This is a genomic window from Micromonospora sp. WMMD1219, assembly GCF_049315215.1.
Classification (GTDB): domain Bacteria; phylum Actinomycetota; class Actinomycetes; order Mycobacteriales; family Micromonosporaceae; genus Micromonospora; species Micromonospora tulbaghiae.
Genome location: NZ_CP186057.1, coordinates 5,063,519 through 5,174,671, shown reverse-complemented (window position 1 = coordinate 5,174,671; position 111,153 = coordinate 5,063,519). Strand labels below are relative to the sequence as shown.

Genomic DNA, 111,153 nt, shown 5'->3' with positions numbered 1-111,153 from the left:
CACGGTGGTCGGTTTCGGCACGGTGGTGCCCCGGCCGTTCGACTTCTGCTGTACGGGGGCCGCCGCCGCGTCCTCGTAGTAGAACCGGGCGGCTGAGGCGGCTGTGTTGGTCAGCCAGTAGATCATCACGTTCGTGAGCACGTAATCCGGGTCGAGCGAAGCGCCGAGCAGCTGCGCGTTCCAGCCCAGCAGGCCGGCCGGGGAGTCGGCTAGAGCGTGCGCCAGATTCTGCGGCTCGGTGGACTGGAGCTTGTCGTACGCGCCCCGGTTCTGGGTGAACCACTCGGCGAACGCGAGCTTGCCGCGCTCCTCCTCGGAGAGGCCGGCCAGTTCGGCGGGGTCGCCCGACGGGAACGAGAAGACCTGTGTCACGTGCACGCCGCAGACGTGCTCAGGATCGACCCGGCCCACCTCGGGCGAGATCCGCCGTCGTTGCCGGCCGCGCCGTACCGGTCGTAGCCGAGCCGCTGCATCAGCTCGGCCCAGGCCCGGGCCACCCGGTACCGGTCCCAGCCGCGCTCCCGGGTCGACCCGGAGAAGCCGAAACCCGGCACCGACGGAATGACCAGGTGGAACGCGTCCGCCGGGTCGCCGCCGTGCGCTCGTGGCTCGGTGAGCGGGCCGATCACATCCAGCCACTCGACCACCGAGGTCGGCCAACCGTGGGTCAGTATCAGCGGCGTCGCGTCCGGCTCCGGCGACCGCACGTGCAGGAAGTGGATGTTCTGGCCGTCGATCTCGGTGGTGAACTGCGGGTACGCGTTCAGCCTCGCCTCCCAGGCCCGCCAGTCGTACCCGGTGCGCCACCGCTCGACCAGCTGCCTCACGTAGCCCACCGGGACGCCGTACTCCCAACCGGGCGGCACCGGACCAGCCGGCGCCGACTCGTCCGCGGGCAGTTCCTCCGCCCACCGGGTGCGGGCCAGCCGCTGCTGGAGATCGTCGAGCTCGGCCTGAAGGATGTCGATCCGGAACGGTGCGACCGTGCTGTCGTTCGTCATGGTCATCAGCGTAGGAGGAAATTAGGCAAGGCCCGTTCCTAATAAACTGGCATACTGCGAAGAATGTTGGAAACCGCGGCGCGGCTGCTGCGCCTGCTCTCGCTACTCCAGACACCCCGCGAGTGGACCGGCGCCGAACTGGCCGAACGGCTGTCGGTCAGCACCCGGACCGTTCGCAACGACGTGGACCGCCTGCGGAACCTCGGCTATCCGGTGCACGGCAGCCGGGGCGCGGTGGGCGGCTACCGACTCGGCGCCGGGGCCACGCTGCCGCCGCTGCTGCTCGACGACGAGGAAGCGGTCGCGGTGGCGATCGGGCTGCGCACTGCCGCCGGGGGCACGATCACCGGGGTCGAGGAGACCTCGTTGCGCGCGCTGGCCAAGCTGGAGCAGGTGCTGCCGGCGCGACTCCAGCGTCGCGTTGACGCCCTCAAGCGGTACGCCGTCGTGGTGCCGCGGGACGACCTGGGCCCGCGGGTGGACGCGGACAGGCTGAGTGTCCTCGCCGCAGCCTGCCGGGACCACGAACGCCTGCGATTCGGCTACCGAAGCCACGACGGCTCCGAGAGCCGGCGCGAGGTGGAACCGTACCGGCTGGTCAACTGGGGACGACGGTGGTATCTCGTCGGGTTCGACGTCGAGCGGGCCGACTGGCGAACGTTCCGGGTGGACCGGCTCCACCCACGTACCCCGACGGGCCCCCGATTCATCCCCCGCGATCTCCCCGAGGAAGCCGTCGACCAGGTACGCCGGGGCGTGTCGTCGGCCGCATGGCGGTACCGGGCCCAGGTCGTCGTACACGCACCGGCCGAACAGCTCATCGAGCAAATCAACGCCGCCATCGGCACCATCACCCCGGTCGACGACACCCACTGTCTGCTGGACACCGGCGCGGACAGCATCGAGGCGCTCGCCGTCCACCTCGGCCTGCTCGGCGTCGACTTCACCGTGACGGAACCCGCGGAACTCGTCGAACTCGTGCGTACGCTCGCCGGCCGCTACCACCGCGCCACCACCGAACCGCGTCCGCAGGACACCTAGGCCGGCGCAGCACGGGGGTCGGCCGTGGCCTGCGCGGCTCCGGGCCGGGCTCACCGCCCGCGCCGGCTGCGAACGGTCCTCACCTTCTCCATCGTGGGGGAGAGAGGCGGGGGCAGGGGCGAAGATCCGCGACAACGAATGACCCGCCGGGAGCTGCGTTTCAGGGTGGCGCGCCCTCGCCTACCTCGACTGGTGCCACGAGGCGCAGCGAGGCGGGCAGGTTCAGGAGATGCCTCAAGTTGAGAATGGCTCAGGACGAATGAGAAGTGACAGATGTCGGACGCGCTCGGCGCGGAGGACATAAAAGCCTGCCTGAGCACCCCGTCGTCAGATTCGATAATGCACATTATGTCAAGCAAACCGGAGACGGGGACCTCCCCGAGCGCTCGCGCGAGCAGGTAACCGCTTCGGCAGAGCGTCGGGTGCCGGCGGGTCAAGCAGTCACCCCTGTCGTGCCGCGTGCTCGACCTGGCGAGGTTGGCACCGACAGTGAGCTCGCCGTCCGCCGCCAACCGGCTCGCACCGACAGACACGATGTCGCCGGCGTTGCCCGCAGACAGGCACCAATCGCCTGAACCCCACCTCGCTCCACCCACCGTCCACCGATCATGAAGTTGGCGGCGACAAAAGCATTCCCGGTCAACCATGATCGCCCGGAGTTGCCGCCAGTTCGCCGAGGTGGCTGCATCGGAGCACTGCGTTACCGCCGTCTCGGCGAGATGGAGTTGATCATCGCCTTGATCGCCCGCGCTCCCCCGAAGTGGGCCTCCTGGCGGGAACGCGAGAATCATGCATAATATCCCTTATGCATGACAAACCGGACGAAACAGTGAAGGCTCTCATCGAGGAGTTTCTCACCGCCCGGGCCACCCGTAAGCCCTCACCGCACACCCTGGCCGCGTACCGGAGGGATCTGACCACAGTGGCCGAGCTGGTGGCGGCGGCCGGCGACGCCACTCCCCTCCCCCTGGACCGGCTGGCGGTCAGCGCCCTCTCCCCCCGCGTGATGCGCGCGGCGTTCGCGCGGTTCGCCGCTCCCCGCGCCGCCGCGTCGGTCCATCGCGCCTGGTCGACGTGGAACAGCTTCTTCACGTTCCTGGTCGCCGAGGGCGTCGTACCGGGAAATCCGATGCCCGCGGTGGGCCGGCCCCGCACGCCTCTCCCCCGGCCCAAGCCGCTGCGGGGCGAGCACACCCCGGAGGAACTACTGGCGGCGGTGGCGCGCGCGGAGGGCCGGCAGCGTGATCCGTGGCCGGAGCGCGACCTGGCGGTGCTGGCGCTGGCGTTGTGCGCGGGGTTGCGGCTGTCGGAACTGCTGGCGCTGCGTGTGTCGTCGGTGGCCGGGCGGGCCGGCGAGCGGCGGGTGGACGTGGCGGGAAAGGGCGGGCGGCCGCGTACGGTGCCGATCGAGGACGCTGTGGACCGGGTGCTGGCCGGTTATCTGGACAGCCGGCGGCACCGGTTCGGGTCGCGCAGCGTGCGGCCGGACGCGCCGTTCCTGGTGGACCGTCAGGGTGAGCCGTTGCGGCGGGGTGGTCTGCAGTACCTGGTGGAGTCGTGTTACCGGCGGGCGGGCATCGGTGACCGGGTGCCGCGGGGCGCGCGGTTGCACGCGTTGCGGCACACGTTCGCGACGCGGTTGGCGGAGGACGGGGCGAGCGCGGCGGAGATCATGCGGTTGCTGGGTCATGCGTCGTTGGCGTCGTCGCAGACGTACATCGAGGTGACGGCGGGTCAGCAGCGGGCGGCGGTGGCGGCGAACCGCACCAACCGGGCGTTGTCGGGGTTGACGCCGCCGCGGTGACGGGCGCGCGGCGGTCCGACCTGCTGGCAGGATCGGCGGGATGCGAGTCGGTGCGGCACGGGCGGTGGCGGTCGGGTGGGTGCGGGAGCGGATGCGCGTCGATCCGTTGATCGAGGGGGCGTTCTTCAGCGGGTCGACTGTGGGGTTGCCGGATGACGCGGTGCTGCCGGTGTCGTCGGACGTGGACGTGTTGCTGGTGCGCCGTGAGCCCGGCGCGAAGGTGGGCAAGTTCGTGCACCGGGGGGTGCTGCTGGAGGTCAGCACTGTCACCTGGGAGGAGTTGGGTGGCCCGGAGGACGTGCTGGGGTCGTGGGTGTTCGCGCCGATGTTCCGTACCGATGGGGTGATCGCGGATCCGTCGGGCCGGCTGGCCGCGGTGCGGGAGCGGGTGGCGGCGGGGTTCGCGGATCCGGTGTGGGTGCGGGCGCGGTGCGCGGGCGTGCGGCGGCGGATCGAGGCCGGTCTGCGGGCGGTCGACGCCGAACCGCCAACCGCGGAGCAGGTGCTGGCGTGGGTGTTTCCGACGTCGTTGCTGGCGGTGTGGCCGGCGGTGGCGGGGTTGGTGGATCCGACGGTGCGGCGGCGGTACGTGCGGGCGGAGGGGGTGTTGTCGCGGTTCGGGTTCGCGGATCGGTATCCGGGGCTGCTGGACACGCTTGACGGCGGCGGGGCGGGTGTGGACGCGGCGCGGGTGCGGGAGCATCTGGCCGGGTTGGCGGTGGTGTTCGACGAGGTGGCGCGGTTGCCGCGGGAGGGGTTCGCGTTCGGGGCGGATCTGGGTGCGGCGGGGCGTCCGGTGGTGTTCGACGGTGCGGCTGAGCTGATCGAGGCGGGCCGGCATCGGGAGGCGATGTTCTGGGTGCTGGTGACGTACGCGCGGTGTCATGTGGTGTCGGGTCCGGTGGCGCCGGAGCGGGAGCGGGCGTTCGGGGCGGTGCTGGCGGATCTGGGGGTGGCGTCGGCGGCGGATCGGCGGCGGCGGGCGGACGGTCTGCTGGCGGCGTTGCCGGGGTGGCAGGCGGTGGTGGAGGCGGTGGCGGCGGAGGCTGTGGCAGGCTGAGGGGGAACGCGACTGGCGGCACGGGGATGGGTGAACCATCGGGGAGCTCGTCGTGGGGGTCGACCGCCTGGGCCTCCGCGGGCGAGGTGTCGTATGTCTTCTGCGCGGTTGCTGCCGGGTGCCCCGGTGGCGGAGCGGGTGTTGTCGGAGGTCGCCGCGTCGGTGGCGGAGCTGCGTGCGGCGGGGGTGACGCCGGCGCTGGCGACGGTGCTGGTGGGTGACGACGACGCGAGCGCGGGTTATATCCGGATCAAGCAACGCCAGGCGGCCGACCTGGGTTTCGTGTCGCCGCACGTGCATCTGCCGGCGTCGGCGTCGCAGGTGGATCTGCACGCGGTGCTGGCGGATTTCAACTCGGACGCCACGGTGCACGGGGTGCTGGTGCAGTATCCGATTCCGGGTCACCTGGACTACGACCGGGCGTTGGCGGAGCTGGATCCGGACAAGGACGTGGACGGGATGCATCCGGTGAACATGGGCCGGCTGGCGTTGGGGTTGCCGGGTCCGTTGCCGTGTACGCCGGCGGGGATCGAGGCGTTGCTGGCGTTCCACGGTGTGCCGGTGGCGGGCCGGGAGGTGGTGATCCTGGGCCGGGGTGCGACGTTGGGGCGGCCGCTTGCGATGTTGCTGGCGCAGAAGCGGCCGACGGCGAACGCGGCGGTGACTGTGGTGCACACGGGTGTGGCGGACTGGCCGCGGTACACGCGGCGGGCGGAGATCCTGATCGCGGCGGCGGGGGTGCCGGGGATCGTGCGGCCGGAGCATGTGCGTCCGGGTGCGGTGGTGGTCGGTGGTGGTGTCCGGTACGAGGGGCGGCGGTTGCTGCCGGACGTGGACGAGTCGTGTGCGGAGGTGGCGGGTGCGATCACGCCGCGTGTGGGCGGGGTGGGTCCGACGACCGTGGCGATGTTGTTCCGCAACGCGGTGGAGGCGGCGCGGCGGCAGAGCGGTCTGGGGTGAGCGTCAGCCGAGGTCGACGACGAGGGGCCGGTGGTCGGAGATGGTGGCCAGCGGGGTGTGGACGGCGGTGACGGGTGGGAGCCGGTCGAGGCCGTGCCGGTCGGCGAGGATGTGGTCGAGTTGGACGCGGGGTTGCCCGGCCGGGTAGGTGGGGCGGCGGGCCAGGGGCTGCCAGCGGGTGAGCGCGGCGGCGGGTCCGGCGGGCAGGTTGAGGTCGCCGAGCAGGATCCGGGGTGCGGGCAGGGTGCGCAGGACGCGGACGACGCGGCGTAGTTGCCAGACGTTCCAGCCGGGGACGAAGGACAGGTGGGTGGCGGCGACGGTGAGGGGGCCGTGGGGGGTGTCGAGGACGGCGGCGAGCACGACGCGGGGTTCGTCGCGGAGCAGGACGAGTCCGCCGCCGGGGCCGGGTGCGTAGATGGGTGAGCGGACGGGTGCGGCGCGCAGGCGGGTGACCTGCCAGGAGCGGACGGGGTGGCGGCTGATCAGGCCGATGCCGTAGAGGGGTTCGCCGTGGCCGTCGTCGTCGTGGGTGAGGGGGCGGAACTGTTCGCCGGGGGTGCCGACGACGGCGGCGGCGAAGCGGTGGTGGTCGGCGTGCAGGGCGCGGGCGGCGACCGCGGTGAGGTCGAGTTTGCCGCTGCGGGTCTGGTCGCGGTCGACTTCCTGGAGGGCGAGGACGTCGGCGTCGAGGTCGGTGACGGCGGCGGTGAGCCGGTCGGGGTCGACGAGCCCGTCGGTGAGGGAGCGGCCGTGCAGCAGGTTGAAGGTGGCCAGGCGCACCTGGACACCCTACGTCGTCGTGGGAGTCTTGCCGGGTGCTGAAACTGTTGTGCTGTTCGATGCTGGTGTTCGTGGCGGTGGGGTCGGTCGGGGTGTGGTTGCGGCGTCGCCGGGGGCGGTGAGGCTGGCCACAGGGGGCCTCGCCGTTGGTGGCGGCGTGGGCAGAATGCGGCGGTGGATGCCCTGTCGTTGACGACGTTGCTGACCGCTGCCCTTCTGGCCGGGTGGGTGGACGCGGTGGTGGGTGGCGGCGGTCTGTTGTTGTTGCCGGCGTTGCTGGTGGCGGCGCCGGGTGTGCCGGTGGCGACGGCGTTGGGCACGAACAAGCTGGCGGCGATCTTCGGTACGTCGACGGCGGCGGTGACGTACGCGCGGCGGACGAAGCTGGACTGGGCGGTGGCGGGTCCGGCGGCCGGGTTGGCGGTGCTGACGGCGGGGTTGGGTGCGGCGTTGGCGGGTGCGGTGCCGGGTAGCGCGTACCGGCCGGTGGTGCTGGTGGTGCTGGTGGCGGTGGCGGTGTTCGTGCTGGCGCGGCCGTCGCTGGGTGTGGTGGCGTCGCCGCAGCGGCGGACTCCGGCGCGGGTGGTGGTGGCGGTGGCGGTGGCCGGTCTGGGTATCGCCCTGTACGACGGGTTGATCGGGCCGGGTACGGGGACGTTCCTGGTGCTGGCGTTCACGGCGATTCTGGGTTCGGATTTCGTGCACGCGTCGGCGATGGCGAAGGTCGTGAACGCGGGCACGAATCTGGGTGCGCTGGTGGTGTTCGGGTTGACCGGGCACGTGTGGTGGGCGCTCGGTGCGGCGATGGCGGTGTGCAACGTGGTGGGGGCTGCGGTGGGCGCGCGGATGGCGTTGCGGCGGGGTGCGGGGTTCGTGCGGGTGGTGCTGTTGGTGGTGGTGCTGGCGCTGGTGGCCCGGTTGGGTTACGACCAGTGGATGGCGGGCTGATCGCGGTGGCGGTGCGGGCGGAGCACGACCGGGCGGTGCTGGCGGGTCTGCTGGGCGGGGATCCGGTGTTGCACGCGTACCAGTTGGGTGATCTGGACGATTTCTTCTGGCCGTACACGTCGTGGTTCCGGCGTGGGGACCAGGTGGTGTTGCTGTATCACGGGGTGGAGTTGCCGACGTTGCTGGCGTTCGCGGCACCGGATCGGGTGGCGGATCTGGCCGCGCTGGTGTCGGAGGCGGCGCCGGTGTTGCCGGCGCGGATGTGGGCGCACCTGTCCCCCGGTCTGGAGGCGGTGGTGTCCCGCTGGTTCGTGGTGTCGGAGGCGGCGGCGCATCACCGGATGGCGTTGACGGATCCGGGCCGGCTGGCGGCGGTGCCGGCGGTGGGTGAGCCGTTGGGGCCGGCGGACGCGGCGGAGCTTTCCGGGTTGTACGCGGTGGCGTATCCGGGGAACTGGTTCGACGCGCGGATGCTGGAGACGGGCCAGTACGTGGGGGTTCGGGAGCGTGGCCGGCTGGTGGCGGTGGCGGGGGTGCACGTGTTCTCGCCGCGGTGGCGGGTGGCGGCGCTGGGGAACGTGACGACGCATCCGGACGTGCGGGGGCGGGGTCTGGGTGCGGGTGTGGTGGCGGCGTTGTGCGCCCGGCTGCGCGCGTCGGTGGATCACGTGACGTTGAACGTGCGGGCGGACAACGCCGCGGCGGTGCGGTTGTACGAGCGGCTGGGGTTCTCCCGGGTGGCCGGGTTCACCGAGTGCGCGTTGACGTCAGCGGCCGCGGCTGGGTGAGTCGAACCGGCCGGCGCGGATCTCGCGCAGGGCGCGGCGGCGGGTGTCGCCGCGCAGCGTGTCGACGTAGAGGCGGCCGCGCAGGTGGTCGGTCTCGTGTTGCAGGGCGCGGGCGAGGAAGCCGCTGCCGGTGATGGTGAGCGGTTCGCCGTGCTGGTCGTAGCCGTGTGCGGTGGCGTGCATGGCGCGGGGGGTCGGGAAGTACAGGCCGGGGATGGACAGGCAGCCTTCCTCGTCGTCCTGGAGTTCGTCGGACACCTCCAGGGTGGGGTTGACCATGTGGCCGCGGTGGCCGTCGGCGTCGTAGACGAACACCTGGGCGTTGACGCCGATCTGGGGTGCGGCGACGCCGGCGCGGCCGGGTGCGCCGAGCAGCGTGTCCATCAGGTCGGTGACGAGGGCGCGCAGTTCGACGTCGAAGCTGGTGACGGGTTCGCTGGGGGTGCGCAGCACGGGGTCGCCGATGATCCGGATGGGGCGCATAGTCATGTCCGGAAGGCTATCCGTTGCTTACCGTTCGCGGGTGTCCGGTGGGGTGTCCAGCAGGCCGGTGTCGGCGATGCGGTCGCGCAGGGGCCGGCGGCGCAGGGCGGCGAGGACCGCGTACAGCTCGTCGGCGAGTGGCACCGGTAGTTCGGTGTCGAGGTGGCGTACGGCGGTGGTGGTGGCGGCCCATTCGGCTTCGACGGCGGGCAGCAGGGCGCGGGCGCGGTCGGTGAGGGTGACGATGCGGTGGCGGGCGTCGGCGCCGGGGCTCAGGTCGACGAGGCCGGCGCGGCGCATCTGGGCGACGGTCTGGCTGGCGGCGGAGTGGGTGACGCCGATGCGGGCGGCGAGGTCGCGGATGGGCAGTGGGCCGTCGGCGACGAGCGCGCGGACGACCGGTGAGTAGCGGGGCCGGTAGTCGGTGAGGCCGAGCCGCTGGTGGACGGCGGCGACGTCGCCGTCGAGGACGTCCAGGACGTGGCGTAGCAGGGTGCCGAGGGCGTCGCGGTATGGGGCGGTCACGTCCACTAATGTAACAGCGCTGTTGTATCTGACCCGGGGAGGCCGCACATGTATCCACCGATCGAGCCGTACGCCCACGGCATGCTGGATGCCGGGGACGGGCAGCGCGTGTACTGGGAGACGTGCGGCAACCCGGACGGGCTGCCGGCGCTCGTGGTGCACGGTGGGCCCGGGTCGGGCGCGGGCGCGTCCTGGCGGCGGCTGTTCGACCCGGCCGCGTACCGGATCGTGCTGTTCGACCAGCGTGGCTGCGGGCGCAGCACTCCCCCGGCCTCGGATCCGGCAACGGACCTGTCGGTGAACACCACCGGGCATCTGCTGGCCGACATGGAGGCGCTGCGCGCGCACCTGGGGATCGACAGGTGGCTGCTGTGCGGCGCGTCGTGGGGGTCGTCGCTTGCCCTGGCGTACGCGCAACGGCACCCGCAGCGGGTGAGCGCGCTGGTGCTGTTCAGCGTGGTCGCCAACACCAGCCGCGAGATCGAGTGGCTGACCCGGGACATGGGCCGGATCTTCCCGCAGGAGTGGGCGCGGTTCCGCGACGGGGTGCCCGAGGCCGACCGCGACGGTGACCTGTCGGCCGCGTACGCCCGGCTGGTCGCCGACCCGGACCCGGCGGTGCGGGACAAGGCGGCGCGGGACTGGTGCGACTGGGAGGACGTGCACGTGTCCCTGGCCGGCGGGTACGCGCCGAGTCCCCGGTACGCCGACCCGGTGTTCCGGTACGGGTTCACCCGGCTGGTGACGCACTACTTCGCCAACCGGGGTTTCCTGCCCGACGGGCAGCTGCTGCGCGACGCGGGCCGCCTCGCCGGCATTCCGGGGGTCCTGGTGCAGGGCCGGCTGGACGTCAGCGGCCCGCCGGACATCGCCTGGCAGCTGACCCGGGACTGGCCGGACGCGCGGCTGGAGATCGTGGAGTCCGGCGGCCACGGCAGCGGGCACGGCATCGGCGAGCGGGTGGTCGCCGCGCTGGACGCGTTCGCCGCCGGCCGGAGCCCCGCCGCCGGCTAGACCCGCCCCCGGCTAGAGCGGCCCCCGGCTAGAGCGGCCCCCGGGGCCGGGCAGCCGGGGCGGCGGACAGGCCGTCAGCCGGCGAGCAGGGCGCGGATCGGGGCCGCCTTGGCGGCGGCCTCCGCGACCTCCGCGGCCGGGTCGCTGTCCCAGGTGATGCCGCCCCCGGCCCACAGGTGCAGCAGGTCCCCGTCGGCGGCGGCGGTGCGGATGGTCAGGCCCAGGTCGAGCCGGTCGGGCCCGACCCAGCCCAGCGCGCCCATGCCCGCGCCGCGTCCGACCGGCTCCAGCGCGGCGATGCGCGCCAGGGCGGCGTGTTTGGGCGCGCCGGTGACCGACCCGCCGGGGCACACCGCGCGCAGCAGGTCGGCCAGGCCCAGACCGTCGGCGGGCGCCGCCGACACGGTGGACTCCGCCTGCCACAGGTCACACCAGCGGCGTACGGCGAACAGCTCGTCGACGCGCACCGAGCCGGTACGGGCCACCCGGGCCAGGTCGTTGCGTTCCAGGTCGACGATCATGACGTGTTCGGCGCGTTCCTTGGCCGAGGCGAGCAGGTCGCGGCGTCCGGCGGGAGTGGCCGGCCGGGTGCCCTTGATCGGGCGGGTGACCAGCCGGCCGCGCTCGACCGCGACGAGGGTCTCCGGGGAGGCGCAGCCCAGCGCCCAGCCGGGGCCGTGCAGGGTGCCGCCGTAGCGGGCGCCGGGTAGCGCGGCGAGGCGGGCCAGCGCGGGCACCGGATCGCCGGCGTACGGGGCGGCGGCGTGGCCGACGACGTTGACCTGGTAGACGTCGCCACAGGCGATGGCCTCGCGGACCGCGCCGACGGCGGCGGCGTGCGCGGCCGGGGTCCAGCTGTCCCGCCAGCCTCCGAGCCGCCACGGCGCGGGGGCCGGCGGCCGGGGCGCCGCCGGGCGGTCGGTGTGGTGGTAGACGACCACCACCAGGTCGGGCAGCGCCGGCGCGGGGCTCGGCGCGCCGGGCGACACGCCGATGGCGTACGCGCCGGCGGCGGCGGACAGGTACAGCGCGGCCCCGCACACTCCGGCACCGGCGTCGTGGCGGCCGGGGCGCGACAGGTCGTCGCGGGTGATGCCGTGCGCGGCGAGGAAGCGTTGTGCCAGGTCGGCGGGGTCGCCGCCGTCGCCGATCGACCAGTGCAGGCGGGCGGTCTCGACGAGCCGGCGGCGGCATCCGGGCGGCGCGCCGGGAACATCGACCTCCACCTGTGGGAGCGCTTCCACGACGTCCGGGCCGTTACGGGTCATCCGTTCAGCCCATTCTGGGTGAACATGACGCATCCTTGCTCGTTGCCGCTCAGTTTTCCTTGGTACTGTGCGTCACTGGTCATGTGAACCATGACACAGTGCCCCCACAGTCCGGAGAACCCGATGTGTCAGCACCAGCCCACCTGCCCCTCCGCCGACGCGACCGACCGCGAGGCCGCCCGCGTCCTTGCCTGCTTCCCTGAGCAGGGCTGGAGCCTGCTCTGCAACGGCGTCATCGTCTTCGAGGACACCGGTGAGCTGCTCCCCGACGGGCGCACCATCGCCCCGCACCGGGGTCCGGCCCGCCACGCCCTCGTCGCCTGAGCGATCACGCAGCGTCAGTGAGCGTACGCGCCGGTCATGACCGTCCGGCGCACCGGCCGGGGCGGCGACAGCCCACCGCCCCGGCGTCAGCCGCTCAGTCCTCGAACGCCTCCGGCGCGGGGCACGAGCACACCAGGTTCCGGTCGCCGTACGCGCCGTCGATGCGCCGCACCGGAGGCCAGTACCGGCCCGCCCGGTCCACACCCGCCGGGTAGGCGCCCACCGACCGCGGGTACGGGTGCGGCCACTCGTCGGCGGACACCATCGCCGCGGTGTGCGGCGCGTTGGACAGCGGGTTGTCCCCCGCCGGCCACTCCCCCGAGCCGACCTTGTCGATCTCCGCCCGGATCGCGATCATCGCGTCGCAGAAGCGGTCCAGCTCGGCCAGGTCCTCGCTCTCGGTCGGCTCCACCATCAGCGTCCCGGCCACCGGGAACGACATCGTCGGCGCGTGGAAGCCGTAGTCGATCAGCCGCTTCGCCACGTCGTCCACGCTCACACCGGTCGCCTTGGTCAGCGGCCGCAGGTCCAGGATGCACTCGTGCGCGACCAGGCCCTTGTTGCCGGCGTACAGCACCGGGAAGTGGTTGCGCAGCCGCGCCGCCACGTAGTTCGCCGCCAGCACCGCCACGCCGGTGGCGCGGGCCAGCCCGTCGGCGCCCATCATCCGCAGGTACGCCCACGGGATCGGCAGGATCCCCGCCGACCCGTGGTTCGCCGCCGAGATCGCCGGCCGCCCGTCGGCGCGCGCACCGAGGGGGTCACCGGGCAGGAACGGCGCCAGATGCGACCGCACCGCCACCGGCCCCACACCCGGGCCGCCGCCGCCGTGCGGAATGCAGAACGTCTTGTGCAGGTTCAGGTGCGACACGTCCGCCCCGAACCGGCCCGGCTTGGCGAACCCGACGAGCGCGTTGAGGTTCGCGCCGTCGACGTACACCTGACCGCCCGCGTCGTGGACCTTCGCGCACAACTGGGCGATGCCGGTCTCGTACACGCCGTGCGTCGACGGGTACGTCACCATGATCGCGGCGAGCGAGTCCCGGTGCTTGTCGATCTTCGCGTCGAGGTCGACCAGGTCGACGTTGCCGTCGGCGTCGCAGCCGACCACCACCACCCGCATGCCGGCCATCACCGCCGACGCGGCGTTGGTGCCGTGCGCCGACGACGGGATCAGGCACACGTCACGGTGACCCTCGCCGCGCTCCCGGTGGTAGGCGCGGATCGCCAGCAGCCCGGCCAGCTCACCCTGCGACCCGGCGTTGGGCTGCACGCTGACCGCGTCGTAGCCGGTCACCTCGGCCAGCCAGCCCTCCAGTTGCGCGATCAGCTCCCGGTACCCGGCGGTCTGCTCGTCCGGCGCGAACGGGTGCAGGTGCGCGAACTCCGGCCAGGTGATCGGCTCCATCTCGGTGGTGGCGTTGAGCTTCATGGTGCACGACCCCAGCGGGATCATGCCGCGGTCCAGCGCGTAGTCGAAGTCGGCCAGGCGGCGCAGGTACCGCAGCATCGCCGTCTCCGAGTGGTGGCTGTGGAACACCGGGTGGGTGAGGAACCCCGACGTGCGGGCCAGCCCGTCCGGCAGGCCCGCGTCGATGTCGCCGTCGTACCCGTCGACGCCGAACGCCGCCCACACCGCGGCGAGGTGCGCGGCCGTGGTGGTCTCGTCGCAGGAGACGCCGACCCGGTCGGCGTCGACCAGCCGCAGGTTCACGTTGCGCGCCGCCGCCGCGGCCACCACGTCGGCGGCGCGGCCCGGCACGATCGCGGTGACGGTGTCGAAGAACACGACGTCCGCGACCTCGACGCCGCCGGCGCGCAGCCCGGCCGCGAGCCGCGCCGCCGCCTCGTGGGTACGCCGGGCGATGGCCCGCAGGCCGTCCGGGCCGTGGTAGACGGCGTACATGCCGGCCATCACCGCGAGCAGCACCTGCGCGGTGCAGATGTTGCTGGTCGCCTTCTCCCGCCGGATGTGCTGCTCGCGGGTCTGCAACGCCAGCCGGTACGCCGGGTTGCCGTCGGCGTCGCGGGACACCCCGACCAGCCGGCCCGGCAGCATCCGCTCCAGGCCCGAACGCACCGCCAGGTAACCGGCGTGCGGCCCGCCGAAGCCCATCGGTACGCCGAAGCGCTGGGTGGTGCCCGCGGCGATGTCGGCGCCGATCTCGCCCGGCGGGCGCAGCAGCGTCAACGCCAGCAGATCCGCCGCCACCGTCACCAGCGCGCCCACCCCGTGCGCCGCCTCGACCAGGGCGCGGTGGTCGCGGACCGCGCCGGACGCGCCCGGGTACTGCAGGTGTAGGCCGAAGAACTCCGCCGGCAGCTCGTCGCGCTCGACGTCGACCACGCGCACCTCGATGCCGAGCGGCTCGGCGCGGCTGGCGATCACCGCGACGGTCTGCGGCAGCGCGTCGGCGTCGACCACGTACACCGGGCTCTTGCTCCTGGACGCGCGGCGGGCGAGCGTCATCGCCTCGGCCGCGGCGGTGCCCTCGTCGAGCATCGAGGCGTTCGCGGTGACCAGACCGGTCAGGTCGGTGACCATGGTCTGGAAGTTCAGCAGCGCCTCCAGCCGGCCCTGGCTGATCTCCGGCTGGTACGGCGTGTACGCGGTGTACCAGGCCGGATTCTCCAGCACGTTGCGGCGGATCACCGCCGGGGTGTGCGTTCCGTGATAGCCCAGGCCGATCATGGACACGGCGACGGTGTTCCGCGACGCCAGGGCACGCAGCTCGGCGATCGCCTCCCGCTCGCTCGCCGGGGCGGGCAGGTCCAGGGTGCCGTGCCAGCGGATCACCTCGGGGATCGCGGCGTCCATCAGCTCGTCGACGGAGCCGTAACCGACGGTGTCCAGCATCCGGCGCTCGTCGTCGCGGCCGGGACCGATGTGCCGGTCGGCGAACTGCTCTGCGGTCATGCGCTGCGCTCCTTGGTGGGGCGAGGTCGACGGGTCGGCCTCCCCCTGAGTCGCGCTGACGCGCTCCACAGCGCCTGCCCACGTGGTCCTTTTGCCTGAGAGGTTCCGGGGAGAATCTGCCCCTTCGGCGCCGTCGGGTCGACGGTCTCTCCCACGTGGGTGGTACCGGCACCCCCAACGCTACCAGCGGGCGTGTTTCCGGCTCATGTCCCGGGGGTTGATCACACCGGCGCCGGAGCCGCCGCCACCCGGTCGGCCAGCGCGCACAGGGTGGCACCCAGCGGGGCGTCCAGCCGCAGCGTCGCGTAGGTGTCACCGCGGGTGACGCCCTGGTTGACGATCGCCACCGGGATGCCGTGGCGGGCCGCCCGCAGCACGAACCGCCGCCCCGACATCACCGTCAACGACGACCCGAGCACCAGCAGCGCCCGGGCCCGCTCGACGAGCGCGAAACAGTCCGCGACCCGCGGGGCGGGGACCGCCTCACCGAAGAACACCACGTCCGGTTTCAGCATGCCGGCGCCGCAGAGGCCGCAGTCGACGGTGCGGAACCCGGTCACCGCGTCGTCGGGCAGGTCCACGTCGCCGTCGGGGTTGACGCGCGCCACCCGCGCGTCGAAGCCCGGATTCGCCTCCGACAGGCGCCGGTGCAGCTCGTCACGGCCGGTGGCGTTGCCGCAGTCCAGGCACGTCACCTCGTCGAGACGGCCGTGCAGCTCGATCACACCGGTGGCGCCGGCGGCGGTGTGCAGCCCGTCGACGTTCTGGGTGATGATCCCGCCGAGCAGCCCGGCCGCCTGCAACCGGGCCACCGCCCGGTGCCCGTCGTTGGGCGCCGCCCGGGCGATCATCTGCCAGCCCAGGTGGCTGCGCGCCCAGTACCGCCGCCGCGCCAGCGGATCCCGGGTGAACTCCTGGTACGTCATCGGGGTGTGCCGGCGCGCCGCGCCGCTGGGCCCCCGGTAGTCCGGGATGCCCGACTCGGTGGACAGGCCCGCACCGCTGAGCACCACCACGTCCCCGGCGGCCACCAGCCGCGCCAGTTCCTCGAACGCCTCACTCACCCGTCCATCGTCCCTCGCCGCGCCGCTGACCGCCCCTCCCGCCCGCCCTCGCCCCGTTGATCATGAGGTTGGCGGTGGTGCGGCCCGGCGTGTCGTACCGCCAACTTCATGATCGACGAGGCCGGTCGCCCGGCGGGGCCGCCGGGTCCGGGCTAGGTTGAGCGCATGCGCGTCGTCATCGCCGGAGGGCACGGAAAGATCGCCAAACTGCTGGAGCGGGAACTGGCCGGACGCGGAGACACCGCGCTCGGACTGATCCGCAACCCCGACCACGCCGCCGCCCTGCGCGCCGCCGGCGCCGAACCCGTCGTGTGCGACCTGGAACACACCGACGTCGACACCCTCGCCGCCCACCTCGCCGGCGCCGACGCGGTCGTGTTCGCCGCCGGCGCCGGACCCGGCAGCGGCGCCGCCCGCAAGGACACCGTCGACCGCGGCGCCGCCGTGCTCCTCGCCGACGCCGCCGTCCAAGCCGGGGTCCGCCGCTACCTGCTGGTCTCCTCCATGGGCGTGGACGCCGCGCCCGCCGACGGCACCGACGACGTGTGGGCGGCGTACCTGCGGGCCAAGAAGGCCGCCGAGGACGACGTCGCCGCACGGGACCTCGACGTGACGGTGCTGCGGCCCGGCCGCCTCACCGACGACGAACCCGCGGGCCGGATCACCCTGGCCCGGCACGCCGAACCCGGCGCGATCAGCCGCGCCGACGTGGCCCGGGTCCTGCTCGCCCTGCTGTACGCCCCGGCCACCGCCGGGCACACCCTGGAACTCGTCGGCGGAGACAGCCCCATCGCCGAGGCGATCGACGCCGTCACCGCCTGACCCACCGTGCACGTCCCGGCCCGCCCGCCGCGGCGGACCGGGACGCCGGTCAACGCTGGTGGCGGGACAACGCCGGCTGCGGCGAGCCCCCGCCGCCCTGCGGCAGCTCCCGGGCGATCCGCTCCATCGTGCGCGACAACTGCTCACTGCCGTCGTCGAGGTGCCGGGCCGCCGCCTGCATGTGCGAGATCATCATCTCGCCGAAGATCCGCAACGCCTCCCGCGTGGCCACCGAGTCGTCGAAGCCGCTCCCCGCCGCGCTGCGGTACTCCGTCACCGCCCGCTCGGCCTCCCGCTTCGCCTCCTCCGCCGCCGCCCGCATGTAACTCTCGTACTGGGTACGGGCGTACTCGGCGACCCGGCGCGCGTAGTCGTGGGCCTGCGCGATGATCTGCTCGGCCTCCCGCTGCGCCGCCGACAACAGGTTGACCTCCTTCGCCGCCGGCGTCACCGCCTCGGTACTCGGGATCACCCCGTGCCGGTGCAGCTCCAGATGGTCGTTGAGCCGCTCGTTCTCCGCCCGCAGGTTCGCCACCTGAGCCGCCAGCAGATCCAGCTCGTCGGCCACCTGCAACCGGAACCGGTCCACATCGGTCTGGTCGTAGCCGCGGCGGGTGAACGCCGCCGACCCGAACTCCCACCGCCGGACCCGGTCCGAGGTCAACCGCACCTGCACCGGACCGGACACCTGCTGCGCGTCGTAACTACTGATCGGACCCGCGCTCACCGGCCCACCTCCGTCGTTCCCGACCCGTCCGCGCCGGTCATCGTCCGCCACGCCGGGCCGTACCAGTGCTTGCCGTAACCCTCGTGATGCACCTGACCCGGCTGGTACCCGGCGCCGGTCAACGCCGCCACCGACTGACCCACCATCTCGTCGGAGCCGCACACGTACACGTGCCGCGACCGCCAGTCCCCGTCGGCCAGCACCCGGTCGGCGATACGCACCGACTCGCCCGGCCGGGCCGGATCCGCACCGGCCACGTACGACACCCGCAGCCACGGATGCGTCGCCGCCAACTTGTCGATCGCCTCGCTGTCGTAGAACTCCGTCCGTGAACGGGCACCCACGTACAGGTCCACCCGCCGGCCCGAACCCTCCGCCGCAACCTGCTCCACGAGCGCCTTCACCGGCGCCCAGCCGGTCCCACCGGCGAGCAGCAGCAGATCCGACGACCCGGCCTGCCACAACGTCAACCGGTCACCCACCGGCGACGCCAGATGGATCTGGTCACCGGCCGCGCACCCGTACACCAGACGCGACGACACCACACCACCCGGCGCGGCCCGCACGTGCAACTCCACCGTGCCGTCCGGACGCGGCGCGTTCGCCGGCGAGTAGTACCGCCACGACCGCACCGCCGGATGCGACACCCCGATCGACTGGCCCGGCGCGAACGGCAACAGATACTGCGGGCGTACCGTCAGCACCGCCACGTCGAACGTGCGCTGCTCGTGCGTCAGCACCTCCGCCACCCACCACGGCGGCGACTGCGCCTCCGCGGCCTGCGCGCCCTCCGTCATCACCTGCGCGACGAGCCCGTACGCCGCGGCCCAGTCCGCGGCCAGCTCCTCGGTCCACGCCTCACCGCAGAAGTGCCGCAACGTCGCCAGCAGCGCCTCACCGACCGCCGGGTAGTGCTCGGCGCGCACCGCGAACTTCCGGTGATCCGCGCCGAGATCCCGCAGGAACCCGACCAGCCGGTCCACCTGGTCCACGTGGGACACCACATGCCCCAGCGCCGCCACCAGACGGTCCCGCTGCCCGGCCATGTTCGTGGGGAACATCTGCCGGGTCTCCGGATGCGCCAGGAACAGCGTCGAATAGAAGTAGAGCGGCACCTGGTCGCCGTGCGCGGCGACCAGGGACCAGCTCTGCTTGAGCCGTGCGACGTCCACGCTCAGGCGTCCCCCGCCGACACGACCTGCTCCCGCACCTGCCCGAGCACGACCTGCACGTCGGCGATCACGTCCGCCGGCACACCCAGCTCGACGAGCGTCGCCGTCAGGTGCTCACCGACCTTCGCGTAGTGCCCACCGGTGATGTTCAGCGGCTGATGCGCCTCGGCCAGCCCACGACCCGCGTACTCGTTCGGGCCACCGAGCACCACCGCCAGCATCAGCGCCAGGTGCCGCCGCTGCTCCACCATGTCCACGTCGGCGAAGTAGCCGGCCAGATCCGGATCGGCCAGCACCTTGTCGTAGAACAGCTCCACCGCGGCCTTCACCGCGGCCGCGCCGCCGATGCGCTCGTAGTGGGAGATCGGGGTGGTCTCGCTCGTCACCGTCATGCTCGGTCCTTCCAGCAGGGGTCCGCGGGCAGCGCCGCGGCAGGGGCTCGCCGTCCGGCGCGGCGTTCACACAGCGTTCCACCGTGACGTCGACACGCCGACGACCGGAACGGACCATAGCGCGCCCGCCACGACACTTCACGCCGCCCCTGTCCGGATCCCGAGAACTGTCGATCACGGACAGTCAGCAACCCGGCCGAAGAAGGTGGACGCACCGCAACCATTCGCACACAAGCCGTCAAGCCGCCCGACGTACCGTCCTTTTCGGACATCACGCGCACACATGCCGTGACCTGCGACGACTCTCACCCGGCCCGGTCCACACCGGCCACCCGCCTCAACCACCAGGCGGAGACCACACCCCGTCACCAAAACACGAATCGCGCCGCACCCTTTTTCGGGCGCGGCGCGATCCCGTCAACGAGACGCGACGCAGGTCACCCCGCCCGGCGCCGGGCCCGGCGCGCCGCCAGCTCGTCACCCACCGACTCCGCTTCCGGCTCCACCGCCGGCACGGCCGGCTCCTGCCCACCCACCGGCTCCGCCGGCAGATGCGACAACGAACCCTGGATCTCCTTGAACGCACCACCGATCGCGATGCCGAACACCCCCTGGCCGCCCTGCAACAGGTCGACCACCTCCTCCGGCGACCGGCACTCGTACACGGTCGTCCCGTCGGAGATCAACGTGATGCCCGCCAGATCATCCACCCCACGCGACCGCAACGCCTCGATCGCCTTACGGATGTTCTGCAACGACACCCCGGCGTCCAGCAGCCGCTTCACGACCTTCAACACCACCAGGTCGCGGAACGAGTACAACCGCGACGTCCCCGAACCCGACGCGTCACGCACACTCGGCACCACCAGCGCCGTACGCGCCCAGTAGTCCAACTGCCGGTAACTGATCCCCACCGCCGAACACGCGGTCACACCCCGGTAACCGACCTCGCCGTCACCGGCCGGATCGGCCCCCACACCCGCCTGCTGTTCCGCACCCGGACCAGGATCCCGCGGCTCGTGCATCCGGACCAACCTCCCCGCGCCCGTGGCGGTGCCGCGCCGACTCCCCGTACGCGCACCCCTCGACACGGCAACCCTAACGCCGCCCCAAGGACTTCACCCGCAGGAGACACCGCGACACGCCGCGCCGGCCACCGCCACGCCGACCCCGGCCACCCGGCCGGACACCTCAACCCGCGAAGTCCTCCGGACGCACCTGCTCCAGGAACTCCCGGAACTTCTCCACCTCGTCCTCCTGCTCGTCCGGGATCACGATCCCCGCCTCGCTGAGGACCTGCTCCGCACAACGAATCGGAGCACCCACCCGCAACGCCAACGCGATGGAGTCACTCGGCCGCGCCGACACCCGCACACCGTCACCGAGGAGAAGATCCGCGTAGAACACGTTCTCCTTCAACTCGGTGATCTCCACCGCCCGCAACGGCGCCTGCAACGCCGCCAGCACATCCCGGAGAAGATCGTGCGTCAACGGCCGGGCCGGCTTGACCCCCTGCTGCTCGTAAGCGATCGCCGTCGCCTCGACCGCGCCGATCCAGATCGGCAGATAGCGGTCCCCCTCGACCTCCCGCAGCAGGACGATCGGCTGGTTGCTGGGCAACTCCACCCGAACTCCGACCACGCTCAGCTCGCGCACCGCCGCCTCCGTGTCGTCGTCACCTTGCACCGCGCCCTTCCCTGCACGGTACACGGACCAGGACACGGGAGTCCCACGCGCTACGTGCACCACGCCTCGCCGGACGGGCATACCCCGGCAAGCCTACGACACGCTCCACCGACCAGATCTTTGTGCGCCCACCCACGCAGAAGGGCCGGGCGCACACCGCACCCGGCCCCTCCGACGACCTCACCGGCCCAACGTCGACCGCAGCCCCACCCGCACCAACGCCGCGTGCAACCGCTGCGACAACGCCACCAACTCCCGCGCCGTCTCCGCCGCCCGCGCCCGCGCCGCCGGATCGCTCTGCCGCGCCAACGGCGCCACCAACTGCGCGAACAACCCGACCTCACGATCCGCCGACAACCGGTACGCCCGCAGATGCCGAGGCTCCAGCCCGTACGCCGCCAGACCCGCCACCGCACTCGCGATGATCAACGCATCCGCGTCGTACCACCCCGGCGGATCCGACACCAGCACACCCAGCCGCTCCAACTCCGCGAGCGTCGACTCGTCCACACCACTACGAGCGATCAGACCCGCCCGGTCCAGCCGCACCTCCGACGACTCGACCGACTCCACCGGCTCCCGGCCCGGAACCTCACCACCCGGACCCACAGCCACCAGATTCGGCCGCCCCCGCCCCGGCGACGGACCAGACCCGTCCCACTGGGCCAACTGCTCCCGGATCACCCGCAACGGCAGGTACTGATCCCGCTGCGCGGTCAACACGAACCGCAACCGCGCCACATCGTCCCAGCCGTACTTCCGATAACCCGCCGGCGTCCGCTGCGGCTCCACCAGGCCCTCGGCCTCCAGGAACCGCAACTTCGAGATCGTGACGTCCGGAAACTCCGGCCGCAACTGCGCCAGCACCTCGCCGATACTCATCAGCGCAGGCGCCCGCGCCGCCCCGGACGGCGTCGAAGCCGCAGGCTCGTTCACCCCCGGCCGGCCTCCTCCTCCGGGCGCGGACCGGCGATGAACACCACCCGGAATTTGCCGATCTGCACCTCGTCACCGTTGCTCAGCGTCGCCGCCTCGACCCGCTCACGATTCACGTACGTGCCGTTCAGGCTGCCCACATCCCGCACCGTGAACGTCCCACCGTCACGGTGGAACTCCGCGTGCCGACGCGACACAGTCACGTCGTCCAGGAAGATGTCACTGTCCGGGTGCCGCCCACTCGTCGTCACATCGTGGTCCAACAGGAACCGGGCACCCGCATTCGGACCCCGGCGAACCACCAGCAACGCCATACCCGGCGGCAACGAGCCGGACATGCGGCTCGGCACCACATCGGTGTCCGGCCCCTCCAGCACTTCGTCGAGCGAACCGAGATTGAGCGTCGAAGTGACGTCGAGCGGGGGGAACTCGTCGTCTGGGCGCGTCATGGGACCACCTCACGGATCTGTTCGGTCGGCGTCAGGGAATGGCGGGTCTGGCCGCCGGGCAACACCACACCCGGCGGCTGGCTCCCCGTGCCCGGGAAGGCGCATTCCGCAACGCTCAAACTATTGGTTCTCGGTCGACTGGGCGAGCCTAGCCAGCGCCGAAATGCAGGGCAACCGGACGCGCGGAACCTCGCCGCCGCCCGGAACAGCACGAACTCAGCTCTCGGTGAGCTCGCGGTACGCATCGGCGGTCAGCAGACCCTCGACCGCCGCCGGATCGTCCGGAGTGATCTCCACCAGCCACCCCGCACCGTACGGATCCGTGTTGATCACCTCAGGGGTGTCGGCCAACGCCTCGTTGCGCGCCGCCACCGTACCGCTCAACGGCGCGTAGATCTCCGACACGCTCTTCGTCGACTCGATCTCGCCCAGCGACTCGCCCGCCGCCACCACCGCACCGGGCTCCGGCAGCTGCACGAACACGATGTCACCCAGGGCGTCCTGCGCGAAGTGCGTGATACCGACGCGGACGACACCACCGTCACCGCCGACCACCCACTCGTGCTCGGCGGTGTACCGCAGATCCTCAGGAATCACCAACTGCGTCCTTCGTCATCGGTGCACCGGAGAAACCGGCGCGGCCGCGACCGGTCACGAGACCGGCCGGGCGTGGTCCAGCTTGATCGGCGCGTGCAGCTGCGAAACCTCCACAACCTCACGATCCTCGGAGGTCACGTTACCGCCGCCGTCCCGCACCGATGCGACCACCCCGCCGGGAATGTTCAACGCCGTACGCATCGTCGCCGGATCGCCGATCACCATGATCGTGAACGGACCCGTCAACCGCCGCCCGTCCACCACCAGCGCACCGTCCGGCCCGTCCACGAAATACGTCGACGCGATGATCCGCGCCGCCGTACCGTCCGTGCCCTGGATCTGCATCGCCTCCGCGCCCGCACCCCGCAGCTCCTGCACCGCGTCCAGGATCCGCGTCGACGACACCGCCTTCGCCGGCCCCGAGAACCGCACCTCAAGACCCGGACCCACAGCCGGCAACGTACCCGCCAGGATGCCCAGCTCGTCCGCCCGCCGCGTCGCCTCCTCCAGCGCCGCCTGCCGGCCCTGCTCACCCGAGCGCAGCTGCCGCTGGCTCTCCTCCAGCAACTCGATCTCCTGGCGCAGCCGCCGCTCCCGCGAATCCAGATCCGACGAGATCCGCACCAGGTCCTCCTCCCGCGTCGCCGCGAGCGTCGGATCCGTCGACGTCGTCTTGAACTGCACCACCAGCGTGAAACCCAGCAACGCCAGCAACACCGCGATCATCGCGCCCGCCGACGAGAACCGCCGCGCCGCCGACGGCGCCCCCGCACCGGCCGCCGCACCCGGCTCCGGCTCGGACTCCGGCACCGCCTCCCGCTCCGCGGGCTCCGCCTCGTCCGGCACCGGCTCCACCGGCGCCAACGGGCTCAACTCGTCCGGATCGGGCGCGTCCGGGCGCGGATCCGGCTCACCCGCCGGACCCGACGGCCGCGCCGGCTCCCCCGGCCGCGGCCACCCGGTACCCGTCTCCCTGTGTTCCTCGCTCATCGCCACAAACCTACGCCCGGAACAGGTGCCGGCGGATCGCCGCCACATTTCCGAAGATGCGCACCCCGAGCACGACCACCACACCGGTGGACAACTGACCGCCCACGCCCAACTGGTCACCCAGGTACACGATCAGAGCCGCCACCAGCACGTTCGAGATGAACGACACCACGAACTGCTTGTCGTCGAAGATCCGGTCCAGCTTCGCCCGCACCCCACCGAACACCGCGTCCAACGCGGCCACCACCGCGATCGGCAGATACGGCTGCAACGCCGCCGGCACCGTGGGGTCCAGATACACCCCGAGCACCACACCGGCGAGCAACGCCAGCACCGCGATCATCGGCCACCTCCCGAGGGGCTGGAAGAACCACCCGGGCCGGACGACCCGGGACTCGACGAACCCGCGCCACCCGAACCCGACGGGCGCGCACTCGGACTCACCGAAGGCTCGGCGTAGCGTAGCCGCGGCTGCGGCGCCGCCGGCAACGTGAGGTCCTCGACCCGCTTCACCCCGAACGACAGACCCGTCGTCCGCGCCACCTCACGCATCAACGCCGCCGCCCGGCTCTCGTCGAACCGGTCCCGCATCGACCGCGGCCCGATCGCCTGCACCTCGTACGGACCCGTCACCGGCCGGTAGTCCACCAGGATCGCCTCACCCGCCGACCGGATCGTCGACGTCGCCGTCAACCGCTGGCCGTTCACCGCCACCGCCTCGGCGCCCGCCGCCCACAACGCGTTCGCGACCTTCTGCAGATCCGAATACAGCACCCGGGACGGGCCCGCGTCCCCGCCGGTCACCCCGTCCTGGTCCGCCGCCGCGTCGGCCAGCCGCACCACCACGCCGTCCCCACGCACCCGGGCCAGGCCGGTCCCCGCCTCCAGCGTGCGCAACCGGGACGCCTGCGAACCGCTCAACGTCGCGTCCCGCTGCCGGCCGACCTCCTCACGCAACTGCTCGGCGCGCTCGGTCAACCGGTCGGTCTCCGCCTCCCGCCCCTTGATCTCGGCGACCAGACCCGCCCGCGCCGTCGCGCGGCTCGGCTCCTCCGCCATCGTCTCCCGGTACGCCACCGCGAACAGGAAACCGATCAGCGCCAGCACCACCAGGCTCACCGGCCGGCCCAGCACCTGCCGCACCCGCGACATCGAGCCCGTCGCCCGGCGCGCCGCCGCGTCCCCGTACCCCGGATCCAGCGGATTGCGGAACAGTTCGGTCAGGAAGTCCGGCGCGTACACCCGGTTCGACGGGTCGCGCTCCTTCTCCCCGTCCCGCGGCGGCGACGTGGTCATGCCGCCGCCTCGGTACGCCGCGCCCGCATGGCCCGCACGAGGCGGCTCGCCTGCACCACGTACATCGCGCCGGCCACCCAGTAGAGGACCAGGCCCCACCAGGCCAGCCCCCAGCCGATCGCGCCGGCGGCGGTGCCGATGTCCGGCACCGCGTCGGCGAGCAGCAGGATCGGGAACGCCGCCAGCAGCAGGAACGTCGCGGTCTTGCCCACGTAGTGCACCGGCGGCGGGCCGTAGCCGTAGCGGCGCAGCACCCCGAGGGACACCAGCAGCAGCACTTCCCGGGCCAGCAGCGCGCCGGTGAACTGCCAGGGCACCACCTCGCGGGCGGTGAACGCCAGCAGCGTGGCGAGGATGTAGAGGCGGTCGGCCAGCGGGTCGAGCAGTTCCCCGAGCCGGCTCACCTGGCCCAGGCGGCGGGCGATCCAGCCGTCCACCCAGTCGCTGGTGCCGCCGACGGCGAGCACCGCGATGGCGGCGACGTCGGCCCGGACCACGAGGAACAGGTAGAGGAAGATCGGCACGCCGACGAGCCGGACGAAGCTGATCAGGTTGGGCAGCGTGAGGACGCGGTCTCCCACGACCGTGGCGGTCCCGGAATCCGGTTGCTCCGCTGGAGCCGGCCGACGCGACACCGAACCCTCCCTTCGCAGCACGGTCCGGCAGCCGGATGAACGGCCGCTGGAGGGACGTGCGCGTTGCCGGCCGGTCAGACGCCGGCGCCCTCTGTGATCCCGGGCTGGGACCTCCCCGACGCGGCCAGTGATCACGGGCCGCCCAGTTGCGCTGCCACTATATCGGGCTCGCCGTTCTCCCCCGGGTGCCCGCTGCGTCGTTGCTCAGTGGTGTCACGGTGGTGACCGTCACAACCGCTAAGGCATCCTAGGACACTAGTCGAGCGGTCGACGGCCAGGCGGACGTGGGTGCACGGCGTCAGGCGGTACGGGCGGTCGAATCCGAGCCGGCCTGCGGGGCGGTCGCCGTCGCGGCCTGGCTGAACGCCACCAGCGCCAGCAGCAGCTCGTGCTGCACCCGGTTGGGCATCCGGTCGAGCACGGCCTGCACCGCCCGGTGCCGCCTGTCCTGGAGGTCGCGCAGCAGCGTCTCCGCCGCCGCGGTGGGGATCAGCCGCACCTCCCGCCGGTCGCGCGGGTCCGCCACCCGGCGCAGCAGGCCGACCGCCTCCAGGCGGTCGCACAGCCGGCTCGCCGACGACGGGACCACGTCCAGCAGCTCGGCCAGCCGGTTCACGTTGGTGTCCGGATGCGACACGATCAGCGACAGCACCCGCAGCTGCGTGGGCGAGACGCTGACGGTGTGCCGGGACGTCGCGGAGTCGAGCACACCGATGAGCGCCTCCGCAGCCGATTCGATGGCCGCGGCAAGATTCGGAGGTCGCTCCACTCGCTGTCCCCTGCGATCGTCCCGCTCGTGTCCGCTCCGCCGCCCCCGTCACTGCCCCGTCACGTCGTCGGACCGGCTGGAGCCGCGCCAGTCCAGGCAGACGACGACCGCGTCGTCACGGAGATCCGCGTCGGCATGGTACGCATGCAGTTCGCGCATCACCGTACCAACTGCCTCGGTCGCCGGCTGCAGCCGAGTCGACCGCATCGCGCGCGCCATCGCCCGGACGCCGTACGGCTCCTGCTCGTCGGGCTCCGCCGCGTACACCCCGTCGCTGACGACGAAGAGGCGATCACCCGGCTCCAGAGTGAACTCCTGCACGTCGTAGCGCGTCTCGGCGAACATGCCCAGCGGCAGTTGCTGCTCCAGCACGATCGGCGTGACCCGGCCCCCGCGCAGCCGCAGCAGTTGCGGTGAGCCGGCGTCCACCGCCCGCATCACGCCCCGGCGGCTGTCCAGCTCCAGCAGCAGCGTGGCCACGTGCCGGCTGCCCCGGTGCTGGTAGTAGATGGTGTCCGAGGCCAGCTCCGCCTGCTCCACCAGGCTGCCGCCGGAACGCCGGGCGTTGCGCATGGCGTTCACCGTCATCGCCGTGAGCATCGACGCGGCCAGCCCGCTGCCGGTGCCGTTGAGCACGGTGAGGGTGAGCCGGTCCCCGTCCACCGACCAGTCGAAGTGGTCACCGCCCACCGTGTACGCCGGTTCGAGCTGACCGGCGAGCAGCGCGTCACCGAGCCGTACGCTGCGCCCCGGCAGCAGGTCCCACTGCATCTCGGCGGCCATGCTCAGCCGCTCGCGCCGCCGGGCACGCCGGTACCGGTCGGTCTCCCGGTCGGCCGCCCGGATCGCGACGGCCAGTTCCCCGGCGGCGTCCCGGGCGGCCTCCACAGTGGCCGCGTCCGGGTCGCCGGGCAGCTCCACCATCAGCACGCCGAGCCGCTCCCCCCACACCGACAGTGGCAGGTAGGCGCGGCAGCGGCCGTCCTCGACGACGTCCAGCACCGGCTCCTGGCTGCTGAAACAGCGCTGCGCGACGGTGTGGGCCAGCAGCGGGCCGCCGTCGGGCACGTCCGGGTCGAGCACGGGCCAGAGTCCGCTGGCGCGGTAGTCGGCGACGAACACCTCCGCCCGCGCGGCCCCGAGCGTCTGGCGCAGCACCGCGTCCGCGGTCTCCGCCAGCTGGTCGGGTGGCGCCGTGCGCAGGGCACGTGACACCGATCCGGACGCCTCCGGCATGCTCATCCTCCGATGACGACTATTGCTACAGGGCAAACATCATACGAAGGCCGCCCGACGGCGAACGCCCCGCCTCGGCCGGGCGTGACGGGACCGGCTCAGGCGGCCGGTCGGAGCGCCAGCGCGCCGTGGAACGCGTCCGGCACCGGCTCGGGCTCACCCGCCGGCCGCCACCGCGCCACCGGCACGATGCCGTCGTCGGTCGGCTGCCAGCGGCCCAGCAGCGGCGCGAACCGCTCGGGCGCCCGCATCCGGAACGCCGGGCCCATCATGGCCAGCGCCTCGGGGTGCCCGGCCAGCTCCTCGGTGTCGAAGTCGATCGCCAGCTGGCTGCCGGGCGCCGCCGCCTGGTACAGCTCGTCGAGCGTACGGGCGAGCGTGTCGTCGTCCAGGAACGCCGCCAGCCCGAGGAAGACCACACCCACCGGCCGTCTCCCCCAGCCCGGCACGAACCGGTGCAACTGCGCCCGGTCGACGGTCCCGATGTCGGTGGCGTCGCCGTAGCCGTACCCGGCCCGGTCGCTGCCGGCGAGCAGGCTGCGGCCCAGCCGGACCGTCTCCGGATCCACGTCGGTGTAGAGCACCGTCGCCTCCGGCGCGACCTCGTGCACGTTTCCGCAGGTGGGCACGCCCGCGCCGAAGACCAGGAACCCGTCGATCCCGTCGGCGGCCATGGCCCGCACGGTGCGGCCGAGAAAAGCGCGCAGCGACCGGAAGATCGCCGCGCAGGGCCCGTACGCCGCCTCGAACGCGGCGGCCGCGGCGACGTCCACCGGGCGGTGGTGCCGGCCGCCGAGCCAGTAGTCGATCATGCGGGCGGTGCTCGGTCCGTCCGGCTGATCCATCGACGGGGCTCCCTCCCCTGGGTGCTGCACGCCAGCGTACCCACCGGGCGACACCGGCGGTATCGCCCCGGGCCGCCCACCCGGGCCGCGATACTGGCCGCGGGAGCGCCGGCCACGAGGAGGTACTGGTGAACTCGGCGAACGGGGCCGCGGTGGTGGTCGGGGTGGACGGCTCCGAACCCGCGACGCGGGCGGTGCGCCTGGCGGCCCGGGAGGCGCGGCGGCGCAACCGCCCGCTGCGGGTCGTACACGGTTTCATCTGGCCGCTGCTGCGCGTACCGGTCTCCGCGCCGGCCGGGTCACCGCCCGGCGCCGGGCTGCGCAACCAGGCCGAGCAACTGGTCACCGACGCGGTCGCGGTGGCCGAGGCGGAGGCACCCGGGCTGCGCATCACCGGCGAGATCATCGACGGGGAGGCCGCAGCGGTGCTGCTCGGCGAGTCCCCCACCGCCGCCGTGATCGTGCTCGGCGACCGGGGACTGGGCGGGTTCACCGCGCTCGTGGTCGGGTCGGTGGCGGTGCAGGTCGCCTCGTACGCCGACTGCCCGGTGCTGATCGCGCGCGGCACCGACCGCGCGGACGGCCCGGTCGTGGTCGGGGTGGACGGCTCCACGCTGTCGCGCGCCGCCGTCGAGTTCGCCGCCGAGACCGCGTCCGCGCGCGGCGCCCCGCTGCACGTGGTGCACGCCCGCCCGGCCCCGCGCGGGCGGGACGACCGGGCCGAGGAGGACGAGCGGGTGCTCACCGAGGCGCTGGCCGGGATCGGCGAACGGTGGCCGGACCTCACGGTGCACGCCGAGGCGGTACGCGCCAAACCGGTCGCGGCGCTGACCACGGCGTCGGCCGGGGCCCAGCTCGTCGTGGTGGGCCGGCAGGGCCGGGGTGAGCTGGGCGGGCTGCTGCTCGGCTCGGTGAGCCAGGGAATCCTGCACCGCTCCGCCTGCCCGGTAGCCGTGGTCCGGGCCCCGGACTGAGCGCCGGCCCGACGCGGGGATCCGCCCGCAACGGTTGGTCCCGGCCCGGGCGGGTAGACGCCTACGTCAGCCGACAGCGATCCGGAGGAGGCAGAGATGCCAGGACCACGGCCGGGCAGCAACGCGTACGACAAGCAGCGGGCACGCCTTCGCGACCTCGTCGAGCAGTCCGGACGGGCGGCCGACAAGGAGGCGAACCAGGTCGCCAACCGGATCCTCCAGGACGACCGGGGGCAACGGGGTGTGGTCCGGGGCGAACGGACCTACGGCCCCAAGGGCAACCGGGAACCGGGTGACCCGAAGTGAGGACGGCAGCGGTTGTCGACGGCGCCATCGCGGGCGCCGTCGGCAGCGCCGTCCTCAACGCGGTCTCGTACCTGGACATGGCGTTGCGGGCCCGGCCGGCCAGCAGCACCCCGGAATCGGTCGCCGGACGGCTGGCCGACGTGACGCACGTCGACCTGGGCCCCGGCGTCGAGGCGGCGAACCGCCGCTCCGGTCTGGGGCCGTTCCTGGGGTACGCCATGGGCATCGCCGCCGGGGCCGGGTTCGGCGTGCTCGCCGCGCGCCGGCGGATTCCGATGCCGCTGGCCACGGTGCTGCTCGGCGGCGGCGTGATGGCCACCTCCGACGGCTCGATGACAGCGCTCGGCGTGACCGACCCGCGTACCTGGCGGCGCAGCGACTGGGTCTCCGACCTGATCCCGCACCTGGCGTACGGGCTGTCGGCCGCAGCCACCTGGCGGCGACTGCGGCCGACGTCGGCTCGCGGTTAGCTGTCGCTCTCGTCGTCGGCCACCGGCTCACCGGCCGGGCCGTACGGCGACACCTGCCCCTTCGGGACGGGCCGTCCCGCGTCGGCGTTCGACGTGCCCCCGCCCCGCGAACGGCTGCCCGCCTGGGTGGCCGTCTTGCGGCTGTCCTGGCTGGTGGCGCCGAGATCGTTCCGGCGCAGTTCCTCCTGCTGCGGCTTGACCACGGGTCTCTCCTTCCCGGTGGAGCGCACGGCCGTCGGCCGCGCACCCGACCGGCGTACCCGTCGCCGCCCGGCGCATTCCGGATCGGCCCGGGGGTCTGGCCGGGGCCGGGGCGGGTAAGCCGGATGGATGCCAGACGATCGCAACGTCGCGCGTGCCCTGCTGGATCGGCAGTCCCGCACGTACGCGGAGGAGGCCGGCATCGCCCTCGCGGACCGGCCCGGCCCGCTCTACCAGTTGCTGGTGCTCACCACGCTGCTGAGCACCCGGATCCGGGCCTCGGTGGCGGTGGCCGCCGCCCGGGAGCTGTTCGCGGCCGGCTACCGCACCCCGCAGGCGATGGAGGCGGCGAGCTGGCAGGACCGGGTCGACGCGCTGGGCCGGGGCCACTACCGGCGCTACGACGAGCGGACCGCCACCATGCTCGGCACCGGCGCCCGGCTCTGCCTGGACCGCTGGCACGGCGACCTGCGCCGGCTGCACAAGGAGGCCGGCTCCGAACCGGCCGTGCTGCGCCGGCTGCTCACCGAGTTCCCCGGCATCGGCCCCACCGGTGCGGACATCTTCCTGCGGGAGGCGCAGTCGGTGTGGCCGGACGTGCGCCCGTACGCCGACCGGCGCACGCTCGCCGGGGCGCGGCGGCTGGGCCTGCCGGCGAGCCCGGGCGCGCTGGTCGGGCTGGTCGGCGAGGCCGACTTCGGCCGGCTGGCGTCGGCGCTGGTGCGGGTGGCCCTGGGCGAGGAGTCGGCGGGCGAGGTGAGCCGCAGCGCCGCGACGGCACACTGAGCCGGGCGGCTACTTGGCCGGGCCGGGCTTGGTCAGGTTCCAGGCCAGCAGCGAGGCGAGCAGCGCCAGCAGCACCACGCCGCCGGAGACGCCGCCCTCCCCGCCGCTGTCGCGGCTTCCGGTGAAGCCGAAGTAGATCACGGCCAGTCCGGCCAGCACGGTGACGAACATACGCATTCCTCGGTCCTTCACGCCCGCACCGTACGACCGGCGGCGCGGGCCGGGGCGGGGATCGGGCGGCTGTCCCCCGTCCGGGTGTCAGTCCGGCGTGCGGCCCACGGCGGGACCGCGCAGCCGGACCCGGCGGATCGCCCGTCCCGCCACCTCGACCACCTCGACGGTGAGGCCGGGCAGCCGGACCCGCTCCCCCGGGCCCTCGGGCAGCCGGCCCAGGCCGGCCAGCACCAGCCCGGCCACAGTGGTGTACTCGCGCGACAGCGGGAACGTCACGCGCACGCCCACGTCGGGCAGGTCGTGCAGCGGGAAGTCTCCGGGCAGCAGCAGCGCCCCGTCGGGTTCCCGGACGGCGCGGCGCACGTCCCGGTCGGTCTCGTCGTACAGCTCGCCGACCACCTCCTCGAGCAGGTCCTCCATGGTGACCAGGCCGTCCACGCCGCCGTACTCGTCGACCACCAGGGCGAGCTGCTCGTGCCGCTGGCGCAGCTGCCGCATCGCGTCGGCCACCGGCAGCGTGCCCGGCAGCAGCACCGGCGGGCGGGCGCGGTCGCCGACGCGCGCGCCGTCGGCGTCCACCAGGTCGCGGATGTGCACGGTGCCGCACACGTCGTCGAGCCCGCCGGGGCCGATCACCGGCGCCCGGGACCGGCCGGTGGCCGCGAGCCGGCGCATCGCCTCGGCCGCGGGCAGGTCGGCGGGCAGCGTGGTCACGTCGCGGCGCGCGACGATGATCTCCCGCAGCGTACGGCCGGCGATGTCGAACGCCCCGGCGAGGATCTCCCGCTGCTGGGCGGACAGGCCGCGCTGGCTGACCAGCATCTCCCGCAGCTCCTCCTCGGTCACCTCCTGCCGGCTGGCGCGCGGGTCGCCGCCGGCGAGCCGCACCAGCAGGTCGGTGGAGCGGCCCAGCAGCCACACCGCCGGCCGGGACAGCCGGGCCAGCAGGTCCAGCGGCCCGGCGCTGATCAGCGCCCACCGCTCCGCCGTCTGCATGGCCAGCCGCTTGGGCGCCAGCTCCCCCACCACGAGCGTGAGGAACGTCAGCAGCAGCGTCACCAGGAACACCGCCACCGGGCGGGCGGCCCCGCCGAGGAAGCCCAGCGGGCCGACCAGCGGCTCGGCGAGCGTCACCGCGGCGGCGGCCGAGGCGAGGAACCCGGCGAGCGTGATGCCGAGCTGGATGGTGGCCAGGTAGCGGTTCGGTTCGCGGGTGAGGCGGCTCAGCCGCGCCCCGGCCCGCCCGGAGCGCGCCAGCCGCCGCAGTTGTCCCTCCCGCAGGCTCACCAGCGCCATCTCGCTGCCGGACAGCGCGGCGTTGACCAGGATCAGCACCAGCACCAGCGCGACCTGCACGCCCATCAGTCGGTCTCCAGGTCGTCCAGTGAGATCGCGTGGGTCATCAGCCAGCGGGCCAGCGCGGCCATCCCGAACAGCCACAGCGGCGCCGACTCGGTGGGGCCGTTCGTGGCGAAGATGGCGAAGCGCAGGTCCGGCGCCCGGTACGCCTCGATCCGCCACTTGTGGTTCTTGTCCCGCCAGACCGCGGAAGGGTCCATGGCGTCACGGTAGGTGACCGGGACGGGCGGGCGGCGCCGGTTGGCTCAGCCCGGCGGGCGGACCACCTCGCGGGCGTCGTCGGGCAGCCGGCGGGTGGCGCCGCGCCGGTCCAGCAGTTCCAGCAGCGGCACCGCCACCCGGCGGGTGGTGCCGAGCGCCTGCCGGGCGGCGCTGAGCGTGAACGGCTGCGGCAGCCCGGCGAGCACGCGCACCGCGTCGTCCGGGGCGCCGGGCAGCAGCACCACGTTCTCGGCCAGCTTCAGCAGCGCGCCGGCCCGTACGGCGGCGCCGATCTCGCGGGGGCCCAGGCCGAGGTCGGCCAGGTGGTGCGCCTCGGGGGCCTGGAAGGGGCGGTCGCCGTACTCGGCCCGGACCCGGTCCACCGCCCGGGCCACCGGGTCCGGCAGTGTCCCCTGCCCGGCGGCGGTGACCAGGCCGTCGCGCAGCCGCAGCGGCGGGCGCAGCAACGCCGTGACCAGGGCACGGTCGGGCAGGTCGAGCCGGTGGCGCAGCACGTCGACGGGTACGCCCGCGGCGAGCGGATGTTCGGCGGCGTACCGGGTCACCTCGTCGGTGAGGCGGCGGCCCAGGTCCCGCCAGTGCTCCGGGTCGGCCAGCCACTGCCCGGCCACCGGCATCGCGGTCGGCGGCACGCCCATCCGGGTCAGGTCACCGGCCCGGATCAGCCGTCGCCGGCGCAGTTCGCCGGCCAGGTCCGGCCGCCCGTCCAGTCCGGCCAGCACCGCCGCGCGGACGGCCGCCGCGCCCCGGCGGCGCAGCGGCGGCGGGTCCACGTCCAGCACCGTCACGCCGCCCGCGACGTGGTGCCGGCCGGGGTCGCGCAGCAGCGCCCGGTCCCCGATCAGCAGCGGCAGCGGGCGGGCCAGGCGCAGCCGTACCGTGTCCGGGCCCAGCGGCCGGACCCGGGCGGGCACCGCCGCCGAGCCCACGTGCAGCGTGAGCGTGGCCGGCAGGTCGGCGGCCGGATCGCCGGCCAGCCGCACGTCGAGCAGATCGGTACGCCCGAACCGGCCGGGTGTGAGCAGCGCGTCGCCGCGCCCGACCCGGTCCCGGGGCAGCCCGCGCAGGTTCACCGCGACCCGGGCCACCGCCTCGACCTCGGCACGGGCGACGCCGAGGGAGTGCAGTCCGCGTACCCGCACCGCCTCACCGGTGGCGGCCAGCTCCAGCTCGTCGCCGACGCGCAGCCGGCCGCCGCCGAGCGTGCCGGTGACCACGGTGCCGCTGCCGCGCACGGTGAACGCGCGGTCCGCCCAGAGCCGCACCGGCGCGTCCCGGGCCGGGTCGGGCAGCCGGGCGGTCAGCCGGTCCAGGGCGGCGCGCAGCTCGGGCAGTCCGGCGCCGGTGACCGCGGAGACCGGCACCGCCTCCACCTCACCCAGCGACGTCGCGGCGATCTCCGCGCGGGCGCGCGCCGTCGCGGGCCCGGGATCGGCCAGGTCCGCGCGCGTGACCGCCAGCAGCCCGTACGACACACCCAGCGCGTCCAGCGCGGCCAGATGCTCGGCGGACTGCGGCATCCAGCCCTCGTCGGCGGCCACGACGATCAGCGCGGCCGGGACCGGGCCGACACCGGCGAGCATGTTCGGCACGAACCGCTCGTGCCCGGGTACGTCGACGAAGGCGATGGTGCCGCCCGACGGCAGTGTGGTCCAGGCGAAGCCGAGGTCGATGGTCATGCCGCGGCGGCGTTCCTCCGCCCACCGGTCCGGTTCCATCCCGGTCAGCGCCCGCACCAGCGTGGACTTGCCGTGGTCCACGTGCCCGGCGGTCGCCACCACCCACATGCCGGTCAGTCCCCCACGCTCAGCACGGCCGCGCGGACCCGGTCGTCGGCGTCCTCCGGCACAGCGCGCAGGTCCAGCAGGAGCCGGCCGTGCAGCACCCGGCCGAGGACCGCCGGGTCGCCGGTGCGCAGCGGCTCGGCGTACCGCTCGGGCAGGCTCAGCGCCCACGAGTCCAGCTCCACGCCGGGCGCCCCGCCGCCACCGACGACCGCAGCCGACGGCACCACCTCGGCCTTGCAGCCGTCCTCGCCGAGCCGGTCCCGCAGCCGTTCCAGCCGGTCCCGCAGCCGGGCCGGGTCTGCGTGCAGCGCGTCGCGGGTGGGCGTGGTCGGCGCGTACAGGGTGGCGGCGAGCGCGGCGAGGGTGAGCTTGTCGACCCGCAGCGCCCGCGCCAGCGGGTGCCGGCGCAGCCGCTGCACCAGGTCGGCGTCGCCGAGCAGCAGACCGGCCTGCGGGCCGCCGAGCAGCTTGTCGCCGCTGGCGGTGACCAGGTGCGCGCCCGCGCGCAGCGTGGTGGCCGCGTCCGGCTCGGCCGGCAGCAGCGGATCCGGCGCGAGCAGCCCCGACCCGATGTCGGCCACCACCGGTACGCCGAGCGTGGCCAGCTCGGCCACCGGCACCGCCGAGGTGAAGCCGGTGACCACGAAGTTCGACGGGTGCACCTTCAGCACGAACCCGGTCTGCTCGCCGATCGCGGCTTCGTAGTCGGCGCGGGTGGTGCGGTTGGTGGTGCCCACCTCGCGCAGCCGCGCGCCGGTGCTGGCCAGCAGGTCGGGCAGGCGGAACCCGTCGCCGATCTCGACCAGCTCGCCGCGGCTCACCACGATCTCCCGGCCGGCGGCCAGCGCGGTCGCGGCCAGCACCAGCGCGGCGGCGCCGTTGTTCACCACGTGCACCGCCCCGGCGTCGGGCACGGCCGCGGCGAGTGCGTCGAGCGCCTCCCGGCCGCGCCGGGCCCGCCGCCCGGTCCGCAGGTCCAGTTCCACGTCGGTGTGCCCGGCGGCGGCGACGAGCGCGTCCACGGCGGGCGGGGCGAGCGGGGCGCGGCCCAGGTTGGTGTGCAGCACGACACCGGTGGCGTTGAGCACCGCCCGTGGCGTCCGGCCGGGCAGGTCCGCCAGCGCCGCGTCGCGTACCTGATCGGGGGTCAGCTCGCCGCGGCGGGCGCGGTCCTGGGCGCGGACGATCGCGGCCTTGACCCGGTCGCGGCCCAGCGTGCCGGCGGCGGCGGCCAGCGCGGGATCGGCGAGCAGCGCGTCGGTGCGCGGCACCCGCCGTCGCGGGTCGACCTCACGCATCGCGCACTCCCGGGAACGGTTTGGCGGAGACGGACGGGAATCGAACCCGCCTGGCCCGGGTCCCGGACCACACCGGTTTTGAAGACCGGGAGGGGCACCAGCCGCCTGAACGCCTCCACGCAGCAGTCAACCACAGCGGACGGAAGGCCGCCCGGGGAGGTGTCAGACCTGGTCGGCGGCCCGCCGGTCGGCGCGTTCGCGCTGCGGCACGACCGTGTACCGCGGATCGCGCGCCGAGGCGACTCCGCCGTGGAAGATGCCGAACCGGGTGCACACCGACGCGGCGATCAGCGCGCCGCCGGAGAGCGCGGACAGCACCCGGCTGCGCCGGCCGACCAGCGCGCCGACCACACCGGCGGCGGTCAGCGCCCGGCCCGCGCGCAGCAGCTTCCCCGGCGTGCCCTGCGTGTAGGGCTCGCTGAGCAGTCCGAGCCGGTTCTCCACCCGGTGCGAACCCCACAGCTCCATCGCCGCGCCCGCGACCGCGAGGCGCCGCGCCGGGCCGGCCTGGGCGCAGGGCGCGGCCACCAGCCCGACACCGGCGCCGCTGGCCAGGGCGCTGCCCGCGAAGATGGCCGGCAGTTCCGGGTACGCCTCGTGCCACGACGGCACCGCCGTGTCCGCCAGCAACACCCCGGTGTACGTGGCCAGCGCCGGCGCGGTGACGGCGGCGACCACACCGGCGGCGTGCCCAGCCGGGGGCAGCAGCCGGCGGCCGAGCCCCAGCACGCCGCGCTCGGGCAGCAGCGGAGCCGCCTCGGCGACCGCGGCGACCCCGGCGGCCGGGCCGAACACGCTGAGGATCCAGGTGCCCACGGACATCGGCGAGGTCACCTTCGCCACCCGCAGCATGTGGTGGAAGCGGGACGGCCGGCCCAGGTCGTTGACCAGGAAGTACGTGCTGGCGCCGACGCCCGCGAGCGCGGCGACCCGGCCGGCGCGGCGCAGCGCGGGACGGCCGGTGAGCTGCCCGCCCGCTGCGAGCAGCGACGAGCCGGCGGCGAGACCGCCGGTGAACAGGTACGCGGCGATGTCCCACCGCCACACCGGCGGCTTGAGGACGGGCCGGCCGTAGTAGGAGGTGAACTCCGCCGGCGGGACGTTGAGCTGCTCCCCCCCGCCCTTGCCGCCCCTGCGGCGGCGCGGTGCGGCGTCGCGGGGCGGGTGCGGGGCCAGCCCGGCGTCGCGGGAGCCCGCGTCGGTGCGGCCCACGCCCGGACCGGCCGCGGTGGCGCGGCTGCCGTTCTCGCGTTCGGCGGCGCTGCGGCTCTCCCGCCCAGCGGCGGTGCCGTTCTCGCGTTCGACGGCGGTGCCGTTCTCGCGTTCCGCGGACAGGCGCTCGCGGAAGCGGCGGAACAGGTCACCGACCGGGCGGTCCGGGCTCACGACGATCCTCCGACGAACGCGGCGACGGCAGCCGCCGCCATGGCCAGCGCGGCCAGCCCGGCCCGCTTCCACATCTTCGGCAGGTCCCGGGTGGTGACCACCGGGTCCGGCGGCAGCCCGTACACCTCCGGCTCGTCCAGCAGCAGGAAGAACGCGCCGTCGCCGCCGACACCGTCGGTGGGGTCGTGGCCGTACAGCCGCGCCTCCGGCACGCCGTGCTCGTGCAGCGCGGTGACCCGCCGGGCGGCCCGTTCCCGCAGCTCGTCGAGCGGGCCGTACTGGATCGACTCGGTCGGGCACGCCTGCGCGCAGGCGGGCGTCATGCCCGCCCCCATCCGGTCGTAGCACAGCGTGCACTTCCACGCCCGGCCGTCGCCCTTGCGCTGGTCGATCACGCCGTACGGGCAGGCGGAGATGCAGTAGCCGCAGCCGTTGCAGATGTCCTCCTGCACCACCACGGTGCCGAACTCGGTGCGGAACAGCGAACCGGTCGGGCACACGTCCAGGCAGGCCGCGTGCGTGCAGTGCTTGCACACGTCGGACATCATCAGCCAGCGGAAGTCGGTACGGGACTCCACGCCGGTGGCCCGCCCGGGCGGCTGGGTGCCGGGCATGCCGAGGAACTCCGGACCGGCGGCCATCCGCGCCGCCGCCTCCGGCCGCCCCGGCGGCAGCCCGGGGTTCGTACCGGTGTCGGGTGCGGTGACCGCGCCGACCGCCGCGGACTCCGGGCTGGTCGCCGGGCCGGTCGGGTCACCGGCGAACGGCGGAGTGCCGTGCCCGGCCGGGCGGGGCTGCTCGATGAACGCGACGTGCCGCCACGAGTTCGCGGTGAGCGCGCCGGTGTTGTCGTACGACATGCCGAGCAGGTCGAAACCCGAGTCGGGGACGCCGTTCCACTCCTTGCAGGCCACCTCGCACGCCTTGCAGCCGATGCAGACGCTGGTGTCGGTGAAGAAGCCCATCCGGGGCGGCGCGTCGACCCAGCCCGCGTCCGGGGCCGGGTCGAGCGGGCCGTACAGGCTGTTGGCGTCAGGCATCCCGATCCCCGTCCTGGTGCGCGGCGGCCGACTGCTCGTCGGTGCTGCCGGCGGCGTCGTCCCCGCCGGCCGCGTCGGTGGTCACCAGGGGCACCTTGCGGTCCGGTGTCATGCCGGCCCGCCGCTGGTAGTCGCCGACCAGGTCGAGCAGCGGCGGGCCGGTGGGCCGCCGCCCGGGCCGGATGTCGCAGGTGCCGACCTTGCTCTCCTGGATGAGGACGTTCGGGTCCAGCGTGATGCCGAACAGGTCGTTCGCCGAGTCGCCGGTGACCAGGCCCTCGGTGCCGAAGTGGTACGGCAGCCAGACCTGGTGGATGATCCGGCCGTCCACCCGCAGCGGGGTGAGCCGGTCGGTGACCAGCACCCGCGCCTCGATCACCGCACGGCCGCTGATCAGGTGCGCCCAGCCCAGGTGCGCCAGCCCGATCTCGCCGGCCAGTTCCGGGGACACCTCGACGAACATCTCCGGTTGCAGCTCCGCCAGGCGCGGCACGGTACGGCTCATCCCACCGGCGGTGTGGTGCTCGGTGAGACGGCTGACCGTGAACACGTACGGGAAGACCTGGCTGTGCGGCTCCGGCGGACTCGGGTTCATCCGGTTGATCGGGTGCTCGTAGATCTTGCGGGTCGGGTTGGCCTGCTGACCGTAGAGCGGGTTACGCATCGGCGACTCGGCCGGCTCGTAGTGCGTCGGCAGCGGGCCGTCGAGCACGCCGCTCGGCGCGTACAGCCACGCCTTGCCGTCGCCCTGCATGACGAACGGGTCGTCACCGGCGAGCCCGGCCGGGCCGGAGGCGCCCTCGGGCGGCCGGTACGACGGCGGCTTCGTCTTCTCGAAGTCCGGCACGTCGTACCCGGTCCACTCGCCGGCGTCCTCGTCCCACCACACGTACTTCTTGCGCTCGCTCCACGGCCGGCCGTCCGGGTCGGCGGAGGCGCGGTTGTAGAGCGTGCGCCGGTTCGCCGGCCACGCCCAGCCCCACTCGGCCGCCACCCAGTCCTGCTCGTGCCGGGACCGGCGGCGGGCCGCCTGGTTCACCCCGTCGGCGTAGACGCCGGAGTAGATCCAGCAGCCGATCGCCGTGGAGCCGTCGTCGCGGGCCTCGCCGAACGCGTTGAGCGGGCGGCCGGTGGCCACCTCGTACCCGTTGATCTCCTTGAGCACCGCCTCGGCGCTCGGCTCGGCGTGCGGACCGTGCGTGGGGTAGTCCCAGGCCAGGTCCAGCAGCGCCCGGTCGCGGCGCTCGCTGGAGCGGGCCAGCTTCTCCCGCAGCACCCGGCCGAGGTGGTAGAAGAACCACAGCTCGGAGCGGGCGTCGCCCGGCGGGTCGACGGCCTTCTCCCGCCACTGCAGCAGCCGCTGGGTCTGGGTGAACGTGCCCTCCTTCTCCACGTGCGAGGCCGCCGGCAGGAAGAACACCTCGGTGCGGCACTCCTCCGGCACGATCTCGCCGGTGGCGACCTCCGGGCTGTTCTTCCAGAACGTGGCGCTCTCGATCATGAACAGGTCGCGGACCACGAGCCAGTCCAGGTTGGCCATGCCCAGGCGCTGGGCCCGGCCGTGCGCGGAGCCGACCGCCGGGTTCTGGCCGAGCAGGAAGTAGCCCTTCACCTTGCCGTCGATCATGTTCAGGACCTGCTGGTACGTGCCGTGGTCGCCGGTCATCCGGGGCATGTAGCCGTAACAGAAGTCGTTCTCCGGCGTCGCCGCGTCACCCCAGTACGCCTTGAGCAGGCTCGCCGCGAAGGCCCGCGAGTTGCCCCAGAAGCCCTTCTGGCCCGGGTGCCGGATGCTGTCCACCCACTCGTCGAACGTCGGGTGGTCGGCGTGGTGCGGCATCGGCAGGTAGCCGGGCAGCAGGTTGAACAGCGTCGGGATGTCGGTGGAGCCCTGGATGCTGGCGTGCCCGCGCAGCGCCAGGATGCCACCGCCCGGCCGGCCCATGTTGCCCAGCAGCGTCTGGATGATCGAGCCGGTGCGGATGTACTGCACGCCGACGCTGTGCTGCGTCCAGCCGACCGAGTAGACCAGCGCGCCGGTGCGTTCCCGGCCCGAGTTCTCCGTCCAGGCGCGCGCCAGTTCGAGGAACTTCTCCTCCGGGATGCCGCACACGCGGGCCACCATCTCCGGGGTGTAGCGGGAGAAGTGCCGCTTCAGGATCTGGTAGACGCAGCGCGGGTGCTGCAACGTCTCGTCCCGCTCGGTCTGCGGCGGCGTCGGCTCACCGTGCGACTCGTGCTCCAGCCCGGAGGCCGAGTCGCGTTCCTTGCCGGTGCCCCGGATCGTGGCGTCGCCTTCGTGACCCGCGTACTGCCAGCTCGCCTGGTCGTACGAGCCGGTGTCCGGGTTGTAGCCGGAGAACAGGCCGTCCAGGTCCTCGGTGTCGGCGAACCGCTCGCTGACGATGTTGGCCGCGTTGGTGTACGCCAGCACGTACTCCCGGAAGTCGAGCTCGTTCTCCAGGATGTAGCGCACCACGCCGCCGAGCAGCGCGATGTCGGTGCCCGCGCGGATCGGCAGGTACGTGTCGGCGAGCGCGCTGGTACGCGTGAACCGCGGGTCGACGTGGAAGACCTTCGCGCCGCGCTTCTTCGCCTCCATCACCCACTGGAAGCCCACCGGGTGGGCCTCGGCCATGTTCGAGCCCTGGATGACGATGACGTCAGCGTTGGCGAGATCCTGCTGGAAGTCCGTGGCGCCGCCGCGACCGAAGCTGGTCCCCAGACCGGGGACGGTGGCGGAGTGTCAAATACGGGCCTGGTTCTCGATCTGGAGTGCCCCCATCGCGGTGAACAGCTTCTTGATGAGGTAGTTCTCCTCGTTGTCCAGCGTCGCGCCGCCGAGGCTGGAGATGCCGAGCGTCCGGTTCAGCGGGCGGCCGTCGTCGTCGACGTCCTCCCAGGTCTCCGCGCGGGCGGCGAGGATCCGGTCGGCGATCATGTCGAGCGCGACGTCGAGGTCCAGGTCCTCCCACTCGGTCGCGTACGGCCGGCGGTAGCGGACCTTGGTCTGGCGCAACGGGCTGGTCACCAGGCTCTTGCTGGCCGAGCCCTTCGGGCAGAGCCGGCCGCGCGAGATCGGGCTGTCCGGGTCGCCCTCGATCTGGGTTACCTTGCCGCCGGAGTGGAAGACGCGTTGCCCGCAGCCGACCGCGCAGTACGGGCAGACCGAGCGGGCCATGCCGTCGGCTGACTCGGTGCGGGGGGCCAGCTCGGCGGACCGCGCCGACTGGGCGGCGGCGCCGCGACCGAGCGGGTCGGTGCCGGTGAGTTGCCGGTAGACCGGCCACCCCTGGATGAACGTCTTGAAACCCATCCGGGCACCCCCTCTCCGTCGAGAACGGCTCACCTCTGCCTGTAACCCTAGGCCAGCGGCCCGGGGCGTGCGACTCGAGCCCACAGACAGAGCCGCCCCGGCCGGATGGCCGGGGCGGCTCTGGGCGTCGGTGTGCATGTCGCCTCTCGGCGAGTGGCGCGACGCGGCTCCAGCCGAACGGTATTCCGCGAAGGCAATTTAGGTGAGGCCCGGGGACACTGGACACACCGACGCTCTGCACAACGGTACCGGGGTCACGGTTCTTCCGCTCGTTCGTCGTGACCCCGGTCACCGCCGGGTCAGCTGTTCCAGTGCTCGGCCACCAGGTCGGCGGCCTGCTGCTCCCACTGGGCGTAGTGGTCGGGGTAGGCGCTCACCTGGACGGTCTGGGCGGCGACGGTCAGCGGCATGTCCTGCCAGCCGTCGACCTGCTTCAGACCCTTCAGGAACGCGGTCGTGGAGTACTCGGGGTCGGTGATCTGCTCGACCGTGCCCCACCCGCTGGACGGGCGCTGCTGGAACAGGCCCTGCGAGTCGTGGTCGTTACGGTCACCGAGGTGGCCGAGGTTCTCCAGCTTCGACTCCTGCAACGCCGTCGCGATCGACACGACCGCGGCGCGCTCGTCCATGCCGGCCTTCTTCGTCGCCGCGATGATCGCCTTCACGTTGGCGGTCTGCTCGTCGTTCAGGTCGATACGGGACTGGGCGCCCTGCACACCGTGCGGGATCAGGGTGTTGCTGTCGAGCTTCGCGGCCTGGGTGGTGGTGACGGCCGTGTCCCGCACCGCAGGGGCGCCGGTGTCGTGGTTGAGGGGGCCGGCGGCGAGGCCACCGGCGACGGTCAGACCGGCGATACCGAGGATGCTCTTACGCAGGATGCTGTTCATGGTGGGCTCCGTTCGGGGGTCGACGCACACCCGGGGGTGGGGTGCGTGGGCACCGTCAGGCGCTCAGGGAAGTGTTCGGGGGATCCGGCGTCTGCTCTCGCGGCCCGCGGACGCCGGGGGTGGCGTGCGGGGCGCACTGGTCGCGCCGGAGACATGTCCAACGACCGCCGGCCCGGGATCATTCCCGGACGCCGCCGCCCGCGTTCTCGGGGTGCGGGGGGCGCTGCTGCGGTCGTTCACCAGGTATAACGCCCCGATCCCGCCGGCGATTCCGCCGCACGGGTGTCCCCGACCACCCCGAAACCGGACACCCGACGCAGCCCGCTCCCCCACTCCCGCCCGGCCGCCCCTGCCGCGTCGATCATGAGGTTGACGGCAGATGATGCCCGGTTCGCCCCCGTCAACCTCATGATCGACGGGGAGGTCGAGCCCGCCGACGGCGGGCTTGCCCGCGAAGAGGGCCCCGAGCGGATGTCGCCGGTCTCGGTGGAGGGCCGCGCGGGAGATCTTGGTACGGAACGGCCCCCCGAAGGGCGGGCACGTACCAAGATCTCCATCCGTCGGCGGCGGAGGGCATCGCCGCAGGGCGAACCTCACCAGGTCCGGCGCACCGGCCACGCGAGGTGAACAAGGCGAGCAATCGCGACGGGCGATCATGAAGTTGGCGGCACGAGCTGACCGGTTTGTCCGGTCCAACCTCATGATCGACGGGGCGAGGCGGGGCGGGGCAGGACGGGGCGCGGGCGGGTGCTGTGGGGGTGCTGCCCGGGACGGATGGGGGGAAAGGCGCCGGGTTGGGGTTACCCTGATGCCATGTCGGTCACCGCGCACGCGTACCTCGCCCGCCCCGGGCGACCCGCCGTGGTGGCGCGCACCCTGGACGAGCTGACCGGTCCCACCACCGGCATCGTCGAGCTGCCGGTACGCCTGATGTGGAGCAGCGAACGCGCCTTCGACCTGGGCGACCCGGACGAGTTGCTCTGGATGTACGAGAACGTGCTGCGTGAGACGACCCGGGTGGAGGATCTGCGCGAGCTGATCCACGCGGGCACGCTGCGCCGGTTGTGGCCGCTGCTCAACCTGCCCCGGGGCGTACGCCTGGCCTGGGAGGGCCGGCACCGGAGCCTGCGCCCGGCGTGACCCACCCGCACGACTTCTACCGGCAGGTGGCCCGGGTGGCGCTTGCCGCCGCCGGCCCGCACCGGTTCGTGCTCGGCGGCGGGGTGGCGTGGGCCGTGCACGGCCTGGTCACCCGCCCCACCGAGGACGTCGACCTGTTCGCCGACGTGGAGGGCGCCGCCGCGGCGGCGGCCGACGGGGTACGCGCCGCGCTGGAACGGGCCGGTTACCGGGTGGCCGAGGTGGACCCGGGCGGGCTGGGTGAGGTGTTCGACGGCTTCGACCGGGACCTGCGCGACTTCGTGGTGAGCCGAGACGGCCGGCAGATCCGGCTCAGCCTGGCCCGCCTGGACCGGCACCGCAGCCCGGTGGTGATGGACCTCGGCCCGGTCATGGACGTCCGCGACCTGATCGCCAACAAGACCGCCGCGCTGGTGAACCGGCGGGAGGTACGCGACTACATCGACGTGTCCGCCGCGCTGGACCGGTACGCGGTCGCGGAGCTGCTGAAGCTGGCCCGGCAGGTCGACCCGGCACTCGACGACGAGGACGTGCGCGCGGCGGGCCGCTATCTCGACGGGCTGGCCGACCGCCGGTTCACCCGCTACGGCCTGGACGCGCCGCGGATCGCCGAGGTCCGCCGCCGGATGGCCGCCTGGCCCCGCTGAGCGGGGCCACCCACGAGTCGGAACGGCCCCGCCCCGCCGACCGAGATCGCCCACGAATTCGGAGCGACCCCGGCAAGCGGCGGGGATCACACGGACGGCGGCCGGACGGGAAAGGACCGGGCAAGGACCGCACAGACCGTCACTTCGTCGGGCGGCCACCCGTGACGCCGAGGATCTCGCCGGTGACGTAGCTGGACTCCTGCGAGGCGAAGTACACGTACGCGGGCGCCAGCTCGGCCGGCTGACCGGGACGACCAAGCGGCGTGTCGGTGCCGAACTGCTTGACCTTCTCCTCCGGCATGGTGGCCGGGATCAGCGGCGTCCAGATCGGGCCGGGCGCGACCGCGTTGACCCGGATGCCGCGCTCGGCCAGGTTCTGCGCGAGCGCCTTGGTGAAGTTGGCGATGGCGGCCTTGGTGGTGGCGTAGTCGAGCAGTTGCGGCGACGGGTCGAACGCCTGGATCGACGACGTGTTGATGATCGTCGAGCCTTCCTTCATGTGCGGCACCGCGAACTTGCAGAGCCAGAACATGGCGTACACGTTGGTCTTGAAGACGCGGTCGAACTGCTCGGTGGTGATGTCGAGCAGGCCGTTGTCCTGCGACATCTGGAAGGCCGCGTTGTTGACCAGGATGTCGACGCCGCCGAGGTCGCGTACCGCCTGGTCGACCAGGGCGCGGCAGTTGGCCTCCTCGCGCAGGTCGCACTGGACGGCGACGCCCTTGCGCCCGGCCTGCTCGATCTGGCTGACGGTCTCCCGGGCGTCCTTCTCCTCCTCGTCGCCGAGGTAGGTGACGAGCACGTCGGCGCCCTCGCGGGCGAAGGCGATCGCGACGGCCCGGCCGATGCCGGAGTCGCCGCCGGTGATGACCGCCCGCTTGCCGGTGAGCCGGTCGCTGCCCCGGTACGACTCCTCGCCGTGGTCGGGCTTCGGCCCCATCTCCTGTTCGCTGCCGGGCGGCGTCTGCTGCTGCGCCGGCTGTCCCTCGCTCTGTCCGTACTGCTCGGCCGGGTGCTGCTGGGTGAACTGGTCCTCGCTCATGGATCCGCCCCTACCCCGGTGACCGGCGCGAAAACAGCAGCCCGTGACCGGAGGGGAAACAATTCGGGCCGGTGTGGCGCACGTGACATGTGGTGGTTATGGTGCGCAACGGCGCCCACGAGGCGCGTACCCCCATTCGGAAAGGCACCTCATGACCTCCTCCTCCGGCGCCTCCCGGCGCCAGGTGCTGGCCGTCGCGGCCGCCGCCGCGACCGCTCCCCTGCTGGCCGGCGCGCCCGCCGAGGCGAAGCCGAAGCCGAAGACCTGGGACCTGACGATCCTCGGCACGTCGGACACCCACGGCAACGTCTACAACTGGGACTACTACAAGGACGCCGAGTTCGACGACAGCAAGCACAACGACGTCGGCGTCGCGAAGCTCGCCACCCTGGTCAACCAGATCCGCGCCGAGCGCAAGGGCCGCGCCACGCTGGTCCTGGACGCCGGCGACACGATTCAGGGCACGCCGCTGGCCACCTACTACGCCAAGCAGGAGCCGATCACCAGCACCGGTGAGACGCACCCCATGGCCCGCGCGATGAACGTCCTCAGGTACGACGCCGTGACGCTCGGCAACCACGAGTTCAACTACGGCCTGCCGCTGCTGGCGACCTGGATCGAGCAGCTCGGCTTCCCGGCCCTCGCCGCGAACGCGCTCAACGCGAAGACCGGCAAGCCGGCGTTCCTCCCGTACGTGATCAAGGAGGTCAAGCTCGGCGGGCACGGCGCGCCGAAGCTGCGCGTGGGCATCCTCGGCCTGACCAACCCCGGCGTGGCCATCTGGGACAAGGGCAACGTCGAGGGCCGCCTCGTCTTCGCCGACATGGTGGCCACCGCCGCGAAGTGGGTACCGGAGATGCGCCGCCGCGGCGCCGACCTGGTCGTCATCTCCGCCCACGGCGGGGACAGCGGCACCTCCAGCTACGGCCCGGAGCTGCCGAACGAGAACCCGACCGCGCTGATCGCCGAGCAGGTGCCCGGCATCGACGCGATCCTGTTCGGCCACGCGCACAACGAGGTGCCGGAGAAGTTCGTCACGAACCTCACCACCGGCGAGCGGGTGCTCACCTCGGAGCCGTCGAAGTGGGGCCAGCGACTGACCCGGATGGACTTCACGCTGACCCGGGACAAGGGCCGCTGGACGGTCACCGCCAAGTCGGCCACCACGCTGAACACCAACACCGTGGTCGAGGACCCGGCGGTGCTCGCGGCCGTGCGCGGCCAGCACACCAAGACCGTCGAGTACGTCAACCGGGTCGTCGCCCAGTCGAGCGTGGAGCTGTCCGCCGCCGAGTCGCGGTACAAGGACACGCCGATCCTCGACTTCATCAACCACGTCCAGACCGAGGTGGTCACCGAGGCGCTCGCCGGCGGCGAGTACGCGGGCCTGCCGGTGCTGTCCATCGCCGCGCCGTTCAGCCGTACCGCGGTGTTCCCGCAGGGCGACGTGCGGATCCGCGACGTGGCGGGCCTCTACGTGTACGACAACACGCTGGAGGCGGTCGTGCTGACCGGCGCCGAGGTGAAGGCGTACCTGGAGTACTCGGCGAAGTACTTCAAGACCTTCCCGGCCGGCACCACCGTGGACGTGGAGAACATCAACGACACCTCGGTGCCGGACTACAACTACGACGTGTTCTCCGGCGTCGACTACGACATCGACATCGCCAGGCCGGTCGGCGAGCGGATCACCCGCCTGGTGCTGGCCGGCACCGACACCCCGGTCGCGGCGGACGCCCGGTTCGTGGTGGCGGTGAACAACTACCGGCGCAGCGGCGGCGGCAACTTCCCGGGCATCGTGAAGACCCAGGTCTACAACGCCCAGCAGGAGATCCGCCAGCTGCTCATCGACTGGGCGCAGGCCGAGGGCGTCATCGACCCGGCCGACTTCTTCGTGCCCAACTGGAAGCTGGTACGCGAGGGCGTGCCGGTCTTCTGACAGTGGGACGACGGGGTCCGGACGCCTGTCCGGGCCCCGTCAGCCGCCCGCGCGCAGGTGCCACTCCGACTCCCCGCCGACCGGGTCCGGCCGGTCCGGCGGGAACTCGGTCTCGGCGGCCTCGATCCGCTCCTCCGGGCGTACCCGGGCCGGCAGTTCGCCGAAGCGGACGTGCCGCAGGAACGCGTACTGCTCGTCGGTGAACGACTCGGCGGATTCGCTCATGACCGCATTGTGCGCCTGCCCGTCCCGTCTCCGCATCAACCGCCTCGGCACGGGTATGCCGCCGCGTCGACCGTCGGCGACGAGGTGGAGGAGACATGCGCGCAGTACGGATGACCGCACCCGGCGTGCTGGAGCACACCGAGGTGCCCACGCCGCAGGCCGGCCCCGGTGAGGTGCTGCTGCGCGTCGGCGCGGTCGGCGCCTGTCACTCCGACCTGCACATCCTCGACGCGCCGGCGGGCGTGTTCCCGATCCCGATGACGCTCGGGCACGAGATCGCCGGCACCGTCGACACGGTCGGCGCCGGGGTCGACGGCTGGTCGCCGGGCGACCGGGCCGCGGTCTACGGCATCATCGGCTGCGGCCGGTGCCGGGCCTGCCTGCGGGGCGAGGAGAACCGCTGCCGGGTCATCCCGGTCGGCGGCATCGGGCTCAGCCGCGACGGCGGGCTGGCCGACTACGTGGTGGTGCCCGCGTCCCGGCTGCTGCCGGTGGGCGACATGGACCTGACCCAGGCGGCGCCGCTGACCGACGCCGGGCTGACCCCGTACCACGCGGTGGAGCTGGGCCGGCCCCGGCTGCGGCCCGGCACCTCCTGCGTGGTGATCGGCATCGGCGGGCTGGGGCACATGGGGTTGCAGATCCTGCTCGCCACCACCGCGGTACGGATCATCGCCGTGGACACGAACACCGCCGCGCTGGACCTGGCCGGCCGCCTCGGCGCCCACCACACGGTGCAGGCCGGCCCGGACGCGGTGGACAAGATCCGCGAGCTGGTCGGGCCGGCGCCGGACGGCGCGGACGTGGTGCTCGACTTCGTCGGCGCGCAACCCACGATCGACACCGCCCGGCAGGTGGTCGCCACCGGCGGTCAGATCCTGCTGGTGGGCCTGGCCGGCGGCACCCTGCCGGTGCGGCCGGTCGCGGACGAGCCGCCCCCGGTGCCGCTGGAGACCGGTGTGGTGGTGCCGTTCTGGGGCACCCGGGCCGAACTGCACGAGGTGATCGCGCTGGCCCGCGCCGGCCGGCTGCACGCCGACGTGCACACGTTCCCCCTCGCGGAGGCGCCGCAGGCGTACGAGGCGCTGCGCCGGGGCGAGGTGCGGGGGCGGGCGGTCATCGTCCCCTGAGCGGGGGCAGCCGGTCCAGCAGCGCCAGCCCGGCCCGCACCGGCCGCCGGTCGAGCACCTCGGCGAAGCTCGCCCGGCCCTGGCAGAACCGGACGAACATCCGCCAGCCGGGCGGGCTCGCCAGCATCGCGTGGAACACGTCGGGCCGCCGCTCGAACACCTCCAGCAGCCGGTGCCCGGCGCGCATCTCCGGCGTCAGCCGCCGGTCGATTTCCCGGGCGTACGCGTCGAGGTCACCGGCGGCCACCGCCTCCCCGGCCAGGCGGCCGGAGCGCAGCGCGTAGCTGATCCCCTCGCGGCTCCACGGTTCCAGCAGCCCGGCGGCGTCCCCGGCGACCAGCACGCGGCCGTGCCGCAGCGGGGAGTCCCCGGTGCGGCAGCGGGTCAGGTGGCCGGAGTCGTGCTCCGGCGTCACCCCGGACAGGCCGAGCCGGTCGGTGAAGTCGCGCAGGTAGGCGCGGGTGCGGTCGCCGTCGCCCCGGGCGGCTATGACACCGACTGTCAGCCGGTCGCCCTTGGGGAAGACCCACGCGTAGGAGCCGGGCAGCGGCCCCCAGTCGAGCAGCACCCGGCCGCGCCAGCGGTCCCGCTCGGGGGCGTCCACCGGCAGTTCCAGTTCCAGTCCGAGGTCGACCTGGCGGAAGCGCACCCCGACGTGGCGTGCCGTCACGCCGGACGAGCCGTCCGCGCCGATGACGGTACGGGCGCGTACCGTCTCACCGCCGGCCAGGCGCAGGCGTACCTCGTCGGGGTCCTGCTCGATCGCGCGGACCGCGACGCCCTCGCGGACCTGTGCCCCGGCGGCGACGGCGGCGGCGCGCAGCCGGTCGTCGAACTCCTCCCGGCGGATCATGGCGACCAGCGGCGCGGGGTGCCGGCGGGTGAACGCGCGTCGCCCGTCCCGGGTGAACGTTATCCGGCCGACCCGGTCGTGGGCGGGCACCTCGACGCGGTCGCCGACCTCGGCCAGCGACGTGCCGATCAGGCCGCCGCCGCACGTCTTGTACCGGGGGTGGGTGGCCCGTTCGACCACGAGCGTGCGGACGCCGGCCCGGGCCGCGGTGTGCGCGGCGGAGAGTCCGGCGGGCCCGCCGCCGACCACGACGAGATCCATGATCACGGGTGCAGCCTAGGGCACCGCCGTGCCGCGCCGCCCGGTACGACAGTCGAACGGGTGAGCATCATCGCGGCCCGTCCGGGTAACCGCCGGTCGCCGGCCGTCCGCGGGTCGGGCGGTCCACGCCGAGGAGGGAAGCGATGCCTCAGGTCCAGCTGTCTGCGGTCGAGGAACGGGTCTACCAGGCGGTTTCCGCGCTGGAGGTGCAGGGGCACGTCCCCTACCCGGACCTGATCGCCCAGGAGACCGGGATGACCGAGGAGGAACTGCGCGAGCCGCTGCACTCGCTCACCGAGCGGGGGCTGCTGCACCGCGAGGACTCCCCGATGTCCGGCCTGGACTTCGGACCCCGGTGGTGCGCGCGCCAGACGGCGTGATCGGGTCGTTTGCCCCACCGGGCACCGGGTAGCGATCGGAGTCGGGTGATCGACGGTCAGTGGGGGGCACGATGAGCGAGGGCCGGTCGTCGACGCCGGTGCAGGACACCGGGTACGACGGCCGGCGCCGCTGGCGTGCGTTGAGCGTCGGCCTGATCGCGGCGTTCATGACGCTGCTGGACGTCAGCATCGTCAACGTCGCGGTGCCCTCGATCGACCGGGCGTTGCAGGCCACGCCGAGCGACCTGCAGTGGGTGCTGTCCGGGTACGCGCTGACGTTCGGCCTGGTGCTCGTGCCGGCCGGGCGGTTCGGCGACGCGCGCGGGCGGCGTACCGCGTTCGTGGTCGGGGTGGGCCTGTTCACGCTCACCAGCGCGCTCGCCGGGCTGGCCCGTTCCCCGGAGTGGCTGGTCGTCGCCCGGCTCGTCCAGGGCGCTGCCGCCGGTGTGGTGAATCCTCAGGTCAGCGGCATGATCCAGGAGTTGTTCCGGGGCGCGGACCGGGGCCGGGCGTTCGGGCTGCTGGGCGCGACGATCGGCATCTCCACCGCCGTGGGTCCGCTGCTCGGCGGGTTGCTCATCGAACTGGGCGGTGCCGAGCACGGGTGGCGGTGGGTGTTCTTCGTGAACATCCCGGTCGGGATCGTGGCGATGCTGCTCGGCTGGCGGCTGATGCCGGCCCGGCCGACCAACCCCGCCGGGCGGGGCCGGCTCGACCCGCTCGGCGTGCTGCTGCTCGGCGCCGGGGTGACGGTGATCCTGCTGCCGCTGGTGCAGCGGGAGCAGTGGCGGGGCCCGGGCAAGTGGCTGCTGATCCCCGTCGGCCTGCTGCTGCTCGCCGGGTTCGCGCTCTGGGAGCACCGGTACGCCCGGCGCGCCCAGCCGTTGTTCGACCTGCGGCTGTTCACGGTCCGCTCGTACACGCTGGGCGCGCTGATCGGCCTGATCTACTTCGCCGGGTTCACCGCGATCTTCTTCATCTTCACGCTCTATCTCCAGATGGGGCTGGGCTACAGCGCGCTCGTGGCCGGCCTGGCGATCACCCCGTTCGCGCTCGGTTCGGCGCTCGCCTCCGCGCTGGGCGGCCGGGTGGTCACCCGGTACGGCCGTCCGCTCGTCGCGATCGGGCTGCTGGCGGTGGTGGCCGGGCTGGTCGCGACCGATCTGGTGCTGGCCGGCGGGCCGCACGAGAACGTGCCGCTGCGGACCGCGCTGCCGTTGCTCGTCGCCGGGCTGGGCAGCGGCCTGGTGATCGCGCCGAACCAGACGCTCACGCTGTCCGAGGTGCCGGTGCCGATGGCCGGCAGCGGCGCCGGGATGCTCCAGACCGGGCAGCGCATCGGGTCGGCCGCCGGCATCGCCGCGGTGGGCGCGCTGTTCTTCTCGACGCTCGCCGCCGACCGCGGCGACTGGAGTACGGCGTTCCGCCACTCACTGCTGCTCGCCGCCGGGATCATCGTGCTGGCGCTCGGCGCCGCCGTGGCGGACATCGTGCTCGGTCACCGGCGCTCCGCGGGCCGCTCCTGATCGATAACGGAACTGAGGAGTTCGCCGATGGCCACCATCGACATCACCGCCGACCGCATCGACGTCCGGCTCACCCCCGCCGAGAAGATCTGGGCCCTGCGCGGCGACCTGTCGTTCCCCCGCTCCGCCGTCAGCGGCGCCGTCGTCGTACCGGACGGTGCCCGCGCCACCCGCGGCATCCGGGCGCCCGGACTCGGCGTGCCCCGCACGCGCAACGTCGGCACCTGGCGCGGCAAGGCCGGCAAGGAGTTCGTCAGCGTCCGCGGCGGCCAGCCGGCCGTCCGCATCACCCTCACCGGCCAGGCGTACGACTCCCTGCTCATCGGCGCCGACGACGCCCCGGCCCTGGCCGCGGCGGTGCTGCGGTGACCGTCGACCGCGCGCTGCGAGGCGGCCGCTGGACCCGCCGGTAGTCGAACCGGTGGTGTCGTGGCTCGCCGCGCACGGCGGCTGAGGACACGCGAGAGGCCGGCACCCGATCCGGGTGCCGGCCTCTCGTCAGGTCTTACTTGTTCCAGTGCTCGGCGACGATCTCGGCGGCCTGCTTCTCCCACTGCGCGTACGCGTCGGGGTAGGCGCTGACCTGCACGGTCTGCGCGGCCTCGGTCAGCGGCATGTCCTGCCAGCCGTCGACCTGCTTGAGGCCCTTGAGGAACGCCAGCGTCGAGTACTCGGGGTCGGTGATCTGCTCCGGCGTGCCCCAGCCGCTGGACGGCCGCTGCTGGAACAGGCCCAGCGAGTCGTGGTCGTTGCGGTCACCCAGGTGACCCAGGTTCTCCAGCTTCGACTCCTGCAGCGCGGTGGCGATCGAGATGACCGCGGCGCGCTCGGGCAGGCCCGCCTTCTTGGTGGCCGCGATGATGGCCTTGGCGTTGGCCAGCTGCTCGTCGTTCAGGTCCACGTGCGACTGCGCGCCCTGCGGGCTCACGCCCTGGACCGCGACGGCGGCCGGCTTGGTGGTCTCCGCCGCGTGGGCGGCGACCGGACCGGCGAACACGCCACCGGTGAAGGCGAGACCGGCGATACCGAGGATGCTCTTGCGCAGGATCGTGTTCATGATGGGCTCCGTTCGGGGGTCGACGCGTCCGGGGGTGGACGCGTGGGCACCGTCAGGCGCTCAAGGGGATCTCGGGGGTCCGGCAGCGCGGGGCGTGCCGGGTGCATCTGCAACGACCGGCGGCCCGGGGTTGTTCCCGCCGGGGGCGCTCGGCTGGCGCCGCTCCGGTCGCGCACCGGGTTACAACGCCACCCGCCCACCCCCGATTCCGCCGACGGAGTGCCGCCCACCACAGCGCAACCGGACATCGCCCCCCACCCCGCGCCCCTCCCCCGTCGATCTTGGAGACCTGGCGCCCGGGATGTCCGTTTCACGACGTCTGCGAGGTGCCGCAACTACAAGATCGACGACAACGGCCGGCACCCCTGGAAGGGGGCCGGCCGTTGTACGGGTCGGGTTACCAGACCTGCTGGACGATGTCCGCCGCCTGCTCCTCCCACTGCGCGTACGCATACGGGTAGGCGGACACCTGGACCGTCTGCGCGGCCGTGGTCAGCGGCAGCTCGTGCCAGCCGCCGACGTTCTTCAGCGCGTTGAAGAACGCCTTGCTGGAGTACTCCGGGTCGGTGATCTGCTCGGACGTGCCCCAACCGGACGACGGGCGCTGCTGGAACAGGCCCTCCGAGTCGTGGTCGTTGTACGCGCCGAGGTGACCCAGGTTGTACAGCTTCGACTCCTGGAGCGAGGTCGCGACGCCGATCACGGCGCCTCGCTCCCCCACGCCGGTCTCCTTGGCGGCCTCGACGATGGCCTTGGCGTTGTCGAGCTGCGCGTCGTCGAGCGGGATGCGCGACTGCGCGCCCTCGACGCCGTGCGGCACGAGCTTCTCCTTGGCCGGCCGGTCGGCCCTGGTCGGCACCTTGTCCAGGCCGGTGGTCTGGCCGGGCTTCACCGACTCGGTGGAGGTCTTCTTGCCGGTGGCCAGGTCGATGGCGGCCTTGGCACCGGCGTGCGGGCCGCTGGTGACCGGCGCGGCCACGGCGACGGGGCCGACGGCCAGTCCGCCCAGTACGGCCACGCCCGCCACGCTCAGCGCGGCACGGCGGTTACGGGAGACGGCGGCGGTCTTCGCGACGGCGGTCTTCGCGATGGCGGGGAGCCATCGAGTGAAGTGCTGCTTCACGATGGTTGCCCTTTCGATCGTTACGACGCGCTCCGGGGTGAGCGCCCATCGAGGGACTACCGCCGGGTAGGTGTTTGGGTTCCGGCGGTACGGGGGACACAACGAGCCCGCAGTGTCGGTCATTCCGGAAATGCCGGGCAGGGCCGAGGCTGCGGTCCAGGTCACCCGGAATTCCGGGCAGCGGGGCCGCGGCCACCGCAGACGGGACGATCAGGCCGGAACGCCGAACCGGACCAGCACGTGCCAGAGCTGCTTGAGGTGCTGCAGCGTCACCTCGGCCGGTCCCCGGTCGGCCCAGCGCTGCGGTTCGCGTACCACCGAGGCGGCGGCGCGGCCGACGAGCGCCGCGTGCAGCGGCTCCCCCGGGCGGGCGAACTCGGCGTGCACGCGCGCGGCGAGCGGCGGGATGTCCGGGCCGCGGAACTCGGCGTCCAGGCCGTCGACCGGCAGCACGAAGCCGGGATGGAAGCGCAGCGCCAGGCCGTGCCGCCCGGCGATCCCCTCCAGGCGCCGTCCCACGTCGGTGCCGCGGAACGACGGGTCGACCACGAGCGCCTCCACGTCGCGGGCGAGGCTGATCTCGCCGTGCACCTGCGCCTCGATGTAGTCGTCCAGCGCCCGGCCGACCCGCCCGGACTCCCGTTCCCGCCGCCGCAGCAGCGTCCGCAGCAGCGTGGCGGTGTCCATGCCGGCCACGCCCAGGGCCACGCCGGTCCCGGCGGTGGCGGTCAGCAGCGCCGCGAACACCGGCTCGAAGACGTCGACGGTGCCGAACTCGGTGGGCTCGACGTGGCTGTCACCGAAGCTGAACGTGGCCCGGGCCAGCGCCTCCGGGCGCAGCCGCAGGTGGCAGGACCCGAACCGGGGGCACGCGCCGTCGGCGTGGTCGAGCAGGTTCAGGCCGCCGTACTTCGGGCGCTCCGCGGGGAGCACGCCGGGACGCTGGTACGCGCCGCCGAACATCGCCTGCTCCCAGACGTCCCGGTCGCCGCCCGGGTACGCGGTCAGGCCGCCGTTGGAGACGCCGGTCTCGAACTGGCTGCGGTAGACGCCCTCCTCGTCCAGCGCCTCGACCACGGTGCGGCCGTCGCGCAGCACCCGGTCGGGGTGGAAGTTGAGCGTCAGCCGCCCGTTCCCGGTGATCGCGGCGACGACCTCCTCGTACCGGTAGGTCGTGCCGGAGGCAGCGAGGTGGCGGGCGATGACGGCGAGCGCGGCGGAGCGGTCGCGCAGCGCGACGTCGCGGACGTGGCGCAGCGCGGCGGACTGGGCGTCGGTGAGGATGGCGACGGGCACGGGCCCGAGTATCACCGGACCGGACGTCGCGCGGCCACGCGGTTTCCGCGCCGGCGACCAGCCCGGCCCCGACGCGCGCGGGCCCGGACCGGACTGCTCCGGGCCAGGCCCGCACGAGTCCTCAGTGGCCCCGGGCGATCCACTCGTCCAGGTGCGGCGCCTCGGCCCCGATGGTGGTGTCGTCGCCGTGCCCGGTGTGCACCACCGTCTCCGGCGGCAGCGTGAGCAGCCGGGTACGGATCGACTCGACGATCGTGCCGAAGTCGCTGTACGACCGCCCGGTCGCGCCCGGTCCACCGGCGAACAGCGTGTCGCCGGTGAAGACCGCGCCCAGGTCGGGGGCGTACAGGCTGCACGCGCCGGGGCTGTGACCGGGCGTGTGCAGCACCCGCAGCGTGGTCCCGCCGACGGTGAACGTCTGCCCGTCGGTCAACTCGCCGTCCGGCGGCGTGTCCGGGTGCACCATGTCCCACAGCACCCGGTCGGCCGGGTGCAGCAGCACCGGCGCGCCGGTGGCCCGGGCCAGTTCGGGCGCGACCCGGACGTGGTCGTCGTGGGCGTGGGTGGCGATGATCGCCAGCACCCGCCGGTCACCGATAACCTCGCGGACGGCCGCCACGTCGTGCGGCGCGTCGAGGACGACGCACTCGGCGTCGTCACCGATCACCCAGACGTTGTTGTCCACGTCGAACGTCTGGCCGTCGAGCGAGAACGTGCCGGAGGTGACGGCGTGGTCGACGCGGGCGGTCACGGGAAGACCACCACCGAGCGCAGCACGTCGCCGTGGTGCATCCGGGCGAACGCCTCCTCGACCTGGTCGAGGGCGATCTCCTCGGTGACGAACGCGTCCAGGTCCAGCCGGCCCTGCCGGTACAGCTCGGTCAGCATCGGGAAGTCGCGGCTGGGCAGGCAGTCGCCGTACCAGCTGGACTTGAGCGCGCCGCCGCGGCCGAAGACGTCCAGCAGCGGCAGGTCGACGGTCATCTCCGGGGTCGGCACGCCGACCAGCACGACGGTGCCGGCCAGGTCGCGCGCGTAGAACGCCTGCTTCCACGTCTCCGGACGCCCGACCGCGTCGATCACCACGTCGGCGCCGAAGCCGCCAGTGGCCGCGCGGATGGCCTCCACCGCGTCGTCCTCGGAGGCGTTGACCGTGTGGGTGGCGCCGAACTTGCGCGCCCAGTCGAGCTTGCGGGAGTCGGTGTCCACCGCGATGATCGTGGTCGCGCCGGCCAGGGCCGCGCCGGCCACCGCCGCGTCGCCGACGCCGCCGCAGCCGATCACCGCGACCGAGTCGCCCCGGGTCACGTTGCCGGTGTTCATGGCCGCGCCGAGACCGGCCATCACGCCACAACCGAGGAGGCCGACCGCTGCCGGCCGGGCCGACGGGTCCACCTTCGTGCACTGTCCGGCGTGCACGAGCGTCTTCTCGGCGAACGCGCCGATGCCGAGCGCCGGGGTCAGCTCGGTGCCGTCGGTGAGCGTCATCTTCTGCGTCGCGTTGTGAGTGGCGAAGCAGTACCAGGGGCGGCCGCGCCGGCAGGCCCGGCACTGCCCGCAGACCGCGCGCCAGTTGAGCACCACGAAGTCGCCGGGCGCCACGTCGGTGACGCCGTCGCCGACCTGCTCCACGATGCCGGCGGCCTCGTGGCCGAGCAGGAACGGGTAGTCGTCGTTGATGCCGCCCTCGCGGTAGTGCAGGTCGGTGTGGCAGACGCCGCACGACTGGATGCGGACCACCGCCTCGCCCGGCCCCGGGTCCGGCACCACGATGGTGGTGACCTCCACGGGCGCGCCCTTGCGCCGCGACACGACTCCCCGGACTTCCTGGCTCACGGTGCCTCCTTCGTTACGTGCGTCTGCACCCAGAACCTACCGCTGATCATGACCCGCGAACCAATGAAGCCCGGCGGATTGTCCTGGTCATGACCGGGTACCCGGTGTGCCGGTTCTACCAGGTGGGACGGGAGTGATCATGAGGCTGTCGCATGCGCCGCTGCGGGTCGCCATCGGCGCGTACATCCTGAACTCGGGGCTGGGCAAGCGGGGCCTGGAGGGTGAGGCCGCCGCGGGCATGCACGGCATGGCGGCCGGCGCGATGCCGCAGCTGCGGCAGATCCCGCCGGACCGGTTCGCCGTGCTGCTGTCGCGCGGCGAGGTCGCGCTCGGCGCGGCGCTGCTCGCCCCGTTCGTGCCCTCGCTGCTGGCCGGGGCCGCGCTCACCGCGTTCGGCGCGGGCCTGGTGCAGCTCTACCTGAAGACGCCGGGCATGCGCGAGGGCACCAGCCTGCGGCCGAGCCAGGCGGGCATCGGCCTGGCCAAGGACGTGTGGCTGGTCGGGGCGGGGCTGACCCTGGTGCTCGACTCGCTGGTCCGGCACGGGCGCTGATCCGCCCGGAGCCGAAGCCGCGCCGGGCCGCCCGCACATCGCCGGGCCGCCCGCGTACTCAGGCGGGTGCCGCGACCGTCGCGGCGGCCCGCTCGTCGGCGAGCCGGCGACGCGCGGCGTTGCGGTAGCGCAGCACCTGCGCCGCGCCGAGCGCCCAGAGCAGGAACTGGACGGCGAACGCCCACCGGAACGCGGCCAGCGGCGGCGCGTCGTGCCCGGCGGGGGTGGCCAGGTCGAGCACCACGCCGACGGCCAGGATCAGCACGATCGAGGCGGCGAAACCGCCGACGTTGACGATGCCGGTGGCGCTGCCGATGCGGTGCACCGGGTTGAACGAGCGGGCGTAGTCGAACCCGATCATCGACCCGGGACCGTTCACCGCGAGCACAACCACGAGCGCCACCAGCAGCGCGTGCGGAGCCCGGCCGGGCCAGGCGAGCACCACCGCCCACATCCCGGCGGTGGCGGCGGTGATCGCGAAGACCAGCACCGAGCGGTGGAACGGGTAGCGGGCGCACAGGTACGCGAGCAACGGCCCGCACACGAGCGTCACCATCGTCATCACGGTGAGCAGCCCGGCCGCCGCGGTGGGCGAGAAGCCCTGTCCCTGCACCAGAAACGGGTAGCCCCACAGCAGCGCGAACACGGAGCCGGAGAACTGGGTGACGAAGTGCGTCCACAGGCCCAGCCGGGTGCCCGGCTGGGCCCACGCCTCGGCGAGCCGGCGGCGCACGGTGGCCAGGTCGGGCGCGAGCGTGGTGGCGTGCTCGGCGTGCGGGGTGTCACGGACCGCGACGAGCACCAGCAGCACCACTGTCGCGCCGAGCGCCGCGGCGGTCAGGAACGCCGGCGTCCAGCCCGCGCGGTGCAGCAGCAGCACCAGGGGTACGGCGCCGAGCACCGCGCCGAGCTGGCCGACGGTGCCGGTGAGCTGCACCAGCAGCGGATTGCGCCGGCCGGGGAACCAGAACGCGACGATGCGCAGCACGCTGATGAACGTCATCGCGTCACCGAGGCCGACGAGCACCCGGGCGGCGACCGCGAGCGGCACGTCCCCGGCGACGGCGAACATGACCTGCCCGGCCACCATCAGCGCGCCGCCGGCCAGCAGCAGCCGGCGCGAGCCGTAGCGGTCCAGCAGCACCCCGACCGGGACCTGCATGACGGCGTAGACGGCGAGCTGGGCGACGGAGAACGTGGCGAGCGCGGCGGCGTTGATGTGGAAGCGGTCCGCCGCGTCGACCCCGGTGACGCCGAGCGAGCTGCGGTGGAACACGGCGGTCAGGTACGCGGTCAGCGCCACCGCGTACACCAGGGCGGCGGGCCGGCGAGCCGCGCTCACCGCAGCGTTCCGAGCATCCGCGCGGCGGTGTCGATGTGCGCGGCGACCGCGTCGTGCCACGCCTGCGGGTCGTCGCCGTCGAGCGCGGCGAGCTGCCCGGCGTGCTCGGTGAGGGCGACCTCGGCCCAGCCGGGCGAGAGCCGGAAGCTCGCCTCGCCCATGCGCAGCTGCCGGTCGCGCAGCCGGTGGTACAGCTCGGCCAGGATCTCGTTGCCGGCCGCCTCGACCACGGCGGCGTGGAACGAGCGGTCGGCGGCCATCAAGGCGGTGAGGTCACCGGCGGCGTGCGCGCGGCGCATCTCGTCCAGCCGGCGGGCCAGGTCGGCGCGCAGCTCGGCGCGGCGCGGCCAGACCCGGTCGGCGGCGTGCAGCTCGACCAGGCGGCGGGCCTCGATGACGTCGGCGATCTCCCGGGCCGACACCGGCCGGATCAGCGCGCCGCGCTTCGGGTAGAGCCTGACCAGCCCTTCGGTCTCCAGACGCAGCAGCGCCTCCCGGACCGGGGTGCGGGACACGCCCGTCGCCTCGGCGATCTCGCCCTCGCTGACGAGCTGGCCGCCCGGGTAGACCTGTTCCAGGATGGCCTGCTTGAGGTGCCGGTACGCCCGCTCGGCGGCGGACAGCACGACCCGGCTGGGATGCGTCATGTATCTAAGCTTGCTCCCCGGGCCGTCCGGCCGGTCCGGCGCGGGCCGGGACAGTGGCGAAGGCCACGGTCAGGCCCACAGCTTGCGCAGCAGCGCCTCCACCTCGGCGGTCCGCTCGATCTGCGGCATGTGCCCGGTGTCGCGGAACAGGTGGCTGCGCGCGTTCGGCAGCCGCGTGCGGGCGTACGCCAGATGCGCGGCGGGCAGGACCAGGTCGCGCTCGCCCCAGACGAGCAGCGTGGGCAGGTCGAGCGCGGCCACCGCGTCGAGCAGGTCGGCGCGCCACTGCGGGCGTACGCCGCGCCAGGTGCCCAGGTCGCGGACCAGCTCCAGCATCACCCGGGCGGCGTGCGGCTGACCGGCCGCGGCCAGCGCGGTGGCGATCCGCTCGTCGGTGACGTACGCCGGGTCGTGGAAGATCGCCCGCTCGGTGCGCCGGGCGATCCTCGGGTGCGGGCGCAGCAGCAGCCGGGCCAGCGGGCGTACCGCCAGCAGCCGCAGCGCCACTGTCACCTCGCGGCCGAAGCCGGCGCTGTTGAGCAGCGCCAGGCTGGCGACGCGCCGCGGCGCGTCGGCGGCCAGGCGCATGGCCACCGCCCCGCCGAGGGAGTTGCCGACCAGGTGCGCCGGGCCGGTCACCCCGGCCGCGTCCAGGAAGCGGGCCACCGCGGCGGCCAGGGCCGGGAGCGTGTGCGGCCCGTCCAGCGGCGCGGAGCCGCCGTGCCCCGGCAGGTCCACCGCGAGCACCAGGTGGTCGCGGGCCAGCGCGGTGTGCAGGGCGGTGAAGTCGTCGAGGGTACGGCCGATGCCGTGCAGCAGCACCACGGGCGGCCCGTCGCCGCTGATCCGGCAGCGGGTACGCCGTCCGTCGACGGTGCGCTCGTCGGCCGGGGGCAGGACGAGCGTCACGCCCGGCGTCCGGGTTCTGCCGCGGCCTCCTCGCCGGACCGGGGAGGCGGAACCGGCACTGTGGCGTCGGTCGCGACGGTGGGTGCCTCGGCGGGCGGGACGGCGGGCGGAGCTGTGGGCGCGGCACCGGGCCGGGCCGGGGGCTGGCGCATGCCCAGGGCCAGCACCCTGCCGTAACCGGCCGGGGCGACGCGGGCGAGCAGGTCGGGCAGTTTCGCCGACCAGCCGATCAGCACCCGGCCGCGGCGTCGCTGCACGCCGCGCAGGATCACCTCGGCGGCGGTCGCCGGGTCGATGGTGAGCAGCTTCTCGAACTGCTTGCGCCCAGCCTCGTACTCGTCGAGGGCCACGCCGCTGCCGACGCGGGCGCTGGCAGCGATCCGGGTGCGGATGCCGCCCGGGTGCACCGAGGTGACGCCGATGCCGTCGTCGACGAGTTCGTGGCGCAGCGCCTCGGTGAAGCCGCGCACGGCGAACTTGCTCGCCGAGTACGCGGCCTGCCCGGCGGGCGCGATCAGCCCGAACAGGCTGGACACGTTCACCAGGTGGGCGCCGGGCTCGGCCTTGAGCGCGGGCAGCAGCGCATGGGTCAGGCGGACCACCGCCCGGAAGTTGATCTCGATGACCCAGAGGAACTCCTCCAGGGTGACCTGGTCGAAGCGCCCGCCCAGCGCCACGCCGGCGTTGTTGATCAGCAGCCGGATCCGGGGGTGCGCGCGGTGGATCTCGGCGGCGACCCGGTCGGTGGCGTCGGCGTCGGCCAGGTCCACCACGTGGGTCTGGACCCGCCGGTCCGGGTACGCGGCCCGGATCGCGGCCACGGTGGCGGCCAGGCCGTCGGCGTCCCGGTCGAGCAGCACCAGGTCGGCGCCGCGCCGGGCCAGCCCGTGGGCCAGCGCCGCGCCGATGCCGCTCGCGGCGCCGGTGAGCACCGCCGTGCCGCCGGGGAAGACGAGGTCACGCATCGGTTCCTCCGGAGCTGGTCGTGGCGGCCGGGGCGGTGGCGGGCGCGCCGGCGCGGGTGAACCGGACGCCGTCGGTGAGCGGGCCGTGCCGCATCAGGCGTACGTCGCGGGGATAGTTCTGGTGCAGCCGCCACGGCGCCTGCGGCCCCTGCTTGGGCAGCTGGTCGACGGCGCGCAGCACGTACCCGGACTGGAGGTCGATGATCGGCACCAGGTCGTCGGTGTCCGGGGCGAGCGGCGTGACGATCTGCCGGCCGGTGTCGTCGAGGTGGCGCAGCAGCCGGCAGACGTACGTGGCGACGAGGTCGGCCTTGAGCGTCCAGGAGGCGTTCGTGTAGCCGATGGTCATGGCGAAGTTCGGCACGCCGGAGAGCATCATGCCCTTGTAGGCCACAGTCGAGGCGAGGTCGACCTCGGCGCCGTCGACACTCAGGGTCATGCCGCCGAGCGCGAGCAGGTTGAGGCCGGTGGCGGTGACCACGACGTCGGCGGGCAGCTCCTCGCCGGAGGCGAGCCGGGTGCCCCGCTCGGTGAACGTGTCGATGGTGTCGGTCACCACCGAGGCGCGGCCGGCGCTCAGCGCGGCGAACAGGTCCCCGTCCGGCACCACGCACAGCCGCTGGTCCCAGGGGTTGTAGCGGGGCGAGAAGTGCCTGTCGACGTCGTACCCGGACGGCAGGCGGCCCTTCGCGGCGCGGCGCAGGAACCGCTTCACCACGCCGGGGGCGCGGCGGCTGAGCTGGAAGTTGGCCACGCCGAGCGTGACGTTCTTCCAGCGGGCCACCGCGTACGCGGCCTTCGGGGGCAGCCAGCGCCGCGCGGCGTCGGCGAACGGGTCGCGCGAGGGCAGCGCGATGACGTACGTGGGTGAGCGCTGGAGCATGGTGACGTGGGCGGCCCGCTCGGCCATGGCCGGGACCAGGGTGACGGCTGTGGCGCCGCTGCCGATCACCACGACCCGCTTGCCGGTGTAGTCCAGGTGCTCGGGCCAGTGCTGCGGGTGCACGAGCGTGCCGGCGTACTTCTCGACGCCGGGGAACCGCGGCGTGTAGCCCTCGTCGTAGCGGTAGTAGCCGGAGTTGGTGAACAGGAACCCGCAGGTGAGGGTGACGTCCTCGCCGGTGTCGTCGCGGTGGGCGTGCACGGTCCAGCGCGCGGTGGCGCTGTCCCACTCGGCGCGTACCGCCCGGTGGTGGAAGCGGATGTGCCGCTCCACGTCGTACTCGCGGGCGGTCTGGCGCACGTACGCCCGGATGGAGTCGCCGTCGGCGATGGCCTTCGGGTCGGTCCACGGCTTGAACGAGTAGCCGAGGGTGTACATGTCGGAGTCGGAGCGGATGCCCGGGTAGCGGAACAGGTCCCAGGTGCCGCCGATGGCGCCCCGGGCCTCCAGCACCGCGTAGGTCTTGCCGGGGCATTCGCGTCCGAGGTGGACGGCGGCGCCGATGCCGGACAGGCCGGCCCCGACGATGAGGACGTCGACGTGGTCTGCGGCCATCGCTTCTCCCGTTCGCACCGGCGGTGGACCGGACACTATCCATCGCCGTCGACCGCAGTCAACACCGTGTCGAGTCGAATCGACACGGTGTCGAGCGGGTGTAGCATCAGCCGACATGACGACCGCCCGTACGCCGACCGGCGCCGCGCCGACGCGCGGGCGGCGGGCCGGCCGGTCCACCGGCGACGAGCGGGAGACCGCGATCCTGGCCACGGCCGAGCGGTTGCTGACCCAGCGCCCGTTCGCCGACATCTCCATCGACGACCTGGCCCGCGGCGCCGGGATCTCCCGGCCCACGTTCTACTTCTACTTCCCGTCCAAGAACGCGGTGCTGCTCACGCTGCTCGACCGCGTCACCGAGGAGGCCGACGCCGCCGCCGGGGGCGTGTTCGAGCGGCTCGCCGAGGATCCGCGCGCCCACTGGCGTGAGCTGATCGCCCGGTTCCACGCCACGTTCGGCGGGCACCGCGACGTGGTGCTGGCCTGCGCCCAGGTGCGCGGCACCAACGCCGAGGTGCGGCGGCTCTGGGCCGAGGTGCTGGAACGCTGGGTCCGCGCGGTGCAGGCCGCGATCGAGGCCGAACGCGCCCGCGGCGCGGCCCCGGACGGGCTGCCCGCCCGGGACCTCGCCATCGCGCTGAACTCGATGAACGAACGCGTCTGGTACGCCACGTTCGCCGGGGACGGCCCGGCGGTGGCCGAGCGGGACGTGGTCGACGTGCTGCTCGACGTGTGGCTGACCGCGATCTACCGGACCACCACGCCGCCGGTCACGCCGCCGCTCACGCCGTCCGGCGGAACTGCATGACCCAGTTGGTCTCCCAGGTGCGCTCGCCGTCGGTGGAGAACGCCTGTTCCCACCGGCAGGAGACCGGGGTGATCGCCGACCAGAGGAACCGGCAGCGCACCGGCCGCCCCTCGTCGGTGTCGTCGGCGTGGAACTCACCGACGCCGTCGGTGAACCGGCCCACCACCGGCGGCTGCTCCAGCACGCCCCGCGCGCTGTGCATCCAGTAGATCGACCACAGCCCGGTCGCCGGGTTCAGGACGCGCACCGAGGAGCCGGCGAAACCCCGGCTCGGGCAGCGCATCTCGTCGAAGCTGCCCGCGCCGTCGAAGAACGAGGGCGCCTCGCTGACGCCGGCGAACTCGTCCCAGTCGTCGCCGCCGACGTGGCGCTGCCGCAGGCGCCGGTTGGTCACGTCCCAGGTGCCGACGAGGAAGTCGAAGTCGCCCATCAGAGCCCCACCGGCCCTTCGGCCCGGGTGTCGGCCAGGTAGCCGGCCAGGTCCGGCCGGTCCGGCGCGAGCACGTGCCGGATCCAGGCGGCGCGCTCGTGTTCCAGCACGCCCAGTTCCCAGACGCATCCGACGCCGGGCCGGGTCAGGTCGACGAAGTGCGCCGGGTCGTCGTCCGGGCAGTCCAGCGCGGGCTGCCCGGCGATCGCGATGCGGCACTCGACCACGTTGTCGAAGAACCAGCTGTACGCCAGCAGGTACGCCCCGGTGTCCGCGCCCCGGTGCAGCACCACCCAGCTCGCCGGCGGGGTGGCGCCGTCCGGGCCGGGCAGCAGCTTCGGAAGGTACGCGTACGCGGCGTCGACCACCCGCGGTTCGAGGCGGCGGTCCGGCTGGTCGATGTGGTAGCGCTTGACGTGCCGGCCGCCGGCCTCGACGGTCCCCGGCACGGTCAGCTCCTTGTCGTGAAAAGCCATGCGGGCACGTTAGGACCGCTTCCCTGACAGCTAGTGTCAGTGGAATGCGGGCCAGTCGACTCCTGTCCATCCTGCTGCTCCTCCAGGCGCACGGCCGGCTCACCGCCGCCGACCTGGCCGACCGCCTCCAGGTGTCGGCGCGCACCGTCTACCGGGACGTGGAGGCGCTGCACGCCGCCGGCATTCCGCTGTACGGCGAGGCCGGACACGACGGCGGCTACCGGCTCGTGGAGGGCTGGCGGACCCGGCTGACCGGGCTGACCGCGGAGGAGGCCGACCGGCTGCTCTTCGCCGGGCTCCCCGGACCGGCCGCCGAGCTGGGCTACCAGTCGGTCGTCGCCGCCGTGCAGCTCAAGCTGCGGGCCGCGCTGCCCGCGCCGCTGGCCGGCCGGGCGGCCCGGCTGGAGCAGCGGTTCCACCTGGACACGCCGGGCTGGTACTCCGACGGCGATCCGTCGCCGCACCTGGCCGAGGCCGCCGAGGCGGTGTGGCGGCAGCACCGGGTCCGGGTGCGCTACCGGGGCTGGCGGGGCGAGACGACCCGGGTCCTCGAACCGTACGGGCTGGTGCTCAAGGGCGGACGCTGGTATCTGGTCGCCACCCGGCCGGACCGCGCCGACCCGGCCACCTACCGGGTCAGCCAGATCCTCGACCTGACCCCGCTGGACGAGCCGTTCGAGCGGCCGGAGTTCGACCTGCCGGCCTGGTGGCGCGCGCACGTGGTGGAGTTCCGGGCCGGTCTGCACCGCGACGAGGCGCGCATCCGGCTGTCGCCGCGCGGGTTCGCCCGGCTGCGCGAGGTCGGCAGCGACGTGGTGGTGGCCGCCGCCGAGGCGAGCGCCGGCCCGCCCGACGTCGCCGGCTGGGTGCACGCGGTCATCCCGATCGAGTCGCTCACCCACGCCCACGGCGACCTGCTCCGGCTCGGCGCCGAGGTGGAGGTCCTCTCCCCCGCCCCGCTGCGCGCCCGCCTGGCCGAGACCGCCACCGCCCTGGCCGCCCTCTACCCCCCGCTCCCGCCCCTACCCCTGCTCCCGCCCCTACCCACCCCGCCTCTCCCCGGTTGATCAAGGAGTTTGTGTCCTTCGGGGAGATCGACTCGGACACGAACTCCTTGATCAGCCGGGCAGGGCTCGGTGTGCGTCGGCCACCGTCGCGAGGGCTCGGTCGATCTCGGACGGTGGGGTGGCCGCGTACCCGAGGACCAGGCCGGGTGGCTGCGGGCACTGACCGTGCCAGGACAGCGGATGGACCTTGACGCCCCGGCGCAGCGCCGCCGCCGCGAGCGCCCGGTCGTCGACGTCGCCGGGCAGCGTGACCATCAGGTGCAGCCCGGCCGCCGCACCGTGCACCACCGCCCCGGGCAGGTACGCGCGGACCGCCCGGATCATCGCGTCCCGGCGGCGTACGTGCCGGTGGCGCAGCAGCCGCAGGTGCCGTTCCAGCGCGCCGGACTCCATCAGCTCGGCCAGCACGAGCTGCGGCAACGCCGCGTTGCCGAGGTCGGCCGCCCGCTTCGCGGCCACCACGTCGGCGTGCAGCGCGGGCGGCACCAGCATCCAGCCGATCCGCAGCGCCGGTGCGAGCAGCTTGGAGATGCTGCCGACGTAGCAGACCCGATCCGGCGCCATCGCACGCAGCGCCGGCACCGGCGGACGGTCGTAGCGGTGCTCGGCGTCGTAGTCGTCCTCCACCACCAGGCCGCCGTCGCGTGCCCACCGCAGCAGCCGCCGGCGCCGATCGCCGTCGAGCACCACACCGGTCGGGAACTGGTGCGCCGGGGTGAGCAGCACGGCCGGCGCGCCGCAGCGCTCCAGCTCGCCGACGCACAGTCCCCGGTCGTCCACCGGCACCGGCGGTGTCGCCAGCCCGGAGTAGACCAGGTGCTGCCGCACGCCGAGGGAGCCGGGATCCTCCACCGCCACGGTGTGCGTACCCCGGTCGTGCAGCACCCGCGCGAGCAGGCCGAGCGCCTGGGACACCCCAGCCACGATCACCACCTCGGCCGGGTCCGCGCGGACGCCCCGGTTGCGGGCCAGCCAGTTCGCGACCGCCAGTCGCAGCGCGGGCGTGCCGGTCGGGTCGCCGTAGCCGAGCGCGGCGGGCGTCATCCGGTGCAGCACGGCCCGCTCGGCCCGCAGCCAGGCCGCGCGGGGAAAGGCCGCCAGATCGGGTACGCCGGGAGTCAGGTCCACCTGCGCGGGTACGGCGCGCAACTCGTCGAAGGCGTCGAAGCCGGGCCGGGTGGCGAACACGTCCGGTGCTCGCCTCGGCTCGGGTGGCCGGGTGACCACGGCGGCCGGCGTGGCGACCACCACCGTTCCGGCCCGGCCGCGTCCCGCCACCTGCCCGTCCTCGGCCAGCCGCTGGTACGCCTCGGTCACCACGCCACGGGAGACGCCCAGCTCGGCGGCGAGCACCCGGCTGGCCGGCAGGCGGGTGCCCACCGGCGCCCGGCCGTCGGCGATCGCGGACCGCAGCCGGGCGGCCAGCCAGTCCGCGCGGCCACCGGGTGGCGCCTCGCCGACGTCGAGCTGGAGGAAGTCCGCACCGGCCGCTTTGGACTCCTCAGGAACGACGACTTTGGCCCTGTCCATCGGACCATTATGGTCACAGGCTGGACCGCATGACAGTCGCCTTCCTGCTGACCTCGCTCGTCGTCGCGATCACTCCGGGCTCCGGGGTGATGCACACGCTCGCCACCGCCGTGACCGGCGGACGCCGGGCCGGCCTGGCCGCTGCAGCCGGCGGCACGCTCAGCCTCGTCCCGCACGTGATCGCCGCGGTGACCGGCCTGGCCGCCCTGCTGCGTGCCGGCACCCCGGCGTTCCGCGTGGTGACCTGGCTGGGTGTGGCGTACCTGCTCTGGATGGCCTGGTCGGCGCTGCGCGACCGGGGCACGTTCGCCCTCGACGGTGACCGGCCTCCGCGTCCGGCGGCGGCCGTGTTCCGGGACGGGGTCCTGCTGAACCTGCTGAACCCGAAGGTGACGGTGTTCTTCGTGGCGTTCCTGCCGCAGTTCGTACCCCCGGACGCACCCGCCGCCACAGCGCGCATGCTCGCCTGCGGCCTGGTGTTCATGGCCGTCACGCTGCTGGTGTTCGCCGGGTACGCGCTCCTGGCCGGCGCGTTGCGCCGCCGCGTGCTGTCCCGGCCCCGGCTGACCGGGCTGCTGCGGCACGCCTTCGCCGGCAGCTTCCTCGTCCTGGGCCTCGGCCTCGCGTTCACCGCCTGACCCGCCCTCACCGCTCAGAAGGAGACTTCCCGTGCGTTTCCGCCACTCCCCCGAGATCTGGTCGGCCTTCCCCGAACTGACCTGCGGCGTCCTGCACGCCACGGGCGTCACGCCCGACGTCGACGTGACGCCGCGGCCGGCCGGGTATCTGGGCACCGCCCGGGACCGGCTCGCCGCCGGGCCGGAGGGTGGCTTCCCGGAGATCCAGGCGTGGCGTCGCGCGTTCACCCGGATGGGCTGCCCGCCGACCCGCTACCGCTGCGCGGCCGAGTCGCTGCTGCGCCGGTTGCGGCGGGACGGGGACCTGCCCCGGCTGCATCCGCTCGTGGACCTCGGCAACGCGCTGTCCACCCGGTACGCGGTGCCGGTCGCCGTGCTCGACCTGGCCCGGATCGACGGCGACCTGACCGTGCGCCCGGCCGACGGCACGGAGCACTACCTGGGGCTCGGCGGGGAGAGCGAACACCCCGCGCCAGGCGAGGTGATCTTCGCCGACCAGGGTGGAAACGCGCACGCCCGGCGCTGGTGCCACCGGCAGAGCGACGCGTCGGCGGTACGAGACGACACCACCGACGTGCTCGTGGTGATCGAGGCGATGCACGAGGGCGCGGCGCCGGCCGTACACCGGATGCTGGACGAACTGGCGGCGGCGCTGGACGAACTGTGGCGCGTGCCGTCGCGGACGGCGCTGCTCACCGCGGCGGCGCCGGAGTTCGCCGTGCCGGTCCGGACGGGCTGACCCCGCCGGCGTGGTGGCTGCCGGTCGCGCGGCGTGGTCGCCGACGCGCACGTTTCGGGCGCACGGCGACGGCGCTGGTAGCCGACCGCCTCGTGGTCAGGCGTCGGGGTCGGTGCGGTCGCGCGCCATCAGCTCGTCGAACTCGGCCGGGGTGATCTCGCCGATGCGCAGCCGGCGGGCGTTGGCGGCGAACCGGGCGATCGCCGCGCCGCGCGGGTCCGGCTCGGTGAGCAGGCCGGCGTCGGCGGTCAGAGCGCTCGCGGCACCCGCCACGTCGTGCGGATCGGCCAGGTCGACCGGCTCGCCGTGCAACTCCCGCAGGGCGTCGGCGAGTCGCGCGTCGGCGGCGTCGCCGGTGCCCCACCAGCGCCGGGCCAGGTCGACGGTGCGGCCGAGCGAATCCTCCCCCACCCGTTCGGCGCCTATCTCGGCACGCATCATGCGCAGGAAGCGGAATGTCACGGCATCGGAGTCATCGGCGATCACGCCCGTACCCTAGCGAGCGGGTCCGACGACACCGCCGGGCGAGCCGGGGTCGTCCGGCCGGTTGAGGTCACCGCCCGCGGGTAGTGCGCGGACATGCCCGAACGATACGAGGACTACGACCGCGTCGCGATCGTCACCGGCGCCGACTCCGGCATCGGCAAGGCGTGCGCGGTGGCGCTCGCCGAAGCCGGTTACGACATCGGCATCACCTGGTACGGCGACGCGGTGGGCGCCGACCGCACCGCCACCGAGGTACGTGCCACCGGCCGCCGCTGCGAGACCGCCGAGTTGGACCTGACCCGGCTCCCCGAAGCGGCGGCGGTGGTCGACGAACTGGCCGACCGGCTCGGCGGCCTGGGCGTGCTCGTCAACAACGCCGGCACCGGCCTGTCCGAGCCCTTCGTGGACGTGAGCTGGGAGAAGTGGCGGGAGGTGCTGGCGGTGGACCTGGACGGGCCGTTCCTGTGCTCGCAGCGGGCCGCCCGGCGGATGCGCGCGGCCGGGCGAGGCGGCCGGATCATCAGCATCACCAGCGTGCACGAGCACGCGCCCCGGGTCGGCTCGTCGGCGTACTGCGCAGCCAAGGGCGGCCTCGGCCTGCTCACCAAGGTGATGGCGCAGGAACTGGCCGCCGACGGGATCACCGTCAACGCGGTCGCCCCGGGTGAGATCGCCACGCCGATGACCGGGCAGGAGGACGTCGACCCGTTCACGCAGGAGCGTCCCGGTGTGCCGGTGGGACGGCCCGGTGACGCCCGCGAGGTGGCGGCGGTGGTGGCGATGCTCGCCTCACCGGCTGCGGCGTACGTGACGGGAGCGTCGTGGGCGGTCGACGGGGGGATGCTGTTGATGGGTCCGCAGGCTTCTGTTCTTTCCTCCCACTCGTGGCGTTCTGCCTAGTCCTGTGGTCGCGGTTGAGGGCCGGGGGCGACCGTGCCCGGCTCCGGGCGGTCAGGCTTGATCCCTGCGCCGGGCACGGTCGCCCCCGGCCCCGTCGTGGGTCAGGTGCGTTCGTTGCTGCCGGGATCGGGGGTGGCTCCCACGGGTGCGTCTAGCGGTGTCTGCTGCTGCTCGGGGTAGTGGCAGGCGGTTTGCTGTGCGCCGCCGTCGCGGGTGACCAGCGCCGGTTCCTCGGTGGCGCAGTGGTCGGTGGCTTTCCAGCAGCGGGTGCGGAAGCGGCAGCCCGACGGTGGGTTGAGTGGGGTGGGTACGTCGCCGGTGAGGCGGATGCGTCCGGCGGGTCCGAGCGCGGTGACGTCAGGGATCGCGGACAGCAGCGCCCGGGTGTAGGGGTGCTGCGGGCGGGTGTAGATGGTGTCGCGGTCACCGATCTCGACGATCTTGCCGAGGTACATGACGGCCACGCGGTGGCAGAAGTGCCGCACGACGGCGAGGTCGTGGGCGATGAACACGAACGCCAGGTCGAGGTCGCGTTGCAGGTCGCGCAGCAGGTTGATGACCTGCGCCTGGATCGACACGTCCAGCGCCGAGACGGGTTCGTCGGCGACGATGAGTTTCGGTTTCAGCGCGAGGGCGCGGGCGATGCCGATGCGCTGGCGTTGCCCGCCGGAGAACTCGTGCGGATACCTGTTGTAGTGCTCCGGGTTCAACCCGACGAGTTCGAGGAGTTCCTGCACCCGTTTCTTCGCCCCGCCCGGCGGGGTGATCCGGTTGACCTGCAACGGCATCGCCACGATCCGCCCGACCGTGTGGCGGGGGTTCAACGACGCGTACGGGTCCTGGAAGATGATCTGCAGGTCCTGCCGCAGCGCCCGCAACTCACGACGCCCACCGTGGGTGATGTCCCGCCCCGCGAAGGTGATGCTGCCGGCGGTGGGTTCCAGCAGACGCACCAGCATCCGCCCGGTCGTGGTCTTCCCACACCCTGACTCCCCCACCAGCCCGAGGGTCTCGCCGGGGCGTACGTCGAAGTCCAACCCGTCCACCGCCCGCACCGCACCCGTGCTGCGCAGCCCCTGCCGGACGGGGAAGTGCTTGGTCAGCCCTCGCACGGACAGCAACGGCTCGCTGCCCGGCGCCGCACGGACGGCCTCACCCCGCCGGCCGGCGACCACGCCCGTCGTGTCCTGGTCAGCACTCATCGGGCCACCCCCACGTGCGCGACCTCGTCGCGGTAGATCCGCTCCCGCGCCGCGACCGGCAGGTGACAGGCCACCAGGTGACCCGCCGCCCCCGCCGGAACCAACTCCGGAACCTCGGCGCGGGACCGGTCACCGTTCACCCCGGCCCACCGGCAACGCGGATGAAACGCGCACCCCGGCGGCAGGTTGATCAGCGACGGCGGGTTACCCGGGATCGGCACCAGGTCCGCGTCCGCGTCGCCGTGCAACGACGGCACACTCGACAACAACCCCCACGTGTACGGATGCTGCGGCGCCCGCAACACCCGCTCCACACTCCCGTGCTCCACCGCCCGACCCGCATACATCACCAACACGTCATCAACCACCTGACTGACCACACCCAGGTCGTGCGTGATCAACACGATCGCCGACCGGAACTCCTCCTGCAGATCACTGAGCAGATCCAGGATCTGCGCCTGCACCGTCACGTCCAACGCCGTGGTCGGCTCATCCGCGATCAGCAGGTCCGGGTCGTTCACCAGCGCCATCGCGATCATCGCCCGCTGCCGCATCCCACCGGAGAACTCATGCGGATACTGATCGAACCGCTTCCCCGGCTGCGGAATCCCCACCCGGCCCAACATCTCCACCGCCCGCGTGCGCGCCTCCCGCCGACCGGCCCTGGGGTGGTGCACCCGATACGCCTCCGCGATCTGCCGGCCCACCGAGTAGTACGGATGCAACGCCGACAGCGGATCCTGGAAGACCATCGCCATGTCCCGGCCCCGCAGCCGCCGCACCTCCTCCTCACCCAACCCGACGAGCTGACGCCCACCCACCGAGATCTCCCCCGAGATGGTCGTGCGCTTCGCGTTGTGCAGGCCGAGGATCGCCAGCGACGTCACGCTCTTACCGGACCCGGACTCCCCCACGATCCCCAGCGTGCGACCCCGCTCCACCGCGAACGACACCCCGTCCACGGCCCTGACCACACCGTCCTCGGTGTCGAACCGCACCCGCAGATCCCTGACCCGCAGGTACGGGCCCTCGCCGCGACGCGGCGCCGGAAGCTCCACCATGTCCGATCCCTCCCCTCAGCTCAGCCGGACCCGCGGGTCGATCACCGCGTACAGCACGTCGACGACGATGTTGGCGACCACGATGAACACCGCTGCCAGCAGCACCGTCGCCATCACCACCGGCAGGTTGAGGAACTGCACCGCCTCCACTGTCGCCTTGCCGAGACCCTGGAGGCCGAAGATGGTCTCGGTGATGAACGTGCCGCCGAGGCTTGTGCCGATGTCCAGCCCGGCGATCGTGACGATCGGCGTGATCGCCGCCCGCAACGCGTGCCGCGTGTGCACCTTCCGGGCGGGCAGCCCCTTCGCCCGGGCGGTACGGACGAAGTCCTCCGACAACGTCTCCAGCATCTGCGCCCGGGCCAGCCGGGCGTACAGCGCGGAGTTGAGGAACCCCAGCGTCATCCACGGCAGCAACAGCCCGGCCGCCCAGCGCAGCGGGCTCTCGGTCAGCGGGGTGTAGCTGGGGAACGGCAGCAGGCCGGTGGAGTAGACGAGCAGGTAGAGCAGGATCAGCCCGAAGAAGTACACCTGCATCGACGCCCCGGCCAGCGTGACGCCGATGGCGGCGCGGTCGAACGCCGTACCCCGGCGTAGCGCCGACACCATGCCCAGCGAGACGCCGAGGCCGAGCCACAGCACGGCGCCGCCGAGGACGATGCTGAACGTCACCGGGGCGCGCTGCGCGACGATCTCGGTGACCGGCTGGTTGTTGCGGAACGAGTAGCCCAGGCAGGGCGCCGGGCAGTCCTGCCGGAAGTCACCCTCGCCGTAGGTGCGGCCGGCGAAGACGCCGCCCACGAAGTCGGCGTACTGCCGGGGCAGCGGCTGGTCGATGCCGAGCCGGCGCTCGACCTGGGCGATGTCCTCGGCCGTGCAGTTCTTGCCGCACATCACCTTCGCCGGGCTGCTCGGCACCGCGAAGAAGAGACCGAACGTGACCAGGCTGATGACGACCAGGGTCAGGGCGGCGACGAGCAGCCGCCGTACGACGAAACGGAGCACGGGAGCACCTCCCCCGAGGTCGGCGCGGGGACGGCCGCCGTGGCCGCCGCCCCCGCGCGGCTGTCACTTCTTCACGTAGATGCCGTTGAGCGAGATGATCCCGAACGCGTCGCTGAGGAAGGCGTTGCCGACCTTCGAGCCGTGCAGCTCGTAGGTGGCGTCGTAGTAGCAGGGCACCACCGGGGCGTACTTCTCCATGATCATGCGGTCGAGCGCCATCCAGCCGGCGTCCTGCTCCGCGGCCGGCAGGTCGCGGACCCGGTCGATCTCCGCGCTGACCGACGGTTCGTCGAGGTACGACAGGTTCTGGTTGCCCTCGGCCACGATCTCCCGTCCGTCGTAGACCGGCGGGATGACAGTGGAGCCGGTGGGCCAGTCCGAGCCCCATCCGGTGAGGTAGAGGTCGTACGGGTTGTCCTTGCGGCCGACCTCGTCGTAGTAGCTGCTGTTGTCGATCGGCTTCATCACGATCTCGAAGCCCATGTCGGTGAGGTTCTTGCGCAGCGCCTCGGCCTGCTGGGTGCGCAGTTCCAGGTTGGAGTGGGCGAGCACCAGCTTGGGTCGCTTGCCGGCGAGCAGCTCGGCGGTCTTGGCCTTGTCGCCGGTGACCGGGGCGTTGAACAGGTCGTACGGGACGAAACCGGCGGTGGTGGGCGACATGAGCGTGGTCGCCGGCGAGCCGGCGGCCTGCCCGCCGAGCACCTTGAGCAGGGCGTCCTTGTCGACCGCGTAGTTCAGCGCGCGCCGTACGCCCAGGTCGGTGACCCGCTGGGTGTTGATGCTCAGCACCCAGTTGTACTGCGTCGGACCCCGCACCACCCGGTCGGCGACGCCCGCGCCGGTGGTGCGGGGCAGCACCGACGGCGGCACGTCCGACCAGCTCAGCGCCGCCTGGTCGGCCGGCCCGTCGGCGACCAGGCGCTCGGCGATCTGCGCCTGCTCCAGGCCGAACGTCATCCGGATCGCGTCCGGGTACGCGTTGCGGATCGGGTCGGTCGCCGGATCCCAGTTCGGGTTGCGTTCCAGCTCCAGCGACACGTCGCGCTGGTAGGACTTCACCCGGTACGGCCCGGACGAGAACGGCCGCAGGTCGTAGTTGGCGCGGGTGTCCTTCGCCGCGGGCACGGGCGCGCTGGTGGGCAGCGCCGCGGCGTACGGCAGGTCGCAGTGCGGCTGCGGGAAGGTGAACCGGATGGTCCGGTCGTCGGGCGTGGCTACGCCGTCGGGCACCGGCTTGCCACCGTCGTACGGTCCCTTGTAGGTGGCGTTGTACGCCCCGCCCGGGTAGAGCCACTGCTGGATGTAGTGCGGGCCCTCGTTGAGGTTCGCGGCGAACGACCGGGCGATGCCGTGGGCGACGTCCTTGCTGGACACCGGCGTACCGTCCTCGTACTTCACGCCGTCGCGCAGGGTGAACTCCCAGACCTTGCAGTCGCCGTTCACGTCCTTGCCGGGGTTCGTGGCCAGGTCCCCGACGAGCAGCAGCTTGCCGCTGCCGTCCTCCTTGTAGCCGTTGAGCGCGCGGTAGAGCAGCCCGCCGGCGACCTGCTGCACGTTGACGTAGTTGCGGGCCGGGTCGAGGTGCTCGAAGTCGGCCGGCTGCATGACGGTGAGGGTGCCGCCGCGGGTCGCCCCGTCGACGTCCTTCGCCGGGCCCTGGTTGTCGGCGGCCTCGTACGAGATCGAGCCGCTCTGGGTCTTGGTCTTCTGGTCGCCGTCGCCACCGCCGTCGGTGGTGGGGCTGCAACCGGCGGCGGCCAGCGCCGCCGCGGCGAGGACACCTGTCAGTGTCCGGGTCCGTGCGCGCACGGTGTGCTCCTTCCTGCCCGGCGGCCCCCGCCGGCCGGGCACTGATGGCCGTGGGGACTACCGGGTGGAGCGGGGATCCAGCGAGTCGCGCAGCGCGTCACCGAGCAGGTTGAACGCCAGGACCAGCAGGAAGACCGTCAACCCGGGGAACAGGGTGTACCAGGGGTCGCTCGCGACGTAGCCGATGCTGTTGAAGATCATGCGGCCCAGGTCGGGCGTGGGTTCGGTGACGCCGATGTTGACGAACGCCAGCGCCGCCTCGATGGCGATGAACTGCGGCACCATCAGCGAGACGGTGACCAGGATCGGCGCCCAGATGTTCGGCAGCAGCTGCCGCAGCAGGATGTGCCCCGTGCCGGCGCCGGCGGCCCGGGCCGCGTCGACGAACTCCCGTTCCCGCAGCGAGATAACCTGGCCGCGGACCAGCCGCGCGGTGTACGTCCAGCTGAACAGGCCGAAGGTGGCGACGATCAGGGCCACCCGGAAGGCCGGCGACGGCGCCTCCCGGTCGGAGTAGAAGCGGTCCTGGAGAATCGGGATGACCGCGAGCGCGAAGATGAGGAACGGGAACGCCAGCGTGAGGTCGATCAGCCAGTTGACGACGCTGTCCAGCCAGCCTCTGGCCCATCCGGCCAGCACACCGACCGCGACGCCGATTCCGCAGGCCAGCAACGCCGAGGTGAACGCGATGAACAGGGACGTCCGCAGGCCGTAGACCAGTTGCATCAGGATGTCCCGGCCGCTGCCGGGTTCGAGCCCCAGCCAATGGTCGGCGCTGATTCCGCCGGCGTACCCGATCGGCATTCCGAAATCGTTGAGCCGGTCCACGAACTTGTCGGTCGGGTCGATTCCGGTGAGCCGTCCCAGCAGTGGCGCGCCGAGCGCGACCAGGGCGGCGACGGCGAGCGTGACGGCGCTGGCCTTGGCCGTACGGTCGCGTTTGAGCCGCAGCCAGGCGAGCTGGCCGGGTGACCGGCCGACGAATTCACCGGGCCGGCCCGCTGGTGCGGGAACGGGCTCGACGTCGGGGCCGGGAGCGGCCGGTGGGTGCGACAGTTCGCTCATGAGCAGTCCTCCCGATGGGGACGAAAACGCCCTGCCACCCGACGGTAATGCGCTTCCGAGCACCGGAAAGAATCGTTCCGATAACGGCCGTTCCGGTTGTCGCGCATTGACAACGATCCGGCGTACGGAATGCATCGGCGCAATAACGACGCGATTCGGTTGTCAGCCTTTCAGGTAGCCGTCCCGCAAATTCGGAATGCGTTGCCGCGAGGCATTGAAACGGTTGTCAGCCGTTCGGGCATTCCCGCACGCCGATGTCACACCGGGCGGTCGGTGCAGCCGACCGGTGTAACACTTCGTGACTCTTCGCGTTCACACCGTCCACCTAGGGTTCTCGGCGGTCCGGTTCGCACGACGTGCCGGGCCACCCACCGGCCCTCACCCGGGGCCCCGACGGAAGGACCACCCATGCCCTTCGCCCGACGTACCGCCGCCCTGGCCCTGGCCGCCGCGCTCGGCGGCCTCGCCGTGCCGGCCTCCCCCGCGGACGCCGCGCCACGCCCCGGCCCGCAGACCCCCTCGGTGCTGCTGCTCACCGTCGACGACGGCACCGGCGTACGCGCCACGGTGCTGACCTGCGGCCCCACCGGCGGCCTGCACCCCGACCCGATCACCGCCTGCCGGCTTGTCGCCCGCGTCGACGGCGACCTGGACGCGCTCGACGTGGACGGCGCGCCGTGCACCTCCCAATACGCCCCGGTCGTCGCGCGTGCCGTGGGCTTCTGGCAGGACCGCCCCGTCTCCTACACGCGGACGTTCACCAACCCCTGCCTGATGCAGCGCACCACAGCCGCCCTCTTCACCTTCTGACCTTCCCCTCCCCCGCCTCTTCTCGTTGATCATGAGGTTGGCGGCGATTCCGGTCCGATTTGTCGCCGTCAACCTCATGATCGACGGGGGTGGGGTGGGGAGAATGGGCGGGGTGTTGGGAGGGGGAACGGTGGGACCGGGGTCGGGCGCGGTGGGTGGCGGGCGGGAGTTGCGGGCGGACTGTTCGCGCTGCGCCGGGGTGTGCTGCGTCGCTCCCGCGTTCACCGCGTCGGCCGACTTCGCCATCGACAAGCCCGCCGGGCGGCCCTGCCCGAACCTGGGCGCCGACTTCCGCTGCGGCATCCACACCGAGCTGCGGCAACGCGGCTTCCCCGGCTGCACCGTGTTCGACTGCTTCGGCGCCGGTCAGCACCTCACCCAGCACACGTTCGCCGGCCGCGACTGGCGTGCCGACCCGGCCACCGCCGCGCGGATGTTCGACAGCTTCGCGGTGCTGCGGCCACTGCACGAGCTGCTCTGGTACCTGACCGAGGCGGTACGCCTCACCCCCGCCGGACCGCTGCGCGACGAGCTGACCGCCGCGCTCGACGAGACCGGCCGGCTCACCGACGGCACCCCCGAGGAACTGCTCGCCCTCGACGTCGACGCGCACCGGGACCGCGCCAACCGCCTGCTGTCCCGCGCCGCCGAACAGGCCCGCGCCGGGAAGCCCGGGCCGGACCGCCGGGGCGCGATGCTGATCGGGGTGGACCTGCGCCGAACCCCGCTGGCCGGGGCGAACCTGCGCGGCGCCTGCCTGATCGGCGCCGACCTGCGGGGCGTACGCCTCGGCGCCGCCGACCTGACCGGCGCGGACCTGCGCGGAGCCGACCTGCGCGGCGCGGACCTGGGCGAATGCCTGTTCACGCACCAGTCGCAGCTCGACGCCGCGCGCGGCGACCACCGGACGGTGCTGCCGCCGGGGCTACGCCGCCCGGCCCACTGGTCGCTGACGCTGACTCCGACGCGTCCCCGCCCGCGCCAGCGCCGCCGCTGACCCCGCCGCCGCTCCCCTGGCCGCCCGCACCCGCCCGGCTGCGCCCGCCGCCACCGGCCATCGGCCCGCGCCTCGCACCGGCCGACCGGCACTGACACCCGCCGCGTACTGCTCGAGCAGCTTCCGCAGATTACGTCGGCCACGGTGCGCACCGACCCGTCAGCACCGGCACCGGACAGCGTTGATCAAGGAGTTTGTGTCCCCGTCAGCCCCTCCCCAGGCCACAAACTCCTTGATCACCGCGGCTGAGGGCCCACCGGAGGGGACCTTGGGGGTGATCAAGGAGTTTGTGGCGGGTTCGAGAGCGGAACGGGACACGAAGTCCTTGATCAACCGCGAGACGGGAGGGAGGGAGGGGCCGGGGTCGGAGGACGGGCGGGCGCGGGAGGGGCGTGGGTTTGGTGGGGGTGGGGTCGGGTAGGCGGCGCGGACGACTGTCGACCGACGGGAGGCCACCGGTGGGGTATCGGGCACGCGACGGTGAGGAGCCGGTCGATCCGGCGCACGCCGAGGACGAGGCCGGGCAGGTTCCGCTGGTGCAGACCGCGGCGGACACCGACGTGCCGGCGCCCGCTCCCGGCGCGCCGAAGCCGGACGAGGTGACCGAGGACGACGGGTCCGGCATGGCGGGCGGGGCGTCCGGCAGCAGCTCGGGTGGCTCGTCGATGCCGACCCACCCGGACGCGGCCCGCGGCCCGGATGCGGCCGGCTGAAACGGGCGCGCGCCACGGAACGGCCAGCGGCCACCGAGCCGAGCCCGATGCAGGTCACGGATCGGACGCAGGCCACCGGACCGACGCAAGGCACAGGCCGACCGAACCGACCGGGCCCACCACCTAGCCGACCAGGCCACCGCCCCGGGCACAGGCCACCGCGCCCGGGCGCAGGCCGCCGAACCGACGCAGGTCACCGGCCGGGCAAGGGCCGCTCGACGTTTGCCGTCAACCGCTGCGGGCAGGAGTGCGACATGACCAGTGAACAGTCCTTCGGCCGCGCGGCCGGCGACGAACCCGACGGCGCGACCGCGTACGAGGCGTCCCTGCGCCCGCCGGGCGAATCCCTGCACACCACCGACGACACCGGTGACGACTTCGCCGACCTGCCCGCCGAGGACCGGCGGTCGGCGCGGGAGGTCAGCCGCGCCGGCTACGACGTGGAGGCCGTCTCCGGCACCGGCGACCCGTCCGAGGAGCCGGAGGAGATCGAGGAGGGCCGGCCGCTGCGCTGAGCCGTACGCGGGGCGGCGGCAGCGCCGCTCCGCGCCTCGGTCATGCCCCGGTTCGCCAGCGCGTCGGCGCGCTCGTTCTCCGGGTGCCCGTTGTGGCCCTTCACCCACAGCCACGTCACGTCGTGCCGGGCGCAGGCCGCCTCCAGCGCCTGCCACAGGTCGGCGTTCTTCACCGGCTGCTTCGCGGCGGTCAGCCAGCCGTTTCGCTTCCACGCGTTCAGCCAGCCGGTGATGCCGTTGCGCACGTAGGTGCTGTCGGTGTGCAGCCGTACCGTGACCGGACGGGTCAGGCTCTCCAACGCCCGGATCGCGGCGGTCAGCTCCATCCGGTTGTTCGTTGTCGGGGTGGCCTCGCCGCCGCACAGCTCCCGCTCGTGCCCGCCCCAGCGCAGCACCGCGCCCCAGCCGCCGGGCCCGGGATTGCCGCTGCACGCGCCGTCGGTCCAGATCTCCACGACCCGGACGGTCTCCGCCTCCACCATGCCCGGCAACCTACCGGGTACGCGGGCGCGCGGGACCACCCGACCCGCCGCGCGCGGCTAGCGTGCGGGCATGACCAATCCCCCGGCCTTCGCCACGCTCTGCAACTTCCGTGACCTCGGCGGCTGGCGGACCGGCGACGGCCGCACCGTCGCCCGGGGCCGGCTCTACCGCTCCGACTCGCTGGCCAAGCTCGCCGGTGACGATCTGGAACGGTTCGCCGCGCTGGGCGTGCGCACCGTGATCGACCTGCGGTACCCGTGGGAGATCGCCGACCGGGGCCGGGCCCCGGAGAGCCTCGGCGTGACCTGGCACAACCTGAGCATCGAGCACCGCCCGTACGTGCAGGCGGACATCGACCCGGACGTGGACCCGTGGCGCTACCTGGCCGACCGGTACGCCGAGGTGGCCGAGGACGGCGTGGCCGAGCTGCGCCGGGCTCTCGAGGTGATCGCTGACGGCGAGCATCCCCTGGTGTTCCACTGCGCCTCCGGCAAGGACCGCACCGGGTTGCTCGCCGCGCTGGTGCTGTCCCTGCTCGGCGTGGACGACGACCAGATCGCTGCGGACTTCGCGCTCACCGAGCACGCCACCGACCGGCTGGTGGCGGAGTGGCGGGATCGCAACGGCGGGGCGACGCCGGGCTGGCCGGCGTACGGGCGGGCGCCGGCCGAGATCATCCGGCTGGTGCTGGCCGACCTGAGGGCGGCACACGGTTCCGTGCACGGCTACGTGACCGGCCGGCTCGGCGTCGACGCGCGGACGATCGACGCGCTGCGCGCCCGGCTGCTCACCGGTGGCCCGAACCCGCTGCCCACCCAGGGTTCCACCGGCAGCACGCCGACGACACTCGCCCGCTGAGGGCCGCCGCCCGGCCGAGCACGCAGCGACGGAGAACCGGCGGCCGAAAAGCAGACGACGCCGGCACGGCGGTCTGGCACGCTGCGGGATCGTGGACACGCGGTGGGACGGCCTGCGGGCCGAGGTACGGGCGACGATCGACGAGCTGGTCTCCTCCGGCCGGGAGGCCGGCGTGCAGGTGGCCGCGTACCTGGACGGGGTCGCGATCGTCTCCGAACAGGCCGGCCTGGCCGACACCACGACGGGCCGGCCGATGACCGCCGACACGCCGGTGCACGCGGTCTCCACCGGCAAGGGACTCACCGCCACCGTGGTGCACGTGCTGGCCGAGCGGGGACGGCTCGACTACGACCTGCCGCTCGCCGCGGTGTGGCCGGAGTTCGCCCGGCACGGCAAGGACGGCATCACGCTGCGGCACGTGCTCACCCACTCCGCCGGCCTGCCCGCGCTGCCGGCCGGCGTCACGCCGGAGGACTTCACCGACTGGGCGGGCATGTGCGAGCTGCTCGCCGACGCGCGGCCGCTGTGGGCACCCGGCGAGCGGCTCGCGTACCACGCGTGGACATGGGGCTGGCTGCTCGGCGAGGTGGTCCGGCGGGTCACCGGCGCGCCGATCTCGCGGGTGCTCGCGCAGGAGGTGGCCGGGCCCCTCGGCGTGGACCGGGAACTGTTCCTCGGCGTCCCGGAGGCGGACCTGCCCCGCCTGGCCCGGCTGGAGGACGCCGGCCTGTCCGCGCTGATGACCTGGGCCGGGGCCAACCTGCCGCACTTCGACGCGGTCGCCCCGCCCGCGGTACGCCCGGACACCGTCATCGGTTCCCGCCCCGACGTGCTGCGCGCCGACGTGCCGTCGGTCGGCACGATGAGCGCCCGCGCGGTGGCCCGGATGTACGCGGCGCTGCTCGGCCCGGTCGACGGGGTGCGGCTGATCTCCGCCGAGCGCATGCGGGAGGTGTCCGCCCCGGCGGTACGCGCCCAGGAGTGGGTGTTCGGGCAGGAGAGCACATTCGGGCTCGGGTACGCGGTCGACGACGACGGATCGTTCGGCACCGCCGGTAGCGGCGGCAGCCTCGCGTTCGCGTACCCCGAACTGGGGTTGACGGTGGCGGCGGTGCGCAACCGGCTCGGCGCCGGTGACGGTGATCCGATGGAGCAGTTGCGGACGCTCGTGCGCGACCGCGTCACCGAGGCGACCGGCCACCGAGGCTAGCGGCGCAGGCGGGCGCGCAGCCGCCCGGCCGCGTCGCCGAGCACCGCGCCGGTCATCGGCAGCAGCGGGCTGGACCGCATCACCGCCAGGTCCTCGGCCGGGCTGGTCACGCCGTCGAGGAACCGCAGCACCCGCTCCGGCGGGTTGCGGTCGAACAGCCGCTCGAAGAACTCCACCCCGCCGACGTGCCCCCGGTCCAGCGCGCGCAGCGCCACCGCGTCCATCCACAGGTGCCGGCCCGGGTACGCGGGCGCCGGCACCGGCGGACGACCGGCGGCGAGCGCCCGGGCCACCTGGTCGGCCTGGCGCAGCATCGCGGAGAACGTGAAACCGGTGGACGGGCGGGTCGCCCCACCCGCGGTGCCCAGCCGCACCACCCGCGGGCTGGGACGGGACTCGAACGGGCCGTCGGTCATCGGGATCACGCCGTCCTCGACCTCCCGCACCCGCAGCGCGGTCAGGTCCAGCCCGAGCAGATCCGCGTAGCCGCGCAGCGCCGCGTCGTAGCCCGCGTCGTCGAGCAGGGCCGGCCCGAACTCGGTGTACTCGACGAGCGCGAACCGGTCGTCGACCGGCAGCACGTACCCGAAGGACACCCCGCGCGCCGGCTGCGGCGTGCGGAAGTCCATCAGCACCGCCCGCTCCGGGTCGAACGTGGGCCGGTCGGCGGCCAGCCACCAGCCGCGGAAGTGCTGCAACCAGCTGGTACGCCCCGGCCGCTTCGGCCGCCGGGGCCGCGAGTCCAGCACCCACCCGGCCCGCACCAGGTCCCGCCCGTCCGGGTCGCGGACCGTGACCCGCTCACCGTCGTCGTGCAGGTCCCCCGCCGGGACGCTGATCCGGACCGCGTCCAGCCGCCGCTCGGCCGCGGCAGCCCGGTCGTAGACCGGGGCGGAGCGGAGCATGGCGTACCGCAGCGGGTGCAGCGGCAGGACGCGGCGGCCGGCGGCCGTGACCACGTCGACCTGCGACCAGCTCGCGCTCAGCAGCGGGTCCAGGTCGTCGCCGGGCAGGCCCCAGAACGCCCAGGTGCGGTCCTGGCCGCGCTTGTGCACCGGGTCCACCACCGCGACCCGCAGCCCGGTCACGCCGTGCCGGTCCAGCGCGGCCAGGACCAGGGACGCGGCGCCGCCGCCGCCGACCAGCGCGAGGTCGACGTCGACCGGGAAGGATGCGTGCATCCGGCCACGCTGCCACACCGGCGGGAACCGCCACCGGCCGACCCGCGCTCAGGTCACCGGGGCGGGCTTCTGCGGGGCCGGCTCGGCGTAGGCGGCGGCCACCGTCGCCCGGTCGAAGACCCGCCACGTCGCGGCGATCACCGCGACCGCCACCGCGAAACCCACCCAGTACGGCGCGGTGATGCCGAACCGGGCGGCGACCACGCCGCCGAGCAGCGCGCCGACGCAGTTGCCACCCGCCGCGACGAACAACGTGGTGCTGCCGACGCGGCCCATCAACGCCGGCGGGGTGAGCCGCTGCCGCAGCGAGTTCGCCACGATGTTCCACAGCGCGCTGTGCGCCCCGAACGCGAACAGCGCGAACCCGACCACGGCGGCGCTGCGGGACGCGGCGAGCGCCAGGTGCAGCCCCGCCTCGACCAGCAGCCCGGTCCGCACCGTCCAGGTGGGCGTGATCGCGGCGATCAGCCGGTCCCCCACCAGCGAGCCGAGCACCCCGCCGACCGCCATGCAGGTGAACAACGCGCCGTAGCCGACCGAGCCCAGCCCCAGCCGCTCGGTGGCGAGCAGCACCAGCACCGCCACCGCGGCGGTGAGCGTGACGTTGAGCAGGCCGATCAGCATCGTCATGGTGCGCAGCAGCCGCTGCCCCCACAGCCAGCGGAACCCCTCCGCGACCTCCGCCCGCACCGAACGCCGCTCCTGAAGCGCCGGCCCGCCCCGGTACGTCCCGGCGAGCAGCCCGACCAGCACGGCGCTGAGCGCGTACGTGCCGGCGTTGAGCGCGAACGGCAGCGACGCCGCCAGCACGAACAGGAACCCGCCGAGCGGGCCGGCGATCATGTTCTGCATCACCTGGGTGCCGCCGCCGAGCCAGCCGTTGGCGCGTTCCAGCATCGAGCGCGGCACCACCGCCGGCAGCACCGCCTGCGCGGCGGTACGGAACACCACCTCGCCGGTGTTCACCACGAACAGCACCGCGTAGAGCAGCGCGATCCCGGCCCGGTCGGCGAGCATCGCCACCGCCAGGGCGGCCAGCGCGGCGACGCGTACCCAGTCGATGAGCACCATCAGCCGCCGCCGGTCCACCCGGTCCGCGAGCACTCCGCCGGGTAGCGCGAACAGCAGCCACGGCAGCCACGACACCGCCGCCCCGGCCGACACCACCAGCGGATCGTCGGTAATCGACGCCACGTACAGCGGCGCGGCCACAGTCGCCGTCCCGCTGCCCAGCGCGGACAGCGTGCTCGCCGTCCACAGTCGGGCGAAGCGCCCGCCGAGCCGTTCCCCCGTCACGGCGAGGCAACCTACCAGCGGCGACGCGCGCCGCCGACCGGTTTACCGGCGGCGGGAGTTGAGGCGGGCCGCCTGCCGGTTCAGGTGGTCGCGCTCGGCCAGGCTGGACGCGCGGCGGGCCGCCTCCGCGTACAGCGCGGCCGCCCGGTCCGGATCACCGTCGCGTTCGTGCAGGTACGCGGCCACCGCCGTGTACCGGGGCAACGTGTCGTCGAGCGCCGCGAGCGCCGCCAGCCCGGCGCGCGGGCCGTCCGCCTCGCCGACCGCGACCGCCCGGTTGAGCCGCGCGATCGGGCTGCCGGTCAGGCGCACGAGTTCGTCGTACCACTCGACGATCTGCACCCAGTCGGTCTCCGCCGCGGTGGGCGCGTCCGCGTGCAGGGCCGCGACGGCGGCCTGGGCCTGGAACTCGCCCAGCCGGTCGCGGGACAGGGCGGTCTGGAGGATGCCGACGCCCTCGGCGATCAGCGTGGTGTCCCACCGGCTGCGGTCCTGCTCGGCGAGCGGCACCAGGCTGCCGTCGGGCGCGGTCCGCCCGGCCCGGCGGGCGTGGTGCAGCAGCATGAGCGCGAGCAGCCCGGCCACCTCGGGGTGGTCGATCGCGGCGGCGAGTTGCCGGGTGAGCCGGATCGCCTCGGCCGCCAGGTCCACGTCGCCGGAGTAGCCCTCGTTGAACACCAGGTACAGCACCCGCAGCACGGTGGCGACGTCACCGGGCTGGTCGAACCGGACCCGGGAGACGGTGCGCTTGGCCCGGCTGATCCGCTGCGCCATGGTGGCCTCCGGCACCAGGTACGCCTGCGCGATCTGCCGGGTGGTGAGCCCGCCGACGGCGCGCAGCGTCAACGCGACGGCCGACGACGGGCTCAGCGACGGATGCGCGCAGAGGAAGTAGAGCCGCAGCGTATCGTCCACGGCGGACACCGGGCCGGGCGGCGGCTCCTCGTCCACGACGTCCTCGCGCCGGCGCCGGGCGGCGTCGGCGCGAACCACGTCGAGGAACCGCCGCCACGCCACGGTGACCAGCCAGCCCAGCGGATCGCGGGGCATGTCGGCCGGCCAGACACGCAGCGCCTCCACGAGCGCGTCCTGCACGGCGTCCTCGGCCGCCGCGAAGTCGACTCCGCGGCGGACGAGGACACCGAGCACGCCCGGGATGAGGCTGCGCAGCGCCACCTCGTCCATCGGACGGGTCACTCCGTGATGGTGGGCGGCGCGGTCAGGAACGGGCGCAGCTCCAGCCACTCGTGGATCGGCTTGCCGCCCTGCCCCGGCGCGGCCGACAGCTCGGCGGCCAGTTCGAGCGCGCGGTCGTAGCTGTCCACGTCGATCACCATCCAGCCGGCGATCAGGTCCTTCGTCTCGGCGAACGGGCCGTCGGTGACCGGCGGGCGTCCCTCACCGTCGTAGCGGACGAACGTGCCCTCCGGGGCGAGCGCCTGGCCGTCGACGTACTCGCCGCTCTCCTGCAGCCGGGCCGCGAACTCCTGCATGTAGCGCACGTGCGCGGAGATCTCCTCCGGCGTCCACTTGTCGATCATCGGCATGTCGGACACCGGGGTCGGGCCGCCGCGGTAGTGCTTCAGGAGCAGGTACTTCATCTGTGTCTCCTCGTGGAGGGTGCGACCCATTCTGGCCGCGTTCACTCCGGGGACGAAGCCGCCCTGGCGTTCTCGACATCGGCGGCGGAGAAATTCCGGGCGTCACATCGCGTAGGCCATCCTAGGAGGCTAGTTCTGATGGTCCGGGCCGCCTGCCCCCGTCGCGGCGGTCCCGACCCGTCAGCGGATCGCCCGGCGGTCAGCGGGCGGCGGTCCGGCGCAGGCCGGTGATCAGCACCGCGCCCGCGACCAGGTGCAACACCACCAGCGTCAGCGTCGCCGCACTCCCCACTCCCCCGCCCAGCGGCCCGAGCAGCGACACCAGCAGCGCCAGCACCGCGACAGCGGTCCAGGCGGTCCGGGCGCGGGCGGTGAGCCGTTCCAGCAGGGCCAGCAGCGCCCAGCCGGCCAGCCCGGCGAGCAGCGTGCTCACCACCACGGCCACCGGCGTGACCCGCTGATCGGCGGAGCCGCTCCGCGCGATCAGCTCCACCCCTGCGACTGGCACCGCGACCAGCCAGCCCAGCAGCGCGACGACGGTCGCCGCGAACACCGTGAGCAGGCGGTCCCGGCGGCGATTCGGGCGGGCGGCGACGGTCGGGATCGTGGTCTCCATCGGTGACTCCTCCACATCGGAACGACTGCCGGAAACGCTAGGTCCGGCGGACCGTCGCGCGGATCGGGCCGCGGAGCGGTTCCCGGCTCCGTCGCCGGGACGACCACCGGCTCGGATCTCCGTCCGGCGACCGATGAGAATCGGCGGGCCGGCGGCCTAGCATCCGGACATGAGGTGCGCGCCCCGTCCCCGGTTCCTGCTGCCGCTCGACGGCGGCATCGCCACCGTGAGCCTCGCCGTCTGCCTGCTCGCGCTGCTGGCCTCCGACGCCGGACCGGACACGGCCGGCGCGACCGCCGTCGCGGTCGGGCTCGCCGTGGCGCAGGCGAGCTGTCTGCTGTGGATCAGGCGCCACCCGGGGTACGCCCTCACCGTCGCCGCGCTGGCAGGGGCCGGCCTGGAGGCGTTCTGCCCGCAGCTCGGCTGGCTCGGCCTGGTCGCGGTGCCGCTGGCGTACGTGGCCCGGCTGCGCCCGCCCCGGTACTCGCTCGTCGCGCTCGGGCTGCTGCTGGCGCCCACGCCGTGGAAGCTGGTCACCGGCGGCTGGCGGGACCTGCTGCTGGCGGTGACCGCGCTGGGCCTGAGCTGGACGCTGGGCGAGTTGCAGCGGGGCCAGGCGCAACGGCGCTGCGCCTGGGAACGGCACGTACTCGCGACCGAACGGGAACGCATCTCCCGGGAACTGCACGACGTGGTGGCGCACCACGTCGCGGTCATCGCCGTACAGGCCGCCGCAGCCGAGGACGTGTTCGACGAGCACCCGGCGCAGGCCCGCGCCGCGCTCGCCGCGATCGACACGGCGGCCCGGTCGGCGCTCACCGAACTACGGGCCATGCTGCACGCGCTCGCCCTCCACGACGGGTCCGAGCAGGGCGGGCCACAGCCGGGTCTGGCGCAGCTCGACGCGCTCGCCGACGCGGTACGGGCGGTCGGCCTGCCGGTGACGCTGCACCGGGAGGGCGACGGCGACGCGCTGCCGGGCGGAGTGCAACTGTCGGCGTACCGGATCGTGCAGGAGTCACTGACGAACGCGCTGCGCCACGGGCACGCCACACGCGCCGATGTCGACGTCCGCTACCGCGACGGCTTACTTCGGCTGGAGGTCGTCAACGACGGCCCGGCACCCGCCCGCCGGCCCGGTACGCCCACCGGGCGCGGCATCGTCGGGATGCGGGAGCGGGCCCGGCTGCTCGGCGGCACGCTCGACGCCGGCCCGCTGCCGGCCGGCGGGTTCCGGGTCCACGCGCGACTGCCGGTCGGAGCGGACCGGTGACCGTGCGGGTGGTGGTCGCCGACGACCAGGAGCTGATCCGCGCCGGGCTGCGCACAGTCCTCGACGCGCGACCCGACCTGAGCGTGGTCGGCGAGGCCGGCGACGGTGTCGAGGCGGTGGCGGTGGCGACGCGTACGAGGCCGGACGTGGTGCTGATGGACGTCCGGATGCCCCGGCGCGACGGCATCGCCGCCACCCGCGACCTGGTGGCCGCCGGCAACCCGGCCCGGGTGGTCATGCTGACCACGTTCGACCTGGACGAGCACGTCTACGCCGCGTTGCGCGCCGGGGCGAGCGCGTTCCTGCTCAAGGACACCCGCCCGGCCGACCTCGCCGAGGCGGTACGCGTGGTGGCCCGGGGCGAGGCCCTGCTCGCGCCCACAGTGACCCGGCGGCTGCTGGACCGGTACGCCGACCGGTTGCCCGGGCGCACGCCCACCGCCGACGCGCTCGCCGTGCTGACCGCCCGCGAGCGGGAGGTGCTGACGCTCACCGCGCGGGCACTGTCCAATGCGGAGATCGCCGCCCGGCTGCACCTGAGCACCGCCACCGTGAAGACCCACGTCTCGGCGATCCTCACCAAGCTGGGCCTGCGCGACCGGATCCAGGCGGTGGTGCTCGCGTACGACACCGGCCTGGTCCGGCCGGAGCCGCCGGTCCGGTAGGGACCGAACCGGACACCGGACCCAGACGTGCCGAAGCCGGACGATTCGCCGCCCGGCCTGGCCCGGCATGTCCGCCGTCTCGTGGCGGCAGGGAGCACACCGGACGGCAACGAAGATTTCTCAATTACCCCCAGTGACCGCCGCAACCCTCCTAGTGTTGGCCACACCGGTGCTCGTCACGGAGTTGGCCACCCGAACGACGTCCCACGCCTACAGCGGACGAAAAGTGAGGGAAGACGCGGATGAAGGCACAGTCATTTCTCGGATCGGCGGCGTTCGGCGTGGGCCTCGGCGCACTGCTGCTCCCGGCCGCCGCGCTGGCGGACACCAGAGTCTCACCCGCCACCACCCCGGTCGGCGGCACCGTCGTGCTGACCACCACGTGCAACCCGAACGCCGGTGACGCGATCTTCCGGGTCACCGGCCCGGACCGGGACCAGAACGTCCGGTCCACCACGGCCGCCGCGGGCGGTGGCCTGAGCGCCGAACTGTTCACCGCCGGGTTCACGCTCGGCACGTACACGGTGGCCACCACCTGCGGCGACGGCAGTGACGGCGGCAGCGCCACGTTCACCGTCACCCCGATCGGCGGCGCGCAGGCCGGTGGCGGCGGGCGCGACGGCGACACCGGGGTGCTGATCGCCGGTGGCGTCCTGGCCGCCGGGGCGCTCGCCGGAGGCGCGTACGCGGTGATCCGCCGGCGCCGCGCGGGCGCCGTCGCCTGACCGGCTCGTCGAGCGGTCCGCCCGCGCCGGAGCATCCGGCGCGGGCGCCGCGTCCCTGTCGGACGGAGGTGCGATGCTGTCGGAGTCGCAGCGCCGGTCGCGCCTGCACGCCGCCGTCGTGGTCACCGCCGTCACCGTGGCCGCCGCCACCGGCGCCGGGCTGGTCTCGGCCGGGCTCGGCACCACGTCGGCGTCACCACCGCAGCCCGGCGCCTCCGCCGCGCCGGCGACCGAACGACCGGGTACGGCCGGCCCGGCGCTCCCCCGCGCCACACCGGTACGGGTCACCATCCCGCGCATCGGCGTGGACGCCGAGATCGTCCCGGTCGCCACCGACGCCGACGGCGCGCTGGAGGTGCCGCCGCTGGAACGCCCCGAGGTGACCGGCTGGTACCACCCCGGTCCGGCCCCCGGCCAGGCCGGCAACGCGGTGCTCGTCGGGCACGTCGACTCGCAGCACGGCCCGGCGGTCTTCTTCGACCTCGGGCGGCTGCACGGCGGCGACACGATCCGGGTGCTGCGGGCCGACGGGCGGACCGCGACGTTCACAGTCGACGGCGTCGGGGCGTACCCGAAGGAGCGCTTCCCCACCGCGCGGGTCTACGGCGGCGACGCGGCGGCGCGGCTGCGGCTGATCACGTGTGGCGGGCGGTTCGACCCGCGCACCGGGAGCTACCCGGACAACATCGTCGTCTTCGCCACCGCGACCCGGTGAGGCTCAGCCGGCCAGGTCGGCGAGTTCGGCGCCGAGCAGCTCGGCCAGCAGCGCCACCCGGCCCGGGTCGTTGTCGGCGGTGATGTTCCGGCTGGGCATCTCGACAGTCATCAGCAGGTAGAGATACAGCCGGTAGAGCCCGAGCCGCCGCCGCGCCCCGGCGTCCAGCGGGAACGGCGCCGCCTCGCGGTAGGCGTGCACCAACGGGTCGTCCGGCTCGTCCTCGGCGCGGCGGAACAGCAGCGGCGACACCAGGTCCATCAGCGGGTCGCCCCACAGGTACCGCTCGCCGTCGACCAGACCGGTGAGCCGAGGGGTGCCGTCCGGCCCGTCGACGGCGAGCACGTTCCCGGCCCAGCCGTCGAAGTGCAGCAGCGCCGGACGGTCGACCACGTCGAGCACCGCCGCGTGCCGGGCCACCAGTTCCCGGATCCGGGACGCGGGCACCGGCAGCGGCACCGCCCAGTCCGCGGCGTCGGCGAGCATGTCGTCCACCATGGCCGTGTAGGCGTCCCGCCAGGTCGCGCCGGAGGCCCGGTCGCCGTCGTAGCCGTACCGCTCGCCGGTGACCGTGTGCAACGCGGCGAGCGCGCGGCCGAACTCCGCGCGCAGCGGCCCGACGTCCGCGCCGCCCTGGGTCAGGTCCCAGAGGGTACGACCTGGTAGCCGCGCCATCAGCAGCCAGTCACCGAGGCCGGGGTGGGTGCCGTGGTGCAGCAGCGCGGGCGTGGGCACCCCCGGTGCGCGGCCGGCCACCAGGCGCAGGTAGTGCGCCTCCGCGCCGATCATGTCGCGTTCGTAGCGCAGCAGCGGCACGTGTGGCGGCGGACCGACCTTGAGCACCACCTCGCGGCCGTCGGTGAGGCGTACCCACCAGACGGCGGCGAAGCCGCCACCGGTCAGCGGCCCGCAGCCGGCCACCTCGGCGTCGGATCCGAGCGAGGCGGTCAGGTAGCGGCGGACCTGATCCGGGTCGAGGACACGCTGAGTCGGACTCACGCTCATGGTGCGGGGATCGTACTGGCCGCGGCCGCGTTTGTGGGCGCACCGATTGCGAAGACGCGCGGCACCGGCCGGCGGCGCGACCGCTTCAGGCAAGAACCTCCCGCAGGGCCTCCAGCTCGGCCTCGGTGGCGCCGGCAGCCTGGAGATAGGCGGAGACCGAGCCGTGGTGGCTGCGGATCCAGACCATGGCATGAAGCAGGTGCGCTGCGGTCACCGGGCGGGTGCCGTGTCCGATCGTCGCGCCGGCCGGCGATCCGGTGAGGTCCAGCGCGGCGTTCGAACGCAGGAAGTCCTGGGTGACCTCCGCATCGGAGGCGTTCAGGAGGGTCTGGATGACGGCGACGACGACTCCGGTGCGGTCCTTGCCGGAGGCGCAGTGGACCAGGGCAGGTAGCGCGCCGGGGGTGATGAGCTGCCGGATGATCGCGACGGTGGCACGACCGGCCTGCTCAGCCATGTACGGGTACAGCGCCACCTGGTCGTCCGGCCAGCTCTGCTCGGTGAACACCGGAAAGTGCCGGTGCTCGACGTCGAGACCCGCACACCGGTCCGGCCGGTCGGCCACCTCTCGGTTGCTGCGGAGGTCGATGACCGTGCGTAGCCCGAGAGCCTCCAGCTCCCGGGCACCCTCGGGCGTCAGGAGATGCAGGGCGCCGGAGCGATACAGGATCCCACGGCGCAACGATCCGACGCCGCCTGCGTCGCGGAGGTTCCGGACGCCGGAACCTCCGGTGGTGGCGTCGGCCGTGGCCCCACGAGTGATCATGGAGGCGACTATACGACTGTCCCGTCCGGGATTCCCCGGCCTACCGGCGGCGAGGGCGGTCGTGGTGTGGGAGAGAATCGCCGGGTGGCGAGACGGAAGGCGCGCGAGGGCGCCGGTGCACGTCCGGCGGCCTGCCCGTGCGGCACCGGCCGGCCGTACGCGGACTGCTGCGGTCCGGTCCACCGGGGCGAGGCGACGGCGGCGAGCGCGGAGGCGCTGATGCGATCCCGGTTCAGCGCGTTCGCGCTCGGCGACGCCGCGTACCTGCGGCACAGCTGGCACTCCAGCACCCGCCCCGACCGCCTGGAGCTGGACCGGGGCACCCGCTGGACCCGGCTGGAGATCGTGGAGGCAGCGCAGGGCGGCCTGTTCGACAGCGCCGGGACGGTCCGGTTCCGGGCGCACTACCGCGAGGGCGGCCGGGCGGGCGTGCTGGCCGAGCACAGCCGCTTCGCCCGCGAGGACGGCCGCTGGGTCTACCTGGACGCGCTGCCCGAGTGACGGTCAGGGCGGGCGCGGTCAGGCCGGGCGCGGGGTGGGCTGGGCCAGCTCGGCGATCTCGCGCGGCAGCTGGGACAACGCCCGGTTGAACTGGGCCGGTCCGACCACCCGGTGCAGCGCCTGCAACACCGCCCGGGCGCCGCGCTCGGCGTCGGACGGTGTCGCGCCGGAGCGCTCGGCGATCCGGCGCAGGAACTCGTCGTACCCGAAGACCTCGGGATCCTCGACCCGGGCGCGGGCCAGCAGCGGACGCAGCTCGTGCGCGACGTGCGCGGACAGGTCGTCGGCCTCGCCGCCGCTGATGCGTTCGGCGAGCGTGCGCAGTGTCGCCTGGGTCAGCGCGCGGGCCGTCTCCACCGGCACGCCGGCGCGGGCGGAGACCCGCGCGTAGAACTCCGGTTCGGCCATCGTCGGTCCTCCCGTCGCAACGGCAGCGTGGCTACCCGCCGCCGGCCGCGGCAAACACCGCCGCGCCGCCGGCCCCGGCGGCTAAGGGCTCAGGCCAGGGCCCGCGCCGCCGAGACGATCGCGCCCACACCGATGCCGGCCCGGTCGAGCTGCTGGGCGGGGGTGCCGGAGCCGGGCAGCCCGCGTACCGCCAGGTGGTTGACCCGGGCCGGTTCGCCCAGGTCGGCGAGCGCCTCCAGCACGGCCGCGCCCAGCCCACCCTCCGGGTAGTGGTCCTCGACCACGACGAGCCGCCCGCCGGTCTCCACGACGGTCTCGGCCAGGCGCTGCCGGTCCACCGGCTTGATCGAGTACAGGTCGATCACCCGGGCGTCGATGCCCTCGCGGGTCAGCTCCTCGGCGGCGGCGAGGCACAGGTGCACCGTCACGCCGGTGCCCAGCAGCGCCACGTCCCCGCCGTCGCGCACCATCCGGCTGCCGCCGATCGGGAACGGCTCGGCGTCGTCGTAGAGCACCGGGTACTTGCCGCGCGTGGTGCGCAGGTAGCTCACCCCCGGGTGGTCGGGCATCTGGGCGACGAGGGCCGCGCAGGAGACCGCGTCGGCCGGGCACAGGACCGTGGAGCCGGGCACCGCGCGCAGCGCGGCGATGTCCTCCAGCCCCATCTGGGACGGGCCGTCCGGGCCGATCTCCACCCCGGCGTGCGAGCCGACGAGCGCGATGTCGGCGCGGGACACGCCCGCCATCCGGATGAAGTCGTACGCCCGGGACCAGAACGCGGCGAACGTCGCCGCGAACGGCCGGTAGCCGCGCACCGCCAGGCCCACCGCCGCGGCGGCGAGCTGCTGTTCGGCGATGAACATCTGAAAGAACCGGTCCGGGTACGCGGCGGCGAAGTGCTCCGCCCGGGTGGAGTCGCTGACCTCGCCGTCGAGCGCGACCACGTCGGGCCGGGCGGCGCCGAGGGCGCGCAGCGCGTCACCGTACGCGTCCCGGGTGGCGACCTTCGCGCCGCGCTCGTAGGTCGGCAGTTCCGGTTGCCGGATCTGCGGCGCGGCGGCCCGGGGCGCGGGTGGTGGTTTCGGTCCGGCGACCCGGATGCGCCGGGGGCCGCCGAGCGCACGCACAGCGCGCTCGGCCAGCTCCGGGTCGAACGGCTTGCCGTGCCAGGCCGGGTCGTTCTCCACCTCGGGCACGCCCTTGCCCTTGACCGTGCGGGCCAGCACCACCGTCGGCCCGGTGGCCTCGCGCGCCTGCCCGTACGCCTCGTCGATCGCGCCCAGGTCGTGGCCGTCGACCACGATCGCCCGGCAGCCGAACGCCTCGACGCGCCGCCGGTAGGTGTCCAGGTCCCACTCCAGCTCGGTGGGGCCGCGCTGGCCGAACCGGTTGACGTCCACGATCGTGGTGAGGTTGCGCAGCCCGTAGTGGCCGGCCTTGTCCAGCGCCTCCCACACCGAGCCCTCGGCGGTCTCGCTGTCTCCGCAGAGCACCCAGACGTGCGCGGGCGACCGGTCCAGGTACTGGGCGGCCAGCGCCACCCCGACGCCGACCGGCAGGCCCTGCCCGAGCGAGCCGGTGGCCACGTCCACCCAGGGCAGCACCGGCGTGGGGTGGCCCTGGAGGCGCGACCCGGACCGCCGGTACGTCTCCAGCAGCTCCTGCTCGCTGATCGCGCCGGTGGCGCGGAACACCGCGTACAGCAGTGGGGAGGCGTGCCCCTTGGAGAAGATCAGGTGGTCGTTGCCGGGGTTGCCCGGGTAGGACCAGTCGTAGCGCAGGTGCCGGGCGACGAGCACGGCGAGCAGGTCGGCGGCGGACAGGCTGGACGTGGGGTGCCCGGAGCCGGCCGCCGTGCTGCACCGGATCGCGTCCACCCGTAGCTGGGCGGCCAGGTCCGCCAGCCCGGACAGCTCCTCGTCGCGCAACGTGCGCTCTGCTTCCAACGTCACCGCGATCGTCTCCCGGGGTCGCCGATTTCCGCACTCACGCTAGGCCGCGAACGCGACCATTGGTCCCCTTTCTGCCGATTCACGCCCGACCGGTGAGCAGCCAGAGCGCCACCAGCAGGTACGGCAGCACCGCGACCGCGAAGGCCGCCGGGTTGCCCACCGCACCGGCGAGCAGCCCGTACCCGCCGTAGAAGACGACGACTGTCAGGTCGGTGGCCATCCCGGCCAGCGACGTGACGGTGGCCCGGGCCGGCCCGGCGATCCGGGCCTGGAGCCGCACGTCGGCGAGCACGGTGGCCAGCTGGAACGCGGCGAACGCCGCCGCCAGCAGCAGGAACCCGCCCGGGTGCCGCAGCAGCGCCCCGGCCGCCGTCGCTCCCGCCGCGAACACCAGCAGACCGGCGTACCCCCGGTGGGACAGCCGCTCACCCAGCGGTGCCAGCAGCCCGCCCACTGTCATCCCGGCCCAGACCAGCAGGAGCAGCAGCGGTACGCCCACCTCGGTCGTGCCGGTGTCGGCGGCCAGCAGCCCGGTGTACTCGTCCAGCCCACCCCAGATCGCGGTGGCGGCCGCGACCAGCAGCACGGCGGCACGGACGCGGCGGTCGGCCCGCACCTCGCGCAGGCCCAGGCGCAGGCTGTCCAGCCAGCCGGGCTCGTCGTCACCCTGCTCCTCCCCCGGCTCGTCGCCCACGCTCGGCCCGTCCGGTGCGGCGCTCGGGATCGGCGGTGGGCGGTGCTCCGGGAAGCGGGCCGCGACGGCCGCCGCCAGCAGGCACGTCGCCACGCTCGCCGCGCCGACCGCGAGGTAGCCGCCGAGTGCGAACACCGGCCCGGCGAGCACCCCGGAGCCGACCGCGCCGAGCACCTCGGCGGTGCGGGTCCGGCCGATCAGCCGGGCGTACCGGTCGGCCGCGCCGAGGCGTTCCAACTCGGTGAAGACGAGCGCCTCCAGCGCGCCGGACCGCAGCGCGCCACCGGCGCCCCAGAGCAGGAAGCCCACGGCGAACGCCGGATAGGACGGCAGCAGCACCCAGAGCGCGAACCCGCCCGCGGCCAGCAGCGGCGCGAGGCAGAGCAGCAGGCGACGCGACACCGCGTCGGCCCATACGCCGGAGGGCACCTCCAGCACGATGCCGGCGGCCGCCCAGAGCACGAACAGCGAGGAGATCTGCCCGACCGACAACCCCGTGTCGGCGAACAGCAGCACGTAGAGCGGGTAGAGCAGGACGAGGTCGGTGAGGAACGCGTACCCGTAGAGCGTCGTCGCCAGACGGCGGGTCGCGGGCACGCGGGCAGGAGCGAGGACCATGGAACCTTCCCACGGGACGTGACGGACACCGGTCGGAATGCACGGTGTCCGCGGCGGCCCGCGGCCTCGTCGCTCAGGAAGGCATCAACATCGCCAGGTCATGCCGGGATCCTATCCGCCGCGAGGCGCCCGGGTGGTCCCCCGGCGGGCACGCGATCGGGGCGGGACCGTGCGGTCCCGCCCCGATCGGTCGCCCCGCTGTCGGGTCAGCGGCGGAACTTGTCCACGTCGGCCTGCGGAATGACCATGGTGGCCTCGCTGTCCGCGGCCTGCTCGGCCGTCGGCTGGCGCGGCGTGGTCGGCTGGGTGCGCTCGGAGTCCGCGTACGCCGGGATGTGCTGCGTGGCCTCCACGCCCGTTTGCGACGGCACCGGCTCGGTGGCGTCCGCACCGGCGGCGGCCGGCTGGGTGCCCGGGTAGGCCGGGACCGGCTGGGTGCGGTCCGCCTCGGCGTCGCGGCTCACCGGCTGGGTCAGCTCGGAATCCGCGTACGGGCCGGTGGCGGCCAGGCGGGCCTCGACGTCACGCCGACCGGCCTGGTACGCCCGGGCGTGCGTGGCGATGGTGCGCGACTCCTCCTCGGCCCGGGTCAGCCAGTTCTCCCAGCGGCTCTGCATCGGCCGGACCAGCCCGCCGCCGACACCGACGACCAGGATGCCGCCGACGGTGGCGAGCACCGCGATCAGCACCGGGGTGGTGACGGTGGTGGCGACGCCGATCTGGTTGAGCGCGGCGATGACACCGAGGCCCAGGATGAACACCGACGCGAGGTTGGCCAGCACCCGGCCGTACGAGAGGCCGCCGAGCGCGCTGGAGATGATGTCCTTCACCGCGCGGGCGATGGCCGCGGCGACCACCACGATGACGATGGCGACGAACGCCCGGGGCAGCCAGGCGATCACACCCGCGATCAGGTCGGAGATGGGGTTCGGGCCCCAGATGCCGAACGCGAGCTGGAGCGTGACCAGCAGCACGCCGTAGTAGGCCAGCTTCGCGACGATGTCGCTGGCGTCGTACTTCGAGCGGGCCAGCGCGGTCTTGATCCCGCCGCGCTCGACGGCCCGGTCGAAGTGGACCCGCTCCAGCACCTTGTCGACGAGCTTCAGCACGGCCTTGGCGATCAGCCAGCCGACGACCAGGATCGCGACGAACGCGACCGCCTTGGGCAGGAACAGCATCACCGAACGGAACGCGTCGCCCACCGCGTCCCCGAAGTTGTCTCTCATCGAAGGGCCTCCACGTACGTGGTCCAGGTCTGTTCGGGTGGGGCTACCCGGACGCGAGCGCGGGGAAACGCGGTCAGCCTCCGGGGCAGCGGTAGACGACGCGCGTGCTGGCCTGCGCCGTCGTCGGTTCGATGATGTTGACGGTGGCGATGCCGGTGGTCGTCCCGACCCCGGTGAACGTCCACTTGAGCGTGAGCGCCGTGGTGTGCTGCCCGCTGCCGACCCGTTCGGTGAGCACGGCGCCGGGCGGCGCGTCCGAGCGGAACCACTGGTAGCGGATCGTCCCGCCGCGCCCGTTGGTGCGCACGGTGGCCACCACGTCGACTGTCACGTCGCAGGCCACACCGGCCGGCCGGGGCACCGCGACGGTGACCCCCTCGACCTCCAGCGGGCGCAGCCGCTGCCACAGGTAGAGGCCGACCGCCAGCAGCAGCACCACGGTGAGCAGCGTGGACAGCACCGAGACCACGCGACGCCAGACCGGACGCGGGCGGATCGGAGGCGCGGTGGGCCAGGGCGGCGCCGGCGGCGGCGTGGCCGGCACGCCCGGCCCGAAGCGCCGCTCGCCGCCGGGGCCGGGCCCTGGTGCGCCGCTCACCGCCCGCGCGTGGCCGATCCGATCCGGGTACGCCCCGGCGCCCGTCGCCGCCGTCCCGGTGGCGTAATGCTGGGGTGGGACGCCGGTGGGCTGCCACGATGCGGTCGGTTCCGCGCCGGGGCGCTGGGGCGGTTCCGCGCTCGGACGCGGGTAGGCGGTGGCCTGCCCGGTCGCGTTTCCGGCTGACAGGCGCATCCGGACCGTCGCCTCGATCGCCGAGCCGTCCGGGGCCGGACTCAGACTGACTGTCTGCTCCCCCGCCCTGCTGTCCGGAGCCGCCACGAAGTGAACAGTCGCCTCGCCTGTGTCGTCTGCCCTGGCTGGGCGCAGGTGCACGGTCGGCTCGGCGTCCGGCGGTGCCGACGTGGCGGAGGCGGCGAGGTCTGCGGTGTGGTCGTCGCCGCCGGGGATCGCCGTCAGGTGGACCGTGGGTTCGGCGCTGGACGGCTGGTCGGCCGCGACCCCGGGGAGGTGGACGGTGGGCTCCGACCTGCCGGTCGCCGCCGGGGTGTCGACGGCGAGCCGGACGGTCGGCTCCGCCTTCTCTGAGGCCGGGTCCGCCTGCGTGACGGCGAGCGGGACCGTCGAGTCGGCGTCGGGTCGGGGACGGACCAGGTGGACGGTGGGCTCGGCGGTGTCCGCGTCGCCGGTGATCGGCAGGGCGCGGGTGGGCAGCGCCTCGGTGGGCTCGTCGGGGCGGGTCACGCCGACCGTCCCCGGGACGGGCTGCGGTGCGGGGCAGCGGGCACTGTCGTACTCCTAGCCGGGGGTGCAGTCGTGGTAGAGCGTCACGTACACCGGTGACGCCGAGGTGGTCGTGTTGCCGGCGGCGTCGGCGGCGGTGACCCGGACGGGGATGCGGGCGCTGCGCCTGGGCGTGGACAGCGGGCCGAGCGTGCCGGTGAACACGCCGCGCCCGGCGGCGGCCATCCGGATCGTGCCGGTGGCGCCGTCGAGGGTGTAGCCGAACGTGACGGTGAGCGCGGCCGGGCCGCTGCTGTCGTCGGTGACGGTGGCGGTGACGGTGCTGCTCTTGGCGCCGTAGGGGCAGCCCTTCGGGTCCAGCTCGCCCGGGTCGGCGCGGACGCCGTCCACGACCGGCGCTGTCACGTCCGGTGGCGGCGGGCTGGTGGTGCGCGACGCGCTGGGGGTGGGCGTGCCGGTACGGGTCGGCGTCCCGGTCGGGTCGGGGGTGGCCGACGGCGCGGGAGGTGGTGGTGCGGCGGACGCGGTGGACGGGCCGGGCGTCGGCGACGGGCTCGGCGACTCGACGCCGGTCGGGTCCGGTACGGGTGCGCCGGTGGTGGCGGGACCGGCGCTCGCCGGGCCGGCCGGGCCTGCGGCGGGCGTGCCGTCGTGGGCGGCGTAGCTGTAGCCGGCGCCCCCGGCCAGGACGGCGGCGACCAGGGCGCCGGCGGCGAGCGCGGTACGGGTGCGGCCACTGCGGAACCGTCCGCCCCGACCGGTGGTGGCGCCCAGCGCGGTGTGTGCCACCGCGGTGGCGCCCTCGGCCCGGTCCGGGAACGGCCACAGCGCGGCGAGCAGCGCCGCCCGCCGGGCCAGCTCGCGCAGCCCGCGTTCCTCCCATTCCGGGCCGTAGCCGCTGCCGGCGACACGTTCCAGCAGGTCCAGGAACGCCTCGGCGGACGGCGGGCGATCGTCGGGGCGTTTGGCCATGCCGTGGCGCAGCAGCTCGTGCACCGGCGGGGGCGCCGCCTCGGTGGGGATCGGCGCGCTGGCGTGCTGGTCGCGCAGGGAGAGCAGGTCCGGTCCCTGGTACGGGGGCCGGCCGGTGAGGCACTCGAAGAACGTGGCGGTGGCGGCGTAGACGTCGCACGCCGGGCTCGCCGGGGCGCCGGTCCACTGCTCGGGGGCCATGTAGCGGGGCGTGCCGGACACCGTGGTGTCGGAGCCCTGGCCGATCGGCATGGCGATGCCGAAGTCGGCGAGCTTGCTCAGCCCGGCGCCGGTGACCAGCACGTTCTCCGGTTTGTAGTCGCGGTGCACGACACCGTGGGCGTGCGCGGCGGCCAGGCCGGCGAGTGAGCCCTTCAGGACGCAGAGCGCGGCCTCGGGCGTGGTCGGGCCGTGCGCGCGCAGCATCTGGCGCAGCGAGACGCCGTCGACCAGTTCCATCACGATGGCCGCGCCGTGCGGGCTCTCCACGTACTCGTAGAGGCGGCTGACGTGCGGGTCGTCGATCTCGCCGAGCAGCCGCGCCTCGGTGCGGAACGCGGTCCGGAACGCCGAGTCCTCACCCAGGTCGCGGATCAGGTACTTGATCGCGACCGGGGTGCCGGTCGGGTCGTGGGTGGCGAGCACGACGCTGCCCGACGCGCCCGCGCCGAGCCGGCGGACCGGCGTGTATCCGGACAGTTCCCAGCCGCTCATGCGACAGACTCCACGGCGTCCCACGGGCGGGTGTCGGACGCCGCCTCGCTCGTCATTCTGACCGTGGCGCGGCCGCCGGCCATCGCCGCAACGGCTGCTTCCGGACGCCGGTCGGCGCCCGGTTCCCCGGACGGCGCGGCGCCGCCCGGCAGGTGGTCGGTATCGGACACACCGCCACGAGTACCAGACCCCGGCAACCGTCCCCGACCTCGTCGATCATGAAGTTGACGGGGACAAAAGGGACCGAGACCGCCGCCAACTTCATGATCGACGAAGGGAGCACGGCGGGTGAGAGGGCGCGGGTCAGCGGCGGCGGGGTGGGGCGATTCCCGCCGGTGGAGGGGTGCGGAGCAGCCAGAGGGGGTTGCTCGCGCCCACGATCTCGCCGTCGCGGTCGCGGACCTGGGTGCGGACGTACGTGCCGGCGCCGACGCGCACCGGCAGGTCGTGCCAGCCCGGCCGCAACTGCCGCCAGGGGACCTGCCCGACCCGGACCGCCGGTGTCGGGTCCGCGACACCGGCCCGGTCGACCTCGCCGGTCACCGTCTCCAGCGTGACCCCGGCCGGCAGGTCGGTGGCGCGCAGCCGCACCGTGACGGTGTCCTCGGTGAGCACGGCGAGCGCGCCCATGGCGCTGCGGCCACCCAGTTCCAGGTCCAGCGCGCCCCGGTAGCCGGCCAGGTCGGCGAACCACGCCTGCCCGGCGCGCAGCGCCGCGACCAGGTCGTCCCGGCCGGTCGAGGCCGCCCACACCGAGGTGATGTTCCGGTCCCGGCCCGCGCGCCAGTCGGTGCCGTCGTGGTCGTCGGTGACCCCCACGGCGGTCAGCGGGATCGCGTTGCGGGCCGCCACGTCGTACGCCCAGAGGTGGTCCTCGACCGGCCGGCGTCCGATCTCGATCAGGTCGACGCCGAGCGCGTCGCGGCTGACCAGCAGGCGGGCCAGCGACTCCCGGCGTTCCACGTCCAGCGGGTGGTTCCAGCACACCACCCCGCCGTGCGAGTGCAGGAACCGCACCATCGCCTCGGTGGCGTCCACGTCGTTGTCCCGGTACGGCGGGGACGGGAAGCGCGGCAGCGTGCCGTCGCCGCCGAACCAGTTGAGGTGCCGCACCATCGACACCTCGTACGCGCGGTGGTGGGTGACGCCCTCGTACGCCCCGGCGTAGCCACGCAGCACCTCGGCGCGCAACTCCTCGCCCGCCTGGCCGGCGCGGCGGGCGCGGTCGAAGACGAGCCGGTCCACCAGGTACGCGCCGCGCGCGCCACCGGACACGGTCACGCCGAGGCGCAGCCCGCGCAGCGAGTTGTCCCCGGCGACCAGGCCCGGCCAGAGCCGCCGTACGTCGGCGAGCAGGTCGAACGTGTGCCGCCGCCAGACGCCGGCCGGGGCGGGCAGCTCGACGGTGCCGTGGCGGCCGTCCACTGTGTGCCGGACCGCGTCCACGCCGCCGAGGCGGTAGCGCAGCACGAGCTGCCCGGCGGGGCGGCCGGGTCCGGCCGGGTGGTGCGACAGCGCGACCTCAACGGTGAGCGTGGCGTCCCGGCCCGCCGCTTCGGGGCGTACGTCGAGGTGCAGTTTCGTGTCGGAGATGTTGGCGGTGTGCGTCCAGTTCCACGCCTTGCCCGCGTACCAGTGGGTGCCGGCACCGGCGGCGGTGAGACGCAGCGCGCGGCCCGGGCCGTCGGGGGCGTCCGGCGCGTCCACGAAGTCGGCGGCCGAGGCGCGCAGGCGGCCCTCGGTGGCCGGCTGCCAGGTCCAGGCCAGGCCGCCCTCGCGTTCCTCCGGGCCGTCGAAGTGGACGACCCGGCGGTGGTCGTGGGCGGCGACCCGGAAGTCGTGGTCGGTCCACCAGAGCACGTCGACGCCGTTGCGGCGGGCCTGGTCGAGGTGGGCGGCGTAGCTGGCCACGCCCTCGCTGAACGAGGCGTGCAGGTGCATCGCCATGCTGATCGGCCGCCGGCCGCGCGGCGGGGGCGGCGGCCGGTCGTTCGTGGCGGCGAGCCCGACCGGCACGCCGATCCCCGCCACCGCCAGCCCGCCCGCGGCGACGAGCACGCTGCGCCGGTCCAGCCGTCCGCGACCCGCCATGCCACTCCCCCGTTCCGCCGGGGTCAGCGTACGGGCGGGCGGTCAGCGCGGGGGTACCGCCACCCGGGCGGCGAGCGGGCGCCCGGCCAGCCGCCGGATCGCCAGGTACGCCTCGCAGCCGAGGCAGAGCCCGAACGCGGCGTTGAGAAACGCGGCGGCCAGCGCGGCGCCGGTGGCGGCCAGGCCGAGCGCGGGCAGCCCGGCGAACCAGCCGGCCGCGCCGACGGCGCTGAAGGCCAGGCCGACGACCTGGGCGAAGCGCACCGGCGCGACCGGCTCCAGCTCCGCCGGCGGGTCCAGCCGGGGCGCCACCAGGGCGCGGAACAGCAGGCCGTACGGCCCGAGGCGCGGGTTGACGGCGGTGAGCGCGAACACCACGGCCTGGGCGAGCAGGAGCAGCCCGGAGCCGGTGACGAGCACGATCGCGAGGACGACTGTGGTGAGGACGGCGGCGAAGCGCGGTCCCCGGGGGTCGAGCAGCATGGGGTGGGTCCGTTCGTGCGGGGGCGGTCGGTCAGGCGGGACGCGCCGCCGCACAGAGGCTCGTGGCGAGCCGGCCGTGGTCCACCACCCGGCGGCGGGTCAGCCGTACGCCGGTCATCGCCCCGCCCCGACCGTGAGCGCGGCGATGAGGTCGTCGCGGTCGGGCACGCCCGCGGCCCGGCGCACCACGCGGCCCGCCGCGTCCACCACCAGCACGGTCGGGGTGCGCCACACGTCCAGTTCCCGGGCCGCGTCGAGGTGTTCGTCCACGCCCACCTCCCGCACCGCGACGCCGTCGAGGCGGGCGGCGACGTCGGCGAGCACCCGGCGGGCGGCCCGGCAGGGCGCGCAGACCGGTGCCGAGAACTGCACCAGCGTGACCTCGCCGGGGCGTACCCCGAGGGCGGTGAGGGTGGCGAGGTGCGGCGCGTCGGCGGCCGATGGGCGCTTCCGGACGGCGCGCAGCCGCCCGTCGTGGCGGCGGCGCCACCAGCCGAACGCGGTGGCGGCCGCGAGCACCGCGACGAGCACGAGGATCCCGGTCAGGCTGGGCGACTGCACCGGCCCAGGCTGCCACGGCAGGTCGCGGAAGGCCATGGTCCGTCCCGGTCAGCGGACGTGACATCGCCTACTCCGGCGGTAGGAACGGCGGGCGCACCGGCCGGCGAACGTCGCTTTTGTCCTCTGGCGCACCGCGCGAGCTTGGCAATATTCTCCACCACACGCGCAGTCGTTGCAGTTCCTTTACATCGCCCGGCGCCGTTCGGGCCATCGAGGAGGCGAGATGCACTTCGACCACCCCGAGCTGGACCGCCGTACGCTGCTGCGGGCCGGCCTCGGCGCCGCGGCGGTCGCGGTCGTCGGCAGCGAGCTCGCCCGGCCGGCCGCCGCGCACGCCGCACCGGGCGCGGACCTCGACTGGATCATCAGCTGCGACGAGTGGGCCGCCCGCCCGCCGGCCGACCCCCTGTCGGTCAGCGCGATCCCGACCAACAAGATCATCGTGCACCACATGGCGTTCCCCAACGTCACGGACTACTCCGAGGAGCACGCCAAGCAGCTCGCCCGCGACTGCCAGGACCTGCACATGGACGGCAACGGCTGGTCCGACACCGGGCAGCACTTCACGGTGAGCCGCGGCGGTCACGTCCTGGAGGGACGCCACGGCAGCCTGGACCGGCTGCTCGCCGGCGACCGGCAGATGATCGCCGCGCACTGCCCGGGCGAGAACGGGCGGGCCATCGGCATCGAGAACGAGGGCACCTACGTCACCGAGACGCCTCCGGAGGAGCTGCTCGACGGGCTGGTCCGGCTGTGCACCGCGATCTGCCGGCAGTACGGGCTGCACGCCCACGACATCTTCGGCCACTGGGACTTCCGCGCCACGCTCTGCCCGGGCGCGATGTTCTACCGGGAGTTCCCGGCGCTGCGCCGCGCCGTGTTCGAGAACCTGGGCACCGACCTGGGCGACGTGCCGGCCCGCCGCTGGCCGGACATCTGGCGCTTCGTCGGCGGCCCGGTGGTCCGCGTCGCGCAGTACCTGCTGACGTTCCACGGCTACACAGTGCCGCTGACCGGTGTGTTCGACGCGGCGACGGTCGCGGCGGTGCAGGACTGGCAGGCCCGCAACGGCATCCCGGTCGACGTCGACGCCACGCTCACGGCGCCGACCTGGGAGACCCTGGCCCCGGAGCTGGACCAGAAGTCGTCCGGCGTCCCGGTGGCCGCCGCGCAGTTCATGCTCGCCTCCAAGGGCTACGCCGAGGTCACTGCGACCGGTGAGTACGACCACGCCACCCGCACGGCGGTGAAGGACCTCCAGCGCCTGCACGGACTACCGCCCAACGGCAAGATCAGCACCACTACCTGGTGCGCGCTGGTGGGGGGTGTGGTGCGCCAGTCGTTCCACAAGCACTGACGGCGCACCGGCGGGGAGAGCGGTGGGGGTGGCAACGGCGCTACCCCCACCGCGTCGTTGCGGGACGGATCGCGACGAAACGTCGGCATTGACGACTGGTGAACGACGGCTATCCCGGACGGCAGTGGTGCGCCGATCATTGCCCGCAGATAGATATGAGTCATTCTCACCTCCGGGCAGGACGCCCGGGCACGGAGGCCGAGACGCCGTCAGCCGGGCGTACCGAACGGCCCTGCTCCGCGTCCCCGGAGGATCGCCATGCCATTACCCGCCATCCGTGCCCGCCTCGCGGCGCTCACCGCCGCCGCCCTCACCGCGAGCGTCCTGACGGTCACCCCGCCGTCGCCGGCGCTCGCCGCCACCACGTTCACCCCCGACGACTACTGCCTCGGCCAGTGCGCCGACATCCTGCCCCCCGGGCAGAACGGCAACGCCACGCTCGCCGGCATCCTGGCCCACCAGGCGCTCGGCACCCGCCCCGCGCACTCAAGCGACCAGCTCGACGAGTACGCCAACCTGGTCTACAACTACGCCGGGCTGACCGACGAGCAGATCGCCCACTTCTACAACGACGCCTCGTTCGGCGTCCCCGACGCGCAGGTCGAGAGCAGGATCTCGCCGCGTTCGGACGTCACCATCGTGCGGGACAAGGCCACCGGCGTCCCGCACGTCACCGGCACCACCCGCGCCGGCACCATGTTCGGCGCCGGGTACGCCGGCGCCCAGGACCGGCTCTGGGTGATGGACCTGCTGCGGCACGTCGGCCGCGGCAACGTCACCTCGTTCGCCGGCGGCGCCCCCGGCAACCGGGAACTGGAGCAGAGCGTCTGGGCCAACTCGCCCTACACCGAGGCGGACCTCCAGGCCCAGGTCGACGCGCTACGCCTCAAGGGCACCCGGGGCCAGCAGCTCTACACCGACGTCGTCGACTACATCGCCGGCATCAACGCCTACATCGACAAGTCGATCGCCGACGACAACTACCCCGGCGAGTACGTGCTCACCGGCGCCGGGAAGCCGAAGCACTTCACCATGACCGACCTGATCGCCACCGCCGGTGTCATCGGCGGGCTGTTCGGCGGGGGCGGCGGCAGCGAGATGCAGTCCGCGCTGGTCCGGGTGGCCGCCCGGGCCAAGTACGGGCCGACCGAGGGCGACCGGGTCTGGACGGCGTTCCGCTCGCAGAACGACCCGGAGACCGTGCTGACGCTGCACGACGGGCAGAGCTTCCCGTACGGCGCGACGCCGCCCGGCGCGACCAGCGCGGTGCTGCCGGACGCCGGGACGGTGGTCGCCGAGCCGCTCGCGTACGACGCCACCGGCGGGGCCGCCGCCCGCACCGGCACCAGCGCCGCCACCAAGGACCTGCTCGGCGGCCTGTCCACCCTGCGTACGCACGGCATGTCCAACGCGGTCGTGGTCTCCGGCCGGCACACCACCACCGGCAACCCGGTGGCCGTGTTCGGCCCGCAGACCGGCTACTTCGCCCCGCAACTGCTCATGCTCCAGGAACTCCAGGGGCCGGGGATCAGCGCGCGCGGCGCCGCGTTCGCCGGGCTGAACCTCTACGTGCTGCTCGGCCGCGGCCAGGACTACGCGTGGAGCGCCACCTCCGCCTCGCAGGACCTGACCGACACGTACGCGGTGCCGCTGTGCACCACCGACGGCAGCGCGCCGACGCTGCGCTCCAACCGCTACCTCTACCGCGGCCAGTGCGTGGCCATGGAGGTGCTGGAGAAGCGCAACTCCTGGTCGCCGACGCTCGCCGACTCCACCCCCGCCGGCGCGTACACGCTGCGCGCGCTGCGCACCAAGTACGGGCTGGTGTCCTACCGAGGGCTGGTCAACGGGCAGCCCACCGCGTTCACCAAGCTGCGCTCCACCTACCGGCACGAGGCCGACTCGGCGATCGGCTTCCAGGCGTACAACGACCCGGCGGCGATGGGCAGCGCGGCGGCGTTCCAGGCGTCCGCGGCCAGCGTCGGGTACGCGTTCAACTGGTTCTACGTCAACTCGACCGAGGCGGCGTACTTCAACTCCGGCTCGAACCCGGTGCGCTCGTCCACCTCCGACCCGAACCTGCCGATGAAGGCGGAGCCGGCGTACGAGTGGGCCGGCTGGAACCCGGACACCAACGACGCCACGTACGCCCCGGCGTCGGCCCACCCCCAGTCGGTCAACCAGGACTACTACGTCAGCTGGAACAACAAGCAGGCGCGTGACTTCGGCGCGGCCGACGGCAACTTCAGCTACGGCGCGGTGCACCGGGGTCAGCTGCTCGACGGTCCGGTGAAGGCAGCCATCGCCCAGCGCAAGGTCGGCCGCGCCGACATCGTCCGGATCACCGCCGAGGCGGCCGTGACCGACCTGCGCGGCCAGCAGGTGCTCGGTGAGCTGCTGCGGGTGCTCGACAGCACGCCCGTCACCGACCCGGCGCTGGCCGCCGCGGTGACCAAGCTGCGGGCCTGGCAGCAGGCCGGGTCGCGGCGGGTGGAGACGTCACCCGGGTCGAAGGTCTACCAGCACGCCGACGCCATCCGGATCTTCGACGCGTGGTGGCCGCTGCTGGCCTCGGCGCAGTTCCGTCCCGGCCTCGGCCCCGACCTGTACGCCGCGCTCGTCGACGCGCTCGAAGTCAACGAGGCGCCCTCGGGCGGCCAGAACGGCGGCCGCGACGGCACCGTCAACTGGGCGTCGCAGGGGCAGGCGCACAAGGGCTCGGCCTTCCAGTACGGCTGGTGGGGTTACGTCGACAAGGACCTGCGGGCCGTGCTCGGCGACCCGGTGGCCGGCGGGCTCGGGCGCACGTACTGCGGCAACGGCAATCTCGGCGCGTGCCGGCAGGCGCTGCTCGACACGCTCGGCCAGGCCGCGGCGGCGCCCGCGACCACCGTCTACCCGGGCGACTCCTCGTGCGGTGCGGGCGACCAGTGGTGCGCCGACTCGATCGCCCAGTCCGGGCTCGGCGGCATCACCCACCCGCTGATCGCCTGGCAGAACCGGCCCACCTACCAGCAGGTCGTCTCGTTCCCGGCGCGCCGGGGCGACGCGGTGACCAACCTGGCGCAGGGCCGCACCGCCACCGCGTCCAGCACCCAGTTCCTGACCAGCAACACCCCGGCCAAGGCGGTCGACGGCAGTCTGGGCAGCCGGTGGGCGAGCAGCTACAACGACAACCAGTGGCTGCGGGTGGACCTCGGTTCGGCCCGGACCGTCAGCCGGGCGGTGCTGCGGTGGGAGGCCGCGTACGCCACCGGCTACCGGATCGAGGTCTCCGGTGACGGCAACTCCTGGCAGCCGGTGTTCAGCACCACCACCGGCAACGGCGGCGTCGACAACGTGACGTTCGCCCCGGTCAGCGCGCGATACGTGCGGATGTACGGCGTCACCCGGGCCACCTCGTACGGCTTCTCGCTCTACGAGTTCGAGGTCTACGGACGGTGACCGCACGCGACCGGCCGGCGGGTGCTCCCGCCGGCCGGTCGCCTGCGTCGGGGCAGGTCAGCCACGCCTGTTCGAACGCCTGTGCGAGGATGACCGGGTGTCGAGCGAGGCCACCATCCTGCACGCCGACCTGGACGCGTTCTACGCCTCGGTCGAGCAGCGCGACGACCCCCGGCTGCGCGGCCGGCCGGTGATCGTCGGCGGCGGCGTGGTGCTCGCGTGCAGCTACGAGGCCAAGGCCCGGGGCGTGCGCAGCGCGATGGGCGGCCGGCAGGCGCGGCGGCTCTGCCCCGATGCCCTGGTGGTGCCGCCCCGGATGGCCGCGTACACGGCCGCCAGCCGGGCGGTGTTCGAGATCTTCCGGCACACCACCCCGCTCGTCGAAGGGCTCAGCATCGACGAGGCGTTCCTCGACGTGGGTGGGCTGCGGCGGCTCGCCGGAGCGCCGGCCGCCGTCGCGGCCACGCTGCGGGAACGGGTACGCCGCGAGGTCGGCCTGCCGATCACCGTCGGCGTGGCCCGGACGAAGTTCCTCGCGAAGGTGGCCAGCGGGGTGGCCAAACCGGACGGGCTGCTGGTGGTGGAGCCGGAGCGGGAACTCGCGTTCCTGCACCCGCTGCCGGTCGAGCGGCTGTGGGGCGTCGGCCCGGTCACCGCCGCCCGGCTGCGCGAACGCGGCATCCGTACCGTCGGGCAGGTGGCCCGGCTGGACGAGCCGGCGCTGGTGTCGCTGCTCGGCGCGGGCGCCGGGCGGCACCTGCACGCCCTGGCGCACAACCGTGACCCCCGGGCGGTGCAGGTGGGCCGCCGCCGTTCCTCGATGGGCGCGCAGCACGCGCTGGGACGCGGGCCGCACTCCCCCGCCGACCTGGACGCGGTGCTGGCCGGGCTGGTCGACCGGGTCACCGGCCGGATGCGCGCCGCCCGCCGCACCGGCCGCACGGTGACGCTGCGGCTGCGCTTCGCCGACTACACCCGCGCCACCCGGTCGCACACGCTCGACGAGCCGACCGCGCAGACCGGGCCGTTGCGGGCCGCCGCCCGTGACCTGCTGCGGGCCGCACTGCCGCAGATCGCGGAACGTGGCGTGACGCTGCTCGGCGTCTCGGTGGGCAACCTGGGCAGCGGGCACACGCAGCTCACGCTGCCGTTCACCGCCGACCCCGGCCCGGCGCTGGACGCCGCAGTCGACGCGGTGCGGGACCGCTTCGGCTCACGGGCGCTGACCCGCGGCGTGCTGCTCGGCCGCGACCCGGGCGTCGAGATGCCCCGGCTGCCGGACTGACCGGCCGGCTTCCTCCCCCGGTAGGAGACACGCTCCGACCCGTGGCCGCGAGTGCGGCCCGCGGGCGGGCGCGACCGGCCCGGCCCGTCACGAGCATCTACAGGCATGACTACCCTGCGGAACCGGGCGGCCGGATGGCACCGACCCCTGATGCTCCTCGTGTCCGCGATGGCGGTGCTCACCGTCGTCGCCGCCGTCGGCGTCGTGGCCGACCCGCGCGTGCTGACCGGCGCGCCCATCTGGCTCAAGCCGCTGAAGTTCGCGATCTCGTTCGTGCTCTACGGCGTCACCCTGGCCTGGATGCTGTCCCTGCTGCCCCGCCGCAGCCGGGCCGCCGAGCGGGCGGCCACAGTGATCGTGGCCATGTCCGTGGTGGAGATGGTCGTCATCGTGGGTCAGGTGCTCCGCGGCACCACCAGCCACTTCAACGGCACCACGACGCTGAACGCGGTGCTGTTCGACGTCATGGGCGTGGCGATCACCGTGCTGTTCGCGGCCCAGTTCGTACTGGCGGTCGTGCTGGCCCGCCGGTCCCTTCCGGACCGGGCCGGCGGATACGCGGTCCGGCTCGGCCTCGCCGTGTCCCTGCTCGGCATGCTCGTCGCGTTCCCGATGGTGGCGCAGAGCCCGGCCGGCGCGCCCGCCGGGATCAGCGGTGCGCACAGCGTCGGGGTGCCCGACGGCGGCCCGGGGCTGCCGCTGCTCGGCTGGAGCACCACCGGCGGCGACCTGCGCGTCGGGCACTTCGTCGGGATGCACGCGTTGCAGGCGCTGCCGCTGCTGGCGATCCTGCTCGACCGGTTCTTCGGCGCGCGGCTGGACGAGCTGACCCGGGCCCGGCTGGTGCTCGTCGGCGGGGCCGCGTACGCGGCACTGACGCTGCTGCTGACCGGGCAGGCGCTGCGCGGGCAGTCGCTGCTCGCGCCGGACGCGCTCACGCTCGCCGCGGCGGGGGTGCTGGTGGCGGCCACCGCGGCGGCCACCACGCTGGTGCTGGCCCGCCGGACCCGGCGTACCGGTGTGGTGCTGGTCGGATGAGCGCCGTGGTGTTCGGCCCGGTGGCCCACCTCGGACCGCCGGGCCGGCGGCCGGCGAACGCGGTGGCCTCCGGCCGCTCCGGTTGCCTAGGCTGACGCGGTGAGCTGGGTCGGTCGGCTGTTCGACGCGCGCGACACGCTCGCGCGGATCCTGCTGCTGGATCTCAGCGGCGTCGGCTACCTGGTCTTCGGACCGCACGCGGGCCAGGCCGCCACCGGTACGCAGTGGGCGCTGGCGGTCCCGGCGTTCGCGCTGGCGCTGCTGTGCCACCGCCGCCCTCTGGTGAACCTGCTGATCCAGTCGGCCCTGCTGGTCGCCGCGCTCGTGCTGGTCGACGACGTGATGATCAACCAGGTCGGTGCGAGCTGGGCGCTGCTGGAGCTGACCATGCGGGCCACCCGGCCGCGCACGGTCTGGCTGGGCGCCGGACTGCTCGCCGCCGTCGACCTGTCCGGCCAGATCGGCGAACCGGTCCGTGCGGCGCTCACCGGCCTGTTCGGGCTGGCCGTCACCGTCGGCCTGCCGCTGCTGCTCGGGCTGGTGGTGCGGACCACCCGGGAACTCGGGCGGCAGGCCGAGGTGCGGGCAGAGGCGGAGCGGCGCCGGCGCGAGTCGGAGAGCCGGGCGGCCCGCGCCGACGAGCGCGGCGCCATCGCCCGGGAACTGCACGACGTGCTCGCGCACCACGTCGCGTCGATGGTGCTGCGGGTCGGCGTGGCCCGGCACGTGCTGCCCGACCTGGATCCCCGGGTCG

Annotated in this window: 112 protein-coding genes, 1 tRNA gene, 1 pseudogene and 2 riboswitches (2 of these 116 only partly in view); of the genes and pseudogenes, 42 read left to right on the top strand and 72 right to left on the bottom strand. The window is 73.8% G+C overall.

Translation table 11 applies throughout. The features are described 5' to 3' along the window. Positions 1–1,001 (bottom strand): annotated as a pseudogene (locus ACN27C_RS24150) (epoxide hydrolase family protein) (it extends 177 nt beyond the left edge of the window). Between the two features lie 63 nt (positions 1,002–1,064). On the opposite strand from ACN27C_RS24150, the gene ACN27C_RS24145 reads away from it, so the two are divergent. The 4 genes from ACN27C_RS24145 (at position 1,065) to ACN27C_RS24130 (ending at position 5,866) form a co-directional block, all read left to right on the top strand. Next, entirely contained in the window at positions 1,065–2,042 is a 978-nt protein-coding gene (locus ACN27C_RS24145; RefSeq protein WP_121686689.1) for a helix-turn-helix transcriptional regulator, read from the top strand. 805 nt (positions 2,043–2,847) lie between these two features. After that, positions 2,848–3,846 carry a tyrosine-type recombinase/integrase gene (locus tag ACN27C_RS24140; protein WP_422748331.1) on the top strand — a complete coding sequence of 333 codons (999 nt, stop codon included), beginning with the start codon at positions 2,848–2,850 and terminating at the stop codon, positions 3,844–3,846. Between the two features lie 40 nt (positions 3,847–3,886). Then, the gene (locus ACN27C_RS24135) at positions 3,887–4,906 is read left to right on the top strand and encodes a hypothetical protein (RefSeq protein WP_422748329.1); all 1,020 of its coding nucleotides are present in this window, start codon (positions 3,887–3,889) and stop codon (positions 4,904–4,906) included. Next, positions 4,905–4,986, top strand: a riboswitch (ZMP/ZTP riboswitch). (Overlaps the previous gene by 2 nt.) A 13-nt stretch (positions 4,987–4,999) precedes the next feature. Beyond that, the gene (locus ACN27C_RS24130) at positions 5,000–5,866 is read left to right on the top strand and encodes a bifunctional 5,10-methylenetetrahydrofolate dehydrogenase/5,10-methenyltetrahydrofolate cyclohydrolase (RefSeq protein ID WP_422748327.1); all 867 of its coding nucleotides are present in this window, start codon (positions 5,000–5,002) and stop codon (positions 5,864–5,866) included. A 3-nt stretch (positions 5,867–5,869) separates the two neighbouring features. Here the strand turns inward: ACN27C_RS24130 and ACN27C_RS24125 are convergent, their stop codons facing one another. Next, the gene (locus ACN27C_RS24125; protein ID WP_120569873.1) at positions 5,870–6,649 is read right to left on the bottom strand and encodes an endonuclease/exonuclease/phosphatase family protein; all 780 of its coding nucleotides are present in this window, start codon (positions 6,647–6,649) and stop codon (positions 5,870–5,872) included. Positions 6,650–6,823: 174 nt separating this feature from the next. Between ACN27C_RS24125 and ACN27C_RS24120 the strand changes: the two genes are divergently transcribed. Beyond that, the gene (locus ACN27C_RS24120) at positions 6,824–7,597 is read left to right on the top strand and encodes a sulfite exporter TauE/SafE family protein (RefSeq protein ID WP_308212782.1); all 774 of its coding nucleotides are present in this window, start codon (positions 6,824–6,826) and stop codon (positions 7,595–7,597) included. Next, the gene (locus tag ACN27C_RS24115; RefSeq protein WP_120569872.1) at positions 7,582–8,385 is read left to right on the top strand and encodes a GNAT family N-acetyltransferase; all 804 of its coding nucleotides are present in this window, start codon (positions 7,582–7,584) and stop codon (positions 8,383–8,385) included. Before ACN27C_RS24120 ends, ACN27C_RS24115 begins: the two co-directional genes overlap by 16 nt. Here the strand turns inward: ACN27C_RS24115 and def are convergent. Then, positions 8,365–8,874 (bottom strand): peptide deformylase, encoded by a 510-nt coding sequence (gene def / locus ACN27C_RS24110; RefSeq protein WP_422748324.1) that lies wholly within the window; start codon positions 8,872–8,874, stop codon positions 8,365–8,367. The genes ACN27C_RS24115 and def overlap by 21 nt on opposite strands. Positions 8,875–8,895: 21 nt before the next feature. After that, positions 8,896–9,393, bottom strand: a complete 498-nt coding sequence (locus tag ACN27C_RS24105) for a MarR family winged helix-turn-helix transcriptional regulator (protein ID WP_422748322.1) — start codon at positions 9,391–9,393, stop codon at positions 8,896–8,898. A gap of 48 nt (positions 9,394–9,441) precedes the next feature. Between ACN27C_RS24105 and pip the strand changes: the two genes are divergently transcribed. Further along, entirely contained in the window at positions 9,442–10,407 is a 966-nt protein-coding gene (pip, locus tag ACN27C_RS24100) for a prolyl aminopeptidase (RefSeq protein ID WP_422748320.1), read from the top strand. Positions 10,408–10,481: 74 nt separating this feature from the next. On the opposite strand, the gene ACN27C_RS24095 is transcribed toward pip, so the two are convergent. After that, complete coding sequence (locus ACN27C_RS24095; RefSeq protein ID WP_422748318.1) at positions 10,482–11,675, bottom strand: chorismate-binding protein; 1,194 nt, start codon at positions 11,673–11,675, stop codon at positions 10,482–10,484. A 123-nt stretch (positions 11,676–11,798) separates the two neighbouring features. Between ACN27C_RS24095 and ACN27C_RS24090 the strand changes: the two genes are divergently transcribed. Further along, positions 11,799–11,999, top strand: coding sequence for a DUF5999 family protein (locus ACN27C_RS24090; protein WP_013286363.1), 201 nt, complete (start codon positions 11,799–11,801; stop codon positions 11,997–11,999). Positions 12,000–12,093: 94 nt separating this feature from the next. Here the strand turns inward: ACN27C_RS24090 and gcvP are convergent, their stop codons facing one another. Continuing rightward, a complete protein-coding gene (gene gcvP, locus ACN27C_RS24085; protein ID WP_422748316.1) occupies positions 12,094–14,916 on the bottom strand; it encodes an aminomethyl-transferring glycine dehydrogenase in 2,823 nt (940 codons plus the stop codon). Between the two features lie 73 nt (positions 14,917–14,989). Then, a riboswitch (glycine riboswitch) is annotated at positions 14,990–15,080 on the bottom strand. Positions 15,081–15,137: 57 nt separating this feature from the next. Then, positions 15,138–15,980: an NAD-dependent protein deacetylase gene (locus ACN27C_RS24080; RefSeq protein ID WP_422748314.1), complete on the bottom strand. Its 843-nt coding sequence runs from the start codon at positions 15,978–15,980 to the stop codon at positions 15,138–15,140. A 165-nt stretch (positions 15,981–16,145) separates the two neighbouring features. On the opposite strand from ACN27C_RS24080, the gene ACN27C_RS24075 reads away from it, so the two are divergent. Then, positions 16,146–16,802 carry an NAD(P)H-binding protein gene (locus ACN27C_RS24075; protein ID WP_120569866.1) on the top strand — a complete coding sequence of 219 codons (657 nt, stop codon included), beginning with the start codon at positions 16,146–16,148 and terminating at the stop codon, positions 16,800–16,802. Positions 16,803–16,851: 49 nt separating this feature from the next. Here ACN27C_RS24075 and ACN27C_RS24070 read toward each other — a convergent pair whose 3' ends face one another. From ACN27C_RS24070 to ACN27C_RS24000, 15 genes are all read right to left on the bottom strand, one after another. Next, on the bottom strand, positions 16,852–17,529 hold the full coding sequence (locus tag ACN27C_RS24070) for a DivIVA domain-containing protein (protein ID WP_091426887.1): 678 nt from the start codon (positions 17,527–17,529) through the stop codon (positions 16,852–16,854). Next, complete coding sequence (locus ACN27C_RS24065; RefSeq protein ID WP_422748311.1) at positions 17,526–18,701, bottom strand: globin domain-containing protein; 1,176 nt, start codon at positions 18,699–18,701, stop codon at positions 17,526–17,528. Before ACN27C_RS24065 ends, ACN27C_RS24070 begins: the two co-directional genes overlap by 4 nt. Before the next feature lie 2 nt (positions 18,702–18,703). Beyond that, on the bottom strand, positions 18,704–19,093 hold the full coding sequence (locus tag ACN27C_RS24060; protein WP_120569863.1) for a group I truncated hemoglobin: 390 nt from the start codon (positions 19,091–19,093) through the stop codon (positions 18,704–18,706). A gap of 437 nt (positions 19,094–19,530) precedes the next feature. Beyond that, the gene (locus ACN27C_RS24055; RefSeq protein WP_233585654.1) at positions 19,531–20,118 is read right to left on the bottom strand and encodes a MerR family transcriptional regulator; all 588 of its coding nucleotides are present in this window, start codon (positions 20,116–20,118) and stop codon (positions 19,531–19,533) included. Between the two features lie 166 nt (positions 20,119–20,284). Further along, a complete protein-coding gene (locus ACN27C_RS24050) occupies positions 20,285–20,749 on the bottom strand; it encodes a bifunctional nuclease family protein (protein ID WP_088647333.1) in 465 nt (154 codons plus the stop codon). Positions 20,750–20,959: 210 nt separating this feature from the next. Then, complete coding sequence (locus ACN27C_RS24045) at positions 20,960–21,661, bottom strand: MerR family transcriptional regulator (protein ID WP_199733138.1); 702 nt, start codon at positions 21,659–21,661, stop codon at positions 20,960–20,962. 50 nt (positions 21,662–21,711) lie between these two features. Further along, on the bottom strand, positions 21,712–22,164 hold the full coding sequence (odhI, locus tag ACN27C_RS24040; protein ID WP_007071101.1) for an oxoglutarate dehydrogenase inhibitor Odhl: 453 nt from the start codon (positions 22,162–22,164) through the stop codon (positions 21,712–21,714). Between the two features lie 216 nt (positions 22,165–22,380). Further along, positions 22,381–22,761, bottom strand: a complete 381-nt coding sequence (gene gcvH, locus ACN27C_RS24035; protein ID WP_013286373.1) for a glycine cleavage system protein GcvH — start codon at positions 22,759–22,761, stop codon at positions 22,381–22,383. A gap of 54 nt (positions 22,762–22,815) precedes the next feature. Continuing rightward, positions 22,816–23,751: a DUF881 domain-containing protein gene (locus ACN27C_RS24030; protein WP_121684238.1), complete on the bottom strand. Its 936-nt coding sequence runs from the start codon at positions 23,749–23,751 to the stop codon at positions 22,816–22,818. Positions 23,752–23,761: 10 nt separating this feature from the next. After that, positions 23,762–24,094 (bottom strand): small basic family protein, encoded by a 333-nt coding sequence (locus ACN27C_RS24025; RefSeq protein ID WP_091426880.1) that lies wholly within the window; start codon positions 24,092–24,094, stop codon positions 23,762–23,764. Beyond that, on the bottom strand, positions 24,091–25,047 hold the full coding sequence (locus ACN27C_RS24020) for a DUF881 domain-containing protein (RefSeq protein ID WP_120569859.1): 957 nt from the start codon (positions 25,045–25,047) through the stop codon (positions 24,091–24,093). The genes ACN27C_RS24025 and ACN27C_RS24020 overlap by 4 nt, the downstream gene beginning before the upstream one ends. Continuing rightward, positions 25,044–25,682 (bottom strand): CDP-alcohol phosphatidyltransferase family protein, encoded by a 639-nt coding sequence (locus tag ACN27C_RS24015; RefSeq protein ID WP_120569858.1) that lies wholly within the window; start codon positions 25,680–25,682, stop codon positions 25,044–25,046. Before ACN27C_RS24015 ends, ACN27C_RS24020 begins: the two co-directional genes overlap by 4 nt. A 298-nt stretch (positions 25,683–25,980) precedes the next feature. After that, positions 25,981–26,451, bottom strand: coding sequence for a MarR family transcriptional regulator (locus ACN27C_RS24010; protein ID WP_121684237.1), 471 nt, complete (start codon positions 26,449–26,451; stop codon positions 25,981–25,983). A gap of 48 nt (positions 26,452–26,499) precedes the next feature. Then, complete coding sequence (locus tag ACN27C_RS24005) at positions 26,500–27,687, bottom strand: PP2C family protein-serine/threonine phosphatase (protein WP_422748305.1); 1,188 nt, start codon at positions 27,685–27,687, stop codon at positions 26,500–26,502. Positions 27,688–27,785: 98 nt separating this feature from the next. After that, complete coding sequence (locus ACN27C_RS24000; protein ID WP_422748303.1) at positions 27,786–28,532, bottom strand: SAM-dependent methyltransferase; 747 nt, start codon at positions 28,530–28,532, stop codon at positions 27,786–27,788. Positions 28,533–28,660: 128 nt separating this feature from the next. On the opposite strand from ACN27C_RS24000, the gene ACN27C_RS23995 reads away from it, so the two are divergent. The 3 genes from ACN27C_RS23995 (at position 28,661) to ACN27C_RS23985 (ending at position 30,282) form a co-directional block, all read left to right on the top strand. After that, the gene (locus ACN27C_RS23995) at positions 28,661–29,506 is read left to right on the top strand and encodes a universal stress protein (RefSeq protein ID WP_364804701.1); all 846 of its coding nucleotides are present in this window, start codon (positions 28,661–28,663) and stop codon (positions 29,504–29,506) included. 96 nt (positions 29,507–29,602) lie between these two features. Next, positions 29,603–29,812, top strand: coding sequence for a phosphatidylethanolamine-binding protein (locus ACN27C_RS23990; protein WP_120569853.1), 210 nt, complete (start codon positions 29,603–29,605; stop codon positions 29,810–29,812). Continuing rightward, the gene (locus ACN27C_RS23985; RefSeq protein ID WP_121684234.1) at positions 29,809–30,282 is read left to right on the top strand and encodes a hypothetical protein; all 474 of its coding nucleotides are present in this window, start codon (positions 29,809–29,811) and stop codon (positions 30,280–30,282) included. The genes ACN27C_RS23990 and ACN27C_RS23985 overlap by 4 nt, the downstream gene beginning before the upstream one ends. On the opposite strand, the gene ACN27C_RS23980 is transcribed toward ACN27C_RS23985, so the two are convergent. Next, entirely contained in the window at positions 30,279–30,485 is a 207-nt protein-coding gene (locus ACN27C_RS23980; protein WP_091426872.1) for a hypothetical protein, read from the bottom strand. The genes ACN27C_RS23985 and ACN27C_RS23980 overlap by 4 nt on opposite strands. A gap of 127 nt (positions 30,486–30,612) precedes the next feature. Here ACN27C_RS23980 and ACN27C_RS23975 point away from each other — a divergent pair, with 127 nt between their 5' ends. Further along, the gene (locus tag ACN27C_RS23975) at positions 30,613–31,269 is read left to right on the top strand and encodes a hypothetical protein (RefSeq protein WP_120569851.1); all 657 of its coding nucleotides are present in this window, start codon (positions 30,613–30,615) and stop codon (positions 31,267–31,269) included. Positions 31,270–31,278: 9 nt separating this feature from the next. Here ACN27C_RS23975 and ACN27C_RS23970 read toward each other — a convergent pair whose 3' ends face one another. The 10 genes from ACN27C_RS23970 to ACN27C_RS23925 form a co-directional block, all read right to left on the bottom strand. After that, entirely contained in the window at positions 31,279–31,446 is a 168-nt protein-coding gene (locus ACN27C_RS23970; RefSeq protein ID WP_422748298.1) for a hypothetical protein, read from the bottom strand. An 81-nt stretch (positions 31,447–31,527) separates the two neighbouring features. Next, on the bottom strand, positions 31,528–32,805 hold the full coding sequence (locus tag ACN27C_RS23965) for a hemolysin family protein (protein ID WP_422748296.1): 1,278 nt from the start codon (positions 32,803–32,805) through the stop codon (positions 31,528–31,530). Then, positions 32,805–33,002 (bottom strand): hypothetical protein, encoded by a 198-nt coding sequence (locus ACN27C_RS23960; protein WP_013286387.1) that lies wholly within the window; start codon positions 33,000–33,002, stop codon positions 32,805–32,807. Before ACN27C_RS23960 ends, ACN27C_RS23965 begins: the two co-directional genes overlap by 1 nt. A gap of 45 nt (positions 33,003–33,047) precedes the next feature. Next, positions 33,048–34,811: a selenocysteine-specific translation elongation factor gene (gene selB, locus ACN27C_RS23955; protein ID WP_422748293.1), complete on the bottom strand. Its 1,764-nt coding sequence runs from the start codon at positions 34,809–34,811 to the stop codon at positions 33,048–33,050. 5 nt (positions 34,812–34,816) lie between these two features. Next, a complete protein-coding gene (selA, locus tag ACN27C_RS23950; RefSeq protein ID WP_422748291.1) occupies positions 34,817–36,109 on the bottom strand; it encodes an L-seryl-tRNA(Sec) selenium transferase in 1,293 nt (430 codons plus the stop codon). Positions 36,110–36,130: 21 nt separating this feature from the next. Then, positions 36,131–36,226 (bottom strand) — tRNA-Sec (locus tag ACN27C_RS23945). 45 nt (positions 36,227–36,271) lie between these two features. Then, complete coding sequence (gene nrfD, locus ACN27C_RS23940; protein WP_422748289.1) at positions 36,272–37,495, bottom strand: NrfD/PsrC family molybdoenzyme membrane anchor subunit; 1,224 nt, start codon at positions 37,493–37,495, stop codon at positions 36,272–36,274. After that, positions 37,492–38,535: a 4Fe-4S dicluster domain-containing protein gene (locus ACN27C_RS23935; RefSeq protein WP_357895153.1), complete on the bottom strand. Its 1,044-nt coding sequence runs from the start codon at positions 38,533–38,535 to the stop codon at positions 37,492–37,494. The genes nrfD and ACN27C_RS23935 overlap by 4 nt, the downstream gene beginning before the upstream one ends. Beyond that, on the bottom strand, positions 38,528–41,851 hold the full coding sequence (gene fdh / locus ACN27C_RS23930) for a formate dehydrogenase (RefSeq protein ID WP_422748285.1): 3,324 nt from the start codon (positions 41,849–41,851) through the stop codon (positions 38,528–38,530). Before fdh ends, ACN27C_RS23935 begins: the two co-directional genes overlap by 8 nt. A 299-nt stretch (positions 41,852–42,150) precedes the next feature. Next, positions 42,151–42,738, bottom strand: a complete 588-nt coding sequence (locus ACN27C_RS23925) for a hypothetical protein (RefSeq protein ID WP_422748283.1) — start codon at positions 42,736–42,738, stop codon at positions 42,151–42,153. 813 nt (positions 42,739–43,551) lie between these two features. Here ACN27C_RS23925 and ACN27C_RS23920 point away from each other — a divergent pair. Together ACN27C_RS23920 and ACN27C_RS23915 are read left to right on the top strand one after the other, a co-directional pair. Next, entirely contained in the window at positions 43,552–43,878 is a 327-nt protein-coding gene (locus tag ACN27C_RS23920) for a hypothetical protein (RefSeq protein WP_120569841.1), read from the top strand. Next, positions 43,875–44,525, top strand: coding sequence for a nucleotidyl transferase AbiEii/AbiGii toxin family protein (locus ACN27C_RS23915; RefSeq protein ID WP_422748280.1), 651 nt, complete (start codon positions 43,875–43,877; stop codon positions 44,523–44,525). The genes ACN27C_RS23920 and ACN27C_RS23915 overlap by 4 nt, the downstream gene beginning before the upstream one ends. A gap of 139 nt (positions 44,526–44,664) precedes the next feature. On the opposite strand, the gene ACN27C_RS23910 is transcribed toward ACN27C_RS23915, so the two are convergent. Beyond that, the gene (locus ACN27C_RS23910; RefSeq protein ID WP_252453387.1) at positions 44,665–45,567 is read right to left on the bottom strand and encodes an SDR family oxidoreductase; all 903 of its coding nucleotides are present in this window, start codon (positions 45,565–45,567) and stop codon (positions 44,665–44,667) included. 151 nt (positions 45,568–45,718) lie between these two features. On the opposite strand from ACN27C_RS23910, the gene ACN27C_RS23905 reads away from it, so the two are divergent. Next, positions 45,719–47,506 carry a bifunctional metallophosphatase/5'-nucleotidase gene (locus tag ACN27C_RS23905; RefSeq protein WP_422748277.1) on the top strand — a complete coding sequence of 596 codons (1,788 nt, stop codon included), beginning with the start codon at positions 45,719–45,721 and terminating at the stop codon, positions 47,504–47,506. A 39-nt stretch (positions 47,507–47,545) separates the two neighbouring features. Here the strand turns inward: ACN27C_RS23905 and ACN27C_RS23900 are convergent, their stop codons facing one another. After that, positions 47,546–47,731, bottom strand: coding sequence for a hypothetical protein (locus ACN27C_RS23900; protein WP_244933343.1), 186 nt, complete (start codon positions 47,729–47,731; stop codon positions 47,546–47,548). Between the two features lie 95 nt (positions 47,732–47,826). Here ACN27C_RS23900 and ACN27C_RS23895 point away from each other — a divergent pair, with 95 nt between their 5' ends. Next, the gene (locus ACN27C_RS23895; protein WP_422748275.1) at positions 47,827–48,861 is read left to right on the top strand and encodes an NAD(P)-dependent alcohol dehydrogenase; all 1,035 of its coding nucleotides are present in this window, start codon (positions 47,827–47,829) and stop codon (positions 48,859–48,861) included. Here the strand turns inward: ACN27C_RS23895 and ACN27C_RS23890 are convergent. Continuing rightward, on the bottom strand, positions 48,848–49,975 hold the full coding sequence (locus ACN27C_RS23890) for a geranylgeranyl reductase family protein (protein ID WP_422751667.1): 1,128 nt from the start codon (positions 49,973–49,975) through the stop codon (positions 48,848–48,850). The two genes, ACN27C_RS23895 and ACN27C_RS23890, sit on opposite strands and share 14 nt — an antisense overlap. A gap of 143 nt (positions 49,976–50,118) precedes the next feature. Here ACN27C_RS23890 and ACN27C_RS23885 point away from each other — a divergent pair, with 143 nt between their 5' ends. The 3 genes from ACN27C_RS23885 (at position 50,119) to ACN27C_RS23875 (ending at position 52,250) form a co-directional block, all read left to right on the top strand. Next, positions 50,119–50,355, top strand: a complete 237-nt coding sequence (locus tag ACN27C_RS23885) for a hypothetical protein (protein WP_120569832.1) — start codon at positions 50,119–50,121, stop codon at positions 50,353–50,355. 71 nt (positions 50,356–50,426) lie between these two features. Then, a complete protein-coding gene (locus ACN27C_RS23880) occupies positions 50,427–51,881 on the top strand; it encodes an MFS transporter (RefSeq protein ID WP_121686423.1) in 1,455 nt (484 codons plus the stop codon). A 27-nt stretch (positions 51,882–51,908) separates the two neighbouring features. After that, positions 51,909–52,250: a hypothetical protein gene (locus tag ACN27C_RS23875; protein ID WP_422748272.1), complete on the top strand. Its 342-nt coding sequence runs from the start codon at positions 51,909–51,911 to the stop codon at positions 52,248–52,250. Between the two features lie 136 nt (positions 52,251–52,386). Here the strand turns inward: ACN27C_RS23875 and ACN27C_RS23870 are convergent, their stop codons facing one another. From ACN27C_RS23870 to ACN27C_RS23850, 5 genes are all read right to left on the bottom strand, one after another. After that, positions 52,387–52,938: a hypothetical protein gene (locus ACN27C_RS23870; protein WP_422748269.1), complete on the bottom strand. Its 552-nt coding sequence runs from the start codon at positions 52,936–52,938 to the stop codon at positions 52,387–52,389. Positions 52,939–53,335: 397 nt separating this feature from the next. Beyond that, on the bottom strand, positions 53,336–54,061 hold the full coding sequence (locus tag ACN27C_RS23865; RefSeq protein WP_120569828.1) for a hypothetical protein: 726 nt from the start codon (positions 54,059–54,061) through the stop codon (positions 53,336–53,338). A gap of 210 nt (positions 54,062–54,271) precedes the next feature. Continuing rightward, positions 54,272–55,372, bottom strand: a complete 1,101-nt coding sequence (locus tag ACN27C_RS23860) for a DUF3626 domain-containing protein (protein ID WP_422748267.1) — start codon at positions 55,370–55,372, stop codon at positions 54,272–54,274. Positions 55,373–55,478: 106 nt separating this feature from the next. Further along, positions 55,479–56,108, bottom strand: a complete 630-nt coding sequence (locus tag ACN27C_RS23855) for an MBL fold metallo-hydrolase (protein WP_120569826.1) — start codon at positions 56,106–56,108, stop codon at positions 55,479–55,481. Beyond that, on the bottom strand, positions 56,105–57,193 hold the full coding sequence (locus tag ACN27C_RS23850; protein ID WP_013286410.1) for an S-(hydroxymethyl)mycothiol dehydrogenase: 1,089 nt from the start codon (positions 57,191–57,193) through the stop codon (positions 56,105–56,107). The genes ACN27C_RS23855 and ACN27C_RS23850 overlap by 4 nt, the downstream gene beginning before the upstream one ends. A gap of 139 nt (positions 57,194–57,332) precedes the next feature. Here ACN27C_RS23850 and ACN27C_RS23845 point away from each other — a divergent pair, with 139 nt between their 5' ends. Beyond that, entirely contained in the window at positions 57,333–57,746 is a 414-nt protein-coding gene (locus tag ACN27C_RS23845; RefSeq protein WP_121686242.1) for a hypothetical protein, read from the top strand. Positions 57,747–57,804: 58 nt separating this feature from the next. Here the strand turns inward: ACN27C_RS23845 and ACN27C_RS23840 are convergent, their stop codons facing one another. From ACN27C_RS23840 to ACN27C_RS23820, 5 genes are all read right to left on the bottom strand, one after another. After that, positions 57,805–59,088, bottom strand: a complete 1,284-nt coding sequence (locus ACN27C_RS23840) for an MFS transporter (RefSeq protein WP_121686239.1) — start codon at positions 59,086–59,088, stop codon at positions 57,805–57,807. Next, positions 59,085–59,735, bottom strand: a complete 651-nt coding sequence (locus ACN27C_RS23835) for a GntR family transcriptional regulator (RefSeq protein ID WP_422748262.1) — start codon at positions 59,733–59,735, stop codon at positions 59,085–59,087. The genes ACN27C_RS23840 and ACN27C_RS23835 overlap by 4 nt, the downstream gene beginning before the upstream one ends. A gap of 69 nt (positions 59,736–59,804) precedes the next feature. After that, entirely contained in the window at positions 59,805–60,644 is an 840-nt protein-coding gene (locus ACN27C_RS23830) for an alpha/beta fold hydrolase (RefSeq protein WP_393158442.1), read from the bottom strand. Further along, entirely contained in the window at positions 60,641–61,609 is a 969-nt protein-coding gene (locus ACN27C_RS23825) for an SDR family NAD(P)-dependent oxidoreductase (RefSeq protein WP_422748259.1), read from the bottom strand. Before ACN27C_RS23825 ends, ACN27C_RS23830 begins: the two co-directional genes overlap by 4 nt. After that, on the bottom strand, positions 61,602–63,107 hold the full coding sequence (locus ACN27C_RS23820; protein WP_422748257.1) for a flavin-containing monooxygenase: 1,506 nt from the start codon (positions 63,105–63,107) through the stop codon (positions 61,602–61,604). The genes ACN27C_RS23825 and ACN27C_RS23820 overlap by 8 nt, the downstream gene beginning before the upstream one ends. A 115-nt stretch (positions 63,108–63,222) precedes the next feature. On the opposite strand from ACN27C_RS23820, the gene ACN27C_RS23815 reads away from it, so the two are divergent. Then, the gene (locus tag ACN27C_RS23815; RefSeq protein WP_120569819.1) at positions 63,223–63,915 is read left to right on the top strand and encodes a TetR/AcrR family transcriptional regulator; all 693 of its coding nucleotides are present in this window, start codon (positions 63,223–63,225) and stop codon (positions 63,913–63,915) included. On the opposite strand, the gene ACN27C_RS23810 is transcribed toward ACN27C_RS23815, so the two are convergent. Together ACN27C_RS23810 and ACN27C_RS23805 are read right to left on the bottom strand one after the other, a co-directional pair. Further along, positions 63,890–64,345 (bottom strand): hypothetical protein, encoded by a 456-nt coding sequence (locus ACN27C_RS23810; RefSeq protein ID WP_422748254.1) that lies wholly within the window; start codon positions 64,343–64,345, stop codon positions 63,890–63,892. The two genes, ACN27C_RS23815 and ACN27C_RS23810, sit on opposite strands and share 26 nt — an antisense overlap. Then, positions 64,345–64,821 carry a hypothetical protein gene (locus ACN27C_RS23805; protein ID WP_422748252.1) on the bottom strand — a complete coding sequence of 159 codons (477 nt, stop codon included), beginning with the start codon at positions 64,819–64,821 and terminating at the stop codon, positions 64,345–64,347. The genes ACN27C_RS23810 and ACN27C_RS23805 overlap by 1 nt, the downstream gene beginning before the upstream one ends. A 44-nt stretch (positions 64,822–64,865) precedes the next feature. Between ACN27C_RS23805 and ACN27C_RS23800 the strand changes: the two genes are divergently transcribed. After that, positions 64,866–65,888, top strand: a complete 1,023-nt coding sequence (locus ACN27C_RS23800; RefSeq protein ID WP_422748250.1) for a helix-turn-helix transcriptional regulator — start codon at positions 64,866–64,868, stop codon at positions 65,886–65,888. Between the two features lie 51 nt (positions 65,889–65,939). Here ACN27C_RS23800 and ACN27C_RS23795 read toward each other — a convergent pair whose 3' ends face one another. After that, positions 65,940–67,418: a PLP-dependent aminotransferase family protein gene (locus ACN27C_RS23795; RefSeq protein ID WP_422748248.1), complete on the bottom strand. Its 1,479-nt coding sequence runs from the start codon at positions 67,416–67,418 to the stop codon at positions 65,940–65,942. Between the two features lie 29 nt (positions 67,419–67,447). Between ACN27C_RS23795 and ACN27C_RS23790 the strand changes: the two genes are divergently transcribed. Continuing rightward, a complete protein-coding gene (locus ACN27C_RS23790) occupies positions 67,448–68,056 on the top strand; it encodes a LysE family translocator (protein ID WP_422748246.1) in 609 nt (202 codons plus the stop codon). Positions 68,057–68,087: 31 nt separating this feature from the next. Beyond that, positions 68,088–68,795, top strand: coding sequence for a B3/4 domain-containing protein (locus tag ACN27C_RS23785; protein ID WP_422748244.1), 708 nt, complete (start codon positions 68,088–68,090; stop codon positions 68,793–68,795). A 96-nt stretch (positions 68,796–68,891) separates the two neighbouring features. On the opposite strand, the gene ACN27C_RS23780 is transcribed toward ACN27C_RS23785, so the two are convergent. Then, complete coding sequence (locus ACN27C_RS23780; RefSeq protein WP_120569812.1) at positions 68,892–69,281, bottom strand: hypothetical protein; 390 nt, start codon at positions 69,279–69,281, stop codon at positions 68,892–68,894. Between the two features lie 93 nt (positions 69,282–69,374). Here ACN27C_RS23780 and ACN27C_RS23775 point away from each other — a divergent pair, with 93 nt between their 5' ends. Next, the gene (locus tag ACN27C_RS23775; RefSeq protein WP_121682986.1) at positions 69,375–70,181 is read left to right on the top strand and encodes an SDR family oxidoreductase; all 807 of its coding nucleotides are present in this window, start codon (positions 69,375–69,377) and stop codon (positions 70,179–70,181) included. A gap of 101 nt (positions 70,182–70,282) precedes the next feature. Here ACN27C_RS23775 and ACN27C_RS23770 read toward each other — a convergent pair whose 3' ends face one another. From ACN27C_RS23770 to ACN27C_RS23750, 5 genes are all read right to left on the bottom strand, one after another. Further along, entirely contained in the window at positions 70,283–71,383 is a 1,101-nt protein-coding gene (locus ACN27C_RS23770; protein WP_422748241.1) for an ABC transporter ATP-binding protein, read from the bottom strand. Further along, positions 71,380–72,444, bottom strand: a complete 1,065-nt coding sequence (locus tag ACN27C_RS23765) for an ABC transporter ATP-binding protein (RefSeq protein WP_422748239.1) — start codon at positions 72,442–72,444, stop codon at positions 71,380–71,382. Before ACN27C_RS23765 ends, ACN27C_RS23770 begins: the two co-directional genes overlap by 4 nt. A 15-nt stretch (positions 72,445–72,459) precedes the next feature. After that, the gene (locus ACN27C_RS23760) at positions 72,460–73,449 is read right to left on the bottom strand and encodes an ABC transporter permease (protein WP_120569808.1); all 990 of its coding nucleotides are present in this window, start codon (positions 73,447–73,449) and stop codon (positions 72,460–72,462) included. A 63-nt stretch (positions 73,450–73,512) separates the two neighbouring features. Beyond that, positions 73,513–75,258, bottom strand: coding sequence for an ABC transporter substrate-binding protein (locus ACN27C_RS23755; protein ID WP_422748237.1), 1,746 nt, complete (start codon positions 75,256–75,258; stop codon positions 73,513–73,515). 57 nt (positions 75,259–75,315) lie between these two features. Beyond that, positions 75,316–76,323, bottom strand: a complete 1,008-nt coding sequence (locus tag ACN27C_RS23750) for an ABC transporter permease (protein WP_350816219.1) — start codon at positions 76,321–76,323, stop codon at positions 75,316–75,318. A gap of 408 nt (positions 76,324–76,731) precedes the next feature. On the opposite strand from ACN27C_RS23750, the gene ACN27C_RS23745 reads away from it, so the two are divergent. The 4 genes from ACN27C_RS23745 (at position 76,732) to ACN27C_RS23730 (ending at position 79,358) form a co-directional block, all read left to right on the top strand. Further along, entirely contained in the window at positions 76,732–77,133 is a 402-nt protein-coding gene (locus ACN27C_RS23745; protein ID WP_121686374.1) for an SSI family serine proteinase inhibitor, read from the top strand. 103 nt (positions 77,134–77,236) lie between these two features. Continuing rightward, positions 77,237–78,130: a pentapeptide repeat-containing protein gene (locus ACN27C_RS23740; RefSeq protein WP_422748234.1), complete on the top strand. Its 894-nt coding sequence runs from the start codon at positions 77,237–77,239 to the stop codon at positions 78,128–78,130. A 458-nt stretch (positions 78,131–78,588) separates the two neighbouring features. Then, positions 78,589–78,843, top strand: coding sequence for a preprotein translocase YidC (locus ACN27C_RS23735; protein WP_120569803.1), 255 nt, complete (start codon positions 78,589–78,591; stop codon positions 78,841–78,843). Positions 78,844–79,097: 254 nt separating this feature from the next. Next, positions 79,098–79,358, top strand: a complete 261-nt coding sequence (locus ACN27C_RS23730) for a hypothetical protein (protein ID WP_120569802.1) — start codon at positions 79,098–79,100, stop codon at positions 79,356–79,358. Here the strand turns inward: ACN27C_RS23730 and rnhA are convergent. Then, complete coding sequence (gene rnhA / locus ACN27C_RS23725; RefSeq protein ID WP_422748231.1) at positions 79,277–79,840, bottom strand: ribonuclease HI; 564 nt, start codon at positions 79,838–79,840, stop codon at positions 79,277–79,279. The genes ACN27C_RS23730 and rnhA overlap by 82 nt on opposite strands. A gap of 70 nt (positions 79,841–79,910) precedes the next feature. On the opposite strand from rnhA, the gene ACN27C_RS23720 reads away from it, so the two are divergent. Both ACN27C_RS23720 and ACN27C_RS23715 read left to right on the top strand, forming a co-directional pair. Further along, a complete protein-coding gene (locus ACN27C_RS23720) occupies positions 79,911–80,699 on the top strand; it encodes a tyrosine-protein phosphatase (protein ID WP_422748229.1) in 789 nt (262 codons plus the stop codon). A 91-nt stretch (positions 80,700–80,790) separates the two neighbouring features. Then, on the top strand, positions 80,791–81,909 hold the full coding sequence (locus tag ACN27C_RS23715) for a serine hydrolase domain-containing protein (RefSeq protein WP_422748227.1): 1,119 nt from the start codon (positions 80,791–80,793) through the stop codon (positions 81,907–81,909). Here the strand turns inward: ACN27C_RS23715 and ACN27C_RS23710 are convergent. From ACN27C_RS23710 to ACN27C_RS23690, 5 genes are all read right to left on the bottom strand, one after another. Further along, positions 81,906–83,090, bottom strand: a complete 1,185-nt coding sequence (locus tag ACN27C_RS23710) for a lycopene cyclase family protein (protein ID WP_422748224.1) — start codon at positions 83,088–83,090, stop codon at positions 81,906–81,908. The two genes, ACN27C_RS23715 and ACN27C_RS23710, sit on opposite strands and share 4 nt — an antisense overlap. Before the next feature lie 48 nt (positions 83,091–83,138). Then, positions 83,139–84,386, bottom strand: coding sequence for an MFS transporter (locus ACN27C_RS23705; RefSeq protein ID WP_357796629.1), 1,248 nt, complete (start codon positions 84,384–84,386; stop codon positions 83,139–83,141). Between the two features lie 42 nt (positions 84,387–84,428). Continuing rightward, positions 84,429–85,571 (bottom strand): RNA polymerase sigma factor, encoded by a 1,143-nt coding sequence (locus ACN27C_RS23700; RefSeq protein ID WP_121684647.1) that lies wholly within the window; start codon positions 85,569–85,571, stop codon positions 84,429–84,431. 8 nt (positions 85,572–85,579) lie between these two features. Next, a complete protein-coding gene (locus ACN27C_RS23695; RefSeq protein WP_121684648.1) occupies positions 85,580–85,987 on the bottom strand; it encodes a YciI family protein in 408 nt (135 codons plus the stop codon). Positions 85,988–86,186: 199 nt separating this feature from the next. After that, positions 86,187–86,603, bottom strand: coding sequence for a DUF6069 family protein (locus tag ACN27C_RS23690; RefSeq protein WP_422748221.1), 417 nt, complete (start codon positions 86,601–86,603; stop codon positions 86,187–86,189). Positions 86,604–86,772: 169 nt separating this feature from the next. Here ACN27C_RS23690 and ACN27C_RS23685 point away from each other — a divergent pair, with 169 nt between their 5' ends. The 4 genes from ACN27C_RS23685 (at position 86,773) to ACN27C_RS23670 (ending at position 89,981) form a co-directional block, all read left to right on the top strand. Next, a complete protein-coding gene (locus tag ACN27C_RS23685) occupies positions 86,773–87,876 on the top strand; it encodes a sensor histidine kinase (RefSeq protein ID WP_422748219.1) in 1,104 nt (367 codons plus the stop codon). Further along, a complete protein-coding gene (locus ACN27C_RS23680; RefSeq protein WP_121684651.1) occupies positions 87,873–88,541 on the top strand; it encodes a response regulator in 669 nt (222 codons plus the stop codon). The genes ACN27C_RS23685 and ACN27C_RS23680 overlap by 4 nt, the downstream gene beginning before the upstream one ends. Before the next feature lie 242 nt (positions 88,542–88,783). Beyond that, positions 88,784–89,266 carry a hypothetical protein gene (locus ACN27C_RS23675; protein ID WP_073829387.1) on the top strand — a complete coding sequence of 161 codons (483 nt, stop codon included), beginning with the start codon at positions 88,784–88,786 and terminating at the stop codon, positions 89,264–89,266. A gap of 73 nt (positions 89,267–89,339) precedes the next feature. Then, positions 89,340–89,981: a class F sortase gene (locus tag ACN27C_RS23670; RefSeq protein WP_120569793.1), complete on the top strand. Its 642-nt coding sequence runs from the start codon at positions 89,340–89,342 to the stop codon at positions 89,979–89,981. 3 nt (positions 89,982–89,984) lie between these two features. Here the strand turns inward: ACN27C_RS23670 and ACN27C_RS23665 are convergent, their stop codons facing one another. Beyond that, on the bottom strand, positions 89,985–90,986 hold the full coding sequence (locus ACN27C_RS23665; RefSeq protein WP_422748216.1) for a phosphotransferase family protein: 1,002 nt from the start codon (positions 90,984–90,986) through the stop codon (positions 89,985–89,987). Between the two features lie 85 nt (positions 90,987–91,071). Then, the gene (locus ACN27C_RS23660; RefSeq protein ID WP_357895066.1) at positions 91,072–91,752 is read right to left on the bottom strand and encodes a tyrosine-protein phosphatase; all 681 of its coding nucleotides are present in this window, start codon (positions 91,750–91,752) and stop codon (positions 91,072–91,074) included. Positions 91,753–91,836: 84 nt separating this feature from the next. On the opposite strand from ACN27C_RS23660, the gene ACN27C_RS23655 reads away from it, so the two are divergent. Continuing rightward, entirely contained in the window at positions 91,837–92,253 is a 417-nt protein-coding gene (locus tag ACN27C_RS23655; protein WP_421500839.1) for a YchJ family protein, read from the top strand. A gap of 18 nt (positions 92,254–92,271) precedes the next feature. Here ACN27C_RS23655 and ACN27C_RS23650 read toward each other — a convergent pair whose 3' ends face one another. The 9 genes from ACN27C_RS23650 to ACN27C_RS23610 form a co-directional block, all read right to left on the bottom strand. Continuing rightward, positions 92,272–92,661, bottom strand: coding sequence for a DUF2267 domain-containing protein (locus ACN27C_RS23650; protein ID WP_120569789.1), 390 nt, complete (start codon positions 92,659–92,661; stop codon positions 92,272–92,274). A gap of 89 nt (positions 92,662–92,750) precedes the next feature. Beyond that, complete coding sequence (locus tag ACN27C_RS23645) at positions 92,751–94,613, bottom strand: transketolase (protein WP_364804810.1); 1,863 nt, start codon at positions 94,611–94,613, stop codon at positions 92,751–92,753. A gap of 79 nt (positions 94,614–94,692) precedes the next feature. Then, positions 94,693–95,925 carry an MFS transporter gene (locus ACN27C_RS23640; RefSeq protein WP_422748211.1) on the bottom strand — a complete coding sequence of 411 codons (1,233 nt, stop codon included), beginning with the start codon at positions 95,923–95,925 and terminating at the stop codon, positions 94,693–94,695. A gap of 206 nt (positions 95,926–96,131) precedes the next feature. Continuing rightward, a complete protein-coding gene (locus ACN27C_RS23635; protein ID WP_422748209.1) occupies positions 96,132–97,151 on the bottom strand; it encodes a mechanosensitive ion channel family protein in 1,020 nt (339 codons plus the stop codon). Positions 97,152–97,224: 73 nt separating this feature from the next. Continuing rightward, positions 97,225–98,454 carry a hypothetical protein gene (locus tag ACN27C_RS23630; protein WP_422748207.1) on the bottom strand — a complete coding sequence of 410 codons (1,230 nt, stop codon included), beginning with the start codon at positions 98,452–98,454 and terminating at the stop codon, positions 97,225–97,227. A 54-nt stretch (positions 98,455–98,508) separates the two neighbouring features. Further along, entirely contained in the window at positions 98,509–100,140 is a 1,632-nt protein-coding gene (locus ACN27C_RS23625) for a serine/threonine-protein kinase (protein WP_422748205.1), read from the bottom strand. 303 nt (positions 100,141–100,443) lie between these two features. Beyond that, positions 100,444–102,231, bottom strand: coding sequence for a hypothetical protein (locus ACN27C_RS23620; RefSeq protein WP_422748203.1), 1,788 nt, complete (start codon positions 102,229–102,231; stop codon positions 100,444–100,446). A 42-nt stretch (positions 102,232–102,273) separates the two neighbouring features. After that, positions 102,274–102,714, bottom strand: a complete 441-nt coding sequence (locus ACN27C_RS23615) for a DUF4395 domain-containing protein (RefSeq protein WP_120569782.1) — start codon at positions 102,712–102,714, stop codon at positions 102,274–102,276. 114 nt (positions 102,715–102,828) lie between these two features. Then, positions 102,829–103,275: a TlpA family protein disulfide reductase gene (locus ACN27C_RS23610; RefSeq protein WP_357798324.1), complete on the bottom strand. Its 447-nt coding sequence runs from the start codon at positions 103,273–103,275 to the stop codon at positions 102,829–102,831. Between the two features lie 223 nt (positions 103,276–103,498). Here ACN27C_RS23610 and ACN27C_RS23605 point away from each other — a divergent pair, with 223 nt between their 5' ends. From ACN27C_RS23605 to ACN27C_RS23585, 5 genes are all read left to right on the top strand, one after another. Further along, positions 103,499–104,632: a peptidoglycan recognition protein family protein gene (locus ACN27C_RS23605; RefSeq protein WP_358172129.1), complete on the top strand. Its 1,134-nt coding sequence runs from the start codon at positions 103,499–103,501 to the stop codon at positions 104,630–104,632. Positions 104,633–104,890: 258 nt separating this feature from the next. Next, positions 104,891–108,076 carry a penicillin acylase family protein gene (locus tag ACN27C_RS23600; protein ID WP_422748199.1) on the top strand — a complete coding sequence of 1,062 codons (3,186 nt, stop codon included), beginning with the start codon at positions 104,891–104,893 and terminating at the stop codon, positions 108,074–108,076. A 97-nt stretch (positions 108,077–108,173) separates the two neighbouring features. Further along, positions 108,174–109,361: a DNA polymerase IV gene (gene dinB, locus ACN27C_RS23595; RefSeq protein ID WP_422748197.1), complete on the top strand. Its 1,188-nt coding sequence runs from the start codon at positions 108,174–108,176 to the stop codon at positions 109,359–109,361. A 105-nt stretch (positions 109,362–109,466) separates the two neighbouring features. After that, positions 109,467–110,399: a hypothetical protein gene (locus ACN27C_RS23590; RefSeq protein ID WP_422748195.1), complete on the top strand. Its 933-nt coding sequence runs from the start codon at positions 109,467–109,469 to the stop codon at positions 110,397–110,399. Between the two features lie 99 nt (positions 110,400–110,498). After that, positions 110,499–111,153: the 5' portion of a sensor histidine kinase gene (locus ACN27C_RS23585; RefSeq protein WP_422748193.1), read on the top strand. It continues 563 nt past the right edge of the window; 655 of the gene's 1,218 nt are visible here — the first part of the coding sequence; the start codon lies at positions 110,499–110,501; its stop codon lies off the right edge, out of view.

Bases quoted from the DNA above. Each gene is read 5' to 3' on its own strand.
- ACN27C_RS24020 (WP_120569859.1), bottom strand. From the start codon at position 25,047: ATGACCACGTCGCCGCCGCGGGACGGGGAGAAGGAGCGCGACCCGTCG.
- ACN27C_RS23965 (WP_422748296.1), bottom strand. From the start codon at position 32,805: ATGGGCGTGCAGGTCGCGCTGGTGCTGGTGCTGATCCTGGTCAACGCC.
- ACN27C_RS23895 (WP_422748275.1), top strand. From the start codon at position 47,827: ATGCGCGCAGTACGGATGACCGCACCCGGCGTGCTGGAGCACACCGAG.
- ACN27C_RS23625 (WP_422748205.1), bottom strand. From the start codon at position 100,140: ATGAGCGGCTGGGAACTGTCCGGATACACGCCGGTCCGCCGGCTCGGC.
- selA (WP_422748291.1), bottom strand. From the start codon at position 36,109: ATGCGTGAGGTCGACCCGCGACGGCGGGTGCCGCGCACCGACGCGCTG.
- ACN27C_RS24130 (WP_422748327.1), top strand. From the start codon at position 5,000: ATGTCTTCTGCGCGGTTGCTGCCGGGTGCCCCGGTGGCGGAGCGGGTG.
- ACN27C_RS23745 (WP_121686374.1), top strand. From the start codon at position 76,732: ATGCCCTTCGCCCGACGTACCGCCGCCCTGGCCCTGGCCGCCGCGCTC.
- ACN27C_RS23750 (WP_350816219.1), bottom strand. From the start codon at position 76,323: ATGAGCGAACTGTCGCACCCACCGGCCGCTCCCGGCCCCGACGTCGAG.
- ACN27C_RS23885 (WP_120569832.1), top strand. From the start codon at position 50,119: ATGCCTCAGGTCCAGCTGTCTGCGGTCGAGGAACGGGTCTACCAGGCG.
- ACN27C_RS24000 (WP_422748303.1), bottom strand. From the start codon at position 28,532: ATGGATCAGCCGGACGGACCGAGCACCGCCCGCATGATCGACTACTGG.
- ACN27C_RS23790 (WP_422748246.1), top strand. From the start codon at position 67,448: ATGACAGTCGCCTTCCTGCTGACCTCGCTCGTCGTCGCGATCACTCCG.
- ACN27C_RS23990 (WP_120569853.1), top strand. From the start codon at position 29,603: ATGCCAGGACCACGGCCGGGCAGCAACGCGTACGACAAGCAGCGGGCA.
- ACN27C_RS24030 (WP_121684238.1), bottom strand. From the start codon at position 23,751: ATGAGCGAGGAACACAGGGAGACGGGTACCGGGTGGCCGCGGCCGGGG.
- ACN27C_RS23615 (WP_120569782.1), bottom strand. From the start codon at position 102,714: ATGCTGCTCGACCCCCGGGGACCGCGCTTCGCCGCCGTCCTCACCACA.
- ACN27C_RS23835 (WP_422748262.1), bottom strand. From the start codon at position 59,735: ATGACGCATCCCAGCCGGGTCGTGCTGTCCGCCGCCGAGCGGGCGTAC.
- ACN27C_RS23770 (WP_422748241.1), bottom strand. From the start codon at position 71,383: ATGAGTGCTGACCAGGACACGACGGGCGTGGTCGCCGGCCGGCGGGGT.
- ACN27C_RS23690 (WP_422748221.1), bottom strand. From the start codon at position 86,603: ATGGAGACCACGATCCCGACCGTCGCCGCCCGCCCGAATCGCCGCCGG.
- ACN27C_RS24005 (WP_422748305.1), bottom strand. From the start codon at position 27,687: ATGCCGGAGGCGTCCGGATCGGTGTCACGTGCCCTGCGCACGGCGCCA.
- ACN27C_RS23870 (WP_422748269.1), bottom strand. From the start codon at position 52,938: ATGAACACGATCCTGCGCAAGAGCATCCTCGGTATCGCCGGTCTCGCC.
- ACN27C_RS23740 (WP_422748234.1), top strand. From the start codon at position 77,237: ATGGGCGGGGTGTTGGGAGGGGGAACGGTGGGACCGGGGTCGGGCGCG.
- ACN27C_RS23875 (WP_422748272.1), top strand. From the start codon at position 51,909: ATGGCCACCATCGACATCACCGCCGACCGCATCGACGTCCGGCTCACC.
- ACN27C_RS23720 (WP_422748229.1), top strand. From the start codon at position 79,911: ATGACCAATCCCCCGGCCTTCGCCACGCTCTGCAACTTCCGTGACCTC.
- ACN27C_RS23795 (WP_422748248.1), bottom strand. From the start codon at position 67,418: ATGGACAGGGCCAAAGTCGTCGTTCCTGAGGAGTCCAAAGCGGCCGGT.
- ACN27C_RS23765 (WP_422748239.1), bottom strand. From the start codon at position 72,444: ATGGTGGAGCTTCCGGCGCCGCGTCGCGGCGAGGGCCCGTACCTGCGG.
- ACN27C_RS23730 (WP_120569802.1), top strand. From the start codon at position 79,098: ATGACCAGTGAACAGTCCTTCGGCCGCGCGGCCGGCGACGAACCCGAC.
- ACN27C_RS23805 (WP_422748252.1), bottom strand. From the start codon at position 64,821: ATGGCTTTTCACGACAAGGAGCTGACCGTGCCGGGGACCGTCGAGGCC.
- ACN27C_RS23970 (WP_422748298.1), bottom strand. From the start codon at position 31,446: ATGCGTATGTTCGTCACCGTGCTGGCCGGACTGGCCGTGATCTACTTC.
- ACN27C_RS23685 (WP_422748219.1), top strand. From the start codon at position 86,773: ATGAGGTGCGCGCCCCGTCCCCGGTTCCTGCTGCCGCTCGACGGCGGC.
- ACN27C_RS23910 (WP_252453387.1), bottom strand. From the start codon at position 45,567: ATGAGCGAGGACCAGTTCACCCAGCAGCACCCGGCCGAGCAGTACGGA.
- ACN27C_RS23775 (WP_121682986.1), top strand. From the start codon at position 69,375: ATGCCCGAACGATACGAGGACTACGACCGCGTCGCGATCGTCACCGGC.
- ACN27C_RS23920 (WP_120569841.1), top strand. From the start codon at position 43,552: ATGTCGGTCACCGCGCACGCGTACCTCGCCCGCCCCGGGCGACCCGCC.
- def (WP_422748324.1), bottom strand. From the start codon at position 8,874: ATGACTATGCGCCCCATCCGGATCATCGGCGACCCCGTGCTGCGCACC.
- ACN27C_RS23975 (WP_120569851.1), top strand. From the start codon at position 30,613: ATGCCAGACGATCGCAACGTCGCGCGTGCCCTGCTGGATCGGCAGTCC.
- ACN27C_RS23635 (WP_422748209.1), bottom strand. From the start codon at position 97,151: ATGAGAGACAACTTCGGGGACGCGGTGGGCGACGCGTTCCGTTCGGTG.
- odhI (WP_007071101.1), bottom strand. From the start codon at position 22,164: ATGACGCGCCCAGACGACGAGTTCCCCCCGCTCGACGTCACTTCGACG.
- ACN27C_RS23880 (WP_121686423.1), top strand. From the start codon at position 50,427: ATGAGCGAGGGCCGGTCGTCGACGCCGGTGCAGGACACCGGGTACGAC.
- ACN27C_RS24025 (WP_091426880.1), bottom strand. From the start codon at position 24,094: ATGATCGCGGTGCTGGCGTTGCTCGCCGGTGTGGTGCTCGGGGTGTAT.
- selB (WP_422748293.1), bottom strand. From the start codon at position 34,811: ATGTGGGTGGTGGCGACCGCCGGGCACGTGGACCACGGCAAGTCCACG.
- ACN27C_RS23825 (WP_422748259.1), bottom strand. From the start codon at position 61,609: ATGCGTGACCTCGTCTTCCCCGGCGGCACGGCGGTGCTCACCGGCGCC.
- ACN27C_RS23600 (WP_422748199.1), top strand. From the start codon at position 104,891: ATGCCATTACCCGCCATCCGTGCCCGCCTCGCGGCGCTCACCGCCGCC.
- pip (WP_422748320.1), top strand. From the start codon at position 9,442: ATGTATCCACCGATCGAGCCGTACGCCCACGGCATGCTGGATGCCGGG.
- ACN27C_RS24075 (WP_120569866.1), top strand. From the start codon at position 16,146: ATGCGCGTCGTCATCGCCGGAGGGCACGGAAAGATCGCCAAACTGCTG.
- ACN27C_RS23905 (WP_422748277.1), top strand. From the start codon at position 45,719: ATGACCTCCTCCTCCGGCGCCTCCCGGCGCCAGGTGCTGGCCGTCGCG.
- ACN27C_RS24090 (WP_013286363.1), top strand. From the start codon at position 11,799: ATGTGTCAGCACCAGCCCACCTGCCCCTCCGCCGACGCGACCGACCGC.
- rnhA (WP_422748231.1), bottom strand. From the start codon at position 79,840: ATGGTGGAGGCGGAGACCGTCCGGGTCGTGGAGATCTGGACCGACGGC.
- ACN27C_RS23660 (WP_357895066.1), bottom strand. From the start codon at position 91,752: ATGATCACTCGTGGGGCCACGGCCGACGCCACCACCGGAGGTTCCGGC.
- ACN27C_RS23960 (WP_013286387.1), bottom strand. From the start codon at position 33,002: ATGGACCCTTCCGCGGTCTGGCGGGACAAGAACCACAAGTGGCGGATC.
- ACN27C_RS24145 (WP_121686689.1), top strand. From the start codon at position 1,065: ATGTTGGAAACCGCGGCGCGGCTGCTGCGCCTGCTCTCGCTACTCCAG.
- ACN27C_RS23640 (WP_422748211.1), bottom strand. From the start codon at position 95,925: ATGGTCCTCGCTCCTGCCCGCGTGCCCGCGACCCGCCGTCTGGCGACG.
- ACN27C_RS23710 (WP_422748224.1), bottom strand. From the start codon at position 83,090: ATGCACGCATCCTTCCCGGTCGACGTCGACCTCGCGCTGGTCGGCGGC.
- ACN27C_RS23800 (WP_422748250.1), top strand. From the start codon at position 64,866: ATGCGGGCCAGTCGACTCCTGTCCATCCTGCTGCTCCTCCAGGCGCAC.
- ACN27C_RS23605 (WP_358172129.1), top strand. From the start codon at position 103,499: ATGCACTTCGACCACCCCGAGCTGGACCGCCGTACGCTGCTGCGGGCC.
- ACN27C_RS23890 (WP_422751667.1), bottom strand. From the start codon at position 49,975: ATGGATCTCGTCGTGGTCGGCGGCGGGCCCGCCGGACTCTCCGCCGCG.
- ACN27C_RS23700 (WP_121684647.1), bottom strand. From the start codon at position 85,571: ATGGACGAGGTGGCGCTGCGCAGCCTCATCCCGGGCGTGCTCGGTGTC.
- ACN27C_RS23810 (WP_422748254.1), bottom strand. From the start codon at position 64,345: ATGGGCGACTTCGACTTCCTCGTCGGCACCTGGGACGTGACCAACCGG.
- ACN27C_RS23620 (WP_422748203.1), bottom strand. From the start codon at position 102,231: ATGGCGGGTCGCGGACGGCTGGACCGGCGCAGCGTGCTCGTCGCCGCG.
- ACN27C_RS24055 (WP_233585654.1), bottom strand. From the start codon at position 20,118: ATGCACGAGCCGCGGGATCCTGGTCCGGGTGCGGAACAGCAGGCGGGT.
- ACN27C_RS23665 (WP_422748216.1), bottom strand. From the start codon at position 90,986: ATGAGCGTGAGTCCGACTCAGCGTGTCCTCGACCCGGATCAGGTCCGC.
- ACN27C_RS23590 (WP_422748195.1), top strand. From the start codon at position 109,467: ATGACTACCCTGCGGAACCGGGCGGCCGGATGGCACCGACCCCTGATG.
- ACN27C_RS23900 (WP_244933343.1), bottom strand. From the start codon at position 47,731: ATGAGCGAATCCGCCGAGTCGTTCACCGACGAGCAGTACGCGTTCCTG.
- ACN27C_RS24135 (WP_422748329.1), top strand. From the start codon at position 3,887: ATGCGAGTCGGTGCGGCACGGGCGGTGGCGGTCGGGTGGGTGCGGGAG.
- ACN27C_RS23650 (WP_120569789.1), bottom strand. From the start codon at position 92,661: ATGGCCGAACCGGAGTTCTACGCGCGGGTCTCCGCCCGCGCCGGCGTG.
- ACN27C_RS23925 (WP_422748283.1), bottom strand. From the start codon at position 42,738: ATGAACAGCATCCTGCGTAAGAGCATCCTCGGTATCGCCGGTCTGACC.
- ACN27C_RS23675 (WP_073829387.1), top strand. From the start codon at position 88,784: ATGAAGGCACAGTCATTTCTCGGATCGGCGGCGTTCGGCGTGGGCCTC.
- ACN27C_RS24045 (WP_199733138.1), bottom strand. From the start codon at position 21,661: ATGAGTATCGGCGAGGTGCTGGCGCAGTTGCGGCCGGAGTTTCCGGAC.
- ACN27C_RS23695 (WP_121684648.1), bottom strand. From the start codon at position 85,987: ATGAAGTACCTGCTCCTGAAGCACTACCGCGGCGGCCCGACCCCGGTG.
- ACN27C_RS23815 (WP_120569819.1), top strand. From the start codon at position 63,223: ATGACGACCGCCCGTACGCCGACCGGCGCCGCGCCGACGCGCGGGCGG.
- gcvP (WP_422748316.1), bottom strand. From the start codon at position 14,916: ATGACCGCAGAGCAGTTCGCCGACCGGCACATCGGTCCCGGCCGCGAC.
- ACN27C_RS23935 (WP_357895153.1), bottom strand. From the start codon at position 38,535: ATGCCTGACGCCAACAGCCTGTACGGCCCGCTCGACCCGGCCCCGGAC.
- ACN27C_RS24095 (WP_422748318.1), bottom strand. From the start codon at position 11,675: ATGACCCGTAACGGCCCGGACGTCGTGGAAGCGCTCCCACAGGTGGAG.
- ACN27C_RS24060 (WP_120569863.1), bottom strand. From the start codon at position 19,093: ATGACGGTGACGAGCGAGACCACCCCGATCTCCCACTACGAGCGCATC.
- ACN27C_RS24140 (WP_422748331.1), top strand. From the start codon at position 2,848: ATGCATGACAAACCGGACGAAACAGTGAAGGCTCTCATCGAGGAGTTT.
- ACN27C_RS23845 (WP_121686242.1), top strand. From the start codon at position 57,333: ATGAGGCTGTCGCATGCGCCGCTGCGGGTCGCCATCGGCGCGTACATC.
- ACN27C_RS23820 (WP_422748257.1), bottom strand. From the start codon at position 63,107: ATGGCCGCAGACCACGTCGACGTCCTCATCGTCGGGGCCGGCCTGTCC.
- ACN27C_RS23670 (WP_120569793.1), top strand. From the start codon at position 89,340: ATGCTGTCGGAGTCGCAGCGCCGGTCGCGCCTGCACGCCGCCGTCGTG.